General features: G+C 71.7%; 103 protein-coding genes, 7 pseudogenes and 1 riboswitch (1 of these 111 only partly in view). Of the genes and pseudogenes, 56 read left to right on the top strand and 54 right to left on the bottom strand.

The features are described from left to right. The 5 genes and pseudogenes from AC067M_RS08155 to AC067M_RS08135 all read left to right on the top strand — a co-directional run. A protein-coding gene (locus AC067M_RS08155) for an alpha/beta fold hydrolase (RefSeq protein WP_478696163.1) crosses the window boundary here: on the top strand, nt 1-202 show its final stretch. 656 nt of this gene lie to the left of the window's left edge; 202 of the gene's 858 nt are visible here — the last part of the coding sequence; the start codon falls outside the window, past its left edge; its stop codon occupies nt 200-202. 121 nt (nt 203-323) lie between these two features. Further along, entirely contained in the window at nt 324-1,037 is a 714-nt protein-coding gene (locus AC067M_RS08150; protein WP_478696162.1) for an LmeA family phospholipid-binding protein, read from the top strand. 168 nt (nt 1,038-1,205) lie between these two features. Further along, nucleotides 1,206-1,496 carry a GlsB/YeaQ/YmgE family stress response membrane protein gene (locus AC067M_RS08145; RefSeq protein WP_478696161.1) on the top strand — a complete coding sequence of 97 codons (291 nt, stop codon included), beginning with the start codon at nt 1,206-1,208 and terminating at the stop codon, nt 1,494-1,496. A 203-nt stretch (nt 1,497-1,699) separates the two neighbouring features. Further along, nucleotides 1,700-3,559, top strand: a complete 1,860-nt coding sequence (locus AC067M_RS08140; protein ID WP_478696160.1) for a glycoside hydrolase family 5 protein — start codon at nt 1,700-1,702, stop codon at nt 3,557-3,559. Nucleotides 3,560-3,620: 61 nt separating this feature from the next. Then, nucleotides 3,621-3,899 (top strand): annotated as a pseudogene (locus AC067M_RS08135) (MerR family transcriptional regulator); the annotation flags it as partial. A 22-nt stretch (nt 3,900-3,921) separates the two neighbouring features. Here AC067M_RS08135 and AC067M_RS08130 read toward each other — a convergent pair. Further along, nucleotides 3,922-5,184 carry a YncE family protein gene (locus tag AC067M_RS08130; RefSeq protein ID WP_478696159.1) on the bottom strand — a complete coding sequence of 421 codons (1,263 nt, stop codon included), beginning with the start codon at nt 5,182-5,184 and terminating at the stop codon, nt 3,922-3,924. A 181-nt stretch (nt 5,185-5,365) separates the two neighbouring features. Here AC067M_RS08130 and AC067M_RS08125 point away from each other — a divergent pair. Next, nucleotides 5,366-6,016 (top strand): annotated as a pseudogene (locus tag AC067M_RS08125) (TetR/AcrR family transcriptional regulator); the annotation flags it as partial. Nucleotides 6,017-6,191: 175 nt separating this feature from the next. Here the strand turns inward: AC067M_RS08125 and AC067M_RS08120 are convergent. Next, nucleotides 6,192-7,424, bottom strand: coding sequence for a glycosyltransferase (locus AC067M_RS08120; protein ID WP_478696427.1), 1,233 nt, complete (start codon nt 7,422-7,424; stop codon nt 6,192-6,194). A gap of 61 nt (nt 7,425-7,485) precedes the next feature. Here AC067M_RS08120 and AC067M_RS08115 point away from each other — a divergent pair, with 61 nt between their 5' ends. Beyond that, nucleotides 7,486-7,953 (top strand): RICIN domain-containing protein, encoded by a 468-nt coding sequence (locus AC067M_RS08115; protein WP_478696158.1) that lies wholly within the window; start codon nt 7,486-7,488, stop codon nt 7,951-7,953. Nucleotides 7,954-7,980: 27 nt separating this feature from the next. Here AC067M_RS08115 and AC067M_RS08110 read toward each other — a convergent pair. The 3 genes and pseudogenes from AC067M_RS08110 to AC067M_RS08100 form a co-directional block, all read right to left on the bottom strand. After that, nucleotides 7,981-8,117, bottom strand: a pseudogene (locus tag AC067M_RS08110) (bifunctional 5,10-methylene-tetrahydrofolate dehydrogenase/5,10-methylene-tetrahydrofolate cyclohydrolase); the annotation flags it as partial. Next, a pseudogene (locus AC067M_RS08105) lies at nt 8,115-8,345 on the bottom strand (tetrahydrofolate dehydrogenase/cyclohydrolase catalytic domain-containing protein); the annotation flags it as partial. The pseudogenes AC067M_RS08110 and AC067M_RS08105, both read right to left, overlap by 3 nt. Nucleotides 8,346-8,360: 15 nt before the next feature. Then, a riboswitch (ZMP/ZTP riboswitch) is annotated at nt 8,361-8,445 on the bottom strand. Between the two features lie 5 nt (nt 8,446-8,450). Beyond that, complete coding sequence (locus tag AC067M_RS08100; RefSeq protein ID WP_478696157.1) at nt 8,451-9,302, bottom strand: hypothetical protein; 852 nt, start codon at nt 9,300-9,302, stop codon at nt 8,451-8,453. Between the two features lie 73 nt (nt 9,303-9,375). Here AC067M_RS08100 and AC067M_RS08095 point away from each other — a divergent pair, with 73 nt between their 5' ends. Next, on the top strand, nt 9,376-9,939 hold the full coding sequence (locus AC067M_RS08095) for a MarR family winged helix-turn-helix transcriptional regulator (RefSeq protein WP_478696156.1): 564 nt from the start codon (nt 9,376-9,378) through the stop codon (nt 9,937-9,939). Between the two features lie 22 nt (nt 9,940-9,961). Here AC067M_RS08095 and AC067M_RS08090 read toward each other — a convergent pair whose 3' ends face one another. Continuing rightward, nucleotides 9,962-10,324 (bottom strand): nuclear transport factor 2 family protein, encoded by a 363-nt coding sequence (locus tag AC067M_RS08090; protein WP_478696155.1) that lies wholly within the window; start codon nt 10,322-10,324, stop codon nt 9,962-9,964. A 105-nt stretch (nt 10,325-10,429) separates the two neighbouring features. Further along, complete coding sequence (locus AC067M_RS08085) at nt 10,430-12,184, bottom strand: ABC transporter ATP-binding protein (protein WP_478696154.1); 1,755 nt, start codon at nt 12,182-12,184, stop codon at nt 10,430-10,432. Between the two features lie 118 nt (nt 12,185-12,302). Between AC067M_RS08085 and AC067M_RS08080 the strand changes: the two genes are divergently transcribed. From AC067M_RS08080 to AC067M_RS08070, 3 genes are all read left to right on the top strand, one after another. Beyond that, nucleotides 12,303-13,391: an S-(hydroxymethyl)mycothiol dehydrogenase gene (locus AC067M_RS08080; protein ID WP_478696153.1), complete on the top strand. Its 1,089-nt coding sequence runs from the start codon at nt 12,303-12,305 to the stop codon at nt 13,389-13,391. Further along, complete coding sequence (locus AC067M_RS08075) at nt 13,391-14,020, top strand: MBL fold metallo-hydrolase (RefSeq protein ID WP_478696152.1); 630 nt, start codon at nt 13,391-13,393, stop codon at nt 14,018-14,020. The genes AC067M_RS08080 and AC067M_RS08075 overlap by 1 nt, the downstream gene beginning before the upstream one ends. 137 nt (nt 14,021-14,157) lie before the next feature. Continuing rightward, entirely contained in the window at nt 14,158-15,072 is a 915-nt protein-coding gene (locus tag AC067M_RS08070) for an SDR family oxidoreductase (RefSeq protein ID WP_478696151.1), read from the top strand. Between the two features lie 2 nt (nt 15,073-15,074). On the opposite strand, the gene AC067M_RS08065 is transcribed toward AC067M_RS08070, so the two are convergent. Further along, a complete protein-coding gene (locus tag AC067M_RS08065) occupies nt 15,075-15,611 on the bottom strand; it encodes a hypothetical protein (protein WP_478696150.1) in 537 nt (178 codons plus the stop codon). Between the two features lie 50 nt (nt 15,612-15,661). Between AC067M_RS08065 and AC067M_RS08060 the strand changes: the two genes are divergently transcribed. Both AC067M_RS08060 and AC067M_RS08055 read left to right on the top strand, forming a co-directional pair. Beyond that, nucleotides 15,662-16,468 carry an SDR family NAD(P)-dependent oxidoreductase gene (locus AC067M_RS08060; protein ID WP_478696149.1) on the top strand — a complete coding sequence of 269 codons (807 nt, stop codon included), beginning with the start codon at nt 15,662-15,664 and terminating at the stop codon, nt 16,466-16,468. A 59-nt stretch (nt 16,469-16,527) separates the two neighbouring features. Further along, nucleotides 16,528-17,823, top strand: a complete 1,296-nt coding sequence (locus tag AC067M_RS08055; RefSeq protein ID WP_478696148.1) for an MFS transporter — start codon at nt 16,528-16,530, stop codon at nt 17,821-17,823. 151 nt (nt 17,824-17,974) lie between these two features. Here AC067M_RS08055 and AC067M_RS08050 read toward each other — a convergent pair whose 3' ends face one another. Further along, the gene (locus AC067M_RS08050; RefSeq protein ID WP_478696147.1) at nt 17,975-19,366 is read right to left on the bottom strand and encodes a pyridoxal phosphate-dependent decarboxylase family protein; all 1,392 of its coding nucleotides are present in this window, start codon (nt 19,364-19,366) and stop codon (nt 17,975-17,977) included. Nucleotides 19,367-19,428: 62 nt separating this feature from the next. Between AC067M_RS08050 and AC067M_RS08045 the strand changes: the two genes are divergently transcribed. Next, complete coding sequence (locus AC067M_RS08045; RefSeq protein WP_478696146.1) at nt 19,429-20,814, top strand: aminotransferase-like domain-containing protein; 1,386 nt, start codon at nt 19,429-19,431, stop codon at nt 20,812-20,814. Here the strand turns inward: AC067M_RS08045 and AC067M_RS08040 are convergent. Next, entirely contained in the window at nt 20,776-21,669 is an 894-nt protein-coding gene (locus AC067M_RS08040; RefSeq protein WP_478696145.1) for a LysR family transcriptional regulator, read from the bottom strand. The two genes, AC067M_RS08045 and AC067M_RS08040, sit on opposite strands and share 39 nt — an antisense overlap. 70 nt (nt 21,670-21,739) lie before the next feature. Between AC067M_RS08040 and AC067M_RS08035 the strand changes: the two genes are divergently transcribed. Further along, nucleotides 21,740-22,372 (top strand): maleylpyruvate isomerase family mycothiol-dependent enzyme, encoded by a 633-nt coding sequence (locus AC067M_RS08035; protein ID WP_478696144.1) that lies wholly within the window; start codon nt 21,740-21,742, stop codon nt 22,370-22,372. An 80-nt stretch (nt 22,373-22,452) separates the two neighbouring features. After that, nucleotides 22,453-23,151, top strand: coding sequence for a L,D-transpeptidase family protein (locus AC067M_RS08030; RefSeq protein ID WP_478696143.1), 699 nt, complete (start codon nt 22,453-22,455; stop codon nt 23,149-23,151). Between the two features lie 26 nt (nt 23,152-23,177). Here the strand turns inward: AC067M_RS08030 and AC067M_RS08025 are convergent, their stop codons facing one another. The 4 genes from AC067M_RS08025 to AC067M_RS08010 are packed head-to-tail and all read right to left on the bottom strand — an operon-like array spanning nt 23,178 to nt 27,665. Next, a complete protein-coding gene (locus tag AC067M_RS08025; protein WP_478696142.1) occupies nt 23,178-24,380 on the bottom strand; it encodes a Gfo/Idh/MocA family protein in 1,203 nt (400 codons plus the stop codon). Between the two features lie 26 nt (nt 24,381-24,406). Next, on the bottom strand, nt 24,407-25,750 hold the full coding sequence (locus AC067M_RS08020; protein WP_478696141.1) for an ABC transporter substrate-binding protein: 1,344 nt from the start codon (nt 25,748-25,750) through the stop codon (nt 24,407-24,409). A 10-nt stretch (nt 25,751-25,760) separates the two neighbouring features. Then, entirely contained in the window at nt 25,761-26,681 is a 921-nt protein-coding gene (locus tag AC067M_RS08015) for a carbohydrate ABC transporter permease (RefSeq protein ID WP_478696140.1), read from the bottom strand. A gap of 18 nt (nt 26,682-26,699) precedes the next feature. Next, on the bottom strand, nt 26,700-27,665 hold the full coding sequence (locus tag AC067M_RS08010) for a carbohydrate ABC transporter permease (protein ID WP_478696139.1): 966 nt from the start codon (nt 27,663-27,665) through the stop codon (nt 26,700-26,702). A gap of 167 nt (nt 27,666-27,832) precedes the next feature. Here AC067M_RS08010 and AC067M_RS08005 point away from each other — a divergent pair, with 167 nt between their 5' ends. The 3 genes from AC067M_RS08005 (at nt 27,833) to AC067M_RS07995 (ending at nt 30,196) form a co-directional block, all read left to right on the top strand. Further along, the gene (locus AC067M_RS08005; RefSeq protein WP_478696138.1) at nt 27,833-28,993 is read left to right on the top strand and encodes an ROK family protein; all 1,161 of its coding nucleotides are present in this window, start codon (nt 27,833-27,835) and stop codon (nt 28,991-28,993) included. 128 nt (nt 28,994-29,121) lie between these two features. Further along, a complete protein-coding gene (locus tag AC067M_RS08000; RefSeq protein WP_478696137.1) occupies nt 29,122-29,295 on the top strand; it encodes a hypothetical protein in 174 nt (57 codons plus the stop codon). A gap of 61 nt (nt 29,296-29,356) precedes the next feature. Further along, nucleotides 29,357-30,196, top strand: coding sequence for an EamA family transporter (locus AC067M_RS07995; RefSeq protein ID WP_478696136.1), 840 nt, complete (start codon nt 29,357-29,359; stop codon nt 30,194-30,196). 23 nt (nt 30,197-30,219) lie between these two features. Here the strand turns inward: AC067M_RS07995 and AC067M_RS07990 are convergent, their stop codons facing one another. Both AC067M_RS07990 and AC067M_RS07985 read right to left on the bottom strand, forming a co-directional pair. Further along, nucleotides 30,220-31,599, bottom strand: coding sequence for a S1 family peptidase (locus tag AC067M_RS07990; RefSeq protein ID WP_478696135.1), 1,380 nt, complete (start codon nt 31,597-31,599; stop codon nt 30,220-30,222). A gap of 110 nt (nt 31,600-31,709) precedes the next feature. After that, nucleotides 31,710-32,738, bottom strand: a complete 1,029-nt coding sequence (locus AC067M_RS07985; protein ID WP_478696134.1) for a hypothetical protein — start codon at nt 32,736-32,738, stop codon at nt 31,710-31,712. Between the two features lie 372 nt (nt 32,739-33,110). On the opposite strand from AC067M_RS07985, the pseudogene AC067M_RS07980 reads away from it, so the two are divergent. The 3 genes and pseudogenes from AC067M_RS07980 to AC067M_RS07970 form a co-directional block, all read left to right on the top strand. Beyond that, a pseudogene (locus tag AC067M_RS07980) lies at nt 33,111-33,272 on the top strand (5-dehydro-4-deoxyglucarate dehydratase); the annotation flags it as partial. Next, complete coding sequence (locus AC067M_RS07975) at nt 33,269-34,525, top strand: glucarate dehydratase family protein (protein WP_478696133.1); 1,257 nt, start codon at nt 33,269-33,271, stop codon at nt 34,523-34,525. The pseudogene AC067M_RS07980 and the gene AC067M_RS07975, both read left to right, overlap by 4 nt. 26 nt (nt 34,526-34,551) lie before the next feature. Then, on the top strand, nt 34,552-34,932 hold the full coding sequence (locus tag AC067M_RS07970; RefSeq protein ID WP_478696132.1) for a PPOX class F420-dependent oxidoreductase: 381 nt from the start codon (nt 34,552-34,554) through the stop codon (nt 34,930-34,932). A 53-nt stretch (nt 34,933-34,985) separates the two neighbouring features. Here the strand turns inward: AC067M_RS07970 and AC067M_RS07965 are convergent, their stop codons facing one another. The 4 genes from AC067M_RS07965 to AC067M_RS07950 all read right to left on the bottom strand — a co-directional run bounded on the left by AC067M_RS07965 (nt 34,986) and on the right by AC067M_RS07950 (nt 40,217). Beyond that, nucleotides 34,986-37,763 carry a dienelactone hydrolase family protein gene (locus tag AC067M_RS07965; protein ID WP_478696131.1) on the bottom strand — a complete coding sequence of 926 codons (2,778 nt, stop codon included), beginning with the start codon at nt 37,761-37,763 and terminating at the stop codon, nt 34,986-34,988. A 170-nt stretch (nt 37,764-37,933) separates the two neighbouring features. Next, a complete protein-coding gene (locus AC067M_RS07960) occupies nt 37,934-38,359 on the bottom strand; it encodes a Zn-ribbon domain-containing OB-fold protein (protein ID WP_478696130.1) in 426 nt (141 codons plus the stop codon). Between the two features lie 173 nt (nt 38,360-38,532). Then, entirely contained in the window at nt 38,533-39,261 is a 729-nt protein-coding gene (locus AC067M_RS07955) for a TetR family transcriptional regulator (protein WP_478696129.1), read from the bottom strand. Between the two features lie 107 nt (nt 39,262-39,368). Beyond that, nucleotides 39,369-40,217, bottom strand: a complete 849-nt coding sequence (locus AC067M_RS07950; protein ID WP_478696128.1) for a bifunctional methylenetetrahydrofolate dehydrogenase/methenyltetrahydrofolate cyclohydrolase — start codon at nt 40,215-40,217, stop codon at nt 39,369-39,371. 300 nt (nt 40,218-40,517) lie between these two features. Between AC067M_RS07950 and AC067M_RS07945 the strand changes: the two genes are divergently transcribed. Together AC067M_RS07945 and AC067M_RS07940 are read left to right on the top strand one after the other, a co-directional pair. Beyond that, nucleotides 40,518-41,339 (top strand): ATP-grasp domain-containing protein, encoded by an 822-nt coding sequence (locus AC067M_RS07945; protein ID WP_478696127.1) that lies wholly within the window; start codon nt 40,518-40,520, stop codon nt 41,337-41,339. A gap of 93 nt (nt 41,340-41,432) precedes the next feature. Next, the gene (locus AC067M_RS07940; RefSeq protein ID WP_478696126.1) at nt 41,433-42,110 is read left to right on the top strand and encodes a peptidoglycan-binding domain-containing protein; all 678 of its coding nucleotides are present in this window, start codon (nt 41,433-41,435) and stop codon (nt 42,108-42,110) included. A gap of 72 nt (nt 42,111-42,182) precedes the next feature. On the opposite strand, the gene AC067M_RS07935 is transcribed toward AC067M_RS07940, so the two are convergent. From AC067M_RS07935 to AC067M_RS07905, 7 genes are all read right to left on the bottom strand, one after another. Next, nucleotides 42,183-44,654 (bottom strand): SpoIIE family protein phosphatase, encoded by a 2,472-nt coding sequence (locus AC067M_RS07935; RefSeq protein WP_478696125.1) that lies wholly within the window; start codon nt 44,652-44,654, stop codon nt 42,183-42,185. Between the two features lie 87 nt (nt 44,655-44,741). Further along, the gene (locus AC067M_RS07930) at nt 44,742-45,305 is read right to left on the bottom strand and encodes an antibiotic biosynthesis monooxygenase (protein ID WP_478696124.1); all 564 of its coding nucleotides are present in this window, start codon (nt 45,303-45,305) and stop codon (nt 44,742-44,744) included. A 49-nt stretch (nt 45,306-45,354) separates the two neighbouring features. Beyond that, nucleotides 45,355-45,732 (bottom strand): hypothetical protein, encoded by a 378-nt coding sequence (locus AC067M_RS07925; protein ID WP_478696123.1) that lies wholly within the window; start codon nt 45,730-45,732, stop codon nt 45,355-45,357. Between the two features lie 298 nt (nt 45,733-46,030). Next, entirely contained in the window at nt 46,031-46,951 is a 921-nt protein-coding gene (locus AC067M_RS07920) for a MurR/RpiR family transcriptional regulator (protein WP_478696122.1), read from the bottom strand. 48 nt (nt 46,952-46,999) lie between these two features. Next, nucleotides 47,000-48,670, bottom strand: coding sequence for a phospholipid carrier-dependent glycosyltransferase (locus AC067M_RS07915; protein ID WP_478696121.1), 1,671 nt, complete (start codon nt 48,668-48,670; stop codon nt 47,000-47,002). Between the two features lie 91 nt (nt 48,671-48,761). Then, on the bottom strand, nt 48,762-50,681 hold the full coding sequence (locus AC067M_RS07910) for a phosphatase PAP2 family protein (RefSeq protein WP_478696120.1): 1,920 nt from the start codon (nt 50,679-50,681) through the stop codon (nt 48,762-48,764). A 220-nt stretch (nt 50,682-50,901) separates the two neighbouring features. Further along, on the bottom strand, nt 50,902-51,801 hold the full coding sequence (locus AC067M_RS07905; protein WP_478696119.1) for a BadF/BadG/BcrA/BcrD ATPase family protein: 900 nt from the start codon (nt 51,799-51,801) through the stop codon (nt 50,902-50,904). Between the two features lie 309 nt (nt 51,802-52,110). Here AC067M_RS07905 and AC067M_RS07900 point away from each other — a divergent pair, with 309 nt between their 5' ends. The 7 genes from AC067M_RS07900 to AC067M_RS07870 all read left to right on the top strand — a co-directional run bounded on the left by AC067M_RS07900 (nt 52,111) and on the right by AC067M_RS07870 (nt 59,188). Continuing rightward, nucleotides 52,111-53,241: an ROK family protein gene (locus AC067M_RS07900; protein ID WP_478696118.1), complete on the top strand. Its 1,131-nt coding sequence runs from the start codon at nt 52,111-52,113 to the stop codon at nt 53,239-53,241. A gap of 276 nt (nt 53,242-53,517) precedes the next feature. Then, nucleotides 53,518-54,846, top strand: coding sequence for an extracellular solute-binding protein (locus AC067M_RS07895; protein WP_478696117.1), 1,329 nt, complete (start codon nt 53,518-53,520; stop codon nt 54,844-54,846). 116 nt (nt 54,847-54,962) lie between these two features. Further along, nucleotides 54,963-55,874: a carbohydrate ABC transporter permease gene (locus AC067M_RS07890; protein ID WP_478696116.1), complete on the top strand. Its 912-nt coding sequence runs from the start codon at nt 54,963-54,965 to the stop codon at nt 55,872-55,874. Beyond that, the gene (locus tag AC067M_RS07885) at nt 55,871-56,773 is read left to right on the top strand and encodes a carbohydrate ABC transporter permease (RefSeq protein ID WP_478696115.1); all 903 of its coding nucleotides are present in this window, start codon (nt 55,871-55,873) and stop codon (nt 56,771-56,773) included. Before AC067M_RS07890 ends, AC067M_RS07885 begins: the two co-directional genes overlap by 4 nt. 2 nt (nt 56,774-56,775) lie before the next feature. Beyond that, a complete protein-coding gene (locus AC067M_RS07880; protein ID WP_478696114.1) occupies nt 56,776-58,494 on the top strand; it encodes a hypothetical protein in 1,719 nt (572 codons plus the stop codon). Between the two features lie 119 nt (nt 58,495-58,613). After that, on the top strand, nt 58,614-58,838 hold the full coding sequence (locus AC067M_RS07875) for a hypervirulence associated TUDOR domain-containing protein (RefSeq protein WP_478696113.1): 225 nt from the start codon (nt 58,614-58,616) through the stop codon (nt 58,836-58,838). Then, complete coding sequence (locus tag AC067M_RS07870; protein WP_478696112.1) at nt 58,838-59,188, top strand: DUF3140 domain-containing protein; 351 nt, start codon at nt 58,838-58,840, stop codon at nt 59,186-59,188. The genes AC067M_RS07875 and AC067M_RS07870 overlap by 1 nt, the downstream gene beginning before the upstream one ends. Here AC067M_RS07870 and AC067M_RS07865 read toward each other — a convergent pair. Next, nucleotides 59,157-59,822 (bottom strand): nucleoside/nucleotide kinase family protein, encoded by a 666-nt coding sequence (locus AC067M_RS07865; protein WP_478696111.1) that lies wholly within the window; start codon nt 59,820-59,822, stop codon nt 59,157-59,159. The genes AC067M_RS07870 and AC067M_RS07865 overlap by 32 nt on opposite strands. A 91-nt stretch (nt 59,823-59,913) precedes the next feature. Between AC067M_RS07865 and AC067M_RS07860 the strand changes: the two genes are divergently transcribed. The 4 genes and pseudogenes from AC067M_RS07860 to AC067M_RS07845 all read left to right on the top strand — a co-directional run bounded on the left by AC067M_RS07860 (nt 59,914) and on the right by AC067M_RS07845 (nt 63,911). Then, on the top strand, nt 59,914-60,654 hold the full coding sequence (locus tag AC067M_RS07860) for a beta-phosphoglucomutase family hydrolase (RefSeq protein WP_478696110.1): 741 nt from the start codon (nt 59,914-59,916) through the stop codon (nt 60,652-60,654). After that, nucleotides 60,651-62,996 carry a glycoside hydrolase family 65 protein gene (locus tag AC067M_RS07855; RefSeq protein ID WP_478696109.1) on the top strand — a complete coding sequence of 782 codons (2,346 nt, stop codon included), beginning with the start codon at nt 60,651-60,653 and terminating at the stop codon, nt 62,994-62,996. Before AC067M_RS07860 ends, AC067M_RS07855 begins: the two co-directional genes overlap by 4 nt. A 64-nt stretch (nt 62,997-63,060) precedes the next feature. Further along, nucleotides 63,061-63,144 (top strand): annotated as a pseudogene (locus AC067M_RS07850) (proteasome subunit beta); the annotation flags it as partial. A gap of 86 nt (nt 63,145-63,230) precedes the next feature. Continuing rightward, the gene (locus tag AC067M_RS07845; RefSeq protein ID WP_478696108.1) at nt 63,231-63,911 is read left to right on the top strand and encodes a Clp protease N-terminal domain-containing protein; all 681 of its coding nucleotides are present in this window, start codon (nt 63,231-63,233) and stop codon (nt 63,909-63,911) included. Between the two features lie 564 nt (nt 63,912-64,475). Here AC067M_RS07845 and AC067M_RS07840 read toward each other — a convergent pair. Then, a complete protein-coding gene (locus AC067M_RS07840) occupies nt 64,476-65,336 on the bottom strand; it encodes a UbiA family prenyltransferase (RefSeq protein ID WP_478696107.1) in 861 nt (286 codons plus the stop codon). A gap of 58 nt (nt 65,337-65,394) precedes the next feature. Here AC067M_RS07840 and AC067M_RS07835 point away from each other — a divergent pair, with 58 nt between their 5' ends. The 4 genes from AC067M_RS07835 to AC067M_RS07820 all read left to right on the top strand — a co-directional run bounded on the left by AC067M_RS07835 (nt 65,395) and on the right by AC067M_RS07820 (nt 68,684). Beyond that, nucleotides 65,395-66,519: a type III polyketide synthase gene (locus AC067M_RS07835; RefSeq protein WP_478696106.1), complete on the top strand. Its 1,125-nt coding sequence runs from the start codon at nt 65,395-65,397 to the stop codon at nt 66,517-66,519. 8 nt (nt 66,520-66,527) lie between these two features. Then, nucleotides 66,528-67,043, top strand: coding sequence for an isoprenylcysteine carboxyl methyltransferase family protein (locus AC067M_RS07830; RefSeq protein ID WP_478696426.1), 516 nt, complete (start codon nt 66,528-66,530; stop codon nt 67,041-67,043). After that, the gene (locus AC067M_RS07825; protein ID WP_478696105.1) at nt 67,040-68,071 is read left to right on the top strand and encodes an NAD(P)/FAD-dependent oxidoreductase; all 1,032 of its coding nucleotides are present in this window, start codon (nt 67,040-67,042) and stop codon (nt 68,069-68,071) included. The genes AC067M_RS07830 and AC067M_RS07825 overlap by 4 nt, the downstream gene beginning before the upstream one ends. A gap of 133 nt (nt 68,072-68,204) precedes the next feature. Next, nucleotides 68,205-68,684: a DUF5709 domain-containing protein gene (locus tag AC067M_RS07820; protein WP_478696104.1), complete on the top strand. Its 480-nt coding sequence runs from the start codon at nt 68,205-68,207 to the stop codon at nt 68,682-68,684. Nucleotides 68,685-68,696: 12 nt separating this feature from the next. Here AC067M_RS07820 and sthA read toward each other — a convergent pair whose 3' ends face one another. Continuing rightward, nucleotides 68,697-70,100 (bottom strand): Si-specific NAD(P)(+) transhydrogenase, encoded by a 1,404-nt coding sequence (gene sthA, locus AC067M_RS07815; protein ID WP_478696103.1) that lies wholly within the window; start codon nt 70,098-70,100, stop codon nt 68,697-68,699. Nucleotides 70,101-70,257: 157 nt separating this feature from the next. Beyond that, entirely contained in the window at nt 70,258-70,464 is a 207-nt protein-coding gene (locus AC067M_RS07810) for a hypothetical protein (RefSeq protein ID WP_478696102.1), read from the bottom strand. 272 nt (nt 70,465-70,736) lie between these two features. Between AC067M_RS07810 and AC067M_RS07805 the strand changes: the two genes are divergently transcribed. Beyond that, on the top strand, nt 70,737-72,998 hold the full coding sequence (locus AC067M_RS07805; protein ID WP_478696101.1) for an MMPL family transporter: 2,262 nt from the start codon (nt 70,737-70,739) through the stop codon (nt 72,996-72,998). Here AC067M_RS07805 and AC067M_RS07800 read toward each other — a convergent pair. Further along, complete coding sequence (locus AC067M_RS07800; protein WP_478696425.1) at nt 72,958-74,055, bottom strand: PP2C family protein-serine/threonine phosphatase; 1,098 nt, start codon at nt 74,053-74,055, stop codon at nt 72,958-72,960. The two genes, AC067M_RS07805 and AC067M_RS07800, sit on opposite strands and share 41 nt — an antisense overlap. Before the next feature lie 243 nt (nt 74,056-74,298). Between AC067M_RS07800 and AC067M_RS07795 the strand changes: the two genes are divergently transcribed. From AC067M_RS07795 to AC067M_RS07785, 3 genes are all read left to right on the top strand, one after another. Continuing rightward, nucleotides 74,299-75,228, top strand: a complete 930-nt coding sequence (locus AC067M_RS07795; RefSeq protein ID WP_478696100.1) for a GNAT family N-acetyltransferase — start codon at nt 74,299-74,301, stop codon at nt 75,226-75,228. Between the two features lie 43 nt (nt 75,229-75,271). Continuing rightward, a complete protein-coding gene (locus tag AC067M_RS07790) occupies nt 75,272-75,610 on the top strand; it encodes a hypothetical protein (protein WP_478696099.1) in 339 nt (112 codons plus the stop codon). A 198-nt stretch (nt 75,611-75,808) separates the two neighbouring features. Beyond that, nucleotides 75,809-77,161 carry a S28 family serine protease gene (locus AC067M_RS07785; protein WP_478696098.1) on the top strand — a complete coding sequence of 451 codons (1,353 nt, stop codon included), beginning with the start codon at nt 75,809-75,811 and terminating at the stop codon, nt 77,159-77,161. On the opposite strand, the gene AC067M_RS07780 is transcribed toward AC067M_RS07785, so the two are convergent. Both AC067M_RS07780 and AC067M_RS07775 read right to left on the bottom strand, forming a co-directional pair. Further along, the gene (locus tag AC067M_RS07780; protein WP_478696097.1) at nt 77,162-77,287 is read right to left on the bottom strand and encodes a hypothetical protein; all 126 of its coding nucleotides are present in this window, start codon (nt 77,285-77,287) and stop codon (nt 77,162-77,164) included. Nucleotides 77,288-77,445: 158 nt separating this feature from the next. Further along, complete coding sequence (locus AC067M_RS07775) at nt 77,446-78,333, bottom strand: Gfo/Idh/MocA family protein (protein WP_478696096.1); 888 nt, start codon at nt 78,331-78,333, stop codon at nt 77,446-77,448. A gap of 419 nt (nt 78,334-78,752) precedes the next feature. Between AC067M_RS07775 and AC067M_RS07770 the strand changes: the two genes are divergently transcribed. After that, nucleotides 78,753-79,418 (top strand): hypothetical protein, encoded by a 666-nt coding sequence (locus AC067M_RS07770; RefSeq protein ID WP_478696095.1) that lies wholly within the window; start codon nt 78,753-78,755, stop codon nt 79,416-79,418. A gap of 91 nt (nt 79,419-79,509) precedes the next feature. Here AC067M_RS07770 and AC067M_RS07765 read toward each other — a convergent pair whose 3' ends face one another. Further along, nucleotides 79,510-79,935, bottom strand: a complete 426-nt coding sequence (locus tag AC067M_RS07765; RefSeq protein ID WP_478696094.1) for a DUF6003 family protein — start codon at nt 79,933-79,935, stop codon at nt 79,510-79,512. Nucleotides 79,936-80,174: 239 nt separating this feature from the next. Continuing rightward, nucleotides 80,175-81,563 (bottom strand): VCBS repeat-containing protein, encoded by a 1,389-nt coding sequence (locus AC067M_RS07760; protein ID WP_478696093.1) that lies wholly within the window; start codon nt 81,561-81,563, stop codon nt 80,175-80,177. A 288-nt stretch (nt 81,564-81,851) separates the two neighbouring features. Here AC067M_RS07760 and AC067M_RS07755 point away from each other — a divergent pair, with 288 nt between their 5' ends. From AC067M_RS07755 to AC067M_RS07745, 3 genes are all read left to right on the top strand, one after another. Further along, nucleotides 81,852-82,520 carry a hypothetical protein gene (locus AC067M_RS07755; RefSeq protein WP_478696092.1) on the top strand — a complete coding sequence of 223 codons (669 nt, stop codon included), beginning with the start codon at nt 81,852-81,854 and terminating at the stop codon, nt 82,518-82,520. Between the two features lie 253 nt (nt 82,521-82,773). After that, the gene (locus AC067M_RS07750) at nt 82,774-83,214 is read left to right on the top strand and encodes an ATP-binding protein (protein ID WP_478696091.1); all 441 of its coding nucleotides are present in this window, start codon (nt 82,774-82,776) and stop codon (nt 83,212-83,214) included. A 42-nt stretch (nt 83,215-83,256) separates the two neighbouring features. Continuing rightward, nucleotides 83,257-83,619, top strand: a complete 363-nt coding sequence (locus AC067M_RS07745) for a hypothetical protein (RefSeq protein ID WP_478696090.1) — start codon at nt 83,257-83,259, stop codon at nt 83,617-83,619. Nucleotides 83,620-83,658: 39 nt separating this feature from the next. Here the strand turns inward: AC067M_RS07745 and AC067M_RS07740 are convergent, their stop codons facing one another. After that, the gene (locus tag AC067M_RS07740) at nt 83,659-83,967 is read right to left on the bottom strand and encodes a hypothetical protein (RefSeq protein WP_478696089.1); all 309 of its coding nucleotides are present in this window, start codon (nt 83,965-83,967) and stop codon (nt 83,659-83,661) included. Between the two features lie 391 nt (nt 83,968-84,358). Between AC067M_RS07740 and AC067M_RS07735 the strand changes: the two genes are divergently transcribed. Further along, entirely contained in the window at nt 84,359-85,177 is an 819-nt protein-coding gene (locus tag AC067M_RS07735; protein ID WP_478696088.1) for an SAM-dependent methyltransferase, read from the top strand. Nucleotides 85,178-85,212: 35 nt separating this feature from the next. Here AC067M_RS07735 and AC067M_RS07730 read toward each other — a convergent pair whose 3' ends face one another. Together AC067M_RS07730 and AC067M_RS07725 are read right to left on the bottom strand one after the other, a co-directional pair. Then, nucleotides 85,213-86,133, bottom strand: coding sequence for a helix-turn-helix domain-containing protein (locus tag AC067M_RS07730; protein ID WP_478696087.1), 921 nt, complete (start codon nt 86,131-86,133; stop codon nt 85,213-85,215). Nucleotides 86,134-86,244: 111 nt separating this feature from the next. Beyond that, the gene (locus AC067M_RS07725) at nt 86,245-86,487 is read right to left on the bottom strand and encodes a DUF397 domain-containing protein (protein WP_478696086.1); all 243 of its coding nucleotides are present in this window, start codon (nt 86,485-86,487) and stop codon (nt 86,245-86,247) included. 157 nt (nt 86,488-86,644) lie between these two features. Between AC067M_RS07725 and AC067M_RS07720 the strand changes: the two are divergent. Then, nucleotides 86,645-87,190 (top strand): annotated as a pseudogene (locus AC067M_RS07720) (ATP-binding protein); the annotation flags it as partial. Nucleotides 87,191-87,256: 66 nt separating this feature from the next. Then, nucleotides 87,257-87,802, top strand: a complete 546-nt coding sequence (locus AC067M_RS07715) for a hypothetical protein (protein ID WP_478696424.1) — start codon at nt 87,257-87,259, stop codon at nt 87,800-87,802. 52 nt (nt 87,803-87,854) lie between these two features. Here AC067M_RS07715 and tgmB read toward each other — a convergent pair whose 3' ends face one another. From tgmB to AC067M_RS07700, 3 genes are all read right to left on the bottom strand, one after another. Then, a complete protein-coding gene (gene tgmB / locus AC067M_RS07710) occupies nt 87,855-88,844 on the bottom strand; it encodes an ATP-grasp ribosomal peptide maturase (protein WP_478696085.1) in 990 nt (329 codons plus the stop codon). A gap of 17 nt (nt 88,845-88,861) precedes the next feature. Further along, a complete protein-coding gene (tgmA, locus tag AC067M_RS07705; protein WP_478696423.1) occupies nt 88,862-89,053 on the bottom strand; it encodes a putative ATP-grasp-modified RiPP in 192 nt (63 codons plus the stop codon). Nucleotides 89,054-89,268: 215 nt separating this feature from the next. Next, nucleotides 89,269-89,577: a DUF1232 domain-containing protein gene (locus tag AC067M_RS07700; protein WP_478696084.1), complete on the bottom strand. Its 309-nt coding sequence runs from the start codon at nt 89,575-89,577 to the stop codon at nt 89,269-89,271. Between the two features lie 253 nt (nt 89,578-89,830). Here AC067M_RS07700 and AC067M_RS07695 point away from each other — a divergent pair, with 253 nt between their 5' ends. Beyond that, nucleotides 89,831-90,439 carry a hypothetical protein gene (locus AC067M_RS07695; RefSeq protein WP_478696083.1) on the top strand — a complete coding sequence of 203 codons (609 nt, stop codon included), beginning with the start codon at nt 89,831-89,833 and terminating at the stop codon, nt 90,437-90,439. A 394-nt stretch (nt 90,440-90,833) separates the two neighbouring features. Here AC067M_RS07695 and AC067M_RS07690 read toward each other — a convergent pair whose 3' ends face one another. Genes AC067M_RS07690 through AC067M_RS07680 form a run of 3 tightly spaced genes read right to left on the bottom strand, consistent with a single transcriptional unit; the run spans nt 90,834 to nt 94,491 of the window. After that, nucleotides 90,834-92,942 carry a xanthine dehydrogenase family protein molybdopterin-binding subunit gene (locus AC067M_RS07690; RefSeq protein ID WP_478696082.1) on the bottom strand — a complete coding sequence of 703 codons (2,109 nt, stop codon included), beginning with the start codon at nt 92,940-92,942 and terminating at the stop codon, nt 90,834-90,836. Between the two features lie 23 nt (nt 92,943-92,965). Further along, the gene (locus AC067M_RS07685) at nt 92,966-93,958 is read right to left on the bottom strand and encodes an FAD binding domain-containing protein (protein ID WP_478696081.1); all 993 of its coding nucleotides are present in this window, start codon (nt 93,956-93,958) and stop codon (nt 92,966-92,968) included. Then, nucleotides 93,955-94,491, bottom strand: coding sequence for a 2Fe-2S iron-sulfur cluster-binding protein (locus tag AC067M_RS07680; protein WP_478696080.1), 537 nt, complete (start codon nt 94,489-94,491; stop codon nt 93,955-93,957). Before AC067M_RS07680 ends, AC067M_RS07685 begins: the two co-directional genes overlap by 4 nt. 107 nt (nt 94,492-94,598) lie before the next feature. Between AC067M_RS07680 and AC067M_RS07675 the strand changes: the two genes are divergently transcribed. Continuing rightward, nucleotides 94,599-95,285 carry a maleylpyruvate isomerase N-terminal domain-containing protein gene (locus AC067M_RS07675; protein WP_478696079.1) on the top strand — a complete coding sequence of 229 codons (687 nt, stop codon included), beginning with the start codon at nt 94,599-94,601 and terminating at the stop codon, nt 95,283-95,285. Between the two features lie 85 nt (nt 95,286-95,370). On the opposite strand, the gene AC067M_RS07670 is transcribed toward AC067M_RS07675, so the two are convergent. Then, on the bottom strand, nt 95,371-96,522 hold the full coding sequence (locus AC067M_RS07670; RefSeq protein ID WP_478696078.1) for a hypothetical protein: 1,152 nt from the start codon (nt 96,520-96,522) through the stop codon (nt 95,371-95,373). 111 nt (nt 96,523-96,633) lie between these two features. Between AC067M_RS07670 and AC067M_RS07665 the strand changes: the two genes are divergently transcribed. After that, nucleotides 96,634-96,897 (top strand): hypothetical protein, encoded by a 264-nt coding sequence (locus tag AC067M_RS07665; protein ID WP_478696077.1) that lies wholly within the window; start codon nt 96,634-96,636, stop codon nt 96,895-96,897. 137 nt (nt 96,898-97,034) lie between these two features. Here AC067M_RS07665 and AC067M_RS07660 read toward each other — a convergent pair whose 3' ends face one another. The 3 genes from AC067M_RS07660 to AC067M_RS07650 form a co-directional block, all read right to left on the bottom strand. Beyond that, on the bottom strand, nt 97,035-98,399 hold the full coding sequence (locus tag AC067M_RS07660; RefSeq protein WP_478696076.1) for an FAD-dependent oxidoreductase: 1,365 nt from the start codon (nt 98,397-98,399) through the stop codon (nt 97,035-97,037). A 105-nt stretch (nt 98,400-98,504) separates the two neighbouring features. Beyond that, the gene (locus tag AC067M_RS07655) at nt 98,505-101,225 is read right to left on the bottom strand and encodes a SpoIIE family protein phosphatase (protein WP_478696075.1); all 2,721 of its coding nucleotides are present in this window, start codon (nt 101,223-101,225) and stop codon (nt 98,505-98,507) included. 99 nt (nt 101,226-101,324) lie between these two features. After that, nucleotides 101,325-103,937, bottom strand: coding sequence for a SpoIIE family protein phosphatase (locus AC067M_RS07650; protein WP_478696074.1), 2,613 nt, complete (start codon nt 103,935-103,937; stop codon nt 101,325-101,327). A gap of 182 nt (nt 103,938-104,119) precedes the next feature. On the opposite strand from AC067M_RS07650, the gene AC067M_RS07645 reads away from it, so the two are divergent. Next, entirely contained in the window at nt 104,120-104,965 is an 846-nt protein-coding gene (locus AC067M_RS07645; protein WP_478696073.1) for a DUF72 domain-containing protein, read from the top strand. A 6-nt stretch (nt 104,966-104,971) separates the two neighbouring features. On the opposite strand, the gene AC067M_RS07640 is transcribed toward AC067M_RS07645, so the two are convergent. Then, a complete protein-coding gene (locus tag AC067M_RS07640) occupies nt 104,972-105,658 on the bottom strand; it encodes a lipoprotein (protein WP_478696072.1) in 687 nt (228 codons plus the stop codon). Nucleotides 105,659-105,712: 54 nt separating this feature from the next. Continuing rightward, nucleotides 105,713-106,294 carry a CGNR zinc finger domain-containing protein gene (locus tag AC067M_RS07635; protein WP_478696071.1) on the bottom strand — a complete coding sequence of 194 codons (582 nt, stop codon included), beginning with the start codon at nt 106,292-106,294 and terminating at the stop codon, nt 105,713-105,715. A gap of 38 nt (nt 106,295-106,332) precedes the next feature. Here AC067M_RS07635 and AC067M_RS07630 point away from each other — a divergent pair, with 38 nt between their 5' ends. Beyond that, nucleotides 106,333-107,502 carry an MFS transporter gene (locus tag AC067M_RS07630; RefSeq protein WP_478696070.1) on the top strand — a complete coding sequence of 390 codons (1,170 nt, stop codon included), beginning with the start codon at nt 106,333-106,335 and terminating at the stop codon, nt 107,500-107,502. Next, nucleotides 107,499-108,065 (top strand): hypothetical protein, encoded by a 567-nt coding sequence (locus AC067M_RS07625; RefSeq protein WP_478696069.1) that lies wholly within the window; start codon nt 107,499-107,501, stop codon nt 108,063-108,065. Before AC067M_RS07630 ends, AC067M_RS07625 begins: the two co-directional genes overlap by 4 nt. On the opposite strand, the gene AC067M_RS07620 is transcribed toward AC067M_RS07625, so the two are convergent. The 3 genes from AC067M_RS07620 to AC067M_RS07610 all read right to left on the bottom strand — a co-directional run. Next, the gene (locus AC067M_RS07620; protein ID WP_478696068.1) at nt 108,058-108,591 is read right to left on the bottom strand and encodes a DoxX family protein; all 534 of its coding nucleotides are present in this window, start codon (nt 108,589-108,591) and stop codon (nt 108,058-108,060) included. The two genes, AC067M_RS07625 and AC067M_RS07620, sit on opposite strands and share 8 nt — an antisense overlap. Before the next feature lie 171 nt (nt 108,592-108,762). Beyond that, nucleotides 108,763-110,541 (bottom strand): C40 family peptidase, encoded by a 1,779-nt coding sequence (locus AC067M_RS07615; protein WP_478696067.1) that lies wholly within the window; start codon nt 110,539-110,541, stop codon nt 108,763-108,765. Between the two features lie 363 nt (nt 110,542-110,904). Beyond that, nucleotides 110,905-111,570 (bottom strand): LAETG motif-containing sortase-dependent surface protein (locus AC067M_RS07610; protein WP_478696066.1); only part of this gene is annotated, 666 nt, incomplete at its 5' end.

Genomic DNA, 111,570 nt, shown 5'->3' with positions numbered 1-111,570 from the left:
ACTGGTCGTCTGGGCGGCCGAAGACCGACTGATGCCGCGTGAACACGGTCCCCGACTCGCGGAGCTGTACCCCAAGGGCCGGCTGATCGAGATCGCCGACTCCTCCACCCTCGTCCCCGAGGACCAGCCCGAACAACTCGCCGCAGCGCTCACCGACTTCCTGATCGGGACCGGAGCGGAGCCGGACCGGAACACCGGCTGAGCGCAGGCGCGCACTCGGTATGGCGCGATCAATCCCTTTGTAAAGCAGGGGTCCCCAGTGCAGCGTGGCCTACATGATCACGTCATCAGCGCGCGAAGACGAACAAGGTGGAGGGGGCGGCGTGAGACGTCGATGGGTGAAGGTTCTGACGATCACGTTGGTGGTGTTCGCCGTCCTTTTCATAGCCGCGGACCGGGTGGCCGTGCACTACGCGGAGAAGGAGGCAGCGCAGCTCGCGAAGGAGAAGTACAGCTACGGGAACACCACCGACGGACATGTGGACGTGGGGATCGGGGGCTTCCCGTTTCTGACGCAGGCGGCGCGGCGGGACTTCAGCCATGTCACGTTGGACGCGGGAGGGTTCACCATCGACACCACCACCAACGCGCAGGGCGGCTATCTGCACGTCGACCGGCTCCGTCTCGACCTGCGCGACGTGCAGGTGACCTCGCTGACCGCGCGCAGCGCCGAGGCGAACCTCGCCACCGGGACCCTGACCCTCTCCTACAAGGAACTGTCCGACGTGGTGACGCGGTTGGCGGGCGACGGAGGCCCGTTGAAGCTCTCCCAGGCTCCGGGGTCGGACGGTCAGGCGGCACGGGTCAAGGTCTCGGGCACGGTGGGCGGGCAGGCGTTGAGCAGCACGGGTACGCTCCTGGCGCAGGGCAACGAGCTCTCATTGACCGTTCCCGGCGCCGAACGGGCCACGTCCGCGTGGAGGGTCGCTCTCCCGGAGGGCGTCGGCTTCACCGCCGCGCGCGCCACCGCGAACGGCGTCGAGATCAGCCTCGTCGGCCACCTGGTCACTCTCGGTTCCTCGCGCTTCGGCAACTGAAGGGCGTACCGACCTGTTTCACTATCGCTCGGGCGCACACGACGACGCACGGGCTCTCCCTGAGGAGCGTGTGACGGCGGGGCACCCCCGGGGCTCCCGCCCCGGCTTGCTGTTTGGCCGCCCGTTCCTTGGAAACACGTTGGGCGAACCGACAGCTAGGAGAACCCCATGGGCATCATCGCGTGGATAGTCATCGGTCTGCTCGCCGGGGCCATTGCCAAGGCGCTCATGCCGGGCAAGGACCCGGGCGGCATCATCATCACCATGCTCATCGGTATCGCCGGAGGACTGCTCGGAGGCTTCCTCGGCAAGGTGATCTTCGGAGTCGACTCGATCGACGGCTTCTTCGACCTGTCCACCTGGATCGCGGCCATCGTCGGATCCGTCATCCTTCTCGCGCTGTACCGGGTGTTCACCAACCGCGGGCACGGTCGCGGCCACCGGCACGTACACGCATAGCAGCAACGGGAAGCGGCACAAGCGAGCGCCCTCGTCCTCGGACGGGGGCGCTCGCGCCTTGCCGGGGCCGACCGCAACCCGCTGAACCGCAGGGACTACCTGCTGAACGTCACCAGGCGCGCGCAGGCTTGAGACGGCCACAGGAACTTACTCGTGAGTCAGTGGTGTTGACGGTGTCCGGAAATCACCGGACTGTAGTGGACATGACGAAAATCAGGGCTCGTCTCCTTGTCGTTCTGGTTGTCCTCAGCGGATTCCTGACGGTGGTGGGCCCCGGCCCCGCCACCGCCGCCCCCCTTCCCGACTCCCAATGGTTCGACGGCACGCCCCTGACCGTGTCCAACGGCCGCTTCATCGACGGCCAGGGCCGCGAGGTCGTCCTGCGCGGCTACAACGTCTCCGGCGAGACCAAGCTGGAGGAGAACGGCGGCCTGCCCTTCGCCTCGGTCGCCGACGCCAAGAAGTCCGCCACCGCGCTGCGCGCCCTCGGAGGCGGCAACTCCGTCCGCTTCCTGCTCTCCTGGGCCCACGCCGAACCCGCCCGCGGGCAGGTCGACACCGCCTATCTGGCCGCCGCCACCGACCAGATGGGCGCCTTCCTCGACGCCGGCATCCGTGTCTACCCCGACTTCCACCAGGACCTCTACTCCCGCCACCTCTTCGACCCCGACAGCTGGTACACCGGCGACGGCGCCCCCAAGTGGGCCGTGGACGCCGGGAACTACCCCGACGAGTCCTGCGGGATCTGCCTGTTCTGGGGCCAGAACATCACCCAGAACGAAGCGGTGAAGCGCGCGTCGTACGACTTCTGGCACAACGCGTACGGCCTCCAGGACGCCTTCCTCACCACGGCCCAGCAGACCATGACGTACGTCAAACAGCACCTGTCCGCCGAGCAGTTCGCGGGCGTCGTCGGCTTCGACCCGTACAACGAGCCGCACGCGGGCGTCTACGACTCGGGGCAGACCAGCCGCACTTGGGAGCGGGACGTGCTGTGGCCGTTCTACGTGAAGTTCCGGGCCAGGATGGACGCGGCCGGCTGGCAGGACAAGCCCGCCTTCGTCGAGCCGAACCTCTTCTGGAACGCCAACATCGACTTCCAGAAGCAGCAGGGCGGCCTGCTCGACGCGGGCACGCTCGGCCCACGCTACGTCTTCAACACCCATTTCTACGACCAGAAGGCGATCTCCGGCGTCTTCATGTGGGGCAAGGCCGCCGACGGGCAGTACGCGGGCGACTTCGGCACGGTCCGCGACCGCGCCACCGTCACCAAGGCGCCGGCCGTCGTCAGCGAGTTCGGGCACCCGCTCGCCGGGACCGTCTCCGACAAGGCCCCGACCGTCCTGAAGGCGATGTACCAGGCCCTCGACTCCCGCCTCCCCGGCTCCACCTGGTGGACGAAGACGGCTACCAGCGGGCCGGTGCTCTCGGGATCGCAATGGCAGTGGGACCTCTACAACGGCCGCCACCACGAGCCGATGAACGGCAACCCCGACAAGGTGCTCACCTCCGGCGACGCCTGGAACGACGAGGACCTCTCCGCCGTACGCCTCGACGACTCGGGCAAGCCGACCCTGCGGCAGGACGCCCGGCTCCTCGACCGCGTCTACCCGAGCGCCACCTCCGGCACGACCGTCGCCTTCACCTACGAGGACCGCTCCCGCGACGGCTCCGCCACCCTGACGTGGAACCCGGTCCCCAGCTCTCTGCCGAACGTGGCACGCCTGGTCGGCTCCGGACAGTACGGCCTGCTCCTGTGGCGGTCGGGCAGCGGCTCGGCACCCACCGAACTGCACCTCCCGGCGTCCTTCCCGACCTCCACGACCACCGTCGTCTCCGACCTGGGCACGGCGTACGCCCCGCCGGCGTACACGAACACCACTCCCGTCGCGGCGGCCCCGGAGCCCGGCGGCACCGGCAGCCGCCGACTGCTGCTCACCGACTCCGACTCGGGCACCCTGCACTACGCGCTGGTGACCAACGGCGCGACCGCACCCTCCGCCGACCTGCTGGCCGCCGCCCGGACCGAGTTGACGGCCTGGGCGGCCAAGACCGGCGGCTGAGGGGCGCTTGACCCTCCCCTCGCGTCAGGGTTCACGCTGGCCCCCCCGAAAGGGCAGGTGGATGAGCTACTCCGTGAAGCAGGTCGCGTCCTTCGCCGGCGTGACGGTGCGCACGCTGCACCACTACGACAGGACCGGCCTGCTCACCCCCGGCGGCCGCAGCCGGGCCGGCTACCGGATTTACGACGACGCCGACCTGGCCCGGCTCCAGCAGATCCTCTGCTACCGCGAACTCGGCTTCTCCCCCGACGAGATCGCCGCCATCCTCAAGGATCCGCAGGCGAACGCGCTCGACCACCTGCGGGCCCGGCAGCGCCGGCTGCACGAGGAGATCACCCGGCGGCGGGCGGGTCGAGGGCGCGTCAGGAGGCCGGGCTGGTCCAGTCGGCCGTCACATGGCCCAGTCGGACCCGCTGCGGGTGGTCGCCCACCGGGACGGACACCGTCTTCTTGCCGGTGGTGAAGTCGATGGCCGTGACCTGGTCGGCGCCGCTCTCGGAGACGACGCAGCTCTTGCCGTCGCCGCTGACCGTGGCCCAGTAGGGCTTGGAGACGGGGACGAGTGGGCCCTCCTGGAGGGTGACGCGGTCGACGACGGTCGCGTAGTCGTCCATCGTGCCCGCGACACACAGCTTCGTGCCGTCCGGCTTCATCGACAGCCCGTGGTGGCGCGAGTCGTTGACGAAGGTCGCGCGGTCGTCGCTGGTGGCCGAGTTCTTCGGCAGGGTCTTCGTCCGCGTGATCTTGTCGGTCGCGACGTCGTACTCGAAGAAGCCGTTGAAGAACGACACCTGGAAGTACAGCTTCGACTCGTCGGGTGAGAACACGGCCGGGCGGACGGCGTCCGAGTAGTCCTTCAGACCGATCACGTCCAGCCGCTGCCGCATGTCGACGGTCTTGACCTGCTTGAACGTGGTCGCGTCGACGACGGTGATGCGCCGGTCGCCCTTCGTCCAGTCCAGCCAGGGCGCGTCCAGCGCGGTGTTGACATCGCCGATGGCCATGTTCCAGATGGTCTTGCCGTCCTTGGAGAAGATGTTCTCGTGCGGCTTGTCGCCGGTCGCGAACGAACCCAGCTGCTTGCCGGTGTCGATGTCCAGGACGTGCACGGTGTTGGCGGTCGAGGCGGAGACGGCGACCCGGGTGCCGTCGGGGGAGACGGCCATGTGGTCGGAACGGTAACCCGACACGCGGAAGCGCCAGTTGAGGGCACCCGTGGCGAGGTCGATGGAGACGACGTCGCCGAAACTCGGCCGTGAGACGACGACCGACTTCCCGTCCGGCGTGGAGTACATGTCGTCCACGAACTGGTCGTGGCCCTCACCGACGGAGTTGCGGATGGTCATGAAGGCGATCCACCAGATGGGGTCGGCGTTGATCTCCGCCATCCGCTGGTCCTTGTCCGGAATCACATTGATCCGGCCGACCTTCGCGAAGTCACCGGTCGACTTGATGACGTCCGCGGTGCCGTCCCAGTTGTTCCCGACGAACATCACCTCGCGCAGCGCGGCGGAGCTGGAGCCGGAGGCGGCGCCGACCGCTGTCGCGGCGGTCGCGGGGGCGGTGACGGTCAGGACGAGGGCGACGGCTACGGAGCAAAGGTGCCTGGTTCTGAAGGCAGGCATGAGTGCTCTCTCCTCTGGCTGGGGGGCATGCCGAGTGGGCGGTGCGAATCTGAATACCGATGCGTTCAGACTGTACTTACTGGAAAGTAAGGAAGAGGGCCCCTTCGCCACAAGACTGCGTACACGACAAAATTGGTAGGGGGGAGCCGGAGTTCGGGTCGACATACGGAGGGTGGGGTCAGTGGCGGGCAGACTCAGAGCACCGAAGGGCCGGTACGGAGGCAAGACCGCCGAGGAGCGGCAGGCGGAGCGGCGCCGCAGGTTCCTCGACGCGGCACTCCAGCTGTTCGGCGACACCCCCGGCTACCGCGGCACCACCGTCGCCGCGCTCAGCGAGGCGGCGGGCCTGTCGACCCGGCAGTTCTACGAGGAGTTCCGCACCCTCGAGGACGTCCTGGCCGCCCTGCACCTCCAGGTCAACGACTGGGCGGAAGGGGCCGTCGTGACCGCGTTCGCCGCCACCCAGGACCTGCCCCTCGCCGACCGCGTCACCGCGATCTTCCGCGCCTACGCCGCCAACGTCACCGCCGACCCCCGCCGCATCCGCATCACCTTCGTCGAGATCATCGGCGTCAGCCCCCGCCTGGAGGAACAGCGCCTGGCCCGCCGCGCCCGCTGGGTCGACCTCATCCGCGCCGAGGCCACGTCCGCCGCCGAACGCGGAGAAGCGGTCACCCGCGACTACCGCCTGCCCGCCGCAGCCTTCATCGGCAGCGTCAACGGCCTCCTGCACGACTGGAGCGCGGGCTGGGTGGACGCGACGCTGGACGAGGTGGTCGAGGAACTGGTGCGTCAGTTGCTGGGCCTCCTGCGGCCGGTGGGGTGGGAGGACAAGCAGGCTCCGAGCGGCGCGGCGGGGTTGACGGCGGGGGTGGCACCCCCGCCCGGGCCGCATCCGCGGTCGGCTGTGCGGGCGGCCGCGAGTGAGGTGTCGACCGCACCATGGGGTGACACGCCGTAGGCGTGTGCATCACTGCCGCCCCCCGGCGCCTCCGCCGGTCGTGCCCCTACCGGCCCAGAGCGCTCACCGCCTCGACCACCGGACCCGCCCCGTCCTCCTCACGCACGCGCACACCCAACGCCTGTGCCCGCCGCCGGAACCCGGGCTCGCGGGTGGCCCGGATCAGCGCCGACGTCAGGGTCTCGGCGGTCAGCCGGCGCAGGGGGACGGCCTGCGGGGCCACGCCCAGGCCGACCAGGCGGGCGGCCCAGAAGCCTTCGTCGAACTGGACGGGGACCGGTACGGCCGGGACGCCGGCGCGCAGTCCGGCCGCCGTGGTGCCCGCGCCGCAGTGGTGGACCACGGCGGCCATCTCAGGGAAGAGGAGGAAGTGGGGGACCTCGTCGATCGTCAGCATGTCGTCCCCGGAGGCCTCGAGCCCGGCCCAGCCCCGCTGGATCACCCCGCGCAGCCCTGCCCCACGCAACGCCCGTACGACCTCCGCGCTCAGCCGCCGCGGATCGGGCACCGTTGCGCTGCCCAGGCCGACGAAGACCGGAGCGGGCCCGGCGTCCAGGAAGTCCCGTACGTGCGGGGGAAGTCGGCTCTCGCGCTCGTACGGCCACCAGTAGCCGGTGACGTCGAGGCCCGCACGCCAGTCGTGCGGCCGGGGCACGACCAGCGGGCTGAAGCCGTGCAGCACCGGCCACCCCTGGCGCTCGCGCGCCCGCAGTGAGGCACCGGGGCGACGGGAGCGGGGCAGCCCCAGCCGGGCCCGTACCGCCGGGACGGCCTGGGCGAAGACCCGCTCCACGGCCAGACCCTCACCGTGCCATGCGAGCCGGTTGCCGAAGCTTCCCCAGGAGCCGCTCCCGAGGACGGGTGGTGCGAACTCCCGTGTGGGGTGGCGGGGTTGGAGATAGACACCGAGGCTCGGCAGGCGTAGCCCCTCGGCGATGGCGTGCCCCAGCGGAGCGAGAGAAGTGGACAGCAGCAGCACGTCACTCGCGTGGGCGGCCGTCACGAGGTCGTCGGTCATCCGCCCGACCAGCGCCCGCGCCATCTCGACCACCCGCACCAGCTTGCCCACGCTGCTCGCACTGCGGTGCAGCCCCCGCCCACGTGATGACTCCAGCTCCGCCCGGGGATCCACCGGCAGCGCGTGGAAGCCGAGTCGCGAGCCCGCCACCAGGGGCTCGAAACGGGCGTGTGTCACCAGGGTGACCTCGTGTCCCGCGCGCAGGAGCGCGTGCCCGAGGCCGGTGTAGGGGGCCACGTCACCCCGGGAGCCCGCTGTCATGATCGCCACTCGCACGACGGTCAGTATGGCCGCCCGGCGGACGACTTGAGGGGAACGACCCGTGGAACACAACCCATTCACCTCTGTCGCATCCGTTGACTTCACCCCCGGGTGGATCCAGCTTCGGCCCGCGACGCGTTCGGAAAACCGATCCACGTTCGATATCACGAACATTATCTGCCGCGAGGTGGCGGCCTGCGCCGCACCCAACGGCACCCAGGCCGAGCTGTGGGCCTGCAACGGCGGCCAGAACCAGGCGTGGACGTACACCTCCCGCAAGGAGCTCGTGGTGTACGGCAACAAGTGCCTCGACGCCTACAACCAGGGCACCACCAACGGCACCAAGGTCGTCATCTGGGACTGCAACGGCCAGAACAACCAGAAGTGGAACGTGAACAGCGACGGCACCCTCACCAACGTCAACGCCGGCCTCTGCCTCGACGCCAACGGCGCGGCCACGGCCAACGGCACCCAGATGGTGCTGTGGGCCTGCAACGGCGGCGACAACCAGAAGTGGACGCTGACGTAGGTCACCCCCGGCTGTGACGTCCGACCGTCACAGCCCCAGCCGCCGGGCGGCGGCGTCCACGGTCTGTTCCAGGAGCGTGGCGATGGTCATCGGGCCGACGCCGCCCGGCACCGGCCTGATGAGCAGGCCCGCTCGAGGGCCGAGTCGAAGTCGACGTCGCCGATCCCTGCCTTGCGGCAGCGGTTCTGCTTCATACGGACGTAGGTGGCGGACGCCGGACCCTCGCCCACCAGGACGGTCGCGAGGGTGGGCGCCGTGCCCGTGCGGCCGGTGATGCGGGTCGCCCTTTCGGCGGTGTTCCCGACGAGGCGCCGGGCGAGGGTGGTGCCGTCCTCCCCCAGTGCCTCAAGGGCCTGGGAGGTGCCCCCAGCCGGGCCCGCGACATGACGCACTCCTGAGCCGAGCGGTCGCCTCGCCCGGGCGCACGGCATCCACTTCGCCCAGACCGCTCCCGGGTGGTGCTCCACCTCAGCGCCAGTCACGGGCCCGCCACCAGCTCAGGGCCTGGCCGGCACGGTCTCCGAGGGCGGGGCCGCCGTCGGGTCCACCCCGGCCAGGAAGGCGCTCGCCTGCGCCGCGAGGCGTACGGCTCCCACGGCCTCCGCCCAGCGGGCGACCTCCGTGGCCAGTGCCCCGGCCGCCGCCTCGTCGCCTGCGTCCCTCGCCAGCACCGCCAGCAGCATCTGCTGCGAGAGCGTGCCCGGGACCGCGCCGGACCGGGCGCCCAGCGCCGTCGCCCGGCGCCAGCGGTCCTGGGCGCGGGCGTGGTTCCCGGTGTCGTGGTCGTGGTCGCCGAGGTGGCGCAGTGCCTCGCGGGCCAGCAGGTCGTCGCCGCCCGACTCGGCGGCGCGCAGGGCGGCCTCGTAGTGGTCGGGGGCGGCGGCCCGCTCGGCGAAGTGGTTGTCGGTGATCAGCCCCAGGTACAGGGACGCCCAGCCTCGTCGTGCGTCGTCCGGGGCGCCGTCGCGCAGCTCGCGCGCCCGGCGGCGCAGGTCCGCGAGCTCCTGGGGGTCCTTGCCCCGCGGGCCGAAGCGCAGCGCCCCGTCGACGAGGAACAGCCGCGTGTAGGTGTGCCGCAGGCGGACGAGGTCCAGGTCCCAGTCGCCGTCGGGGCACTCACGCTCGGCGTCCTCGATCCGCGTCGCGGCGGTGTCCGTACCGGTGAACCAGTCCCGCTCCAGGGCGACTTCGGCGGCGGTGACGGCGATCCGGGCCTGGGCGCCGGGGTCGGTGACCGACGCCGCGTCGAGGAGGCTCGTCGCGGTGTCCCACCGTCCGGCTCTCCCCAACTCGCGAGCTGCAGCGATGAGTTCGTGGGACGGCACGGAGCTTCTTGTGTCATTCGTCATGACGCGGAAGGTAGTTATGCGAAAAACTATCCACAAGAAAACCACTGTGCGAGGCAGGAGACGGGGTCGGGAAGTGGGGGAGCAGGGAGCGCGGGACTCGGTCGACCGGCACGTCGAGCTGTGGCTGCAGGAACTCGACGGGATGGACCCTCTCAAGGAGGCGATCATCGCGCGGCTGGCGATCCTCGGCCGCCACACCGCGCAGACCCGGCGGGACGCCCTCGACGACGACGGGCTGAGATACTGGCAGTTCAAGGTGCTGCTGACGCTGCGCCGGTTCGGCCCGCCCTACACGGCGAGCCCCTCCCTGCTCGCCGACCGGCTCGGTCTGACCCGGGGCGCGCTGTCGTCCCGGCTCGGTCCGCTCGAGGAGGCCGGGCTGATCGCCCGCACCCACGACAGTGTCGACCGCCGCCGCGTCAGCGTCCGGCTCACCGAGGCCGGCCATGCGGCGTTCGAGCAGCACGCGGCGTCGGAGGAAGCGCGCGAGGCCGCGCTCCTCGCCGTACTGACGTCCGAGGAGGAGCGGACACTCGCCGACCTGCTGCGCAAGCTGGTCCTGGCGGCCGAGTCCGGGCCCGACGCCACCGAGCAGCCGCCGCACGGGCCGAACGGGTCCAGGCCGGCCGACCGGTGACCTGGACCCTTGGACTTCCTCCCTACTCGTCCCACGCCTGGATCATGGTCTGTTCGACGATCTTGCCGTCGCGCAGCGTGACCATCGACTCGGCGAGGACACGCACCCCGTCCGAGTACTCGCAGGACTCGCTGAAGGCGGCGCGGTCGCCCTGCACGATGCACTCCTCCAGCTTGTGCGTCAGGTCGCGGCTGTAGACGTCGTCGAGCAGTTCGCCGATCTCGTCGCGTCCGTGCAGGACACGGGGGCTGCTGGGTTGGCTGTTGTGGTCCACGACGCGCAGTTCCGCGTCGTCCGCGTAGAGCGACAGAAGGGCCGACGCATCGCCTTCGATGGCCCTGCGCAGAGTCTTGCGGTCGAAGGTGGAGCTTGCCGCGGTGCCCATGATGACCTCCTCGAAAGACCGCGGCCCGCAGGGACGACGGGCCGTCTCGCCCTCACCTTCGAGACTCCTCCGCTGTTACCGCCCCGGCAAGCGGGGGCGGGTGGCTCACTCCGCGGTGGCGAGGAACTGCGTGGCCGCCAGCTCCGCGTACAACGGATCGGCGGTCACCAGCTCACGGTGCGTGCCCACCGCGCGGACGCGGCCCGCGTCCATCACGACGATCCGGTCGGCCATCGTCACCGTGGACAGCCGGTGGGCGACGACCAGCACCGTCGTCGTACGGGCGACATCCGCGACCGTGTCGCGCAGCGCCGCCTCGTTCACCGCGTCCAGCTGCGAGGTGGCCTCGTCGAGCAGCAGCAGCCGGGGCCGGCGCAGCAGGGCCCGGGCGATGGCCACGCGCTGCCGCTCGCCGCCCGACAGCTTGGTGCCGCGGTGCCCGACCAGCGTGTCGATCCCCTTCGGCAGCCGGGTGACCAGCCCGTCGAGGCGGGTGGTCTTCAGCACGCGCGTGAGCGTGCCGTCGTCCGCCCCCGGGTTCCCCAGCAGCAGGTTGTCGCGCAGCGAGCCCGACAGCACGGGGGCGTCCTGCTCCACATAGCCGATGGCGGCCCGCAGCCGGTGCAGCTCCCAGTCGGTGACGTCCCGGCCGTCGAGGGTTATCAGGCCGGACTCGGGGTCGTAGAACCGTTCGATGAGGGAGAACACGGTGGTCTTGCCCGCGCCGGACGGGCCGACGAACGCCGTCATGCCGCGGGCCGGCACCTCGAACGTCACCCCGTGGTGCACGTACGGCAGGTCGTCGGCGTACCGGAAACGCACCTCGGTGAAGGCGAGGGAGGCCGGTGGCGCATCGGCCGACGGCAACTCGACCACACCGGCCGGGGGTTCGGCGGGCAGGCTCAGCGCCTCCTGGATGCGGGTGAGGGCCGCCGAGCCCGTCTGGTACTGGGTGATCGCGCCGACCACCTGCTGGATCGGCGACATGAGGTAGAAGACGTACAGCAGGAAGGCGACCAGCGTGCCGACGTCGATGGCGTCGGTCGCCACCCGCGCCCCGCCCACCGCGAGCACCGTGATGAAGGCGACCTGCATCGCCAGTCCCGCCGTGTTGCCCGCGGCAGCCGACCACTTGGCGGCGCTCACGCTCTGCCGCCACGACTCCTCGGCCGCGCCGTGCAGCGTCCGCTCCTCCCGGTGCTCGGCACCGGACGCCTTCACCGTGCGCAGCGCGCCCAGCACCCGCTCCAGCGAGGCGCCCATCACCCCGACCGCGTCCTGCGCCCGTCGGCTCGCCCGGTTGATGCGCGGCACGATGAGACCGAGGATCACGCCCGCGCCCGTGATCACGGCCAGCGTGACCCCGAGCAGCACGGGCTCCACGAGCCCCATCATCACCACCGTCGCGACGAGCGTGAGCCCGCCCGTGCCCAGGCCCACCAGCGAGTCCGTGGTGACCTCGCGCAGCAGGGTCGTGTCGGAGGTGATGCGGGCCATCAGATCACCCGGCTCGCTGCGGTCCACCGCCGTGATCCGCAGGCGCAGCAGATACGACGACAACGAGCGCCGCGCGCCGAGCACCACCGACTCGGCGGTGCGCCGCAGCACGTATGAACCCAGCGCCCCCAGCGCCGCGTTGGCGACGACGAGACCCGACATGGTGAGCAGCGCGCTGGTGATGGCACGGTCGTGCCCCAGGTCGTCGATCAGCCCCCGCGCCACCAGCGGCAGCAGCAGCCCGGTGGCCCCGGTGAGCAGCGAGAGCACCGCGCCCAGCAGAAGGGTCCATCGGTGCGGCCGAACGTAGCCGAGCAGCAGTCGCCACGGGGGCGCGCCGGTCTCCGTCTCTGCGATGGTCACGGTGCTCCTTGGTCGAGGTACCGGCAAGGGTATGCCGTGGGCTCGGGCGCCGTTACTGATCAGTTACGTCTAGGGTCGGGAGGGAGAGGCAGAGCCGCCGTATGAAAGGGGCAGCACCATGGCGCAGGAAGTGCGCGGCGTGATCGCACCGGGGAAGGACGAACCGGTGCGGGTCGAGACGATCGTGGTCCCCGACCCGGGGCCGGGCGAGGCCGTGGTGAAGATCCAGGCATGCGGCGTCTGCCACACCGACCTGCACTACAAGCAGGGCGGGATCAACGACGAGTTCCCCTTCCTGCTCGGGCATGAGGCGGCCGGGGTGGTGGAGTCGGTCGGCGAGGGCGTCAGCGATGTCGCGCCGGGTGACTTCGTGATCCTGAACTGGCGTGCGGTGTGCGGGCAGTGCCGGGCGTGTCTGCGCGGTCGGCCCTGGTACTGCTTCGACACCCACAACGCGAAGCAGAGGATGACGCTCGCCTCGACCGGTCAGGAGCTTTCCCCGGCTCTCGGGATCGGCGCGTTCGCGGAGAAGACGCTGGTGGCGGCCGGCCAGTGCACGAAGGTCGATGCGTCGGTGGCTCCGCAGGTGGCGGGGCTTTTGGGCTGCGGGGTGATGGCCGGCATCGGCGCGGCGATCAACACCGGCAACGTGGGCCGGGGTGACACGGTCGCGGTCATCGGCTGCGGCGGTGTCGGGGACGCGGCGATCGCCGGGTCGCAGCTGGCGGGGGCAGCGAAGATCATCGCTGTGGACATCGACGACCGGAAGCTGCACACCGCCCGCACCATGGGCGCCACCCACACGGTCAACTCGCGCGAGACGGACCCGGTGGAGGCGATCCGCGAGCTGACCGGCGGGTTCGGCGCGGACGTGGTGATCGAGGCGGTGGGGCGCCCGGAGACGTACAAGCAGGCGTTCTATGCCCGTGACCTGGCGGGCACGGTCGTCCTGGTGGGCGTACCGACTCCCGAGATGAAGCTCGAACTCCCGCTGCTGGACGTCTTCGGACGGGGCGGTGCGCTGAAGTCGTCGTGGTACGGAGACTGTCTGCCGTCGCGGGACTTCCCGATGCTGATCGACCTGCACCTCCAGGGCCGCCTGGACCTCGGGGCGTTCGTGACCGAGACGATCCAGCTCGACGAGGTGGAGAAGGCGTTCGAGCGGATGCACCACGGCGACGTGCTGCGTTCGGTGGTGGTGCTGTGATGGCCGCCCGCATCGAACGCCTCGTCACCGCCGGGCAGTTCAGCCTCGACGGCGGCACCTGGGACGTGGAGAACAACGTGTGGATCGTCGGGGACGACCACGAGGTGATCGTGATCGACGCCGCACACGACGCGGACGCGATCGCGGAGGCTGTCGGGGACCGGCGGCTGACCGCGATCGTGTGCACCCACGCCCACAACGACCACGTCGACGCCGCCCCCGCCCTCGCCGACCGCACCGGGGCCACCATCTGGCTGCACCACGACGACCTGCCGCTGTGGAAGCAGACCCACCCGGACCGGGATCCCGACGCCTGGCTGCAGGACGGCCAGGTGATCGAGGCCGCCGGCGCCGACCTGCGGATCCTGCACACCCCCGGCCACGCCCCGGGAGCGGTCTGCCTGTACGACCCCGGCCTGGGCACGGTGTTCACCGGCGACACCCTCTTCCAGGGCGGTCCCGGCGCCACCGGCCGCTCCTTCTCCCACTTCCCGACGATCATCGACTCGATCCGCGACCGCCTGCTCACCCTGCCGCCCGAGACGCAGGTCCTCACCGGCCACGGCGACTCCACCACCATCGGCGCCGAGGCTCCGCACCTGCAGGAGTGGATCGCCCGGGGACACTGACGGCGTGGGCCACAGGCCGTCCGAGTGACTCCTCCGTAAAGAGCGGCTCCCGCGTAAACGGCGACAGAGGATGTCCGGCTTTCCCGTCACTCTCGAAGGTGACAGCACTCGGGAACCACGAGAACGGGAGGCCGGACATGTCTGGGCCGCTGAAGGGCAAGGTCGCGCTCGTCGCCGGAGCGACACGGGGAGCCGGGCGGGGGATCGCGGTGGAACTCGGGGCGTCCGGGGCCACCGTGTACGTCACCGGACGCAGCACCCGGGGGCAGCGTTCCGAGTACGACCGCCCCGAGACCGTCGAGGACACCGCCGACCTGGTCACCGAGGCCGGCGGAGTGGGCATCGCGGTCCCCACCGACCACCTCGATCCGGCGCGGGTCCGCACCCTCGTGGACCGCATCGCCCACGAGCAGGGGCGCCTCGACGTCCTCGTCAACGACATCTGGGGCGGCGAGAAGCTCTTCGAGTTCGACGTCCCCGTCTGGGAGCACGATCTCGACAAGGGGCTCCGGCTGCTCCGGCTGGCGGTCGAGACGCACGCGATCACCAGCCACCACGCCCTGCCCCTGCTCCTGCGCCACCCCGGCGGCCTGGTGGTCGAAATGACCGACGGCACCGCCGAGTACAACCGCACTGCCTACCGCAACAACCTCTTCTACGACCTCGCCAAGGCGTCCGTGCTGCGGATGGCCTTCTCCCTCGGCCACGAACTCGGCCCGCGCGGCGCCACCGCCGTCGCCCTCACCCCCGGCTGGATGCGCTCCGAGATGATGCTGGAGCACTTCGGGGTGACCGAGGAGAACTGGCGCGACGCCCTCGACAGCGTTCCCCATTTCGCCATCTCCGAGACCCCTCGCTATGTCGGCCGTGCCGTGGCCGCCCTCGCCGCCGACCCCGACGTGCCCCGCTTCAACGGCCAGTCCCTCTCCAGCGGCGGCCTCGCCCAGGAGTACGGCTTCACCGACCTCGACGGCAGCCGCCCGGACGCCTGGCGGTACCTCGTCGAGGTCCAGGACGCGGGGAAACCGGCGGACACGACCGGGTACCGGTGAGGTCAGGCCTGGCCCGTCGGCGGGAGTGGTGCGTGGGCGGCGGGGTCGGCCGGGAGGGCCAGGTCCTGCCGCACGGCCCGGTAGTACCCCTCACGAGCGGCCCGCTGCCGCTCCAGCAGCGCCTGCCAGGTCAGCGGATCCCGGGTCCGCTCGCCCAGGAACCGTTCCATCTCCCGTACGACGACGATCCAGGCGCGTGTCCGCTCCACCACCTGAGAGCTGCCGAGCAGCAGCAACGACTCCCAGTGGGAGTCGACGGCCGCCGCAGCCTCGGCCATCAGGGGAGCCGCCTCCTCGGGCGTCAGGGGGTGCGGATGCGGATCGTTGCCGAGACCGGCGGCGATCCGGTTCGTCAGCACCACTGACTTCTTCAACGCCCCCGCGTAGTCGCGGTACGCCGCCAGCCGCCGCTCCTCCCAGTGGGCCTCCCGGTCACGCCGGAAACGGATCCGGTCGCTGCGGACGACCGCCAGGTACGAGCCGAGCGCACCGATCACGACGCCGATGAGGGCGGGGAGTTGCTGCAGGAATTCCGACATGGACGCACGGTAGCCGCCCGGTCGGCCGTCGTGGCACTACGGTCGGCCCCATGACGGACACGAAGCGCTTCGAGGGATACGGGGTTCTCGTCACGGGCGCGGCCCGAGGTATCGGCGCCGCCACCGTGTGCCGGTTCGCCCGGGAGGGAGCACGGGTCCTGGTGACCGACGTCGACCTGCCGGAGGCCGAGCGGACGGCGGTGGCTCTGCGCGAACAGGGCCTGGCTGCCGAGGCGTTCGGCTGCGACGTGGGGGACCGGGCCGCGGTCGAGGCGGCCGTCGCGTACGCCGTCGCCGCGTTCGGCTCCCTCGACGTGCTGGTGAACAACGCCTACGCCTGCACCCCCGACGCCCCGCTGTTCGAGGACGAGCCCGACGAGGTGTGGGCACGCGACCTCGACCTCACCCTGACCGGCGCCTACCGGTGCTCCCGTGCCGCCCTGCCCCACCTGGCCGCCTCCGGGCACGGCGCGATCGTCAACGTCGGCTCCGTCAACGGTCTCCAGGACTTCGGCAACCACGCCTACAGCGCGGCCAAGGCGGGCCTCGGCTCCCTGACGCGCACCCTCGCCGGGCACGCGGCGGCGCGCGGGGTGCGGGTCAACATGGTCGTGCCGGGCACCGTCCGCACCACCGCGTGGGAGGCACGGGACGCCGAACTCGACGCGATCCGCGAGCTGTACCCCCTGGGCCGTGTCGGAGAACCGGACGACATCGCGGGCGCCGTCGCCTTCCTCGCCTCGCGCGACGCGTCCTGGATCACCGGCACGTCCCTGCGTGTCGACGGTGGGCTCACGGCGGTCAACACGGGATTCCGGGCGATGACCGGACAACCAGGACAGCGTAGGGAAGCTTAACTGTCCCTGTAGATCTATTCACTTGTCCTTCCCGGTGGGTATCGGGCAGCGTTTCCCCTGTGCAGACCGACCCTCGGACGGACTTCCCGCCCGCGTCCCCCTGGCGCATCGCCGACTTCCGTGTCCTGTTCGCCGCCTCCACCCTGAGTCAGCTCGGCACCAACGTCACCTATGTCGCCGTCCCCCTGATCGCCGTGGCCGCGCTGGACGCGGCGCCCGGTCAGGTGGGCGCCCTCGCCACGCTCGGCACCCTGGCGTTCCTGCTCATCGGGCTGCCGGCCGGGGCCTGGGTGGACCGGATGCGGCATCGTCGTGTCCTCATCGGCGCGGACCTCGCCCGCGCGGCCCTGTTCGCCTCGGTGCCCGTGGCCTGGTACCTCGACGCGCTCACCCTCGGTCAGCTGTACGCGGTGGTCCTGCTCAACGGGTGTGCGACCGTGTTCTTCGACATCGGCTCGCAGAGCGTCCTGCCCGGACTGGTCGACCGTACGGCCCTGGTGCAGGCCAACGCGGCCGTCGTCAGCCTGCAGGCGGCGAGCAGCGTCGCCGGGCGTGGCGCGGGTGGCGGGCTGGTCCAACTGCTCACCGCGCCCGTGGCCGTGCTCTGTGCGGCGGGCGCGTATCTCGGCTCGGCGCTTCAGCTCTTCGCCGTCCGTCGTGAGGAGGCCGCGCCTGCTTCGCCGCCCGGGGTGCGACTGCGGGAGCAGATCGCCGAAGGCGTGCGGCACGTCTTCGGCAACCGGGAACTGCGGGCGCTCGCGCTCACCGCGGCTCTCAGCAACCTCGGCTCACAGGTCGTCAACACCATGCTGCCGATCCTCTTCGTCCGGGAACTCCACCTGTCCGCTGGGGCGTTGGGCCTCTACTGGGGAGCAGGCGGCCTCGGTCTGCTGCTCGGCGCCCGCTGCGCCCGCCCCCTCGCCGGCCGCCTCGGTTACGGCCGTACGCTCGGCCTGGCCGGTCTCGTGTCGGCCCCCGCCGGGCTGCTGGTGCCGCTGATCGGCCGCGGCCCCTGGCTCTGGCTCGCCGGGGCGGGCTGGGTGGTGGTCATGTTCAAGATCGGCGCGGACAACGTCCTCGGCGTGAGCCTGCGCCAGCGGATGACGCCGGACGACCTCCTAGGCCGTATGAACGCCACGTTCCGCTGCGTACTGACCGGCGCGATGGCGGTGGGCGCCGCGCTGTCCGGCCTGCTCGGCGAACTGGCCGGAGTACGCGCCAGCCTGTGGGTGGGCGGCGCCCTCCTCGCGACAGCCTTCCTGCCCGTCTTCCTCTCCCCGGTCCGCTCCCGTCGGGAACTCCCACGGCAGGAGCCGACTAGGACGCCCACGAGGCGAACCGTGCCGAAGGGCTGATCTCGCCGCCCTGCGCCGGAGGAGCGCCCGCGGGCCCCCCGGGGGCTGACCTCGGCCCTGGCTCAGCGGGCCGCCGAGTCGGTGGGGACCGGGCCGGAGGCAACTCCCTGGCCGTGCAGGAAGGTTGCCCCCGACTCCCCTCCCACGACGCTCAGCCGACCCGCGCCGAAGCGACAGCCGCCAGCACCCGCTCCACATCCGCCTGTGACGTACGCCAGTTGCTGAACGCCGCCCGCACGGCGGGCACCCCGTCGTACACCGTCGGCGTCAGGAACGTCTCGCCCGAGACGGCGACCGCCTGGGCCAGGGCGTCCACCCGCTCCTGCGTCGGCTGGTCGACGAGGGTGAAGCAGACGACGTTGAGCCGGACCGGCGCCAGCAGGCGCAGCCCCTCCAGCGCGGCCACGCCCTCGCCGAGCCGGTGGGCGAGCGCGACGTTGCGTTCGACGATCTCGCGGTGCCCCGCGCTGCCGTACGCCACGAGCGAGAACCACGCGGGCAGGGCGCGCAGGCGCCGGGAGTTCTCCGGGGTGAGGTGCAGGAAGTCGGGTTCGCCGGTGGGCAGGCCGAGGTAGGGCGAGGCGTTGTGGAAGACCCGCACCTGCAGGTCCCGGCGGCGGGTGAACTGGACGGCCGCGTCATAGGGAACGTTGAGCCACTTGTGCAGGTCGACGCAGACCGAGTCCGCCGCGTCGAGCCCGTCGACGAGATGCGCGTACGCGGGGGAGAGCGCGGCGAAGCCGCCGAACGCGGCGTCCACGTGCAGCCAGAAGTCGTACCGCTCCTTCAGCGCCGCGATCGCCCGCAGATCGTCGAAGTCGACCGTGTTCACCGTGCCGGCGTTCGCCACGACGATCGCCGGCCGACCGCCCAGCTCCGCCAGGGCGGCGTCGAGGGCGGCCACGTCGACGGCCTCGCGGTTGTCCGGCAGCACGGGCACCCGGCGCAGCCGGCCCCGGCCGATGCCCAGCACGGACAGCGCCTTGGAGGTGCTGGAGTGCGGGCTGCCGGACAGCACGTCGACCGGGCCGAGGGCGGCGGCGCCCTCCCGCGAGACGTCCACACCCAGCCGTTCGCCCAGCCACTCGCGGGCGACGGCCAGCCCCACGGTGTTGGACACCGTCGCACCGGTCACGAACGCCCCGGAGTGCTCCTCGCCAAGACCGAACAGCTCCCGCAGCCAGGCCACCGTCTCCCGTTCCAGCGCCGTCGCCCAGGACCCGGCCGCCCCGGACACGTTCTGGTCGTAGGTGCTGGTCAGCCAGTCCCCGGCGACCGACGCCGGCGTGGCGCCGCCCGTGACGAAGCCGAGGTAGCGCGGGCCGGCCGAACCGGAGAAGCCCGGCGCCCACCGCTCGGCGAACCGTGCGAGGGCGCCCTCGGCACCGGCACCCTCGGCGGGCAGGGGGTCGCGGCCGGGGGTCTTGTCGAGCCGGACCACGGGACGTTTTGCCAGCCCCGTCACCTCGCGGGCGGCGAGGTCGCGGGCGGACTGCAGGAGTTCGGGGAGCCGGGAGAGATCGTCGGCGAGTGTGCGGTGCATGGCAGGGAGCCTAGGCGGACGCACACCACCCACGGCTGGTCCAGTTGAGGGAAACTGGATCAATGGAAACAGGCTTCGCCGCCGCGCTCGGCACGTGGCGCGACCGGAAGGGCCCGCTGGCCCACGCACTGTCCGCGGCCGTCCGCGAGGCGGTCGTCGACGGCCGTCTGCCCGCCGGCACCCGGCTGCCGTCCGAGCGGGAGCTCGCCCGCACCCTGGGGCTCAGCCGCGGCACCGTCGTCACCGCCCTGACCCGGCTGCGGGACGACGGCTGGCTGCACACCCGGCACGGCAGCGGCAGTGTCGTACGGCTGCCCGCCCGCCTCACCGAACGCACCACCCCCTGGTCCCTGGACCACGGCGGGGCGGGCGACGCGGACCTCGATCTCACCCTCGCCGTCACGGCCGCACCGCACGACGCCTACCTCGCCGCCCTGGACCGGGCCGCCGGGCGCAGCGCGGCCCTGCTCGTGGACTCCGGCGTCGCCACGGCGGGCCTGCCGCGCCTGCGCGACCTCCTCGCCGACCGCTACACCCGGACCGGCCTGCCGACCCGCCCGGAGCAGATCCTCGTCACCTCCGGCGCCCAGGCCGCACTCACCCTGCTCGTCGACCATCTCCACACCGACCGCAGACGACCGGTCGCCGTGGAGAGTCCCACCTATCCGGGCGCGCTGGCCGTCCTGCGCGGCCGCCGCTCGCGCCTGCTGCCGGTGCCCGTTTCCGCGTCCGGCGGCTGGGACACCGACCATCTCATGGCCGCGATACACCGCCGAAACCCCCAACTCGCCTATCTGATCCCCGACTTCCACAACCCCACCGGCGCCCACATGGGCGGGGCGGCCCGCGCGGAGATCGCCCGCCTCCCGCTGCCGGTGATCGCCGACGAGACGATGCGCGAACTCGACCTCAGGACCACGCCCGGCACCGAGCCCCACCTGGCCGGACCCGGCGTCATCCAGATCGGCTCGGCCAGCAAGATCCTCTGGAGCGGCTTGCGGGTCGGCTGGATCCGCGCGACCGCCGATCTCGTACGACAACTGCGGCGCAACCCCCTCCAGCCCCAGCTGTCCCCGCCGCCCCTGGAACAGCTCATCGCCGCCGAACTGCTCGGCGACGGACTGGACGCGGTCCTCGCCGACCGCCGCGCCCGGCTGCGCGCCCAGCGCGACCACCTCGCGGGGCTCCTCGACGGGACCGGATGGACGTACACGATCCCCGGCGGCGGCCTGTCCCTGTGGCTGCGCCTCGGCGCGACCCCGACGGCGCCGGAGCTGGCGGCCCGGGCGGCCCGGCGCGGCCTCGCCCTGACGCCGGGCCCGCTCTTCTCCACCGACCGCGCCACCCTCACCCACCACCTGCGCCTGCCCTTCACGGCGACCCCGGACGTCCTCACCCGCGCGGTGCGGTTACTGCGCGAGTGCCTCACGGAACCGTCCGAGCAGTGACCGCGCCGCCGGGCCGCCCGGCCCGTCCGTCCGCCAGGCCAGCGCGATCCGCCCCCGCGCCCGGTCGTCGTCGATCCGCAGCGCAAGCAGTCCGGAGGTTTCCCACGGCGCCGGGACCACGGCCACGCCGAGCCCTCGCGTGGCCAGCCGTGCCAGCGCTTGCGGAGCCGCGGCCTCGAAGGCGATGCGTGGCTGGAAGCCCGCCTCGGCGCACAGCCGGTCGAGTACGGCGCGCACCCCGGTCCCGCGCGGCAGGCTGATCAGCGGCTGCCCACGCAGCGCGGCCGGCGGCACGGTCGTACGACCGAAGTGCGCGTCGAGGAACGGGTGCCCCGGGGCCACGGCCGCGAACAGCGGCTCGTCGATGACCACGTGAAGTGCGATGCCGGGCGGTTCCTCGTTCCCGATCCCGGCCACGGCGATGTCCAGCTCCCCGCGGCGGAGCGCGTCGAGCATCCGGTCCGAGGTGTCCTCGGTGAGGGTGATCTCGACCTGGGGGCAGTCCGCGTGGAAGTCGGCCAACACCCCCGCCACGTCGGCCTCGTGGCCCACCACGCCCGGCACCAGCCCGATGCGGACCCGCCCCCGCAGCAGGCCGGTGAACTCGTCCACCGTCTGCCGCACCCCTTCGACGGCGGTCAACGCGGCGCGCGCGTAGGGCAGCACCGCCTCCCCGACCTCAGTCGGTCGCACCCGCCGTCCGGACCGGTCCAGCAGCGTGTGCCCCAGCTCCCGTTCGAGCTGCCGGATCTGCGCGCTCACCCCGGGCTGCGCCACATGGAGCCGCTCGGCGGCCCGCGTGAAGTTGGCCTCCTCGACGACCGTGACGAAGTACTGCAGCTGCCTCAACTCCATAACCAGTCATGCTAGTTATCAGCTGATCCAGTTCTTGGACTTATGGGCCGGCCATCAAGATCCTTGACGTATGGGGACCTCAGCGAACGACATCACCGCCTGCGTCGCCGCCGAACGCCGCGATCTGGCCGACCTGTTCGACACCCTCGCGCCCATGCAGTGGGAGGCACCCAGCCTGTGCGCGGGATGGCGGGTGCGGGAGGTCGTCGCCCACATGTCGATGGGGTTCCGGTACCCGACGACCCGAGTGCTGTGGGAGCTGGCCAGGGACGGCGGCAGGGTGAACCGCATGGCGGACCGGCTCGCCCGCGCGGACGCCGCGGCCCACACGCCCGAGCGGCTCGCGGGTTTCCTGCGGGAGTACGCCGACCACCCGTGGAGACCGCCGGTGGGCGGGCGTGCGGCCGCTCTCGGCCACGACGTCATCCACGGGCTGGACATCGGTGTCGCCCTGGACCTCGACCGCCACGTACCCGAGGACCGGCTGCGTCACGTCCTGGCAGGCGTCAATCCCAGGGCCTTCGGTTTCTTCGGTGTCGACCTCACCGGCGTCCAGTTGCGTGCCGACGACCTCGACTGGAGCTTCGGCGCCGGCACACCCCTGCACGGCGCCGCACAGGACCTCCTCCTCGTGGCGTACGGGCGCAAACTGCCCGCCGGACGACTCCGCGGCAAGCAAGTTCACCGTTTTGTCACAGCCTGACGGGGCATACAACCGCACGGCCCGTGCGCCGGTCCAACACTCAGAGACCGCACGGGACACGCGAAAGGGAGAAGCCCGACATGGGGGACATACGCAGACGAAGCGCCGTCGCACTCGGCATCACCGGACTGGTCGCACCGCTCACGCTCGCCCTGGGCGCCGCGCCCGCGCAGGCGGCCGGGAGCTGCACGACGCAGGCCGGGCCGTACCAGAAGCAGGTGGAAAAATTTCTGGGCCGCCCGGTCGACGGCAGGCAGTCGCCCGCCGACTGCACGGCGATCCGGGCATTCCAGAACAAGCACGGCATCACGCCTAACATCGGCTACGCGGGCCCCGTCACCTGGGGCGTGATGGACCTCATGAACAAGCAGAAGGCCGTCGGCACCAACCCCAACAGGGACCGCAAGTGCCCCACGAACAAGGGCCGCATCGCCTGCGTCAACCTGACCCTTCAGCTGAGCTGGATCCAGGACGGCAGCAGGCTCGTCTACGGGCCGGTGCCGGTGCGCACGGGCCGCGACAAGTACGAGACCCGCACCGGCCTGAAGAAGATCTACTGGCGGCACATCGACCACGTGTCGAGCATCTACCACGTGCCCATGCCGTACAGCCAGTTCTTCGACGGCGGGCAGGCCTTCCACTCGGTCGGCGTCAGCGTGTGGAACCCGCCCGGCTCGCACGGCTGCGTCAACATGACGAAGACCGCCGCGAAGAAGTACTGGTCGCTGCTGAGGACCAACGACGACGTCTTCGTGTACGGCCGCAAGCCGGGCACCTGATACGGCACAGGCGCCCGGCCCCGGCGTCACAGCTCAGGCGCGTCCCCGAAGTCCAGGATCTCCAGCCGTACCCCGCCCTGCCGCGCGGACTCGTGCGCGACGATGCCCGGCAGGGTGTAGCGGGCGGCGACCCACGCGTTCACCGACGGCAGGGTGCGGGTGTTGACCGCCGTCACGAAGTCGTCGACCAGGAAGTGATGGCTGCCCTCGTGCCCGTTGTGCAGGTGGTCGAACTCCCGCGGCAGCCGCGCTCGGTCGTGCACCGGCGCCGAACCGGACGTGAAGGCGGCCCGCAGGTCCGGCGCGATGTGCTGGAGTGACGGGTCGTCAGGAGCCATGGTCTGCTTGGGTTCAAGCAACTCGCTGATGTCCTGCACCCCCTTCTTGTCCTGCCACAGCGCCACCGTCGCGAGCTGCTCCATGCTCGCCTCCGTCCCGAAGAACCGGAAACGCGACTCCCGGATGTGGGACGGGTAGCCGACCCGCCGGAACTCGTTCGTACGGAACGAGCCGCCGCCCGCCACCTCGAAGAGCGCGGTGGCGTTGGAGACGTCGTTGCCGAACTGGCTGACCTCCTTGTCGAAGACACCGTCGCCCCGGTCGTCCTCGACCCCGATCGCCGACACGCTCACCGCGTGCGTCTGCCAGGCGCCGAGCACCCCGCCCACCGCGTGCGTCGGGTACAGCAGCGGGGGATAGCTGGCGGTCGCCTTCCAGTTCTCTCCGCCGCTGTACTGGTACGCCTCGTAGAACCCCAGGTCCATGTCGTGGACGTAGTCGCCCTCGGCGTAGAACAGCCGCCCGAAGGCGCCTTCGGCTATCTGGTTGCGGGCGTGCACGGTCGCCGGGTTGTACTGGCTGGTCTCGCCCATCATGTACGTCAGACCGGTCGCCTTGACCGCTTCGATGATCGCCGCGATCTCCTCGGCGGTGATCGCCATGGGGACCGCGGAGTACACGTGCTTGCCCGCGTTCAGGCCCTGGACGACCAGCGGGCCGTGCGTCCAGCGCTGAGTGAAGATCGCCACCGCGTCGACCGCGGGCGACTCCAGCATGGCCTCGTACGAGGGGAAGGTGCCGGACAGCCCCTGGGCGGAGGCGAGCTGCTCGGCGCGTTCGGGCAGCAGATCGGTGACGTACACGTCGCTGACGCCGGGATGGGCCTGGAACAGCGTGGCGAACTGGCCGGAGAACTGGCCGGCGCCGACGATGCCGAGGGAGAACGTCATGTGAGGCGTGTCCTTCACTGGTCGGGTCACTGGTCGAGGATCAGGTTGATCTGGTCGTTGGTCCGGTCGAGGCTGCTGACCGGCTTGCCGTTGCCGTAGATGTCCTCCATCGCGGGCTGCATGAGTGCCGTCATGTCCGCCGAGTAACTGGCGATCGGGTACGAGAAGGTCCGGAAGCGCCTCTTGTCGGCCACGGGGTCGGTGAAGGAGGAGACGTCGATGTTCTTCTTCCTGTAGGCGGCGACGGCGGCCTCGGTGCCGGCCGGAGTGGCGGGGAAGACGACGCCGTACCTGCCGACGACGGTCTGGCACTTGTCCGAGGCCAGGTACGCCACCCACTTCCGGGCGCCCGCCTTGTTCTTGGAGGCCTTGGTGATGGAATCGGCGAGGCCGTTCATCATGGTGGCGCGCTTGCCGGTCGGTCCGACCGGAGTCCGGGCGGTCTTGATGTCCCGGCCCTTGAAGCCCGCGTACGTGGAGATCATCCAGGCCCCGTCGAACGCGGTGGCCGCCTTCCCCGCCGCGACCTGCGTATTCTGCTGGTTGGACTGGATGTTGTAGTCCGACAGGGGCGGCATGTAGCCCTTCTTCGCCAGGCCGAAGTACCACTTGATGACCGACTGGAAGGTCTTGCTGTCGTACTGGTACTTCGTGCCCCAGCGCGGCTTGTCCAGATAGCTCCACCCGGCGGACGCAGTGAAGTTGCTCCACTGCGTCTGGCCGTCGCCGAAGCCGCCGCCGCCCGTGGCCAGGCCGTACACCTTGACGTTGTTCTTGTCGAAGCCCGGCTCGTCGCCCCGCTTGCCCTTCTTGTCGATCGTGAGGTGGGCGATGGCCTTCTCGAAGGTGCCGCCGTCCTTGGGGTTCCATGACAGGTCGTTGAGTTGCTCGGCGGTGAGCCCGGCGTCCTTGGCCATCTTCCCGTTGTAGAACAGGGCGACCGTGTCCCAGTCCTTGGGAGCGCCGTACCGGTGGCCGTCCTGGCCGACCCAGTTGGCGGCGAGGCCCGGCTGGTAGTCGGAGTCCTTGATGCCGAGGTCGTCGAGCGGCTCGAGCACCTTCAGGTCGGCGAACTGGCCGAAGTTCTGGATGTGGTCGGTGAACACGTCCGGCTGGGTGCCCGCGATGAACCCGGCGGTGAGCTTGGTCCAGTAGTCGCTCCAGCCCAACTGCGTGATCTTGACGTTCAGTCCGGGGTTCTCCTTCTCGAACCCCTTCGCGCAGGCCTGGTAGGCGGGCAGTTGGTTGGCGTCCCAGAGCCAGTAGGTGACCGTGTTCGCGGACGATCCGGCGGCGCCTCCTTGCGCGCATCCGCTGACCAGGGACAGCGCCAGCGCTCCGGTCGCCGCGACGAGCGTACGAATTCGCATCACAGTCCCCTTACTTGATCCCGGTGAAGCCGATGGAGCTGACGATGCGGCGCGCGAAGCAGGCGAACAGCACCAGCATCGGCAGCGCGGCGATCAGCGTCGCCGCCATGAGCCCGGACCAGTCGACGCCGGTCGCCGGGGTCTGCGCCCGGAAGATCGCCAGTGCCACGGTCAGCACGCGCGAGCTGTCGCTGTAGGAGACCATCAGCGGCCAGAAGTAGTCGTTCCAGGAGGTGATGTACGTCAGCACGCCCAGCGTGATGATCGGCGTCGACGCCATCGGCAGCACCACCCGGAAGAAGACCCTGACCTTCCCGGCGCCGTCGAGCAGTGCCGCCTCCTCGACCTCCCGGGGGATGTTCATGAAGAACTGCCGCAGGAAGAAGACCGCGAACGGGGTCATGAACAGGCTGGGCAGCGCGATGCCCAGCAGCGTGTCCACCAGGTGCAGTTGCTTGATGAGCACGAAGTTCGGCAGCAGCGTGAAGATGGTCGGCACCATCATCCCGGCCAGGAACAGTCCGAACACCTTGTCCCGGCCGCGCCAGTGCAGCCGCGAGAACGCGTAGGCGGCCATCGCCGAGAAGAAGATCTGGCATCCGGTGATCAGGGTGGAGACGAGCACCGAGTTGAGCAGGTAGCGCCAGAAGTCGAGCCCGCCGCCCGCGCCGCCCTGCGCGACGGCCTCCTCGGCCGACTGCATACCCAGGGCCCGCTCGAAGCCGCTCGTGGTGAGGCCCACGGGCAGGGGGTTGGTCGGGTCGGCGTTGAGCCCCGCGTTGGTGGAGAGCGCGGTGCGCAGGATCCAGTAGAACGGCAGCAGGGTGATGAGGGTGATCAGGCCCATCGCGGTCCAGGCGGCGGCCCGCCCGGGGGAGAACCCGCGCCGGACCGGTCGTACGGTCGTGGTGGTGGTCGTCACGGCAGCCATACCGGTGTCTCCCTTCCGTCAGCCGAGGTCGGTCCGGTCGGCCCGGGTGAGCCGGTACTGGAGGATGGTGATCGCGCTGAGCACGACGAGCAGGGCGACGGACATCGCCGAGGCGTAGCCGAACTGGAAGCGGGCGAAGGCGGAGCCGTAGATGTAGTACTGGAGCACGTTGGTGGCGTTCGCCGGTCCGCCCGCGGTGGTCACCGCCACGGTGTCGAACACCTGGAACGACCCGATCACCGTCATGATCAGCACGACCGCGAGCACCGGCCGCAACAGCGGCATGGTGATCCGCCAGAACATCCGCCACTCGCTCGCGCCGTCGACCCTGGCCGCCTCGTACATGTCGTTCGGGATCGCCTGGAGACCGGCGAACAGCAGCAGAGCGGTGTACCCGACGTGCCGCCACACGTTGATCAGCGCGATCGTCGGGATCGCCCAGGTCTCGTCGGCGAGGAACGGGATGCGGTCGGCGCCGACGGCGCTGATGATCTCGTTGCCGATGCCGAGTTGGGTGTCCAGGACCCACAGCCAGACGAGACCGGCGACGACGTTCGACATCAGGTACGGGGTGAGCACGATGCCTCGCAGGAAGGCCGACTGGGTCAGCCGCTGGAGGAGGACGGCGATGGCGAGGGCCGCCACCGTCTGGACACCGATGTTGATGACGACGTACTCGACGGTGACCGTCAGCGAGTTCCAGAAGATGGGGTCGTTGACCATGCGGACGTAGTTGTCCAGGCCCACCCACTCCGCCGGGGTCAGCAGGTTGAAGCGGGTGAAGCTCAGATAGATGCCCCGCAGCGTCGGCCAGAGAAGGAAGACGACGAAGCCCAGCAGTGCCGGGGCCAGGAAGACGGCGGCGAGCCGCCCGTCACCCTGCCCCTCCCGGGCGCCCGCCCGGCTCGTCCTCTGCTTGGTCCGTGCCTCCGTGACGCCGTCCAGGGGGAGGCGTGACGGAGGACTGCTGGAGGCGACGGTCATCGGGAGACTCCCTCGTCTGCGGCGGCTCGTCCTCGGCCACTTACTTTTGTGGCAAAAGAATCGAGGCGTCAAGGGCCGTGCAGACATCTTTGCCGGGGGGTCTTGGGATGCCTACAGTGACCTGGTTACTTCCTTGGCGAAAGAAATCATGTGGGAGTCTGACCTTCATGACCGCAGGTACCGCCAGTTGGCTGCCACTGAGTCCGGGGGAACGCTCGGTGGCGATCGAGGTGCTCGTCCACGGCCCGCTCTCCCGCACCGAGCTCGCGCGACGGCTGGACCTCTCGGCGGGCAGCCTCACCCGCCTCACCAAGCCGCTCATCGAGTCGGGGCTGCTCGTCGAGGTCCCCGAGGGGGGCGCTCCGGCGGAGGCGCGCCAGGGCCGCCCGTCCCAGCCGCTGGCCGTCGTCGCCGAATCCGGCTCCTTCATCGGCTTCAAGATCACCGAGGACATGGTGTACGGCGTCGTCACCACCCTCCGCAGTGACATCGTCGCCCGGCACGACCGCTCGCTCACCGCACACGACCCGGACACGGTCGTCGAGGTGCTGGGGGAGATGGCGCAGGAGCTGGCCGGGGCTCACCCCAGGCTCGCCGGTATCGGCATCGGTGTGGGCGGCCTCGTCGAGGACCGGGCCGTGGTCGCCGAGTCGCCCTTCCTCCAGTGGCGGGACGTGCCGCTGGCCGCGCTCGTCGAGGAGCGCACGGGGCTGCCGGTGGTCGTCGAGAACGACGTGGCCGCCCTGGTCGAGTCCGAGACCTGGTTCGGTGCCGGCCGCGGCCTCGACCGCTTCGTCGTCCTCACCATCGGTGCCGGCATCGGCTATGGGCTGGTGCTGGACGGCAAGCGCGTGTCCTGCGCCGAGGAGGACCGCGGCTTCGGCCGCCACTGGATCCTCGACCCGAACGGCCCGCTCACCCCCGACGGCGAGCGCGGCAGCGCCGTCTCGCTGCTGACCATCCCCAGCATCCGCTACCAGGTCCAGGCCGCCACCGGCCGCGACCGCACGTACGAGGAGATCCTCGCCCTCGCCGCCGCGGGCGAGCCCATGCCGGCCCGGGTCATCGAGGAGGCGGGCCGCGCCCTGGGCACGCTGGTGGCGCAGATCGCCAACTTCGCGATGCCGCAGAAGATCCTCCTCGCCGGAGAGGGGGTCGGCCTGATGGACGTCTCCGGCAAAGTGGTGCAGAACACCATCCGCTCCCACCGGCATCCCCTGGCCGCTCCCGTCGAGTTGGAGACGAAGGTCTCCGACTTCCACGACTGGGCACGCGGGGCCGCCGTCCTGGCGATTCAGGTGCTCGTGCTGGGGGCGGCGGAGGCCTGAGCTGCGGCGATGGTGAATCGGACGCCGTGGGTTGACAGTTGGACGTGATCAGTAACACGGTCCGATATGTCCGTATCGATGGCCTTTACTCACGCGGTCTTCACTACGACCCCCGTAAGATTCACACCATGTCCACCACTGTTGAACCCGTCTCCGATCGATCGGCTGCCGAGGTCAACGAGGAGATCCGGGCCCTGTGGCTCCGGTCGGGCGGGACACTGACCGGCGAGCAGCGCGAGGAGTATCAGCGCCTCGTCTTGGAGTGGGCCGCCGCGGCACCTGATCCGGTGACGGCGGCCTGACAGTCGCCCTGCCGGGAGCGCCGCCCGCATCGGAGCGCCGTCCCTGGGCACCCCGTATCGGATGGGTGCCCTCCTCGCGCTGACCTCAGCCGTCGTTTACGGCATCGTCGACTTCGCCGGCGGACTCCTGTCCCGCCGAGCCCACTTCGCGACCGTCACTTTCCTCGGCCAGGTGGGCGGGCTCGTGCTCGCCTCTCTCGCCGCGCTTGTCATACCCGCCGAGGCCGTCCGCCCAGGAGATCTGCTGTGGGGTGCCCTGTCGGGCATCGGCAGCGGAGCGGCGATGCACTTCCTCAACCGTGGCCTGAGCCACGGCGCGATGAGCGTGGTGGTGCCCGTGAGTGCCGTCACCTCGGTCGCGCTGTCCGTGCTGTGCGGGGTGGCTCTTGGCGACCGCCCCGGAAGCCTCGCGTGGACCGGCATCGCCCTCACGGTGCCCGCGCTGTGGCTGGTCGCCGGCGGCCGGGCGGGGGAGGGCGGCGGCGGTCGGGCAGGGGAAGGTGGCGGCGCGCGGGACGGTCTGCTCGCCAGCCTCGGGGTCGCCGTGCAGTACCTGGCCCTCGCCCAGGCCGACCCGGCCGCAGGGCTGTGGCCGCTGGCGGCGGGACGAGCCGCCGCCGTGCTCGTGCTGCTGCCGACCGCGGCGCGTCACGCGCGGCGCACCACGGCGGCGCTGAGCGCGGGGGCGGTGGCGGTCGGAGCCGGGGCGGCGCTCGGCCTCACACTGTTCCAACTCGCCTCTCAACAGCAGCTGTTGGCGGTCGCGGTCGTGCTCGCTTCCCTTTATCCGGCTCTCCCCGTGATCCTCGGGCTGGTCCTGCTGCACGAACGGGTCACCCGGGGTCAGACCCTGGGGCTGCTGGGTGCGGCGGTGGCCACCGTGCTGCTGACCCTGGGATGAGGATGAGGGCGCGGGTGTGGAGATCAGCTCCAGGTCGCCGAGTAGTAGCGGCGGTAGGCGTTGCGGTCCTTCTCCGCGCGGATGAACCGGGTGGCGACCAGCGCGACCAGGCTGCCCGCGATGACCAGCAGGCCGGGGCCCACATTGCGGGGATCCATGATCTGGGCCGCGAGGGACTCACCCACGCCGCCCGTCACCGGAGCCGTCGAACCCGGTGAGGCCGCACCCGGGGCGATCGCGCTCTGCGTGGCCGAGGCGGCCGGCGCCGGAGCACCGGAGGGCGCGGCGCCCTGCCCGCCGGCCTGCGCCGACACGATCAGCTTGACCCGCAGCGCGGTCAGCGCCTTCGTCACCGGCTGGAAGAACGTCGTACCGCCCGTCTTGCAGTCGCCGCTGCCGCCCGAGGTGATCCCGAGCGCGACACCCTCCGAGAACATCGGCCCGCCGCTGTCCCCGGGTTCGGCGCACACGTTCGTCTCGACGAGCCCGCTGACGGTGCCCTCCGGATAGTTCACCGTCGCGTTGAGCCCGGTCACCTGACCGTCGCGGAGCCCGGTCGTGCTGCCGCTGCGGAACACCCGCTGCCCCACGGCCGGATCGCTCGCGCCCGTGATCCGTATGCCCTTGCCGTTGCCGATGGACACGACGTCGGCGCCGTTGCCGGCCTTGCCACTGTTGTACTGGACGAGGGAGAAGTCGTCGCGGGGAAAGCTGCCGCCGACCGTCTTGCCCAGCTGCTGGCTGCCCCGGTTGTCCGCGAACCAGATCGAGCCGGTGGGGCCGCAGTGCCCGGCCGTGAGGATGTAGTCGCTCTGGCCGTCCGTCACGTTGAAGCCCGCAGAGCAGCGGCCGCCCGTGGACAGAATGGGCTCGGCACCGTTGAGGCGCGTGGTGAAGGTGCCCTCCTTGCGCTCCATCCGGACGAAGCTGCCGATACCGGCCGCGACCTGCGTCATCTTCGACCAGTCGGCCGAGGAGACGGTGGTGTCGCCCTGCACCACGATCTGGTTGGACTTGTAGTCCATCACCCACGCGGTGCCCGGCACCCGCGGCGCCGAACGCAGCGTCGCCGCGGCCGCCTTGAGCTCGTTCATGCTGTGCCCCACGACCTTGGCCTGAGCCCCCGCCTGCCGGACCTCCGCGGCCGTCTCCTCGTCGGTGACGGCGACGACCGGCCGCCCCTCGGCGTCGACCCAACTGCCCGCCGTACGGGAGGTGCCGAGCTGGGACACCAGCTGCGCGCCGGTGCTCCCCGCCGTCTGCGCGGAACTGAACGGGACGGCTGGGACGCCGGGCGTCTCGCTCGCCATGGCCTGCGTGACCATCAATCCCCCGAGGAGGAGTCCGCCGACGGCCGCCAGCCGTGTCACTCGCCGGACGGTCCGTCGTCGTACGTGCCTCATGCATGGCTCCCGAACCCGAATGTGCGGTGCCAACACCGCGAGGCCCTCCGGTCGTTGAGCGCCCTTCTTTTCATACGGGCCTGAGGTCCGCAGTGTTCACCGATCGACGATCATGCCGTCATCTCGGTCCGGAGCCCGGTGTCCTCGCCCGTCGGGCCGAGCCGCGCCCAGCTGTGACCGTCGCCCCAGACCGACGACGCGCCGACGTAAGGGCGCAGCAGGGCGGTGAGGACCGGGTCGCCCTGGTCGTGCAGCTCGTCGGAGGCGATTTTGCGGGCGATGCCGGCGAGGAAGTCGGCGAGCTGCACCCGTGGATCCTCCCGGGCGACGACGAGCCGGAAGCCCGCGAGGCGGACGCCGTGCAGTCGGGCCGTCTCCTCGATCCAGGCGATCCGGTCCGGCGTCAGCATGTTCTGCCGGTCGTGCACGAGGACCACCGGCCGGCCGCCGGCGCTCCAGTGCGCGGCCGTGCGGACGACGGCGGGGAGCAGCGGATTGAGGACGGGGATCAGCATGCCCGGTCCGTTCGTGATGCGCTCGCGATAGGAAACCGCCCGGGAGCGGGCCTCGGCGAGGCGCTCCAGAATGACCGCCGCGTGGGAGCCGGAATGCGCGCGCACCAGGGAATCCACCGTGCGGAAGAACTCTTCGACGGGCGCGCCGGGATCGCCGTCGTAGCGCACCCGCAGCATTTGGTTGGCGGCTTCGAGGAATTCCCGCCACCGCTCGTCCCCGAAGGTGCGCGGCCCCTCCCGGTGCAGTGCGACGGCCTGCGCCTCGTCGCCCAGCAGCAGGTCGACGGCCCGGTCGACGACGTAGAACGCCTTCTCGGTGAGGTGCACATGGGCGTGGCCGTGCAGTGGTCCGGGCGGCGAGAGCAGCCATTCCAGCACCGCGCGGTGCTTCTCCCGCAGCAGATGGTTCGCCTTGTACTCCTCGGCGGGAGAGCGGATGCGGTCCCGTATCTCCCGCAATTGCGCGGCCGCGCATTCCACGGGCATCCGCACACTCGCGTGCGCGAACACGTCCGTGTTCCCGCCGGTGAGGTTCTCGCCGTCCGAACCCGACTCGTCGCAGGCGACTTCCAGCACCGCGCTCGCGCCCGCCGCACCCGTTCCGTTCACACGTTTCCAGGTCACTCCACGGCCCCCTGTCCTGTGCTCATGACCAGCATCCCGCACCTGGGGTCCGGTGAACCGGGAATTAACGGCGCGCACCCTGTCCAGCAGGTGAGCGGACGGCGCCGGCAACCGTCGTGTTTGGCGTTCGTGGTGGGCCCGTCGAGAACGTGTGGCCTCCGCGCAAGCTTCCAGCCATGTCTTGACATGCGGCTGAAACCGTTCGTAGCTTGGGCGCCTCGATTTAGATTCGTGAAGACAGTTCATGAATGTGAACGGAGTGAGTCCATGGGGCATCGCCGACGACGCCGCCTGGTCGCCACGCTTGCCGTCACGGGGCTGATGCTCGGAACGGCCGCGTGCGGCTCCGGTTCCGGCGGCGCGGGAAGCAGTGACGAGGTCCCCGGATACGCCGTGTCCCTCATCAAGGCCGGAGTGACCCTCCGCGGCCTCGACGTGGGCGGCGTACGGGCGCCCCTCGTCGACCCCACGCCGGAGCACCTCGCCCGGCTCGCGAAACTGATCGACCACGGCCTGGAGGTGGCCGGCGTATGAGCACCCCCGCCACCCGGATCCGGGAACTGATCGTCACCCCCATCGCCTTCTCCGACCCGCCGCTGCTCAACTCCAACGGCGTCCACGAGCCCCTCGCCCTGCGTATCGTCCTCCAACTCGTCCTGGAGGACGGCACGGTGGGCCTCGGCGAGTCGCCCGGCGGCGAGACGCGTCTGGAACGGCTGCTGACCGCGGCCAAGACGGTCGTCGGCATGGACGTCTTCGACACCACGGCCGTCAGCGCCGCGATCGACGCCGCCCTGCTGCCCACCGTGCCCAGCTCCCACGAACGCGGCTGGACCACCTCGGCCGTGGAGGTCGCCTGCCTCGACGCCCAGGGCAAGCTGCTCGGCCGCCCGGTCAGCGATCTGCTCGGCGGCACCGTCCGCGACTCCGTACCGTTCGCCGCGTACCTCTTCTACAAGTGGGCCGAACACCCCGCCCTCGACGGCCGCCCCGCCATCGGCGACGACTGGGGCGAGGCCCTGGACCCGGCCGGGATCGTGGAACAGGCCCGGCTGATGCAACAGCGGTACGGCTTCCGCTCGTTCAAGCTCAAGGGCGGGGTCTTCCCGCCGGACGAGGAGATCGCCGCCATCAAGGCGCTCGCGGAGGCCTTCCCCGGACAGCCGCTGCGCCTGGACCCCAACGTGGCCTGGACCGTGGAGACCTCGGCATACGTCGCCCGGGAACTGGACGGCGTACTGGAGTACCTGGAGGACCCGACCAAGGACATCCAGGGCATGGCGGAGGTGGCGAAGGAGTCGCCGCTGCCGCTGGCCACGAACATGTGCGTGATCGCGTGGGAGCACCTGAAGCCCGCGATCGAGCAGAACGCGATCCAGGTGCTCCTCACCGACCACCACTACTGGGGTGGGCTGCACCGTACCCGCGAACTGGCCGCCGTGTGCGAGGCGTTCGGGCTCGCGCTGTCCATGCACTCCAACTCGCACCTGGGCATCAGCCTCGCCGCGATGACCCATGTCGCCGCGGCCATCCCGAACCTCGACCACTCCTGCGACACCCACTACCCGTGGAACTCGGCCGACGACGTGATCGTCCCGGGTGTCCTGGAACTGCGCGACGGTGAGGTGAGGGTCCCCACCGGCCCCGGCCTCGGCGTCGAACTCGACCACGACGCCCTGGAGCGGCTCCACCGCCGCTACCTCGACTCCGGGATGCGCGGCCGCGACGACACCGGCTACATGCGGCGGATCCAGCCCGACTACGAACGGAGGCTGCCTCGCTGGTGAGGGGTGCGGTGCCTAGACTGCCCGGCATGGACGACACCTCGCTCGACCGGCTCGCGGCGGGCAAGTACCTGCTGATCACCAGCTACCGGAAGAACGGCACGGGTGTGCCCACCCCGGTGTGGGTGGTGCGCGACGGGGACTCTCTCGGCGTCTGGACGGCCGCCGACTCCTGGAAGGTGAAGCGGATCCGGGCCCGCGACGACGTCCTGGTCGGGCCGTGCGACGTGCGGGGCAGGCCGACCGGGGAGCAGGTCCCGGCCACCGCCGAGATCTGCGACGCGGCCACCACCGCCCACTACCGCACGCTCGTCGCCCGCAAGTACGGCATCCTCGGCCGGCTCACGCTGCTCGGCAGCCGGCTGCGCAGGGGCGCGCAGGGGACGGTGGGCATCCGCGTGACGCTGTGACATGAGAAAGGGGGTACGGACCCGGTGGTCCGTACCCCCTCACCGAACGGCGGTTACGACGCGTCCAGCACCGTGCCCGTCAGCTCCGGCCCGCCCTCCTGCGGCCGGCCGAAGTCGACCATGTACTGGAAGCGCACGGACTCGGCGGGCTCGGTCACCCGGTCCGTGATCGTGGGCAGGGTGAGCTCCGCGCTGGTCCGCCCGGCCGGAACGGCCGTCCCCAGCATGAGCCAGTCCACCTTGGACAACGGGCGCTCCGGGTCGGGGGACTCACCGGTGGAATCCGTGAACCACTGCGGGTCGACGTCCTTGGTGGACAGTTCAACACCGCCCGCCACCGGTGTCACCAGGAACGCGATCCCCAGGTCCACGGCGGCGGGCTCGGACAGGGTCACCCGCCAGGTCAGCGGCTTGCCCTCGGTGACCCGGTCCGCGACCGGCGTCACGCTGATCTTGGGCATCGGGTCGTCGTTCTTCACGGTGACCCCACCGCGGTACGAGCCGACGACCGAACCCTGGACCGCCTTCACCAGCACGTCGTGCTCCACGTCGTCGGCGAACAGCGTGTCCCCCTTCACCTGGACGGGGATGTCGATGGACTGGCTGCCGGGCCGCACGGTCACCAGACGGTCCTTGGCCTGGCCGGTCGCCGGGTCGAGGACGTACAGTCGCACCTTGCCGCTGCCCTGGCCCGACACGTTCACCGGCATCCGGTACGTGCGGACGCCCGAGTCGCCCTCCTTGACGGTCGTGCGGCCGATGTCGACGCGCGGCAGCGCGGCCTCCTTGACGGCGGGCGTGCCGGGGCGCCAGCCCCAGGCGTCCATGAGCCACGCCTGGCCCTTCTGCGAACGCGGCGTCAGCTCCAGCGTCTTCACGTGCCGCAGGTCGAAGCCCCGCAGAGCGGCGGCCGCGAGCGGTACGCGCACCTCACGCGCCCAGTACGAGGCCGTCCGGTCGCTGCCGGGCAGCCCGTCCACCTTGACCCGGCCGAGGGTGGCCCGCTTGCCGGAGGTGTCGGTGACGGACACGTCCAGCTGCGTCCCGGTGCTGTTCGGCGGCACGAAGACGCGCAGCGCGAGGTTCTTGGCACCGGCGAGGGAGAGCGGTGTGGCGGGCTTGATCCGGGCCGGGGACCCGGGCGACGACCAGCGCAGCGCCACCGCGCGGCGGCCGGTCTCGCGTTCCGTCTCCCAGAACGCGAAGTGCGGCGAACTCCCTGGCACGTTCTCGCCCAGGCAGGCGACCGCCGGGTCGGGGTCGACGGCCGAGCACAGCCGGCCGCCGGTCACCGAGACCGGCCCGTCCGGCAGGAGCCCGCCGCTCCGGTTGGCGCCGACGGCGTGCGTGAGGACGCGCGCCGGGTCGGCCGAGGGGGCCCGCTTGCCGGTGCCGTCGAGCAGCTCGCGCACCTTGTCGTCACCGGCGACGAACAGCCGGGCCGCGGCGGCGATGTAGGTGGCGCCGGCCTTGTGCTGCTGGTCGGCGGTCAGCCGGGTCCGGGTGCCCTTCGAGCACACCGGGTCCCGCCGGTCCTCGTCCTCGTAGAAGTCGTCGTCGGCGGGCGCCACGGCCTGCCCCGGAGTCCACTCCGTGTTGAAGAAGTTGTGGTTGGCGCCGACCACGTAGACCGCGCTGTGCAGCGCCGCCCCACGGCTGACGCCGCGGGTGCCGTCGACGAACACCTCGCCCTGGAGGTCGGAGACGTCGCCGTCGCAGCCGGGGAGGATCGTCACCGACGGCACGTCGGCGACCGGATTCTGGCCGAAGATCGTCGGTCCGATCAGCACGGTCCCGCGGACGTGCCAGCGCACGGGGCCGCGGTAGCCGTCCTGGTCGGCGGGCGCCGGGTAGAGGCTGTCCATCGCGGCCCGGTTCACGCCCTCGCCGCCGCGCGAGTGCCCGACGAGCAGGACGCGGGACAGGTCCGTCTTCGGGGCGTTGCGCACGGCGGCCGGGGCGGTGGACGGGTGGGCGGCCCAGTCGGCCCAGCGCGCGAGGTGCTGCCGTACGAGGGACGAACGCGCCTGCGCGCCGCCGTCCACGGCGTCCCAGTCCTGGCCGTTGATGCCGTTGGCCGAGATGGACACCGTCATGTAGCCCTGGGAGGCCAGGAGTCGCTGGTCGCGCAGATAGCCGCGGTAGCTCGGGATCTGCTTCTCGCCGGCCTTGCAGGGCCAGTTCCCGCTGACCTCGTCACCCTTGTAGCAGGTGCCGTGCCGGCCGTGCAGGAACAGGGCGAGCGGGCGCTTGCCGGTGGCGCCCTCGGGGGCCACCACGACGGCCTTCATCTCCACCGGGGCCGGGAACCCGGGCAGCTTCACGGAGTTGAGGCTGTACTCGCCGGTCGTCGTACGGAACGACCCCGGCTTGCCGGGGTCGACAGCGCCCGCGGGCGACGGGGCCGGTGGCTGTGTGGCGGTCAGCGAGTCGCGTTCGCGCGGGGCGGCGGACTTCTCCTCGGCATCCAGCCGACGCCCCGCCGCCAACACCTGAAGGTCGGTCAGCTGCGTGGCGTGGACGTCGTCGAGATCCAGCCGGAAGGTCCGGCCGTCCTTCTGCGGTGCGGGTACGCCCAACAGGCGGCCCGCGGCATGGAACTCCACACGTGCGTCCCCCATGGGGACGCGCTCCGGTGCGCGCCAGACCAGCTCCCGCGCGTCACCCTCCCCGGTGATGCGCCAGCCCGGCGGAAGCCCGCCCTCGCTGTCGCTCACCGTCGTCAACGGCGCGCCCCCGGGCGGCTGTTGAGCCTGCGCCAGTCCTGGCGACGCCGCCAGGGCGGCCAGCACCGCCACGGCGGTGACACCTATTCGCCGGGCACGGATCAATGGTCCCCTCCTCGAACCCAAAGCGCGGGCGGCCCCGTCGATACCGGGAGCCTCACGCGTCCCGGATGACGGAGGAAGAGCCCTGTGGGTTGCCTGTGAGGGGAGCCGGGCGGAGGGCCACCGTCGTGATCAAGCCAACGACGGCTGCCGCGTTGTCGGCGCCGACCTTGTCAGCGCCAGGCCCGGTACGGCTCGTCGAGGAGTTGGAAGACCGGCTCGCCGCGGACCGGGTCCTTGGCCGTGGACAGCCGTACGCGGTCGCCGCTGTGGATGCCGATGGGCGGGCCCATGACCCGGCCCCGCACCACGAAGCCCTCGGCCATCTCGACCAGTGACACGTTGCGCGCGGCGGGGGTGTTGCGGTGCACGACGGTGGAGTGGCGGACCGTGCCCGTGCCGTCGCTGCGCTCCGTGCGCAGTTCGCTGCCCCGGCACACCGGACAGAGCAGCCGGTGGTACATGGCGGTGCCGCAGTAGGTGCAGCGCTGGAAGAGGATGGCCTCCGAGGTCGAGGCCAAGCCCGGGGCCCGAGGGTCCAGGAGGCCCGTCGCGGAGCCGGCTGCCTGCTGAACGGCGCTTCCTGAGGGGTGGTACACGCTGGTCAACTCCCTGCGCTCGGGCGGAATCCCGCGTGCGCGGCCCACCCGTGCACGCCTGTGCGCGGTTCACCGTGCCACCGTGCACGGCCTCAGAGTATGGCACTCAGTGCCACGCGTAAAGGCACTGCGTTCCCTGAATCTTCTCCGCGTCCTCTCTACGCGTGTGGGCGTCAGGCGCGCCCCAGCGTGGTCTCGATCTCCTGCACCACCCGCCACAGGGGTGCCTCGCGCCGGGAGACGACGACGACCACGTCGTCGGGCCGCTCGTCGGTGAGCGACGCGACGCGTACGTCGACGGCAGGCGCGCCGAAGGCGGACTGCACGTATCCCAGGGCGTGGTCCACCGTGGCGCCCGCGTCGCTGCGGCCGTCCGAACGCAGCCAGGAGCGCAGGGCGTTGTTGTGCGCGGCCACCACCGCGGCCGCGATCACGTCCGCCCGCAGGTTCCCGTCGGGCCGGCCGGCGAAGCGCCCGCGCAGGTACGCGGCGAGGGCCCGCTCGTAGCGCCACACCACCGACAGCTCGTACGCCCGCAGCCCGGGCACCTTCTTGGTGAGCCGGTAGCGCTGCACGGAGAAGCCCGGGTTCTCGGCGTACATCCCCAGGACCAGCCGGGCCGCGTCGCACACCCGCTTCACCGGCTCGTGCCCCTCGTCGCTCGCGGCGAGGAAGGCCGTCATGTCGGCGAGGCAGCGCTCGTGGTCGGGGAAGACCACGTCCTCCTTGGAGGGGAAGTAGCGGAAGAAGGAGCGCCGTCCGACGCCGGCGAGTGCCACGATGTCGTCGACGGTGGTCTGCTCGTAGCCCCGCTCCAGGAAGAGCCGGAAGGCCGCCGCGACCAGGGCGTCCCGCATGGGCGGCTTCGCGGATGCCGCCTCGGCGCTGCTGCTGGAGCTCATGAACGGGAACGTAGCACCCGACCGACGGTCATGGCACTCAGTTCCCTCCAGTCGCCCGCCAGATGCCTTCCAGGGGGAACTGAGTGCCCTTCATGGCCCGCGCGAGGTCAGAACCGCTCGGCCGCCTCCACGACGTTCGTCAGCAGCATGGCCCGGGTCATCGGACCCACACCGCCCACCGGCGGCGCGTACGACCCGGCGACACCGTTGACGTCCGGGTGGACGTCACCCAGGACGCCCTCCACCGTGCGGGTGAGGCCCACGGACAGCACCGTCGCGCCCGGCTTGATCCAGTCCGGCGTGACCAGGTGCGCCACACCGGCCGCCGCCACGACGACGTCGGCCACGCGCGTGTGCGCGGCGACGTCCTGCGTGGCCTCGTGGCACAGGGTCACCGTGGCGTGCTCGGTGCTCCGGGTCAGCATCAGGCCGAGCGGGCGGCCCACCGTGATCCCGCAGCCGATGACGCAGAACTGCTGGCCCGTGATGGGCACCTGGTTGCGGCGCAGCAGGTCGATGATGCCGCGCGGGGTGCAGGGCAGCGGCGCCGGTATGCCCAGCACCAGACGGCCGAGGTTCGCCGGGTGCAGCCCGTCGGCGTCCTTGGCGGGGTCGATCAGCTCCAGGACGGCGTGGGTGTCGACGTGGGCGGGCAGCGGAAGCTGGACGATGAAGCCGGTGCACGCCGGGTCGGCGTTGAGGCGGAGCACCGCGGCCTCCACGTCGGCCTGGGAGGCGGTGGCGGGCAGCTCCACCCGGATCGAGGCGATCCCGACCTGCGCGCAGTCGCGGTGCTTGCCGCCCACGTAACTGCGGCTGCCCGGGTCGTCGCCGACCAGGATGGTGCCGAGGCCGGGGGTGACGCCCCGGTCCTTGAGCGCTTGGACGCGCAGGGCGAGTTCGTCCTTGATGGCGGCCGCGGCGGCCTTTCCGTCGAGCAGTGTTGCGGTGGTCACGGGAGTCGCGAACCCTTCGGGAGACTCGGGAGAAGACTCGGAGGAGGACGCGGAGAAGATCCGGGGGAGGACGACGCTGTCCGGGACCCGGCGCGCACGCCCCGGTCCTCGATGTGCCATCGTACGGCCCGCGCGGGGCCCACCCCGCAGACGAAGTAACCTTTCAGCGCCAGGCCCCGCCCGCTGGGCCGGCCCGCCGTGTCCGGTCCGCCGTCCCCGGTCCGCCTGTCCGGTTCGCCTGTCTGGTCCGCCGTCCCCGCCCGCCGTGCCTCGCCGTCGCAGCTCGAGGAGACCCCCCAGATGACCCGCCCCCGCCTCCTCTACGTCACCGACCTCGCGTACCAGGCCCGCGGGCGCCGCTACTGCGACGAGGACATCCACCTCACCGCCCGTCTCCGCGAGGACTTCGACCTGGCCCTGTGCCACCCGCTCGGCGCGGCCGCCCTCATGGACGCCTTCGACGCCGTCGTCGTCCGCAACAGCGGCCCCGTGCTCGCGTACCAGGCGGCCTACGAGGACTTCCGCGAGCGCGCGACCCGCGGCGGCACCCGGGTCTACAACCCGCTCACCGGCAGGGCCGACATGGTGGGCAAGCAGTACCTCCTGGACCTCAGTGCCGAAGGCCGACCGGTGATACCCACCGTCGACCGCCTTGCGGACCTGCACAGCCTCCCGGAGACCGACCGCTACGTCGTCAAGCCCAAGCTCGGCGCCGACTCGGCCGGCCTGAGCATCGTCACCGCCGACCGTCTGCCCGGTCTCGTCGACGGCACCGTCCTGGTCCAGCCGTGCGTCGACTTCGCGTACGAGGTCTCCTTCTACTTCGTCGACCACGACTTCCAGTACGCCCTGTACGCCCCGCATCCCGACCGGCGCTGGCAGCTGGAGCCGTACGTGCCCACCCCGGACGATCTGGAGTTCGCCCGCGGCTTCGTCGAGTGGAACGGCCTCGCCCACGGCGTCCAGCGCGTCGACGCCTGCCGCGCCCCCGGCGGCGAACTGCTGCTGGTCGAACTCGAGGACCTCAACCCCTACCTGTCCCTGGACGCCCTCGACGACGCCGGCCGCGATGCCTTCGTGACGGCCCTGAAGGACTCCCTGCGGCGCTTCCTCGACGCCTGAAGCACGGCCGGGACCGAACGCGGTCCGGCTGAACCCGGGCGGCCGCCCGCGCGTATCTCTCCTCGGGGATCCACGGGACGGAAGGAGAGCAGCGTGCCGACACCGGACGAACCCGGGGGGCCGGACGACCGCCCACCCCTCGAACCCATCCGCGTGCTGCGGCTGCGCCGCACCGACGCCCTCGCGGAGCTGTTCAGGGAGCTGACGCAGGACAACGGCGAGTACGAGGCCGTACACCTGCCCAGACCGGCGCCCGGATCCGAGGCCGAGACACAGGAGCTGCCTCCCGTGTCCACCGGCCACCGTGACCCGGCACCGCGCCACCGTCCCCGACCCCGCCGTACCGCGCTCGCGGCGGCCTGCGTCCTCGCGGCGGCACTCGTCGGCTTCGGCTGCGCCTTCCTGCTGCCCGGCGACGGCTCCGACAACACGGCCGCGCCCGCACCCCCGACGACGAGCGCCCCCGCCCAGGAGGCCATCCCGACCACCCCGGCCACCCAGCCCTCCCAGCCCTCCCAGCCCTCCACCGACCCCGACGGCGCCGGCACCCTGCGCGAGGGAGACTCCGGTCCCGAGGTCGCCGACCTCCAGGTACGCCTCCTGCGCATCCCCAACGTCTACGACCACGGCCCCACCGACGGCCGCTACGACACCGTCCTCGCCGAGGCCGTGGCCCGCTTCCAGCTCTGGTACGGCATCCGTGGCGACGAGACCGGTGTCTACGGCGACGACACGCGACGCGACCTGGAGTCCCGTACGGGCGGCGGCTGACCGGCGCGCCGACTTGGGCAGCGGGCGCCGCCTGGACCTGCGTGGGCTTCAGGTACCCGCGCCACCGAGCGGCTACCGCGACGCCTCATGCCCGCCGTCGCCCGGATGCCCGCCTCCCGGAGGTTCGCCCGGACGTGCGTCGCCCGGATCCACCGGAACCCGGATGTCGAGCACGCACACGTCGTCCTGCTGCTCGCTCTCCAGCATCGCCGCCAGCAGCCGGTCGAGGGCACCCGGCTCGTCCGAAGAACGGTCGTTCACGGCCCGGGCCAGCCGTTGCAGGCCCAGATCGATGCTCTCCGAGGCCCGCTCGACCAGACCGTCGGTGTACATCAGGAGCCGGTCACCGGGCCGGAGATGGCACTCCGCCTCCTCGTAGACCGGGGTGTCGCTCGCCCCGAGCAGCATGCCGCGCGGACGCCCGAGGTAGTGCGCCTCGCCGTCCCGTTGCAGCAGCGGCGGTGGATGGCCCGCCTGCGCCCAGACCAGCCGCCGCTCGCCGGGGCTGTAACGGGCCAGGATGATCGTCGCCGTGCCATGGGTGTCGCGGGAGTGCAGGAGCAGGGTGTTGAGCCGGGCGAGCGCGCCGGTCAGGGACGAGCCCGTGATGATCATGCCCTTGGCGGTGAAGCGGAGCTGGGCCATCGTGGCGACCGCGTCGATGCCGTGACCAGCGACGTCGCCGACCACGAACAGGGCGTCCCCGTCGGGCAGTTCGATGGCGCTGAACCAGTCGCCGCCCACGTTGAGCCCCGACTGGGCGGGCAGGTAGGCGACCTCGACGTCCAGTCCGGCCGGCCGTACGACCTTCTTGGGCAGGGGCAGCAGCGCGTGCTGGAGCCGGGAGGCCAGGGTCCGTTCGGCCTGCAGCACGCCATGCTGGGTCAGGATCGCCCGCTCGGACTCGACGAGGGCCAGCTCGGCGCTGCGCTGCGCGGTGAGGTCCTGGACAAAGCCGTGGACCTCGACCGGGGTGCCGTAGATGTCCGCCACCGCCTCGGCGACAGCTCGCAGATGCCGGACGCCCGTACGGGTGCGGATACGGAACGGGAGGTCGAACGGCCGCCCCGACTCGACGAGTTCCGCGACGGCGCGGGTCAGCGCGGGGACGTCTTCGGGCAGTGCGAGGGAGGACAGCTCGGGCAGGGCGACCGGGCCGTCGGCGGGATCCCGGTCGAGCAGCGAGAAGACCTGGGACGACCAGCTCACTTCGTGCGTGACCAGGTTCCAGTTCGCCCAGCCGAGGTTTCCGAGCCGCTGCACGTCCGCCAGCCGCTGCTCCTGCCGGTCCGAGGGCTCGTGCCGGATCCATGTGACGATCAACCCGTCGCCCAGCTTCGCCACCCGTACGGAGTAGGTGGACAGTTCGGCCACACCCGCCACGACCTGCTGCCGTGCGAACGGCCGGCCCTCGAACGGCTCCCCGGTGGCCAGCGCGTGCAGGCAGCCCTGCCACAGCGCCTCACCGGCCATGGCGGGCCAGCACTCGAGAAACCGCAGACCGGCGAGCTCGCGGCCGCAGCGGCCGACGATGTCGATCGTCTCGGAGGTCGCGGCGTCGATGCGGTAGTCCTCGATCTCGCCCGACGGGGCGCGCAGTGGGCTGAGCAGGACCGCCGCACCCGGCAGGCCGTCGAACACCGCCTGCACGGTGTCCGGGGTGCGCTCCTGCGCGGGCTGGTGACGGATGTCGACAGAGCGCAGCCAGCCCCCACAGAGCCTGGTGGCGGCGCGCAGCTGCTCCCGGACGCGGGGCGTGAACGGACCGTCGTGGCCGCGCAGGACGCCGAGGACGACGTCGGCCGAGCCGTCGGGCGGCACGGGCAGCCAGGCACGTGACTTCCACCGCTCCGGAGGGTCCCCGATCAGCAGGTACTGCTCGCGGTCCTTCTCGATGTCCTCCAGCCAACGCTCCTGACCGGACCGCAGGGCGTCCAGCGCGGCGACCCCGGTCAGCGGCGGCACCTGGCGCCACTCGGCGGCCTCGGTGTCGTCGATGCCGGCGTGACCGACGAGTTCGAGCCCGCCGGCGGCCCGCCGGGCGTAGATCATGACCGCGTCGGCGCCCGTGCCCGGCGCGAGGTGTTCGAGCAGGCAGCGGGCGAGATCCTGGGTGCCGCCGACCCGGGCCAGGGCCTGGGCGAGACGGCCGAGCGCCGCGGAGTCGTCGTCGGCGACCGGGTCCGGGGCGTCGGAGGTGTTGTCCGCCATGTCGGCATCGGCCGGTCCCGGGTCTGCGACCGCGCTGCTCGGGGGCGGCGCCAGACTGCCGAGCGTGATCCAGCACTCCTCGAGGAGGGTGCGCTGCGCTGCCTTGGCGCGCTGCTGGAGGTCCTCGTGCGCCCCTTCGGGAGAGCACCCGGTCAACGCCATCAGCGCGCCCTTGGCCCGCTCCAGCACCGCCGCGGTGGCGGCGAGATCCTGCAACCGGTCCATCTCGACGCGCTGTCGTGCCACGACTCTGGTCAGCGCGACCAGGTCGGGCACGGCTCCCGGCTCCGCCGGCACGGCGGGTTCGCTCGTCACGCGACGAGCATGGCACATGGAGCCCCGATCGACTGCTGTCTTGACCTTGCCCGATTCACTCGCACGTGCGAGGACGTGCCGGTTTCCCCGGCTCGTGCCGCCCTCTCATTGATCGGGCGGCGAGTAGAGCCACAGCCGCAGCAGCCGACTCAGCAGGGGCATGACGAGGAAGGTGAGCGTCGGCAGCAGCACCAGCGGGAACACGGCGGCGCGCAGCGGCAGGGGCCAGCCTGTCGTGTGGGGCGTGACCAGCCACTGGATCAGCAGCGTGAACGGGTAGGCGCCGAGGAAGGTGGTGAGCGCCATCTTCCACTTCGGCGGCGACTGCACCGAGGTGCCGGGCAGGCTGAACCAGGTCTCCACCCCGCTGGTCGACTGCCGTTCGCTGCTGATTTCCGAGGCGACGCCCTCGATCCGCGCGTGCCACTCGGCCCGTTCGTCGGACTCGAGCCAGGCCGTGAGCCGGTGCGGATCGCTGAAGCGGAGCACCGCGTGGTAGCGGTGGCCGCCGTCCTCGGGGTGCAGCCAGGAGACGCCCTCGTTGCCCGGAAACCGACGGGCACAGCGGGTGACCTGGTGCGTCCACTCTTCGAACTCGCGCGCGTGGCCAGGGCGTACCCGCCAGGTCAGGACGGTGGTCACCGGTTCGCGTCGGGTGGTGGTGCTCATGTTCGCGACGGGTGCCACGCGTGGCGGCGGTCATGCCTGCCGGGGGCGGTCAGCGCACGGTGCCGTGGTCCACCAGGGCCTGGCTGACCGCTCGGACGCTGCGGGCGATGTGCTGGAGCTGCATGACCTCGGCCGCGTACAGCTTGATCGTGTGCTCGATGACGGATTCCGGCAGCCCGAGGCGGGGGAGATCGGCGCGCGCGGTCTGCAGGGCGGTGCGGGCGACCCGTATCTCCTGCTGGACCTGGAGGTGTGCGTGACGGGCGAGGAGGACGGGATGGCGCAGGAGGACGGGATAGCTGGCGTAGCGGGCCGGCACGAGTTCGCGCAGCCACCTGGCAGCCGAGCGCTCCCAGTCGTAGCTGCCGGGGTTCTTGACCTGGCACGGCCAGTCCTGGCTGATGCGCGTGATCGTCGTCATTGCCATGTTCGTCGCTTCCGGGTGTGCGGGTCGGAGGGATGGTCCGACGGGGTGGGCGGCCCCGGTCCAGGGGATGACCGGGGCCGCCGCGGGGCGCTCGCGCAGGCGATGCCCCGAACACCCTGGTCGCCGGCGTGGGTAGGGACGGCGGCTCCGGGTGTCCGTCGTGGAGCCCTGTGCGGGCGGGTACGGCCGTGAGCAGTATTTATATATGCCGTCGCCTTTGCAAGGCGTATGAAAACATTCATGTGTGATATGAGGAGAAGACGGCCCATGCAAGAAATGCGGCACCTCACAGGCGGGCTCAGTCCCGGAGGAAGAACTGGTGCTGATCCGCGATCTGCTCGTACTCTTCGAGCCGGGCCTGAGTGCGCTCCGGGCCCGCGTCCGTCATGGCCTGCAGCAACGCGGCGGCCATCACACCCGGGGCCGCGTAGGAGTCGAAGACCAGCCGTGAACCGGTGCCGGTCGCGAAGGTGACGTCGGCCTCGTCGGCCACCGGACCGAGCGCCAGGTCGGTGACGAGGGCGACCCGCAGGCCCGCGCTGCGCGCGACCCGGACCGCGGTCAGCGTCTCCTGGGCGTGCCGGGGCATCGAGAACGCCAGCACCCAGGTACCGCCCGCCTCACGGGACTGCAGCAACGCGTCGTACGCGACGCTGCCGCCCCGGTTCACCAGCCGCACGTCGGGGTGGACCCGGCGTGCCGCGTAGGCGAAGTACTCGGCGAGGGAGGCCGAGATGCGCAGGCCTAGGATGGTCAGCGGGGCCGACTGCGACAGCTTGCGGCCGATGTCGATGACCTGGTCGGGGTCGGCGAAGTCCCGGCGCAGGTTCTCCAGGTTCGTGATCTCGGCGTCGACCGCCGCCTGGAGCTCGTTGCTCTTGTCCTCCTCCGCGGGGCCCCCGCCGGCGAGGGTGCCGAGGGCGATCGACTGGAGCTTCTCGCGCAGGGCCGGGTAGCCGCTGAAGCCCACCGCCCCCGCGAACCGCGTCACCGAGGGCTGGCTGACACCGACGCGCTCAGCCAGGTCGGTGATGGAGAGGAACGCGGCCTCGGTGATGTGTTCGATCAGGTACTGGGCGATGCGCCGCTGACCCGGTGACAGACGGGGCCCGTCGAAGAGCGCCCTGAGCTGGGAAGTCGGGGCCGCCTCCGCCTGCGGAACCGTCTTTCCCGAGGTGATCGCGGATGCCTGTGCGCGTGCCTGCTGCGGCGATGGCACCGGTGCGCCTCCTTTGTCTTCCACGAGGACTCAACATAGCTCAGCCGCTCATCTGCGGTAGATCGTGATCGAGTGCCCGACCTCGTCGACCGGACGACTGCTGTGGATCAGTTCGGCCAGCCACCCCTGCGCCTTGGCCACCGCGGTGTCGGACACCACCAGCAGCCCGTGCACCCGGTCCGCGGGCACCCCGCGCGGCTCGGACGCCTCGATGCCGTAGTACGACGGCACACCGCTGCCCTTGTACACCAGCCAGACCCGCTCGCCCCGGTAGCGCTGGTGCAGCCGGTCCGCCAGCCGGCCCAGGTCCTGGCCCCAGTCCACGTTGGAGTCGTGCAGCCGCAGGTGCGTCTTCGCCGGCCCGCCGAACGCCTCGTTGGAGTACGGCAGGTAGTACGGGAACGTCCGCAGCGAGCTGACCGCCACGAGCGCCACCAGCACCCCCGCCCCCACCGGCCCCCACCGCCACCGCACCGCGAGCACACACCCCGCCGCCACCGCCAGGAACATCGGCAGGAAGACCACGTACCGGGTGCCGAAGTCCCGCGCCCCCTCCATGGCCACCGCCAGCAGCACCGCGGCCGGGAGCAGCACGTAGGGCGCCGCCGGCCGCAGCCGTCGTACCGCGATCATCGCGACCGCGCCGGCCGCCCACAGGGCGAGCATGCCGAGCGGGGTCTTCACCAGCAGCGCGGCCGGCAGGTAGTACCAGCGTGAGCCGTCGTAGAGACGGCCGAACAGGAAGCCCTCCCACGGCCGGTTCTCCATCCAGAACTGGACGCGCATACCGTCCCGGAATGCCTCCGGGAACGGCAGCAGCTGCACCAGCAGGCCGCGCTTACCGCGCGCCACCGGCACAGGCTGTTGCGGCACCCACCGCAGCCGGGGATCGACCATCAGATACACCGCCCACACGACGGCGACGGCCGTCACCGCCACGATCGCCGCCCGCAGCAGCGCCGGCCGCCAGTTCGTGGCCTGCCCCCGCCACGCGGTCAGGGCGGCCAGCCCCGCCAGCACCGGAACCGCCGGCAGCGCGCTCATCTTGGTCGCCACCGCCGCACCGAGGGCCATCCCTGCGAGCGGCACCAGAAGGCGCGGCCGTCGGCGGGCCCGCCACAGCAGCCACACCGACGTCAGCAGGAAGCCCGCCACGGGGACGTCCAGCGTGGCCAGCGAGCCGTGCGCGATCAGGTCGGGGGACAAGGCGTACACGGCGAGCGCCGTGAGTGCGGCCCCCCGGCCGGCGAGGTCCCGGGCGAAGGCGAACACGACCAGCCCGAACAGCAGCGTCAGCACGATCACCGGCAGCCGGGCCCAGAGCATCAGCCGCCAGGGGTCGTTGCCGGACCCGTACAGCAGCCGCTGCCCGAACTCCTCCTGGGTGTCGGCGGGTGACGGGTCGAGGTGCGGCCCGGCGAGCGCCACCCCGACGCCGATGACCAGCTTCCCGAGCGGCGGGTGTTCGGGGTTGTAGCGCAGCCGGTGCTCGTGCAGGTAGTCGGCCGCCGCGCCGACGTACACCGGCTCGTCGATCGTCGGCGTCTGCTGGACGGCGGTGGTGACCATCGCGAAGGCCATCTGCGCCAGCAGCACGACGACGAGGAGCGGCACGAGCCACCGTCCCCGCGGCCGTGCGGGCGACCGCGCGAGGATCGCCCCGGCGAACGTCCGCGGCGTTTCCGGGTCGAGAACCGTGTGCTGTGCGCGTGCCATCATCCGCCCTGCGGCGACACCCGGCAGGGCGGTGGCGGGAGTGCGGGGCAGGGCATCGCTCGGCCCTGCGCACCGGCTCCCGCCACTCGGGGCGTTACCGCTTCAGGATTCGTACCGACAGACCTTCCGCCGTGTACACAGGTACGGCCCGCAGCCGGTCCGAGTTCAGCTCCACACGGTCGAACCGGCCGCGCAGCGCCGGGGCGTCGATCACGCGCACCGTGCTCCCGACGGCCGGCGGGCACTCGGCGTCGAGCCGCAGCGACAGCACGCTGCCCGGGCCCAGCACGACCCGCCGCGTCACCGTCAGGACCTCCTTGTGCCGGCCCGCGCGCAACGTCGGCGCCAGCACGGCGGACTCCTGCGCGAACACGCCGTGCACCTGCACCGGTTCGTCGACCCGCAGCGTCCCGCCGAGCACCCGCACGTCACCGTGGCCCAGCGCGTGACCCGACGCGGAGACCAGCACGCCGTCCTCCAGCACCGTCCCGCCCGTGTACCGGTTGTGGCCGGTCAGGGTGAGCGTGCCGGTGCCCTTCTTGGTCAGACCGCCCCGGCCGTCGATGTCGTTGCGCCAGGCGTCGGCCGCCTGGAAACCCCCGGCCGCCGCGTCGAGCGTGACGGTCACGTCGGAGTCGAAGGAGCCGTAACCGTCCGCCGCCGCGAACAGGTTCAGCCGCCCCCACTGCTCGAACCCGTCCAGCAGGACGTACCCGGAGGGCAGCGCCGTCGTCCGCAGCACCTCACGCCGCTGCGCCGCGTCCAGGTACGGAAGCCGGGTCTCGAGGAGTACCTCCGCGCCCTTCGGCACGGTCATGGGCTCCTGCCCGCCGGCCCGGGGCAGCACATACGTCAGGCGCGGCTCCACCGCGCGGGCGTTGGCGGCACGGTCGGCGTACGGGTCGGTGGCGGGGCCCGCCGAGTGCGCGTAGGCGTACAGGGTGTCGGCGGTGGTGCCCGTCTTCTCCTGGAAGTACGCGAGCGCCTGCGCGCGCGCCGCCTTCTTCAGGTCGGCGTTGGCCGGGTCGGCGAGCGTGGCGGCGGCCAGGGCGGTGGCCATGATGCGGCCGCCCATGACGTCGACGGTCGAGTGCATGCCCGACATGATCCGCGTGTGGCTGAGCTCGAACGCCCGCGTCACCAGCTCCTGGAAGCGCTCGGGCACGGCGTACGCGTACGCCAGCGACGCCAGGTGGAAGGCGTTGGTGTGGCCGCTGGGGAAGCCGCCGTCGTCGACGGGGGAGGTGCTGCGCTGACGCAGCAGCTGCGGCACGACGACCACCTTCGAGTCGTACACCGGGTAGCCGAGCGCGTCCGTGCGGCCCGTGTCGACGACCTCACTGTCCTCGTTCATGCGCCACGGGCGCGGGTACTGGAAGGCGTACTTGCCGGGGTTGCCCGAGGCGAACGGGCCGCGCACGGTGTCGACGAGCTTGGCCACGAGGCCGAGGTCCGAGGTGTACGAACCGGCGCCCAGCGCGGAACCCGCGGGCGCGTCGGCCGGCACGGAGTCGTCGATCTTGGTCGGGGGCGTCGTCTCCGGGGCGCTGATGATCGACGTGACCGCTCTGGCGCCCGCCTTGTACAGGTCGGACAGCGGGCCCAGGCCGGCGATCATCGCGTAGCTCTGGTGCTGCCGGTCGTAGACGAACGCCTCCCGCGCCTGCGCCTCGGTGCGCCCGGCGGTGATCCGGGCGCAGTAGCGCATGTTGGCGCGCAGCACCTCGGGGCGCAGCGGCGTGCCGGTGTTCCAGGCGGCACCGGTCTTCCACACCTCGGCCATGCCGCCGAGGACGCGCACCACGGCGTTGGTCTCGGGCGTCAGGTTCGCCATGACGTTGGTCTTGTAGTCGTCGACGAACGCGGCGGGCGCGGTGGCGGCCTTGGCGTCCGCCGCGCCCAGCCACCCGACGAACGTCGGCGCGGCGACGAGCGCGGCCGAGCCGCCCAGGGAGGCTCTGAGGAAACCCCTCCGGTTCAGGGAGGGGGAGTGGTGCCCGGCGGATGACGGCATGGGGGTGCCTCTCTTCAGTTCTGCGGCCCTGCGGCCGGGGGAAGGTCGTGCGATCGTGCCTGATACGACGGGGAGTTGAGTGACCCGTGCGTCAGATGGTGCGTACGAGCGAAGATCTACGGCCGAGTTGTGTCCCATCGGCGAGGGTTCGGCGGCGGGGACGTGTCCCGCGGGTGAACGAGGGCCCACGGCCCCCAGGGGGCCAGGTCCCGCTCGCCGGTCACAGCAGTGACCGCGCCAGCGCCACCGCGCCCTCCACGGGGGGCACCCGCAGGGGCCTGGCCCGGGACGAGGGGACCCGTTCGGCGAGGGCGGCGGTGAAGGCGTCGTACAGCGTGGACTGGGACAGCACCGTGCCGCCCGCGACCACCACGTCGTCGACGGGCACCCCGCGTGCGGCGAGGCGGGCGACGAGCGCGGCGAGGGAGCGGCCGGCCTCCGCGATCACGGTGCGGGCGAGCGATGAGCCCGCCTCGGCGGCCGCGAAGACGGCGGGAGCGTGCCGGCCCCACTCGGCGGAGACGTCCGTGGCGCTCTCCAGGGCCGCGCCGAGCGCCGGTACCTCGGACACACCGAGGGAGGCCGCCAGGGCGAGCGCCAGCTCATCGGGTTCCTCGCCCCGGTCGTGTGCCGCCCATACCGCGCGGGCCGCCTCCCGTACGAGACCGGCCGCGCCGCCCTCGTCGCCGAGCACCGCGCCCCAGCCGCCCACCTGGACGGGGGCGCCGTCGGGCAGCCGTCCCACGGCGACGGAGCCGGTGCCGGCGACCAGGCCGACGCCCTTGTCCAGTCCGGCGGCGGGCACGAGCAGTTCGGCGTCGCCCACGACCAGTGCGGGCGCGTCGAAGTGCGCTCGGAGGGCGGTACGGATCTGCGCGCACTGGCGCGGGGTCTCACAGGCGTGTCCGCCGACGGCGAGCGCGGACGGGCGGGTGCCCGCGGGAAGCGCGTCGGCGGCCAGCGCCGCCAGCCAGCCGGCGGCGGCCACGGGGTCGTGCGGCCGCCAGCCACTGCTGGAACGGACGTGATCGGCCACGAGAGTGTCGCCCGCGAACGCGCGGAGCTGGGTCTTGGTGCCGCCCACGTCGATGCCGACCACCAGGGGTGCGGTGTCCTGCACGGAACCTCTTTCGTCGATGCGCTGTGTGCTGCGACGGCGGGCGAACCGTGCCTGGAGGCAGGGTAGTTGATGAACTAGGGAAGCCCCGGGACGGGCTTCTGACGGATCACGGCAGGCGAGTACCGTGACGTTCGTTAGGAAGTTAACTAACGAAGTACAGTGCGTGTCAATAGGCGTCACGCCCTCGGCTGTCCGGGCCTTCGGTCCGGGTCGGGCGCACCGGGCGCCGGAGCAACCCATCGCCGCCTCCCACCGAGCCGCTCGGTTCCGGAGAGCGGCCTGTGACCTGGGGGAACTGTGGAACACGACATGGCGAGAGCCCCCCGTCTGACCGAGAGCGCGAGCGCCGTATTCGCCGTGCTGGCCCAGGCGGGCACCGCGACCCGGCCGCAGCTGGCGAGCCTCGCGCGCCTGTCCAAGCCGACGGTCTCCTCCGCCGTCGCGGAGCTGGAGGGCGTCCACCTCGCCGCCCACTCCGGCACCGCCTCCAGCGGCACGGGCCGCAGCGCCGCCGTCTACCGCCTCGGCCCGGCCGCGGGCGCCGTGCTCGCCGTCGACCTCGGCCCCGCCCTCACCCGGGTCCGTGCCTGTGCCCTGGACGGCACCCTGCTGGCCGAGGCCACCGGGCCGCGTGCCGACGCTGCCGACGTGGTGCGCGAGGCGCTCCTCGCGCTGCCCGCCGACGCCCCCCTGCGCACCATCGTCGTGGCTGTCGGTGACGTCACCGCGCGGGCCGAGGAGGGCGCCGTGCGCCCGGCGACCGCCAAGGCGCGGCCCGTCTTCGACGCGGTGGCCGTCGCGCTGCCGCCCGGAGTGCCCGTCCACCTGGAGAACAACGTCAACTGCGCCGCCCTCGCGGAACTGCACGAGGGCGCCGCCCGCGGCCGGCACACCTTCGGCTACCTGCGGATCGGCGTCGGTATCGGTCTCGGCATCGTGGTGGGCGGACACGTCCTGGCCGGAGCCAACGGCGCCGCGGGGGAGGTCGCCCGGCTGCCCTACCCCTGGGACGACGACCTCGAGCCCCGCCACGAGGCGCTGGAGGAGTACATCGGGGCCCGTTCCCTGCTGCGCAGGGCGGCCGAGGCATGGCCGGATGCCGACGGCTCCTGCCCCCGCACCGCCGAACGGCTCTTCGCCCTCGCCGCAGAGGGCAGCGCCACGGCCCGCGCGGTCGTCGACCGGCACGCCGTGGACGTGGGCCGGCTGGCCGCCGCCGTGACCGCGGTACTGGACCCGGGACTGCTTGTGCTGGGCGGCAGCACCGGCGCGTTTCCGCAGCTCCTGCCCGGTGTGCGGGCCGAGCTGGAGCGGCTCAGCTGGCCCACCGAGGTGGTCAGCAGCCAGGTCGGCGATCTCGGCACCGTCGTGGGCGCCGCCCGCCTCGCTGTCGCCCGAGGAGTCCAAACCGTGACCGATGCGGCGCGGACGAAGGATTGACGGTTTCGGACTCGGTCTGCCAATGTCCGGACAAGCGCTTTCTAAGTCGGCCGGGACGTCGGCTTGGGCGAGCGTCCCGCCCGTACTCGACGTACGGCAACCGCACCAGGGCGTGCTTGTGCGGCGACGGCCACAGCGGCCGGGGACCCTCGCCTGTCAGGATGACGCGGCCGGGCGAGGCCGCGCCCTCGGAAAGCGAAACCTTCCTGCACAATGCACCCGTGCCGCCTCCGTCGGCGCCGTGCTCCGTCCCCAACCGACGAAAAGGGATCGAAGATGACCACTGTGGGTGTGCGGCGCTCCCGCCGACTCGGCCGCGGCGGCATACGCCGCGTGGTTCCCCTTGCTGCCGTGGCTACGGCAGGTGCCCTCCTGCTCTCCGCCTGCGGGTCGGGGTCCGACTCGGGCGGGACCTCCAAGTCGCTGACGTTCTGGATCTCCACGGTTCCGGGGCAGGACGCGGGCTGGAAGAAGCTGGTGGCGCAGTACAAGAAGGAAGCCGGCGTCTCCGTCAAGCTCGTCAACATCCCCTACGAGGGCTACACGACGAAGCTGCACAACGCCGCGCAGGCCAACTCCCTGCCCGACGTGGCCGCCGTGCCGGCGCTGGACCCGATCTGGTCGAGCAAGCTGATCGACCTCAGCTCCATCGCCAAGAACAAGAGCTACAACATCAACGCCAACTTCCTGGCGAAGGATTCTTCGGGGAAGGTGCTGTCCATCCCCTCGGACGTCACCGCGTCCGGCCTGTTCATCAACAAGTCGCTGTTCGAGAAGGCCAAGGTCCCCTTCCCGACCTCGCCCGACAAGACCTGGACCTGGACCGACTTCATCAAGGCGGCGAACAAGGTCCGCGAGAAGACCGGCGCCAAGTACTCCCTCACCTTCGACCAGTCGCCGTCCCGGCTGCGCGCCATGGTGTACGAGATGGGCGGCAAGTACGTCCACGCCGACTCCTCCGGCAAGTTCTCGGCGGACGACGCGACCAAGAAGGCCGTGAACACCTTCGTCGGGTGGAACGACAACAAGACCATGCCGAAGTCGGTGTGGACCAGCGGCGCCGACCCGTCCGCCATGTTCCAGAGCGGTGACGTGGTCGCCTACTGGTCCGGCGTGTGGCAGGTCGCCGCCTTCGCCGACAGCATCAAGAAGTTCGACTGGGCGAGCGTCCCGACTCCCGCCGAGCCGGTGCAGGCCAGTGACGTCAACGCCGGCGGCATGATGGTCGGCTTCAACAACAACGGTGACGCGGCCACCGCCGCGCAGAAGTTCCTGTCCTGGGTCTACGAGCCGGACCACTACCGGACGCTGTGCGAGGCCTCCGGGTTCCTGCCGGTGGAGAACGGCCTGAACCCGAAGTACCCCTTCACCTCCGAGGCGGCGCAGGCGGCGTTCAAGCTGTACAACGAGGAGATCCCCCTCTACGCACCGATCTCCGGCTACTTCAACAACGCCCAGACGCAGTGGGTCCTGAAGGGCAAGAGCATCACCGAGGACCCGACCAAGACGGAGCTGGGCAAGGCGATCAACGGCCAGCAGTCGGCCGACAAGGCCCTGGAGAACATCGTGGCCGGCTACAACCAGCAGGTCGGCGGCGGATCGTAGGCCGCGGGGCCGGGCGGCGGAGAGACATCGCCGCCCGGCCCTGGACGCGCCCCGTGATGCCGGGCTCATGGCGTGAGCCCACCGCAACCCCCTTCCACCAGCACGGAGTCAGGAAGATGACCACACACGCCTCGGCCGTGTCCGCGAGCCCGCCCAGGAAACGCAGTAAGTACACCTTTGCGCCGCTCGTCCTCATCGCGGCCAATGTCGTGCTCTTCGCGCTGTTCTTCGTCTGGCCTGCGGTGATCGGGCTTGTCTACTCCTTCACGAACTACACGGGCGTTGGGGTGTTCCAGTGGGTCGGACTGGACAACTACCACAACCTGTTCGGGGACTCCACGTTCTACGACGCGCTGACAAGGACCCTGCTCTACACCGTCCTGTTCGTCCCGCTGAACTTCGCGCTGTCGCTGCTCGCCGCCAACCTGGTGGTGAGCAAGCACGCCAAGGGTTCGTCGCTCGCCCGCGTCATCTTCTTCATCCCGTGGCTGCTGTCGCCCATCGTCGTGGGCGTCCTGTGGCGGTGGATGTTCGGTGAGAACTTCGGACTGGTCAACTACGTCATCGAGAAGCTCGGCGGCGGCGCCGTTCCGTGGCAGTCGAACGCGGACCTGTCACTGCTCGTCGTGGTCATGGCGGCGTCCTGGATGTGGACGGGCTTCACGATGCTGCTGTTCATAGCGGCGATCAAGAACGTACCGGTGTCGTACTACGAGGCGGCCTCGCTCGACGGCGCCGGACCGTGGCGCCAGTTCATCAGCATCACGCTGCCGAGCATCGCGCCCACCTCGTTCATCGTCATCCTGCTCAACACGATCAACGCGATGAAGGAATACCCGGTGTTCGTCGCCCTCAACAACGGCGGACCCGGATCGTCGAACAACCTGCTCGTCCAGTACATCTACGAGACCGGCTTCAAGCGGGGCCAGATCGGCTACGCGAGCGCCGCGTCCTTCGTGCTCATGCTCATCCTGATGGCCGTCGCGATCATCCAGCTGATCGTCAACCGGCGGGTGGAGAACCGATGACTACCACAGACATGCCACGCCCGCTCGACGCCGACGCCAAACAGCCCGTTTCCAAGCAGGGCCCCCGCAGTGCGGCCCGCGGTGGGATCCGGCGGGCGGTGCCCGCGACGACACTGCTGTGGATCCTGGCGTTCCTCTACGGGTTCCCGGTGCTGTGGTTCATCCTCAGTGCCTTCAAGCCGGCCAGCGACCTGTTCTCCTATCCGCTGACACTGGTCCCGCACAACCCCACCCTGTCGGGCTTCGAGGCCGCGTGGGACAGCGCCAACTTCTCCCAGTACTTCATCAACACCGCCATCGTGTGCGTGATCACGACGATCCTCACGGTGGGAGTCAGCTGCTGCACCGGGTACGCGCTGGCCAAGTACGACAACAAGTGGCTCAAGGCCTTCTTCCTGTGCATCCTGGCCACGACGATGCTGCCGGGCGAGGTCATGCTCGCCCCGGAGTTCCTGGTGGTCCGCAACCTCGGCCTCTACAACTCCTTCGCCGGCATCATCCTCCCGGCCGTGCTCACCGCGACCGGATGCTTCATGTTCCGCCAGTTCTTCCTGACGGTGCCCGACGAGCTCGTGGAAGCCGCGCGTATCGACGGCGCCCGCGAACTGGCGATCTTCGCGCGGATCATGGTGCCGCTCTCCCGGCCCATCATGCTGACCCTCGCGATCCTGTCGTTCCAGTGGCGGTGGAACGACTACATCTGGCCGCTGCTGATGCTCAACGACCCCAACAAGTTCACCGTGCAGATCGGCATCCAGAGCATCGTCGGCGCGCAGAACATCAACTGGTCGGTCCTGCTCGGCGCGTCGGTCATCTCCATGATCCCGCTGATCGCCGTCTTCCTGGTCTTCCAGCGCTACGTCATGGGCGCCGACATCAACGCCGGACTGAAGGACTGACCTTGCCGACCCCGCTCGACCACGAGTTCGTCCGCGCGGCGGCCCGCGCCGCCGACCGACTGGCCGCTCCGCTCGCGGCCGGCCCCGACGAGGAACCCGCCGATGTGCCGCACCGTGGTCTGGCGCGCAGGGTGAAGACCCTGATCGCGGCATACCGCTCCCCGGACTCGGCACTGCACGGCAGCGATCAGGCCATCGCCGCCATGATGACCCACCTCCGCGCCCTGCGGGCCGCGCAGACCACCACGGGCCTGTTCGCCGGCGGCGACAACGTGCAGTCACCTCCGGACTCCGCGTTCACCGTCAACGACGTGTGCGACGCGCACGTCCTCGCCGCCGGCGCGGGGCCGGAACTGCGCGACGTCACGGCCGCGCTCGCCGAGATCGCCCGTGCCGCCTCCGGCAGTCTCCTGACCGGTGGGGTGCACACCCCGAACCACCGCTGGGAGCTGTGCTCGGCGCTGGCCCGGCTGCACCGGTCGTTCCCCGACGACCGGCTGCTCGACCGCGTCGAGGAGTGGCTCTCCGAGGGCGTCGACATCGACGCGGAGGGCCTGTACTCGGAACGCAGCGCCAACTACGCGGCCCACGTGTCCAACCCCTCGCTGCTGCTGCTGGCCGGCGTCCTCGGCCGTGCCGACCTGCTGGACGCCGTCGAACGCAATCTCACCACCACCCTGGACCTCATCAGGCCGGACGGCACGGTGGAGACCCTCCACTCGCGACGGCAGGACCAGAACCACCCGTTCCCGCTGGCCCCCTACCTGCCGCACTACCGGCTGCTCGCGATCCGCACCGGCCGGGGCGACTTCAGCCGGGCGGCGCGGCTGGCGGCCGCCGGCGGCATCGACGACCCCGACCTGCTCGCCGAGACCCTCCTCACCCCGGACCTGTGCCGCGTCCTGCCGGCACCGGCCCCGAAGACACTTCCGCGCGACCGGTACATCACCACCGCGCGCCTCGCCGCACGCGCCTCGGCCACCGCGCACACGGTGGTGTACGGCGGTTCCGACGTGCCCGAGCACCGGCGCATCCGCTCGGGCCTCGCCTGCAACCCCACCTTCCTGCGGTTGTTCGCCGGCGACGCCGTCCTCGACGCGGTCCGTCTCTCGCGGGGGTTCTTCGACCTGGGCCCCTTCCGCGCCGCCGACACGCAGCGGCTCGCCGACAGCCGGTACCGGCTCACCGAAACCCTCACGGCCGCCTACTACCAGCCGCTCCCGCCGGACCGGCGACGCGACGACGGCGTCTACCGGATGGCGGACGAGGGACGCTTCTCGGCCGCCATGGCCTTCCCGGACCGGCCTCGGGACGAGGTCTCGCACACGACGCGCGTCGAGGTGGACCTGCGGGAGGACGGTGCCGACCTGCGGATCGACATCAGCGGACCGCGGGTGCCCTGGGCGCTCGAACTGACCTTCCGGCCGGGCGGCGTGCCGGAGGGCGCCGTACCGATCGGCGACGGACGCTGGTGCCTGACGACCGGGCCGATGACCTACCGGGTCGGCGACGACGAGATCCGGGTCGAGGCCGGCGTCGAGGCAGGCGAACCGCTCGCCGGGCCGGACCGGGGCGACGTACTGCGGTACGACCCGGGTCAGGACTACACCGTGGTGGGCGGCACCGACGCGACGACCGGTAACCGCGTCTACATCGGTGGACAGGGCCCGCACACACTGACCGTCGCACTGCGCGCCCACCGTCCCGCACCTGGCGCGTGACCCCGACCCGGTCCTCGTCGCCCGACCGTCACCGACCGGCATTGGATGTAATGGCCTTCACTTGCGGTGACCCGACGCTGGTCGCAAGGAACAACGCGCCCTGAGCCCGGGAGAACCCCGTGACCAAGAAGAAGCTGCACAAGGGGGACAAGGTCACCTGGAAGAGCCACGGACAGAGCGTCACCGGGAAGGTCAGGAAGAAGATCACAGAGCGCACCGAGGCCGCCGGCAGGACCGTGGACGCCTCGGCCGACGAGCCGCAGTACGAGGTGGAGAGCGACAGGACGGGCCGCTCCGCGGTCCACAAGCCCGGTGCCCTCCGCAAGAAGGACGACGGTTCCTGATGGCGGGCAAGGGCGACGGGAACGACCGGAGCGCGACACTGCGCGCCTTCGCCGAGGCCGTCAACATGACGCCGGGCAGGCTGGAGAAGTGGCTGGAGACGGACGAGTCCCGGCGCGTCGGCCAGAGCAAGGGCGGTGCGGACGCGGAGAGCGTGGGACACGCCTCCGGACGGCGGATCGTCGAACTGCTCCGCACCAGGAAGGCCGACCTCAGCGACGACGACGTCGCGCACATGCGCAGAGTGGTCGGCTACGTCCACCGACACCTCAAGCAGCGCCCGGCGGGCGACGTCACCGACACGCCATGGCGCTACTCCCTCATGAACTGGGGCCACGACCCACTGGACTGAGGGCCCGCACCACCAGGTCCGCCCGCTCCCTGGTCGATGCCACCAGGTCCGCGTTGCGCTGGTCCGTGCCCAGCACCCAGGCGACGGCCTCCTCGTGGCCCTTGCCGAACTCCTCGTGGCGGGCGACGAGTCGGCGGATGCGCTCGTCCTCGTCCGTCTCGCAGAACCACACCTCGTCCAACTGCCGCCGCACTCGCGCCCACGCGCCCGTCTCCAGCAGCAGGTAGTTGCCCTCCGTCACCACCAGCCGGGCCGTCGACGGCACCGGGACCGCCCCGGCGATCGGCTGCTCCAGGACCCGCTCGAAACCGGGCGCGTAGACGATCTCCTCGCCGTCCCTCTCCTCGCGCAGGCGCCCCAGCAGCGCCGCGTAACCCGCCGCGTCGAACGTGTCGGGCGCGCCCTTGCGGTCACGGCGGCCGAGCCGGTCCAGTTCGACGTCGGCGAGGTGGAAGCCGTCCATGGGGACGTGCGCGACCCACGGCTCACCCGGTCCGTTCAGCTCCCGGACCAGGCGCTCGGCGAGCGTCGTCTTGCCCGCGCCCGGGCTGCCGGTGATGCCGAGCAACGCCCGCCGCCCCTCGGGGACGAGGGCGCGGGCCCGCAGGAGCAGGTCGTCGAATGTCAGGGGCACACCGCAGAGTGTGTCACCGGTGCGAGCCGAAAAACGTCCCTGTGGCGTGCGCCACCCCGTGGACGCCGTCTTGCGGGGAACCGTGTCCTGTATGACGGATCTCGGTCTTCCCGAAGCAATCGTGAGCTGCCTCTTCGACCTGGACGGGGTCGTCACGAAGACGGCCGTCGTCCACGCGGCCGCCTGGAAGGAGATGTTCGACGCCTTCCTGCGTGAGCACGAGGGCGAGAACGCCCGGCCCTTCGACTCGGGCGCCGACTACGACGAGTACGTCGACGGCCGCCCACGCGCCGACGGAGTGCGCACCTTCCTCGCCTCGCGCGGCATCGAACTACCCGAAGGCGATCCCGACGACCCGCCGGACGCCGCCACGATCCACGGCCTCGGCAACCGCAAGAACGAGCTGCTCCTGGAGAAGATCCGCACCCAGGGCGTCGAGGCCTACGAGGGCACCCTGCGCTACATCGAGGCGGTCCGCGCGCAGGGCCTGAGCACCGCGATCGTCTCCTCCAGCGCCAACACCCGGGACGTGCTGCGCTCCATCGACGCCGAGCACCTCTTCGACGTACGGATCGACGGCGTGGTGGCCGCCGAGCGGAAACTGCCGGGCAAGCCGCACCCCGACACCTTCCTTGCCGCGGCCCGCGACCTCGGCGTGGAACCCTCCAGGGCGGCCGTCTTCGAGGACGCGCTGGCCGGCATGGACGCCGGTCGAGCGGGCCGCTTCGGGTACGTCGTGGGCGTGGACCGCGTCGGTCAGACGGACGCCCTGTACCGGCACGGCGCGGACGTGGTCGTGAAGGACCTCGCCGAACTGGGAGGGAAGGCGTGATCAGTCAGCGCTCGTACGCCGTCGAGCCGTGGACCGTGCGGGAGACGGACCTCAACCTCGACGTACTGGCCCAGAGCGAGTCCGTGTTCGCGCTGTCCAACGGGCATGTCGGCTGGCGCGGCAACCTCGACGAGGGAGAACCGCACGGCCTGCCCGGCACCTACCTCAACGGCGTGTACGAACTGCACCCGCTGCCGTACGCCGAGGCGGGCTACGGCTACCCGGAGTCCGGGCAGACCGTCATCAACGTCACCAACGGCAAGGTGCTGCGCCTCCTGGTCGACGACGAGCCCTTCGACCTGCGCTACGGGCGGCTCGTCACCCACGAACGCACCCTGGACCTGCGCCGGGGTGTCCTGGAGCGGACCTGTGAGTGGACGTCCCCGGCAGGGACGACGGTACGGGTCCGCTCGACACGCCTGGTCTCCCTCACCCAGCGGGCCATCGCCGCCGTCGCCTACGAGGTGGAGCCCGTCGACAGCCGCACCCGCGTGGTGATCCAGTCCGAACTCGTCGCCAACGAGAGCCTGCCCGAGCCCAACGGCGACCCGCGCGCCGCCCGGGCACTGAAGTCGCCGCTGGAACCCGAGGAGGACTACACCTCGGGACAGCGGCTGCGCCTCGTGCACCGCACCAAACGCAGCGGCCTGCGCGTGGCCGTGGCCGCCGACCACGTCGTCACCGGCCCCGACGGCACCTCCACGAGCAGCGAGAGCAACGTGGACGTGGCCCGGATGACGGTCACCTCCGTGCTCGAGCCGGGCGAGCGGCTGCGTGTGGAGAAGCTGGTCGCCCACGGCTGGTCCGGCGCCCGCTCCCGGCCCGCGATGAGTGACCAGGTCGAGGCGGCGCTGGCGGCGGCCGGGCACAGCGGCTGGTCGGGCCTGATGGATGAACAGCGCGCGTACCTCGACGACTTCTGGGCGCGCGCCGACGTCGAGGTCGACGGTGACGAGGAGATCCAGCAGGCCGTCCGCTTCGCCCTCTTCCACGTCCTGCAGGCCGGCGCCCGCGCCGAGCAACGGGCCATCCCCGCCAAGGGGTTGACCGGTTCCGGTTACGACGGGCACGCCTTCTGGGACACCGAGACCTTCGTGCTGCCCCTGCTGACCTACACCGCTCCCGACGCGGTGGCCGAGGCACTGCGCTGGCGCCAGAGCACCCTGCCCGCGGCCCGGGAACGCGCCACCCAACTCGGCCTGCGCGGCGCCGCGTTCCCCTGGCGCACCATCGAGGGGTCGGAAGGGTCCGCGTACTGGCCGGCCGGCACGGCGGCCTTCCACGTCAACGCCGACATCGCGGACGCCGTGGTGCGCTACGTCGCCGCGACCGGGGACACCGACTTCGAACGCGAAACCGGCGTGGAACTGCTGGTGGAGACGGCCCGGCTGTGGCGCTCGCTCGGCCACCACGACGCGCACGGCGACTTCCACATCGACGGCGTGACCGGACCCGACGAGTACAGCGCGATCGCCGACGACAACACGTACACCAACCTGATGGCCCGGGCGAACCTGCTGGCCGCCGCCGAGGTCGTCGAACGCCATCCGAAGCAGGCGGCCGGGCTCGGCGTCGACGCGGAGGAGAGCGCGGCCTGGCGGGACGCCGCCGAGGCGGTGTTCATCCCCTACAACGACGAACTCGGCGTCCACGAACAGCACGCCGGGTTCACCCGCTACCAGCGCTGGGACTTCGCGGGCACCCGCCCCGACCAGTACCCGCTGATGCTGCACTTCCCGTACTTCGACATCTACCGCAAGCAGGTCGTCAAACAGGTCGACCTCGTGCTGGCGATGTACACCTGCACAAGCCACTTCGACGACGACCAGGTGGCCCGCAACTTCGCCTACTACGAGCCGCTGACCGTGCGGGACTCCTCGCTGTCCGCCTGCGTCCAGGCCGTCGTCGCCGCGCAGGCCGGCCATCTGCGGCTCGCCTACGACTACACGGCCGAGGCGGCCCTGATGGACCTGGGCGACCTGGAGCACAACACCCGTGACGGGCTGCACATCGCGTCCCTGGCAGGCACCTGGATGGCGTTGGTCGCGGGGTTCGGCGGAACGCGGCGCGAGGGCGACTCCCTGCGCTTCGCCCCACGCCTGCCCGAGAGGTTCAGCCGCCTCGCCTTCTCCCTCCAGCTCCTCGGCCGACGGCTGCGCGTGGAGATAGGGCCGGACAAGGCGACGTACACCCTGTTGTCCGGACCACCGCTGACGATCCGTCACCACGGTGAGGAGGTGGCCCTGAACGGCGACGGCCCGGCCGTCCGCACCATCCCCGCCCCGCCGGAGCGCCAGGCTCCCGAACAGCCCCCGCACCGGAGGCCGAATGCCGTCGAGTGATCCCGTCCGGCGTTTCACGGCTGCCCGCCGCAGGTGGTAAGTCGGTCCACCGCCCGGCGTTGCTGACATGGTGAAGCTGTACCAGGTCGAGCTCACGCACTTCGAGAAGGTCGAGGGCGCACCCATGACCCTCGGGGCGAAGGCGACGGACGGCCCGAACGCGACGCTGTAACCGGGTTGTCATCGAGGCAAGTTCGCCTTGACAATTCCGAACTGTCAAGGCGTACTTGCCTCATGCCCTTACCTGATCTGGACGACCTCATCGCCGAAGTGGACCGCACCTGCGACACCGCCCACCGCCCCGGCGTCCAGGAACAGCCCGACTGGCTGGCACTGTTGACGACCGCCGCCGGACTCGCCGGGCAACTCCAGTCCCTGGCCGACGACCTGGTCGAGGACTACGTCGAACACTGCCGGATGCACGGTGCCTCGTGGACGGACATCGGAGCCGCCCTGGGCGTGACCCGGCAGGCGGTGCAGCAGCGCTTCCACGCGCCGCACAAGCGCTACGGCCCGGACACGATGACCGACGACCTCCGTGACGCCATGGTCCACGTCAAGCAGGCCGCCGTCGCTCACCGGAACAACTACATCGGCACAGAGCACCTGTTGTGGGGCCTGACCGCACAGGGCAACAGCGCCACCCGGCTCCTGGAGGCCGGCGGTGTCTGCCCGGACGACGTCCATCGCGGCGTCGGCGCCCGGCTGGGCCTCGGGGCTTCGCAGGCCGCCGAGCGCATCGCCTGGACGCCGTACTCCCGCAAGGCCATCGCCCTCGCTGAGGACCGCGCCGAGCAGCGCGGCTCCGCGCGGATCGACTGTGACGACCTGCTGCTGGGCCTCGCCGGGATCGGACGCGGCGTGGCGGCGGCGGTGCTGGTGGAGGCCGGTTTCCGGCTGGACGGCGTCGAGTGAGACGCTGGGAAGTGCCCACTGGCGACCCGCTGGTCACCGCGGGCGTTCCCCAGCACCCTGTCCTTGTCCACGGGCTGGAACCTCGACGGTACGGTCAAGCAGGCGGCCGCGCCCGCCGTGAATGAGGCCTACGTCAAGTACGACTACGAGGCCGGTACCCGCCGTCTCACCCGGCCCTACGTCACCGACGACGTGCACAGCTACATGCTCCGGGGAACCTGGGCGTGGTCGACGGCGGCAAGACGCTCTGCGCCACCGACGCCCTCGATCTCCCCTGCGGCCTCGACGTCCGGTTCACCCGGGAGGAGTGGGCGAGTCTCCGGCTGCCGGCCCCAGCTTCCGGGCGGTTTCCCGGCGGGGGAGAACCGGGGCAGACGACCCTGTGCCTCCGCAGCCTGAACCGTCACGCTGTACCGCCGGCCGTGGGGCCCGGCCGCAACGGGCGAGGGCGGACAGCACCCGCTCATGCCGTACAGGCCGACGGACCGCTCCCGCGCCCGGATGACGACGCTCTCCTCGTCCGCTGCAGGGCCGAGACGCGCGGCTGCGCAAGCGGCTGGGGGGTCAGGCCATGTCGGAGGCCCGGAGCAGGAGTTGTGCGACGGCGATGCCCGCCACGACGATCGCCGCCCGGAACGGCCACCGACTCCGCACGTCCGACGGCGTGGCCGTGCCCGCGACCGCGACGGCGCCGGCCGCCACCGCCAGTCCCAGGTCCCAGCCCCCTACCGCTCCCGGTGGGCCGGTGACGAGCACGCCCACGGCCGCCAGCATCAGGAACGGGGCCAGCCACCGGCAGGTTGTGCGGCCCAGCCGCTGCGGCAGCCCACGCACACCTGTCGCGAGATCGTCGTCGATGTCGGGCAGCACGTTGACCACGTGCGCTCCCACACCCAGCAACGCCCCGGTCGTCGTCGCCCACCAGGCGGGCCAGGACGGTGACGGCAGGCCGAGGGTGATGAAGGCCGGCAGCGAGCCGAAGGCTACGGCGTAGGGCAGCGGGGAGAACGCCGTGTGCTTGAACAGCAGGTTGTAGCTCCAGCCCGTGGCCACCATGCCCAGATGTGCCGCTCCGGCGCCGGCGCCGCTCAGCAGCGACAGCGGCACGCACAGCCCCAGAGCCGTCCCGGCTGCGACAGCCGCGGCCAGGGGAGCGAGTTCACCCGTGGCCACCGGCTTGTCGCGGCGCCCGCAGGCAGTGTCGCGCCGGACGTCGGCCGCGTCGTTGCACCAGCCCACCGACAGCTGGCCCGTCAGCACGGCCGCGGCCACCGCCGCCGAACCCGCCGCCCCACGGCCCGCCGCCACGGCCAGCAAGGTCGCGAACACCGTCACGGCGACCGCCGGTTCCAGGTGGCAGGAGCGCAGCAGCACCGGGATGCGGTGTGTCGTACGCGGAAGGACATCTGAAGGGTGTAGAGACACAAAGTAAAGATAATTGGGCAAATGAGGCGAGGAAGGCACTATCGGTATGCGTGTCCCCATGACCGTCGACGACGCCCATGCCCCACCCGTCACGCCGTGCCGGACGGCCGCACCCCCCACGGGAGCCACGATCGCGGCAGTGCGCATCGCGCTGCCACCGCACCGTTACGCACAGGACGATCTCACCGAGCCGATCGGTGATCTGTGCCTGCCTCCGGGGGCCGACCGCGCCGTGCTGCGGCATCTGCACGCGTCCGCAGGTGTGCGCGCCCGTCATCTCGCCCTGCCGATCGAACGGTACGCCGGTCTCGGCGACTTCGGGCAGGCCAACGACGCCTGGATGGCGGTCGGACTCGAGCTGGGCGCCGAGGCCGTCACCGGCGCGCTGAAGGAAGCGGGACTCCGACCGGCCGATGTCGACCTTTTGGTGTGCACCTCCATCACCGGCATCGCCGCCCCGTCGCTCGATGCCCGGCTGGCGCGGCGCGTGGGCCTGCGGCCCGACGTGAAGAGGGTTCCGGTGTTCGGCCTGGGCTGTGTGGGGGGCGCGGCCGGTCTGGCCCGTCTGCACGACTACCTGCGCGGGCACCCCGGCGAGACCGCCATGCTGCTGGCCGTCGAACTGTGCTCACTGACCCTCCAGCAGCGCGACGCCTCCCAGGCCAATCTCGTGGCAGGGGCCCTGTTCGGTGACGGTGCGGCGGCGCTCGTCGCCCGCACCGGCGTCACCGCCGGACCCGACGCCACGGGCCCCGTGGTGGTCGCCACGCGCAGCCACCTGTACCCGGACACGGAACAACTCCTCGGATGGAGCATCGGAGCCAGCGGGTTCCGCGTCGTGATCGGCGCCGGCATCCCCGGAATCGTACGCCGTCACTTCGGTCGGCACCTGCGCGCGTTCCTGGCCGACCACGGCCTCACCACCGAGGACATCAGCACATGGCTCTGCCATCCGGGAGGCCCCAAGGTGCTGTCCGCCGTCACCGACACCCTCGGCCTTCCCGCCCACGCCCTGGACACCGCGTGGAGCTCACTGGCGGCGGTGGGGAACATGTCCTCCGTCTCCGTGCTGCACATCCTGCAGACCGCCCGGCAATCCACCCCGCCCGAGCCCGGCAGCTGGGGCCTGCTGATGGCGATGGGCCCCGGCTTCTGCTCCGAACTCGTCCTGCTGCGCTGGTGAGTGACCTCGTGACCTGGTACGCACTCCTCCTCCTGGCCGTCGCCGCCGAACGCGTCGCCGAACTGGTCGTGGCCCGGCGCAACGCGTCCTGGACCCTCGCCCGCGCCGGTGTCGAGCACGGGCGCGGTCACTACCCGGCCATGGTGGTCCTGCACACACTCCTGCTCGTGTGCTGCCTCCTCGAACCCGCCCTGGACGACCGGCCTTTCCTGCCTGCCCTGGGCTGGCCCATGCTCGCCCTCGTGGCGCTCGCCCAGGCCCTGCGCTGGTGGTGCGTCACGACGCTCGGGCCGTACTGGAACACCCGGGTCATCGTCGTCCCCGGGGCACGTCTGGTCGGTGCCGGGCCCTACCGGTACCTGCGCCACCCCAACTACGTGGCCGTGGTGGTGGAAATCGCCGCCCTGCCGCTGGTGCACTGCGCGTGGCTGACCGCAGCGGTGTTCACAGCGGCCAACGCGGCGCTGCTCACCGTCCGCATCCGCTGCGAGAACGCGGCTCTGGCCCGGGCCGTACCCGCATGAGCAGCACACATGACCTGGTGATCGCCGGTGGCGGCCCCGCCGGCCTGGCGACCGCTCTGTACGCCGCGCGCGCCGGCTTCGACGTCGTCGTGGCGGAGCCACGCCGGGCACCGGTCGACAAGGCGTGCGGCGAGGGCCTGATGCCCGGTGCCGTCCGGGCCCTCACCGCACTCGGGCTGGGCATCCAGGGGCAGCCGATCACCGGTATTCGCTACGTCCAGGGAGCCCGCCGGGTCCAGGCGGCGTTCTGGGACGGTCCCGGTCTCGGCGCGCGCCGCACCGATCTGCACGGCGCCCTGCACCGGGCCGTCATCGAGGCGGGGGTGCCCGTACTGCCCCTGCGGGTGGGGGAGGTACGACAGGACGCCACTGGCGTGACCGTGCCCGGCACCGGTCTTCGTGCCCGGTGGCTGGTCGCCGCGGACGGCCTGCACTCACCGGTGCGCCGTTCACTCGGCCTGGAGGTGAAATCCAGCAGGGAGCCCAGATACGGACTGCGCCGTCACTACGCGGTGCCTCCGTGGTCGTCCTACGTCGAGGTGCACTGGGGACGGCACGGGGAGGCGTACATCACCCCGCTCGGCCCCTCACTCGTCGGCGTGGCACTGCTGACCTCCTGGCGGGCCCCCTTCGACACCCAACTGGCGACCCTCCCGGAGCTGGCTACCCGTCTGCCCCGCCAGGCTGCCGCAACCGCGGTGCGCGGCGCGGGACCACTGCGCCAGCGGGCCCGCACCCGCTTCCACGGACGGGTGCTGCTCGTCGGTGACGCGGCCGGATATGTCGACGCGCTGACCGGCGAGGGGATCTCCCTCGCCCTCACCGGCGCCGAAGCCCTGGTCAACAACGTGCGGCGCGGTACGCCGGGTCGTTACGAGACCGACTGGAACCGTGCGACCCGCCGCCACCGGCTTCTGACCGAGCTCCTGGTGAGGGCCCGGCAGCAGTCCGCGCTCGCGCCGCTCATCATGCCCACCGCCGCGTGTCTACCAGGTGTCTTCGCCGCGGCCGTGAACGCACTGGCGTAAGACGACCGCTGTCGGAGCAAGACCGGGGTCAGGGCCGACGCGGCGAGCGTGTGGATCGAGACAGCAACGCATGTGGTTGGAGCGCGTCCGAAGGGAAACCCGAGACCGGACACCGCAGAGAGAGGAGGCAGTCATGGGCAGCGAGCCGACGATGGCGGACGACGCCTACCAGCCCACGGGAACCAACGAGGAGCAGGAGGACGCGGCGCCTCTCGACCTTCAGGACGCCGTCGACGAGCGTACCTACGACGACACCCTCGACGAGGGCTACTCCCCGCCGGAGAAGCCGCTCGGCGTCGCCGAGTACGGCACCACGGCCGCCGAACAGCACGATGGCGAGAGCCTCGACCAGCGCCTGGCCAGGGAGCAGCCCGATGTTGCCCCGCCGCCCGGCGACGGCGTCGGCGACCTCGCGGGTGGCGACGGCGAGCCTGTCGACTCCGAGGCGGGCCGCGAGCGGGCCGGTCGTCTTGTCGCCCCGGACGAGGGGCTGCGCGGCGACACGACCAAGGAGGAGGTCGCCGACGACGTGGGCATCGACGCCGGAGCCGCGGGCGCCGAGGAGGCTGCCGTGCACGTCGTCCCCGACGATCCCGATGCGGAAGAGGTCTGAGTACGCGGCCGGTCAGTCCCCGATGTGGTCGAGCTGGCGCAGCTTGTTGGTGGCGTCCAGGGCGGCGACCTTGTAGGACTCCGCGAGCGTCGGGTAGTTGAACACCGCGTCGACCAGATAGTCGACCGTACCGCCGCATCCCATCACCGACTGGCCGATGTGGATCAGCTCGGTGGCCCCCGCACCGAAGCAGTGCACACCGAGCAGCGTGCGGTCCTCGGGGGAGACCAGCAGCTTGAGCATGCCGTGCGAGTCCCCGATGATCTGTCCCCGGGCGAGCTCCCGGTAGCGGGCGATCCCCACCTCGAACGGCACGCGGTCCTCGGTGAGCCGGTCCTCGGTCCGTCCCACGAAGCTGATCTCGGGAATGGTGTAGATGCCGATCGGCTGGAGGTTGTGCATCCGGCCGACCGGCTCACCACAGGCGTGGTACGCCGCCGCCCGCCCCTGCTCCATCGACGTCGCCGCCAGCGCCGGGAAACCGATGACGTCCCCGACGGCGTAGATGTGCGGCACCTGGGTCCGGTAGTACTCGTCGACCGCGATCCGCCCGCGCGGGTCCGCGGCCAGGCCCGCCCGGTGCAGGTCGAGTTCGTCGGTGAGCCCCTGCCGTCCCGCCGAGTACATCACCGCGTCCGCGGGGATCTTCTTGCCGCTCTCCAGCACCGTGAGCGCGCCCCGCGGATGCCGCTCCACCGCGGCGACGGTCTCCCCGAACCGGAAGGTGACCGCCAGATCCCGCAGGTGGTACTTGAGCGACTCGACGATCTCCACGTCGCACATGTCGAGCATCCCGGCCCGCTTCTCCACCACCGTCACTTTGCTGCCGAGGGCGGCGAACATGCTGGCGTACTCCATGCCGATCACACCGGCACCAACGATGACCATGGAGCGCGGCACCCGCTCGACCGTGAGGACGTTGTCCGAGTCCAGGATCGTCCGCCCGTCGAACTCCACGCTGTCCGGCCGGGCCGGCCGGGTCCCGGTCGCGATGACGATGTGCTCGGCCGTGATCAGCCGCTCATCGCCACCGTCCTCGCGCAGGGCCACGGTGTGGGCGTCGACGAAGCGGCCGGTGCCCGCGAACAGGGCGACGTGGTTGCGGGAGAGCTGGCTGCGGATGACGTCGATCTCCCGGCCGACGACGTGCCGGGTGCGGGCGGTCAGGTCGGCGACGGTGATGTCCTCCTTCAGCCGGTAGCTCTGCCCGTACAGATCGCGCTGGCTGAGACCGGTGAGGTAGAGCACCGCCTCACGCAGCGTCTTGGAGGGGATGGTGCCGGTGTGGAGGGAGACCCCGCCGACCATGTCGGGGCGGTCGACGACGGCGACCCGGCGGCCGAGCTTGGCCGCGGCGATGGCGGCCTTCTGACCCCCGGGGCCGGATCCGAGGACGAGCATGTCGAAGTCGGGCACCCTCCGGAGTCTGACAGGGCGCGGGCGCTCTCCGAAAGAGCGGAGCGGTGAACAATGGCTTCGCGAAGGCAGCCGTCAACTCACGGATGGCATAGAACAGTTGTGATCCGGACCGGCGGTCGCCCCCGCCCGCCGTCCGGATACACGACGAGCACTCCTAGGGCAGCAGTTTCTCGATGACGGCAGTTCCCTCCTCGGCCAGCTTGCGGCGGGCCCACTCGAGGTTGCGCGGGGTGATGTCCCGGCCGGTGGCGAGGACCACGTCCTCCGGCGACACCTCGGTGCCGGTCCGGGTGTGGAGCAGTTTGTCCGGGGTGGCGCGGTCCTGGGAGGGCTGGGACGCGTCGGGCTGTGACGTCGGCATGATCTCCGCTCCTCGGGTCGGAGGGCTGAATCGGCCCGGTACTGCCATCGGGCCCACTAACACCATTCATCGCGGCAGCGCGCCGTGCATCCGGAGGGCGGGCGGCCCCGCCCCCGGAGCCGTTCGCTCCGTCACTCGCAGGAGTACCTTCCCCGGCCGTTGAGTAACCTCCGCGAGGCCCCCGGACGCGCGGAACCCGAGATGCCGAGAAGATCAGGTCGACGTGTAATGGGGAGGTCGGGCGCCCGGCCCGGCAGAGAAGGCCGAGGCCAATGGCACGTATCCGCGTCAGCACAGGGGGAGCGGACAAGCCCGCCAAAGGGCGTCTGCGGCGGCTCGGCGAGTGGTGCGCCCACCACTTCCTCGTCGTGATCATCGCCTGGCTCGTCGCCCTGGTCGCCCTCCAGGTCCTCGACCGCACCTACGGCGGCAACTACGCCGACAACTTCCAGCTGTCCGACGTGCAGTCCACGAAGGGCCTCGACGTGCTGGAACAGCACGATCCGCAGGCCGGGGGCTACGGCAGCCAGATCGTGATGAACGACGCCGACAAGCCGCTGTCCTCGCTGAGCTCCCAGATGTCCACGACGGTCGGCGACCTCCAGAAACTGCCCCATGTGCTGTCGGCGCAGAACCCGCTCTCCCAGGCCCCGTCGAAGGTCGGCCCGGTCTCCAGCGACGGCAAGACCGGTTACATCACCGTCCGCTTCGACGTGCAGCCCTCCACCCTCGGCTCCGGCTACCTCGACGGCGTCGACCAGGCCGTCCAGCCGCTGCGCGCGGCCGGGGCCGACATCGAGTACGGAGGGCCGCTCGGCGAACTCGCCCGGCCCGCGGCGGACGACCGGGTCAGCGAGCTGATCGGCTTCGGCGTGGCCATCATCGTGCTGCTGGTCGGCTTCGGCAGCGTGATCGCGGCCGGACTGCCCCTGCTGACCGCGCTGATCAGCGTCGTCGCCGGTCTCGCCTGCCTCGGGCTGCTCGCCGCCGCGTTCACCTTCGCCACCGTCTCGCCGACCCTCGCCACCATGATCGGCCTCGGCGTCGGTATCGACTACTCCCTCTTCCTGCTCACCCGTCACCGGCAGGGCCTGATGGACGGCGCCGACCCGGTGCGGGCCGCGGGGCAGGCCACCGCCACCAGCGGACGCGCCGTGCTCGTCTCCGGCACCACGGTGATCATCGCGCTGGCCGGCCTGTACACGTCCGGGGTGAGCTTCATCGGCAACCTCGGCCTCGCCGCGGCCGTCACCGTGGTCTCCGCCGTCACCGGGGCCCTCACCCTGGTCCCCGCCCTGCTGGGGCTCATCGGCAGACATGTCGACCGCTACCACGTGCGCCGCCCCGTCGCCGAGACGGAGGCCGGCGGCGAGATCCCCCAGGGCACCTGGCACCGCTACGCGCAGCGCGTCGAACACCACCCGTGGCGCTACCTGTCGGCGGGCGTCGTCACCGTGGCGATCCTCGCCATCCCCCTCTTCTCCATCCAGCTCGGGCACATCGGCGACGGCGCCGACCCCACGTCCTTCACCGACCGGCGGGCCTACGACCTGATGACCGACGCCTTCGGCCCCGGCTCCAACGGGCCGCTCACCGTCGTCATCGACCAGACGAACGTGCCGTCCGACCAGCGATCCGCCCTCGCCTCGAAAGCCCAGCAGACCCTGAACTCCGCGCAGAACGCCGCCGAGGTCACCCCGCTGACGCCGACCGAGGACGGGGACATCCTGATCGCCACCGTCTACTCGACCAAGTCCCCGCAGAACGCCGTCACCACCGACCTCACGAACCGACTCGTCGACGACACCCTCCCCGACGCGGTCTCCGGCACCGACGCCAAGGGATACGTCACCGGTACCACCGCCGCCCAGGTCGACTTCCGCAACATCGTCGCGGGCCGGCTGCCCCTGATCATCGGTGTCGTCGTCGCCCTGGCCTTCCTGATCATCCTCGCCGTCTTCCGCGGCCTGCTCGTCGCCGTGAAGGCCGCCGTCCTCAACGTCCTGTCGATCGCGGCCTCGTACGGCGTCGTCGTGGCCGTCTTCCAGTGGGGCTGGGGCGGCCCCGCGCTGGGCGTCAACGGCAAGGTGCCCATCGAGAGCTATGTGCCGATGATGATGTTCGCGATCATCTTCGGCCTGAGCATGGACTACGAGATCTTCCTGCTCTCCCGCGTCCACGAGGCCTGGCTGCGCACCGGCGACGCCAAGGCGTCGGTCGCCCACGCCCTGGAGATCACGGCCCGCGTCATCACCTGCGCCGCCCTGATCATGATGAGCGTCTTCGCGGCCTTCATCATCAGCGACAACATCGTCGTCAAGATGCTCGGGCTCGGCCTCGCCGTCAGCGTCATCATCGACGCCACCGTCGTACGCCTGCTCATGGTGCCGGCCGTGATGACGCTGCTGGGAACGCATGCCTGGTGGACGCCCCGATGGCTGGACCGGATCCTTCCGCACATCGACGCCGAGGGGGACGACGACGGGCCCGCCGTCAGCGACGCGCAGGCGTCGGCGCGAGGACGAGCACCGTGACATCGTCGCGGATCTCCTCGCTGTACTCCCGCAGGTCGGCCCAGACACGGTCGGCCGTCGCGCCCGGGTCACCGTCGGCGAGCCCCGCCAGCCGGTCCAGGAGCGGATAGAAGACCCCGGCGGTGTTCCTGGCCTCCCACACCCCGTCGGAGGCCAGGAACAGCCGGTCACCGGCCCGCAACGGTACGCTCAGCCCGCCGTACGGAGTGATGTCGGGCAGGCCCAGACCCAGCGGCGGCCACGCCGTCACCTCGATCTCCTCGACCGTGCCGGCGCGCAGCAGCAGCGGCGGCGGATGCCCGCACACCACCATCCGCACCGCGCCCGCGTCCGGGGAGAACTCCAGCAGGACGGCCGTCGCGAACAGCTCGGCGTGGCGCACCCGCGCCGAGTCCACCACCAGCCGCCGGTCGAGCCGGCCCGCGACCGCCTCCAGGTCCGGCAGGTCCAGCACCGCCTCCCGGAACGCCCCGAGGAGCGAGGCCACCGTCGCCACCGCCGACAGTCCGTGCCCCTGTACGTCCCCCATGACGGCCCGCACGCCGTACGGCCCCTCGCGCACGTCGAAGAAGTCACCGCCCACGAGCGTCCCGCGCTGCGCCGCCTTGTACAGCCCGGCGCACCGCAGTGGCCCCACGCACTCGGGCACCGGCGGCGCCACCGCCCGCTGCGCGGCCTCGGCGACGGTGCGCTCGGTGGCCAACTGCACGTCCCGCCGGCTGCGCACGAACGACACGAACACGCTCAGCACGGCCACGAACGACACCGTCAGCAGGTCGGTGCTGCCCGGCCGGTCCAGCTGGAACGCCGGGACGTCGAGCATCACGATCACACCGGCACCCAGGAGGGCGGTCGCCACGGGACCGTACGACAGAACGGCCAGCGGAGGGATGGCTCCCAGCAGGAAGCCGATGTCCAGCGGGTCATGGCTGACCAGGGTGGCCACGCACACCCCCACGGCCAGCGCGACCGGGAGCACCCGCACCCAACGCGGCGGCGGCGCACCCCGCAGCCAGCTCCGCCGTTCCCGTTCCCGGTCGGCCGACAGGACGCGCATCCTTCCCACACCGTCCACGCTCCTCCTCCGCCCGGGCTCCCGCATGCGGGGCGCTTCCAGAAAACCGGTGGACGCCCGGGCCATGGTCTCCGTACGGTGTGACCGCACGCCCTGAGACCGACGGAAGGAGGCGAGTGCCATGCAGCTCACAGCATCCCAGCGCTCCCTCTCCGTTGCCCGGCGTGATGTGGTCTGACCTGACCGGGAGCGCTCCACGCAGCACGCATCCCGGAGGAAAGATCCATGACCGATCTGGTCATCCGCGCGCTCGACGAGCGCGATGTTCATCTCTTCGACGACCACGCCGACCCGCTGGGCGCCCGTGAGGCGCACCGGCTGGCCCGCTTCCGCCCCGACTGGAAGCGCGTGGCCCTGCGCGACGACCGCGTGGTCGCCCGCGCCGCCTGGTGGGGCGGCCCCGACGACACTGAACCCATGCACGTCGCCTGGTTCGACGTGGCGGAGGGCGAGGAGGAGGCGGGGGCCGAGCTCCTGCGCACCGCACCGTGGCAGGTCGACGTCGAAGTCAGCCTGCCCAGCGGCTGGCGTGACGTCCCGGAGCTGCGCGCCGCGGCCGAGGCACGCTTCGCCGCCGCCCGGGCCGCCGGGTACGAACTCCTGGTCGAACGCTTCATCTACCGCTGGACACCCGACTGCGGCCTCCCCGAACGGCCCGGCCGCCTGGTCTTCCGCCCGGAACCCGACGACGCGGTCTTCTTCGACGCACTGCGCCGCATCCACTCCGTCACCCTCGACATCCACTCCCAGCGGGCCAAGAAGGACGGCGGCCTCGACCGGGCCGCCCAGGAAGAGCTCGACTTCTTCCACTGGTGCCCCTCGCCGCGCGCGTGGTGGCAGGTGGCGCACACCCCGCAGGGCGAGTTCGTGGGCATCCACATCCCGGCGCACAATCCGTCGGGCCCGTGCATCGGCTTCATCGGCGTCGTGCCGGAGCAGCGCGGGCACGGCTACGCCTACGACCTGCTGACCGAGTGCACCCACTTCCTCGTCGAACGGGGAGCGGAGTTCATCGCCGGGGCGACGGACCAGGGCAACTTCCCCATGGCCGCGCACTTCGCGCGGGCCGGCCACCCCGTCGTACGCGAACGCGTCCACTTCGCGCTGCGGCGGGCCGCGGCCCGAACGGACGAAGGCGTTGTCAGTGCCGGGTGACATGCTGGCGCAGGCGTGATCGGCGGCGGAGGACGGAGGCCGTATGGCGTTCGCGGGGCAGGTCTGGCGCGTGTCCAGCGGTGAGCGGCGGGTCGGGGAGATCCTGATCGACGACGCCGACTTCCCGTGGTTGTCGGGCAGATTCGTCCCCGGCCCGGCGTACGACACCGTCGAGGCGCTGTTCGCCCGTGAACTCGCCCTGCTGGACGACGTCGACGACCACGTGGAGGAGTGGGAGGCGGCCTACGGCGAGATCCAGCGCCATGTCTCCCTGTCCTCACCGGACGGACCCGTCCCCGAGTTCCTCCTGCACATCAAGGGGGACCGGGCCTGGTTCCGGTGGAGCGACGAGCCGTTCGAGGACGACGAGACGGACGACTAGGGCGTCTTTCGCAACTCGCCCGAGTGCCGTCTGCCTCCTCCGCCGGTGCTGCCGGGGACACCCGGGTGTCTCTCCCCCTCACGGGGGAGGGGCTCCCCCCGCGCGCGGGATCTTCCGAGGGCGCCCGGCGGCTGTACTGGACGTACGGCCGGCGGCATACGACGCAGACCGGTCACCGTACGGGGAGGTTGACCCACCATGCGCACCTGGACCAGACGACGCGTGCTCCTGACGACGGCCACGGGGGCGGCCGGCCTGGCCGTCACGGCTCCGGCGCACGCAGCCGAGCGTGACCGTCCCGGGGACGACGACATCATGAACGCCCTGCGGGCGCTGCCCGGGCTGCGGGTGATCGAGGAACGGCCCGGCGCGGAGCCCGGATACCGCTTCTTCGTCCTCGGTCTGCGCCAGCCGATCGACCACGCCGACCGCACGGCCGGAACCTTCGAGCAGCGCCTCACCCTGCTCCACTCGGGCACCGACCGCCCGACCGTCCTGTTCACCACGGGATACGAAGCGGTGCTCACACCCCGGCGCACCGAAGCCACCGTCCTGCTGGGCGGCAACCAACTCCAGGTCGAGCACCGCTACTTCGGCGACTCACGCCCACCGACGGCCGACTACACCCACCTCACCGTCCGGCAGGCCGCCGACGACCACCACCGCGTCGTCCGGCTCTTCCGCACGCTGTACCCGGGCGCGTGGATCTCCACCGGCGGCAGCAAGGGCGGCATGGCGACCGTCTACCACCGTCGCTTCCACCCGCACGACGTGGACGGCACGGTGGCCTACTCCGCGCCCAACAACGTCGACGACCGCGAGGACTGCGCCTACTCCCGTTTCCTCGCACGCGTCGGCACCCCCGAGACCCGTGCCGCGCTGGAGCGGGCACAGCGCGAGGCCCTGCTGCGCCGCGCGGACCTGGTCGCCCGCTACGAGGCGTGGGCGGCCTCCCAGGGCGACACCTTCCGCATCGTCGGCGGCGCCGACAAGGCCCTCGAAGTCGCCGTCCTGCGCGCCCCGTTCATGTTCTGGCAGAACGGCGACGGGAAGGACGCCGCCGCCATTCCCGGCCCCGACGCCTCCACGGACGCGCTGTGCGCGTGGCTGGACGCCACCGCCCTGCTGCCCGTCTACGCCGACGCCGTCGCCCGGCACTACGTCCCGTACTTCTACCAACTCGGCACCGAACTCGGTTACTGGGACGCCCCCACCCACCACCTGGCCGGCCTCCTGCGCCACCCCGACGCCGCCCAGCCGCGCAGTTTCGTCCCGCGCGACATCCCGATGCGCTTCGACGCCACCGTCATGCCCGACATCGACCGCTGGGTCCGCCGCCACGGCGACCGCTTGCTCTTCCTCAACGGCGCCCAGGACCCCGCCGTCGCCGAACCCTTCCACCCCGGCGGCCGAGACTCCCGCACCCTGTGGGCCCCGGACGCCCACCACCACGTCACCTTCGACGCACTCACCGCGGCCGACCGCGCGTACGCGACCGCCACGCTGAAGCGCTGGGCGGGCCATCCCGCGCCACGCGGCGTGGATCGGTAGTCACCGGGTGTCTGCGGCGACATGGTCGGTGCCCAGCACGGTGAGTAGGGCGAGTTTCCCGTGGCTCTTCGTACCCGGCGTCGCGGTGAACAGGAGCAGCGACCGGCCCTGGTCCGGCTCGAGCACGAGCTGGCAGTCAGCAGGCTGTCCGCCAGGTCCGCCGCGGGGGAGCCGGGCCCGTCCCGGGTGACAGCCGCGCGCAGCAGCGCGACGTCGGTCCGGCTGGTGTGGTCGTACTCGTCGGGGCGCTGCGCTGGGCACAGGCCTCGCTCGGATCCCTCGGCTCAGCCCACGTCCGTGGCCAGCAGTGTCTCGGCCGAGGCGAGGATCTCGGTGACCCTCAGGCCGAACGCGGCGTCGGCGGGGTGAGCGCGGCCGGTGTCGGCGGCGGTCAACAGGGCGTCCGCGGCGCGGTGGAGGGCGGGGACGACACCGTCCGAACTCTCCGGCAGGAGTGTCACTCCGGCCTCGCCGCGCAGTTCCACGGCGGCGCCCGCCGCGGCCGGCGGGGCGGTCAGGCTCAGCGTGAGAGAGCTCGTGGCACCCTCGGCGTGCTCGATGACCAGGTGGGCGGTGTCCCCGGGGCCGTGCGCGGCGGCCGCCACCCGCCGGGCGTCACCGAGGACCGGCAGCAGTACGGACAGGGCGTGCGGGCCCACGTCCCACAGCGCACCCTTCTCCCGCCGCCACGGCGAGTCCGCGAACGGGCTGTCACTGGTGAACACCGAGCCCAGCCACTGTGCCCGCGCCGTGAACCAGCCGCCGACCCGAGCCTGTTCGTCGATCCACTCCTCCGTCTCGCGCTGGAAGCGGGTCGTGAAGAACACCACCGAGGCGACCCCGGCCTCCCGCGCCGCCTCGACCACCGTCCGCCCCTCCTCGACCGTCGCCGCGAGGGGCTTGTCCAGCAGCAGATGGCAGCCCACCCGCGCGGCCCGCACCGCGAGCTCGGCCTGGACGGCGGGCGGCAGCGCCATGGCCACGGCCTCCACGTCGCCGAGGAGCGCGTCGACGTCGTCGTAGGCACGCACACCGTGCGCCGCGGCCAGCTCTTTGGCGGCCTCCGGGCGACGACCCCACACTCCGGCGAAGTCGAGTCCGTCGTGCCCGCTCAGGGCGGGTGCGTGGGCCATCTGGGCCCAGGGCCCGGTGCCGAGCAGTCCGATGCGCATGCCGCCGCCTCTCGTAAGAACCCGCGTCGGCCGGAGCGGTGCGCCACCGGCCGTGGCGAGCGTCGCACATCGACCGGGTGACCACGCAACCCCTCGCGCCGGACCGAGGAAGACAGCGGCGACTCAGTGGTCGCAGGGACAGGCCGGAGCGCGTCTCCGCGCCTCCCGCGCATCACCAGCAGAACTCCGCCTGCGGGAACGGGGACGACGCAGCTGGTGCTGGTGGGTGTCGGCAGGAGCGGCGAACCACCCTCGTGCTTGCGGGGACGACACCACTGTGCCGTCGACTGGCCCGCAGGCGCTCGGAACCAGTGACCTGAGTCAGAGGTTCTCCGTCAGTCTCGAGGCCACCTGCGGCAGTCCCAACGTGGAAGCCGGCGGCACCGGCGTCAGGCTGCCCGCGGAGGTCGCCGGTGGGAATGTCGTTGCTGTACGAGGTCCTGGAACCGCTGCCGGACGCGGAGAGCGCCCTGCGTCGCGCACGCGAGCTCCTGCGAGAGTTCGCCGACTGGGTGGACGACCCGGAAATCCCCGAGATCGGCCCGGTCGTCACGGCGGAGCAATACGCTCACGCGATCACGTTCTTTCGCGAGGGCTGGTTCATGACACATGCCGGTCGTCGGTTTCCGGAGACGGGCCTGGAGGACTTCTGGACGCGGCTGCACGCGCTGGGCGTGCCCCGCGGCGAGAGTCCGTTCGAGGTCCAGGTGGAGCTGACACCCGAACTCGCGGGGCTGTGGCCGCTTCCGGCGGAGATGTGCCTGCAACCCTTGCGGGATGCCTGCCTGCCACTCGAGCTCTCCCCCCTGCACAGCTGCGGGGAAGCCGACATCGACGCCCTGGTTGCGGACGTCGGCCCGCTGTCCTTCGACGTGCGCTGGTACGCCGGGCTGCGCGGACTGCCCTCCAGCAAGCTGTGCGGTGTCCAGCTGTGCCTCAACAGTGTCTGGACCTCCCAGTGCGCCGAACCGGCCCAGGGCATTCACGGTGTCTACCTCTCCATCGGGACCAGGAACCGGGACGTGCAGGAGGAGTGGCTCGCGGCCACCGGCCTGGCTCTCGGCGAGGCACTGCTGGGCTGGTAGCTCGCCGACCAGGTCACTCAGCAGATCCGCCGTATACAGCCAGGCCCGTACCGGGTGCGTGAGGCCGGACGGAGCTGAGGCCGCCGCGTCGTCAGCCGCCCGCCGCGGCAGTCACCGTCGCGGGATCCACTCCGGTCAGTTCGACGATGCGGTGCGGTGGCACGCCGGCGGCCAGTGAGCGTCCGATCAGGCCGTCCCTGCCGTCCGCGCAGTCACGGTAGGCGAGCAGCTCCTCCTCGACCCGAGCGAGCGGCTCGGGTGCCATCCGGTGGCGGATCCGGCTCAGTTCCTCGTCGCTGAGTGGGACGGGCAGCCGTTCCACTCCCTCGGGCATGTTCGCTGTCTCCTCCGGTGGCAGCAGGCGCAGGTGCGGGGAGTTCTGCGGGGTTCCGTGGGCGTCCAGCCACGCGAGTACCGCGGGAGTCTCCATGCACGCCAGATCACCGACGGCGGCGGGGACCACACCGAGCGGCGCAGACGCGTCCTCAAGCAGGAACAGGTAGGCGTCGTCGGTCATCATCGGCTCCTTGTCCACGGGGGCTGATCGACGTCCCATTACCCCACCGCGCCCGGATTACCGCCGGTTCACCGTGCCGAGTCACCGTTTCTGGACAGGGCTCTGCGCGGCCATCGTTCGGCCGGCTCTCTTCCCATGTCACCATCATCGGAATCGTGAGACCGGAACACTTCCCGCATCAGCTGGACGGCGGCGCTGTGGGAGCAGCGCGCGGGAGCCGGGCGCCGATCCGGCCGCCGTTATCCCAGCTCCCGGCCGAACGCTGCCTTCGCGTACGGCGCGCCGATCGACTTCGGCCCGATGACGGTCGCCGCATCCGTCACGATGCCCGTCGGCCGGCCGCGCAGTATCCAGACCGCTCCATTTCCGCCGTCCTCGCCCGTAGCCGCCGTGGCCAGGTCGGCGTACCCGTTGCCGTTGATGTCGAGGAATGCGACCTGCGCGCCGAAGGCGTCGCCGGGCTCGGCCGTGCCCGGTACGCCGGCCGTGTCCTGGGTGAAGGCCTGGGCGCCCCGGCCCGTCAGCCCGGCCCGGCTGCCGCACAGGACGACGACAGCGCCCGCTCGGTCGTCGTAGCCGAGCTCCTTGCCGGGGACGCCGACCGCGAGCTCGTCGATGCCGTCGCCGGTGACGTCGCCGGCGGACAGGGCCGCACCGAAGCCGTCGTTGGTCTCGGTCGCTCCGGGCACACCCGGCGTGTCCTGGGTGTACGACTTCCACGTGCTGCGGGGACGGACCCCGGACGCCGAGCCGTAGGCCACCGTGACCGTCGAGTCGTTGGCGAAGCCGACGGCCACGTCGTCGTGGCCGTCGCCGTTCAGGTCGCCCAGGGCGACGCCGCCGTCACCGCTGGGGATGGTGTCGCGGCGGTACTTCAGGCCCGAGGCGGAGCCGGTGTAGAAGTCCGTGCAGTAGTTGCCGTCCCCGCAGTACGTGTTGAGCGCGAGCTCGTCCCGGCCGTCGCCGTTCACGTCCCCGGTGGTGCCGTCCTTGACGTCGACGTACTGGAGGTGGGCGGGGTCCAGGGCGCTGGTACGGGCGGGGGTGCCGGAGCGGCCGACGGGGCCGGTCCACACCGTGGCGGTGGTGCCGAGCGGGTCGTCGCCCGGTGAGTCGCCGGTGCGGAACAGGGCGAGGTCGAGCCGGCCGTCGCCGTCGAAGTCGCCGGTCACCGTGAGCGAGGCGGGGATGGACAGACCGCCGCCGGACAGGCCCCGCGGCCCGCCCCACACCACGACCGCGTCACCCGTCCGGGTCGCGACCCCGACGACCAGGTCCGCGTACCCGTCCCCGTTCACGTCGCCCTTGGAGATCTGAGTGCCGAAGCCCTGGCCCTTGACCGGGCTGCCCGGAATGCCGCCCGTGGCACGGCTGATGACGGTCCGTCGGCTGCTGGAGAGCCCGTGCGGTCCGCCGTACGTCACCGCCACGTAGCCCGCCCTGCTCTGCCCGCCGACGGTGGCTCCCGGGGCGCCGACGGCGAGGTCGGCGTACCCGTCGCCGTTGAAGTCGTCGCGGACGGGCACCCGGGGCGCGGCCTGCGCGCTGCCGGACAGGTCCGCCGGTACCGCGCCCAGCGCGAGCAGGCCCGCCACCAACGGCACGGCCCAACGGGTGGATGAACTCATGGATACCACGCGGAGACCCCCTCGTTACGGCTGCACCGTCACTCCACAAGACTCTTCACCGTGCCCAGGAGTTGTAGCCGACTCACCCCCCAACGTGGTGATCAACCAACGACCCGTCCGGGCTGAGGACGCACAGGTACGCGCTCCGCCGACTTCGTGCGGAGGAGGGCGGCTTGTGCCTGTGTCACGACCCGGCAACGACGCGGTGACCGCGGCAACCGCCGATTGGCTGGAAATCGTTTGTGCCTGCGACAGTCACTGCCATTGCCACACGCTGAAAGGATCACCATGGCGATCTCTACGAAGTCCGGCCGGCACAGACCCGGCACCGTTCTCCGTACGACCGTGATCAGCGCCTCCGTTGCCCTCCTCGCGGTGGTGCTCACGGCCTGCAACGGAGACGGGACCTCGACGGCAAAGCCGGGCGGCAGCGGTGCGGGGACCGGTTCCCCGACCGTCGGTGCGAAGCCCGCGGGCAAGCCCACGACGGGCACGGGCAGCGGCGGATCGTCGTCTTCCGCGGACCCTCAGCCCGTCTCCTCCCCGTCGGCTCCGGCACCGGCGCCGGCCGAGCCGGCCGCCTCCGGCGGCACGGACGGCGACGACGGGTGCGACCACAAGATGCCCATCTCGCCCGATGAGGTGGCGGTCTACCGCTACACCCCCGAAGGGGGCTCCCTGAGTCTCATCGTCAAGCACGGCAACTGGGGCTGCGCCCCTGCGGACTCCGACGGCGCGCCCTTCGAGACGGTGGGCAAGGAGACTTACATTCCCATGGACCAGGCGGCGTATGTCACCGTCACCAACCCCATTGTGGAGAGCACCGACAACCAGCACATCGGTGTCCAGGAGTTCCTCGACTGGCTGGAAGCCCACCCGAACAGCGGACTGGTGTTCAAGTACCACCTGGGCGCCGATGGGGCGATCGACCGTCTGGACGAGGAGTTCACACCCTGAGCCGCCATGACGGCACGGCGTTCGTCACGGCTGGTTCCGCCGACACCCACCCCTGATGCCCGGCGGGCGCTGTGCGGGGCGCCGCAGCTCCGGGCCACCGGCATCGACGAACTGGCCCGCTACGTCGGCCCCGTCCCATTCCGAGGTGTCGATGGCTGCCCTGGAGGGGTGTCCTCGTGTCTGTTGAGGCGGGTGCGGGGTACACGGTGCATGCACGTGCTTTTGTGTGGACGGAGGAGAGGAGGTCCGGGCGGTGGCGGTGAAGGCGATGGGGTGGGCGCACTCGTTCCCCATGTCCGAGGGAGTGCGCGCCGGGCGGGAGTGGACACGCAGGCGTCTCAAGTCCCTGCCCTGGGCCGCTGCCGAGCCGGACAAGGTGGACACCATCGTGCTGGCGGTGTCGGAGCTGATCACCAATGCGCACATCCACGCCCACAGTGACGCGCACCTGGTCCTCGCGTGGGACGGCGACTGCCTTCATGTGAGCGTGCACGACGAGGACCCGACGCTGCCGCGCCAGCGCGAACCGGAGCCGGGGGACGTCTCCGGCCGCGGAGTGGCAATCGTGCGGAAGCTCGCCGATGAGTGGGGGATGAGGTGCCAGCGGCACGGCAAGACGGTGACGGCATGCTTCCGCCCCGCCGATGCCGATGCCGATGTCGGCATCGACCGGCATGGCGGCAGCAGCAGTTGAGTTCTGCTCACCGGTGAAGCCCGCCCCTTGAGAAGAGGTGTCGTGTACCTGGCACGAGGATCGAGTGACGACCCCTATGTCTGGCTCTGGGTCCTGGGCGCCGTCGCGCTGTACACGCTGATCAGCTACGGGCTGACATACCGCGCCCGCGCCCGGCGCGGTTCCGCGCATCCGGCTCGTGACGCCCTGCACGACCTCAAGGACCGGGAGGATCCCCAGCCGCCCGAGAACCGCTTCGTCAGCCGCGTGATCATGCTGTGCGGAGCGGGGCTCACCGGTCTGGTCGCCTTCCTGACCAGTGGCGCCGTGCGGATCCTGGCGGTCGGGATCGCGGCCGTAGTGGCGGTGACTGCGTGGGCGTACTACGACCACCGCACGGAAAGACGCGCCTCAGCGCAGCGATGACGCACGGCTCGGGTGCCCTCAAAGGGCGGACGAGGGCCGTCACCCTTCTGAGGCGGCCTCCCGGATCAGCGGCTCGAACTCCCGCCGGACGTAGGCGTCGAACGGCGCCGTCAACGCGCCGTCGATCACCCGTCGTACCCGGTGCTCCGCAGCGAACTCCTTGATCGCTGCGCGTGCGTCCGGCTCCACGCCCCCGCCAATGATCAGCACCCCGAACTTCTCGGTCTCCAACAGCTTCCGAGCCTCCTCGTCGGTGCTCACTCCCTCCGCGTCAAAGCCGTCCGCGTGCAGCGTGGCCAGCACCTCCATCACCCTGGCAGGCATCCTTCCCAGCACCAGCGTCCTCATGGCGTTTCCTTTCCGGTACGTCGACATCGGCGCACCCGAAGCTAGAAGCTCAACCGGACTTCAGGTCAAGCGTCGGAGAGCGGGGCAGTTTCAGCAGCCTGAAGACCCGGCCGTACAGGGGCTGTGAGTCCTCACCGACGGCCTGGATGCCGGCCAAGTCCCCGGTCGTGGTGCCGATTCCGGGCGTCGGCCGCCCCTGGACGATCCGCGACTGCGCCGCCGCGCCCGACCTCACCCGCGGAGGAGCTCGCGACGCTCGACGCCGCCTGAACTTTGCGCCCCCATGGGCGTGTTGCCGTGCCAACGGACTGGAACGGACGAACATCGAGTTCCTAGGATGTACGCTCAGCCATGCCAGTCCAGTTGGCGCGGCACGGAGCTGGGGGAGCGAATGCACTCGGAGAAGCGGCTGTCCACGAAGATCGACGCCAACGTGCCGACGGCAGCGCGCATGTACGACCACTACCTGGGCGGCAAGGACAACTACGCGGCCGACCGCGCGGCCTGCGAGGAGCTCGACAAGGTCGTCCCCAGCACCCGCCGCCTGGCCGTGAACAACCGGCGCTTCCTCCAGCGGGTCGTCAGGATCCTGACGCAGGAGTACGGCATCCGGCAGTTCCTGGACCACGGCTCCGGCCTGCCCACCCAGGACAACGTGCACCAGGTCGCCCAGAGCATCGACCCCACCGCGCACGTCGTCTACGTGGACAACGACCCGATGGTGCTGGTGCACGGCCGTGCCCTGCTGGAACAGGACGAGCGCACCACCGTCATCCACGCCGACATGCGGGAGACGGACGCCATCTTCTCCCACCCCGACACCCAACGGCTGATCGACTTCAGCCAGCCGGTCGCCGTGCTGTTCAACTCCGTCTTCCACTGCATCCCGGACAGCGACACCGACGGACCGTCGGCCGTGGTCAAACGGGTGACCGAACGGCTCGCGCCCGGCAGCTACCTGTTGATGTGTCAGCTTGTCAGTGAGGACGCCGAGGTGCGCGAGTTCGTCACGAACTTCATGGACCAGGCGACGCAGGGCCACTGGGGGCGTGTGCGTCAGGAGAAGGACGTCGAGGCGCTGTTCGACGGTCTGGACATCCTCCCTCCCGGGCTCGTGGAGGTGTCCACCTGGCGCCCGGACAATGAGGTGGCACCCCGTCAGCTCACCCAGGAATGGATCGAGTTCGGCGGCGTGGGCCGCCTTCCGTAGTCCTCCGTGGGCCCTAGATGGACCGTCGTCCTGAGTCACTGCGCGGGATAGCGCGACCTCATCGTCTCGCGCAGCAGACTCAGCGACTCGCGCGGGTTGAGCGCCTCGTCGGCCAGCCGGTCCAGGGCGAGGCGGTACTCCTCCGTCTCGTCCCGGTCCTCGAGGAAGTTGGCGCTCCTGATGTGCTCGAGGTAGACGACGTCGGGAAGGTCGAGGCCACCGAAGCGGAGATAGGTGACCGGTATGGCGGGCGCCGAGGCGTTCGTGACGTCCAGGGGAACGACCTGCACGGTCACATTGGGGCGGCGGGCCATCTCGATCAGATGCGCGAGCTGCTCCCGCATGACGTCCTTGCCGCCGAGCACCCGCAGCAGGACCGACTCGTCGACGACCGCCCACAGTCGCGGCGCGTCCGCCCGGGTCACCAACTCGGCCCGGCGCATGCGAAGTTCGATCCGGCGCTGCACCTCACCGGCGGGCGCGTTCGGCAGCCCCCGCTCCACCACCGCCCGTGTGTAGGCGGCGGTCTGCAACAGGCCGGGGACGTACTGGATCTCGAAGGTGCGGATGGTGGCGGCCGCCTCCTGGAGCCCCACCAGCCGGTCGAACCACTCGGGCATCAGACGCTTGTCGTAGCGCTGCCACCACCCCGGCTCACCGGCCCGCTGCAGCAGCTTGATCAGCACCGAGGTCTCGTAGGCATCGGTGCCGTACAGCTCCAGCAGGGCCCGCACGTCCCGCTCCGTCGGAGGGCGACGGCCCTTGCCGGACTCGATGCGGGAGAGCTTCGCCCCGCTGAAGCCGAGCGCGCGTGCCGCCTGGTCCTGGGAGAGGCCCGCGTCCTCGCGGAACCCCGCCAGTTGGACGCCGACCAGCATCTTCAGCAGGGTGGGCGCGGGTTCGGGCCGGTCGAGGTACGACTCGAGGCGCGAGATGCGAGGCGACGCGGCGGACATCATGGCTCCCCGGAGACAGGCAGACGTGAGAAAAACTCTATCTCACTCGGCGAACCTTCACCGTATCCCCCCGTGACCACACCGGAGTTGGCCGTCGCGTGACCGCGCGGCTCACCCGTTGCCCCGCATCAGATGGTCGAACTCTCCGTCCTTGACGCCGGCCAGGAAGGCCGTGATCTCGGCCGGCGTGTAGACGAGCGCGGGTCCGTCGGGATCGCGGGAGTTGCGCATCGCTATGTCCCCGCCGGTCAGGGCGGCGACCTCGACACAGTTCCCCTCGGCGTTGCTGTGCCGAGTCTTGATCCAGCAGGCGTCCAACGAGCTCGCCCGCACCCCGTTCCGCACTGGTGGCACCGCAGTCTCCTTGCCGTTCGTGTTCCGTGCCGCGCGCTCGGCTGAATTTCGCGCAATTTCCCGTGCAATTGCACGCGAGCATCGTTGGCGTGGATAATAGCTGCGGCGTCAACCCCCGCGTTGCCGTCCCATCCTGACGTCGCATCAGGGAGATGTCGTGTCGTCGCCTGCGTACCATGCGCCCCGTTCGCCCAGTGAAGGTGTGCCGAGGGCGGGTGGGGACGGCACGGACCGCGCCCCACTGCGCGCGGTCCTGACGGCCGACGCGGAAGCGGAAGAGGAACCCGGCCCGGAAGACGGCGACGCGCCGCCGCCCTCCGTCGTCTCCGCCGATCTGCGCATCAGCTGCGACCGGCAGGGCTTCGCCCTGGGCCGCGCCTTCACGCGCGGCATCCTGTGCCAGTGGTCGCTCGAGCATCGCGAGGACGACGCGATGCTCGTGATGGGCGAACTGGCCGCCAACGCGGCCGAACACGCGGCGCCACGTGTTCCCGGTGGCATGCCGACGGTCCGGCTCGGCCTCGCGGTCACCCCGGGCCACCTGCTGCTCACCGTTTCCGACGACATCGACAGCCCACCCGTGCCCGCGGCCTCGGCCGAGGCCGAGGCCGAGGCATGCGAACTGGACGAGCACGGAAGAGGCCTGGCCATCGTCGAGGCCCTGTCCGTCGGGTGGGGCTGGACGCCCAGACGCCCCGCGGGCAAGACCGTCTGGGCCATGCTGTCGATCCGTCCCACACCCGACACAACCGTGGAAGGGTCCACCGACATGCGCCCCGCTCCGAACGGAAAGCCGAGCACCCAGCGCACGGACCACGACGCGCCCGCCAAGGGGCCGGCACGGACCACGCCCCTGATGACGCTCGGGCAGGTGCCCTGGAGCGAGATCAAGGACTCCACCGGCTCCGCGGCCGCCATCCCCCTCCTCCTCCACAGCGTGGCCTGGGGGGACCCGCAGACCGCCCGGACCGCGCTCACCGAACTGCGCAGCCGCATCTGCCAGTACGGCTTCGTGGTCGAGCAGGCCACCCCCGCGACCGTCCCCTTCCTGTGGGAGCTCGCGCAGCTGCCCCATGTGACGTGCCGCCCGCAGATCATCCAGCTGCTCAGGAGCATCGCCGACGCCCGGCAGTGGGAGAGCACCGCCGCCGTCTACCCGAAACTGCTCAACCGCCGCGAGAACCACGTCGTGTGGGAACGCGCGGCCCGACGGGCCGTCCGCGACCGGCGCGGAGTCCTGCCACGGCTGCTCGCCGAGGACGACGCGGAGGTCACGCGCGCGACCGCGGAGCTGGCCCGCGCACTGGGGGAGTGAGACCCCCGGAAGTGGCCTGAATTCGGGGGCGGCAGCCGCCGCCCCCGCCGGTTCAGGACACCGTCGTACCACTTCGTCCCTCGCCGCAGCACGCCCCCTCGCGCGGTCCCGGCTCCGCCAGCCACTCCGCGATGGTGCGGGCGATGGGTTGGCCGGTTTCCACCTCCACGAAGCCGAACTGGCCGGACTGGTTGCACTCAAGGAACCACCAGGTGCCGTCGGAGTCCTCGGCGAAGTCGAAGGCCCCGTACGCCAGTCCGGCCTCCCTCAGGTACTTGCGGACGCCGTCGACGGCGCAGGTCGGCACCTCGACGGGACGCCACGGCAGAGCGGCCGGGGCGAAGCGGACGTCGACGTCGTCGGGATCCGCGTCCGGGGCCGTCTCCTTGCGGGCGGCGAGCATCTGATCCCCCACGACGGTCAGACGGATGTCGGCCCGCTTGGCGACCCTGCGTTGCAGCAGCGTCGGGCCGTACGCGACAGCGGAGAAGTCCGCGTCCGGCGCCACCCGGCTCGTCGGCACGGCGCGGGGCGGGTCCTGCGGGTGCGCGCCGGAGACCGGCTTGACCACGAGGTCCGGGAAGCGCTCCGCGAACTCGCGAGCGGCCTGCGGAAACGTCGTGATCAGGGTGGCCGGCACGGGCAGTCCGCTGCGCTGGGCGAGACGGAGCTGCCAGGGTTTGTGGCGTGCCCGGCGGGCGGCGTCGGGATGGTTCATCCACCTCGCGCCGGAGCCGCGCAGCATGCCGTACAACGCCTGTGAGGACTCCTCGGTGAGCCAGTCGGACGGCTCTGGCACCCGGGTGGCCGGAGTGCCCGGCCTGCGCACCCAGATGGACCGCAGGCCGTCGATGCTCACCAGGCGACCCGCGGACCAGAGGTGGCCGCGGAAGGCGCCGTGCACGTACTCGCCCGAGAGGGCGGCCCCGCCCGTCAGGTCGGCCGGGTCCAGCCGGACCACGGGAACCCCGGACGCGTTGAGGTGCACGACCACCATGTCCGCGGTCACGTCCTGTTCACAGGTCAGGATCAACACGGTCATCGTCGTCGGTCCCGCGTTCAGTCGTCGAAGTGGGTCTTCGAGCCGGCGGTGGATGTGGTGGTCCCCAGTTCCCTCAGCAGCGCGAGGTCCGAGGCGGCGATCCGGCCGTCGAGAAGTACGTTCAACTGCAGTCCTGAGTCATAGGCATACGGAACGGAAACGTCCAAATCTGCCGCCGGGCGTGCGTAGTTGAGCGCAAACGGTTGCATCGTCTCTCCCTCTTCGTGCTGCGCCGACCAAGCCGTCGCCATGGCGCGTCGTGCTGCGTCGTCGCTTCGCCCGGTGGATCACCTGGGCTTCCATTGACTTATACGAATCGAACGGGTGGTTGGTTTCCTTACGCTGCGTAGTCATTGGCGAGTTCGGCACCCCCGACCTGAGACGGGCGGGGGCGCAGGGAGGTTGAGCGGGGATCGAGCGGAAATCAGGCGGTGTCGCTCGGCCTGCCGAGAGGCGAGGGCCGCTGTGCGTCGGCGACCGGGCGGCGCAGGGTGCGCAGCGCCAGCAGGAGGACGCCGATGTCGTCCAGGTACACCGGGTCGGGCAGCAGGTCCGTCGGCAGCACGAGATAGAGGACGGCGCCCCAGAAGACCCAGCGGGGCCCGGTCGGCAACCCGGCCCGCCGCAGCGAGCGTCGGGCGTTCACCAGCCGGACGAGCAGCGAGACGGCGACGACGAGGGCCACCGCCGCGAGGACCACGACGACGGCGATCACTGCTGTGGTCGTGTCCACGGGCTCTCCTCGGTCCGGTGCGCCGGTGTGCCGCCGTGTGCGGGCCCCTCCCCGTCGGATTCCCGGTTACGGCGCCCGTATTGCCTCCGAGGTACCCGCGTGTGCGTCGCCCACGCCGCGGATGGCCGGTTCTCATCCTCGTGGCCCACTCGAGTGGCGGGCCGCCCCGGGGGGTCTTACTAATGATCAACACAAAGTCGCGTGTCGCATGTCGGGGGCCAGGAGCGGCCGCACCCCGTCCATGGAGCTGAGCATGACGACCCGCTCTCCCGAATCCCGTCCGAACCAACCCCCGGTGTTCCCGACGGCGGCCCCCTTCCCGACGGGGCCCACCGCCTCGTCCGCCGCGCCACCCGTACGGGAGGGCGCGGAGGCGAGGGAGGCCATGGAGGCTGTGGCGGCCCCGGGCACCGTGGAGGCCCCGCAGGCTCCGGGGGCCGCGCAGCGGGGCGCACCGCCTGCCTGGCTCACCGTCGCGGCCCTCGCGATCTGTGGCGTGGCCCACTTCCCGGCGAACCGGGACGGCGCGTCCCTCCAGGTCTACGGCTTGGCCTTCGGCGCGTCCGTGCTGTGTGTGCTGCTGGCCCTGCTGCTGACGTTCCGGTCCACGGCCTCGCTGCTCGCCGGAGCGGTCTTGGTCCCGGCGGCACTGGTCACGGCCGAGCTGTTCCAGGACCAGTGGCATGCGGCGGGCCTGTCCCGCGCCCTGAGCCTCACCCTGGCACCCTCGTGGCTCGCCACCTTCACCGCCGTCCTCGCGACCCTGGCCGCCCTCCTCGCCCTGCTCGCGGCAGAGCCGGCGGGGAGAAGGCCGACAGCAGCGGTGAGCCGTACGGCGGAGGCGAGCCCACCGCGCGAATGAGGCCCCGGGGCGGTCGGCGCGGTCGATCGGTGGCGGAGTCGGCGGTTCGGCTGGTGACGGGGAGGCCGGGCGCGGTGATCCGCGGCCGGATCGGGCAGGGAGGGCGACTGGTCGCCGGGGCGGGTCAGCGCCCGGTCGGGTGACTGGCGAGCGAGCCGGCGTGGCGGTGGCCTACGTCTCGGCCGACCGTCCGGCGGCGCTTCGCGGACGTGGGCAAGCTGCTCGGCCGACCTCCGCGGTCTTCACGAACCCGGCGCCGCCACCGCGCTGCGCAACGCGCCCACGGCTCCCCCCGCAAGCCGCTCAGCCGGTGAACCGGGATCGCGCCGCTGCCCCTCGACCGGCGTACGCCGCCCCTGCCTGCACTGCCGGGACGGGTGGTCGACGCCGGGCCTCACGTGCCCTGCCCGATCAGCCCCGTCAGGACCCGGTCCGGGGTCAGAGGGAGTTCGCGGAAGCGGATGCCGGTGGCGTGATGGGTGGCGTTGGCGATCGCGGCGGCGGTGCCGACGATGCCGATCTCGCCGATGCCCTTGCTGCCCATGGGGTTGAGGTGGGGGTCGTCCTCGTCGACCCAGTGGGCCTCGATGTCGGGGACGTCGGCGTGGGCGGGGACGTGGTACGAGGCCAGGTCGGACTCCGTGAAGTCACCGAACGCGGCGTCCATCGTGCTGCCCTCGGTGAGCGCCATGCCCAGGCCCATGACCATGCCGCCGACGAACTGGGAACGTGCGGTACGGGCGTTGAGGATGCGCCCGGCGGCGTACACCCCCAACAGGCGCCGTACCCGGGTCTCACCCGTGACCGTGTCGACGGCGACCTCCGCGAAGTGCGCGCCGAACGCGTGCCGTGCGTAGGGACTGTCGGCGTCGGCCCGGCCCGCCGTGTCGGCCTCGACGGCCAGCCCCTGCGCCGGCAGCGGCCCCGAGCGGTCGCCCAGGAGTGCCGCGAGCCGGGTGGACGCCTCGTGGACGGGCCAGCCCCAGGACGCGGTGCCCGACGAGCCGCCCGCGAGCGACGCCGCGGGCAGATCGGTGCGGCCCACCTCGATGCGCACCCGTTCCAGCGACACGTCCAGGACGTCCGCGGCGATCTGCGCGAGCACCGTACGGGAGCCCGTCCCGATGTCCGCCGCGTTGATCGACACCAGGAAGGTCCCGTCGGGCAACGCCCGGGCCGAGGCCTTCGAGGGCCACACCATGACCGGATAGGTGGCCGCCGCCACGCCCGAGCCGATCAGCAGGGGCCCCTCCGCGCGGGCGCGCGGACGCGGATCGCGTCGGTCCCAGGCGAACCGGCGGGCGCCCTCGCGCAGACACTCCACGAGATTCCTGCTGCTGAACGGCTTGCCGCTGTCGGGCTCGGTCTCCGGCTCGTTGAGGACGCGCAGGGCGACCGGGTCCATGCCGAGCTCGGTGGCGAGCTCGTCCATCGCGGACTCCAGCGCGTACATGCCGGGCGCCTCACCCGGGGCGCGCATCCAGGACGGTGTCGGCACGTCGAGCGGCACCACACGGTGGGCCGTACGGCTGTTCGGCGTGGCGTACATGACGCGGGCGGGTGTCGCGGCCTGCTCCACGAACTCCTTGACGTGCGAGGTGTGGGTGGTGACCTCGTGGAGGAGGGAGGTGAGCCGGCCGTCCGGCCCGGTGCCGAGGCGCAGCCGGTGCAGGGTGGGGGCGCGGTGTCCGACGACGGCCGGGAGGAAGCGCCGGGGCAGGGCCACGGTGACGGGCCGTCCGGTCCGCATCGCCGCCATCACAGCGAGCACGACGTCAGGGCGGGGCGTGCCCTTCGAGCCGAAGCCGCCGCCCACGTGTTCGGCGTGGACGGTGATCCGCTCCTGGGGCACGTCGAACAGCTGGGCGAGCACGGCGCGTACGACGCCGGAGCCCTGGCTGGAGGTGTGCACCGTCAGCCGGTCCCGCTCCCAGTGGGCGGTGGTGGCGTGCGGCTCCATGGGGTGGTTGTGCAGAGCGGGCACGCGGTAGCGGACGTCGACGCGGACCTCGGACGACCCGAACGCGCCCTCGGGGTCGCCCTGTTCGCGTACGGCCGGATACCCGCCGTTGGCCTGCTCGGGAACGTACCCGGCGGGGTGCGTGTCGGTGAGGGTGACGTCGTGCTCCTCCGTCGCGTACGCGACGTCCACGGCCGCCGCGCCGGCGCGGGCCGCCTCCAGGGTCTCCGCCACGACCAGCGCGACGAACCAACCCCGGTGCGGTACCCGGGAGTCCTGGAGGACGGCCAGGGTGGCGTCGTCGCACTCGGCCAGCCGCGGGGCGTCGTCCGGCGTCAGCACGGTCACGACCCCGGGCACGGCCAGGGCGGCCGCGGTGTCGATCCGCGTCACCCGGCCCCGCGCGACCGCCGCCGGGACGGGCCAGGCCTGGAGGCGCCCGGGGGAGGGGTGTTCGGCGGCGTAGCGGGCGGTGCCGGTGACCTTCAGACGCCCTTCCCGGCGCTCGGCGGGAGCGCCGGGCACGCTGGCGGGCTCGGCCATGGAGTCCTCCTCGGGATGCCGGTTCAGGTCCTGGCAGGCGCCGTGAGACGGGCCAGGACGTCGAGGGCGAGACCGCGGGCGAGGGGCACCTTGTAGGCGTTGTCCCGCAGGGGCCGCGCGGCGGCCAGTTCCAGATCGACGGCGTGCTCGAACGCCGCGACGGTGGGCGCGGCGCCCAGCAGCGCCTCCTCGGCCCGCCGTGCCCGCCAGGGCCGGTGCGCCAGCGCACCGAAGGCCAGCCCGACGTACGAGACCACCCCGTCCGCCACCTCCACCACGGCGGCGACGGAGGCGAGGGCGAAGGCGTACGAGGCCCGGTCGCGGGCCTTGCGGTACGCGGACGGCAGCCCGGCCGGGTGGGGCGGCAGCACCACGCCGGTGATCAGCTCACCGGGCCGGATCTCGGTGTCCCGCTCCGGACGGTCCCCGGGCAGCCGGTGGAACTCGGCCGCGGGGACGCTCCGGGTGCCCTCGGGGCCGTACAGCTCCACCCGCGCGTCCAGGGCGGCAAGCGCGACGGCCATGTCGGAGGGGTGGGTGGCGATGCAGTGCTCCGAGTGCCCGAGCACGGCGTGGTCGCGGTGAACACCCTCCAGGGCACCGCAACCACTGCCCGGCTCGCGCTTGTTGCACGGCTTGGACAGGTCCTGGAAGTACGGGCAGCGGGTGCGTTGCAGCAGGTTGCCGCCGGTGGTGGCCGCGTTGCGCAGCTGGCCGGAGGCGCCCGCCAGCAGCGCCTGGGACAGCGCCGGGTAGCGGTCGCGGACGAGGGGATGGGCCGCGAGGTCGCTGTTGCGGACGGTCGCCCCGACGCGCAGCGACCCCTCGGGCAGTTCCTCCACGGCGCCCAGCGGCAGACGGCTGACGTCGATGAGGGCCTCGGGCCGCTCCACACCGAGCTTCATCAGGTCGACGAGGTTGGTGCCGCCGCCGAGATAGCGGGCGCCGGGGCGGGAGGCGTACGCGTCGGCGGCCTCCTCGACGCTTCCGGCCCGTACGTAGGCGAAGGGTTTCACCGGATCACGTCCTCCACCGCGTCGACGATGCGCGGATAGGCGCCGCAGCGGCACAGGTTCCCGCTGAGCCGCTCCCGGATCTCGTCCCGGTCCAGCGGCACGGGCCGCCCGGACGGCGTCGCCGGGTCGGTCACGTGCGAGGGGTGGCCCGCCTCGGCCTCCGCGACCGCGCCGAGCGCGGAGCAGATCTGGCCCGGGGTGCAGTACCCGCACTGGAAGCCGTCCCGTTCGAGGAACGCCCGCTGGAGCGGATGGGGCTCCTCGCCGTCACCGGCGAGGCCTTCCACGGTCGTGATGTCGCAGCCGTCCAGGGAGACGGCGAGGAGCAGACAGCTGTTGACGCGCCGCCCGTCCACCAGGACCGTACAGGCGCCGCACTGACCGTGGTCGCAGCCCTTCTTGGCGCCCGGCAGGTCGAGGTCCTCGCGCAGCAGGTCCAGCAGGACGCGCCGGTGGTCGACGGTCAGCGTGTGCGGTTTGCCGTTGACGCGCAGCACGACGTCGGAGTGGTGACCGTGACTGTGGCTGCCCATGCTGGACGACCTTCCGGGACGGGCGGAGCGGTGCCGTGGGGACCGCGTATCCACGCAGCGCCGCCTGACACCCGTTCCGGCCCAGGAGACTGCCTAAGCTGGCCGTCATGCCCGAAACCCCACACGTTCCGCCGGATCAGGTGCAGGCACTGCGTGCCGCCTACGAGGCGCTGGCGAGCGTCGTCGAGCCGCTCGGCGACGAGGAGTCCTGGCAGCCCACCGGCTGTACGGGCTGGGCCGTGCGCGATCTCGTCTTCCATCTCGTCGCGGACGCCCAGCGCGCTCTGGTGGCCCTGCACACGCCGGCCTCCGGGCCGCCCGACCGGGACGCCGTGACCTACTGGCAGGACTGGCGGCCCGACCCCGCGGGCGCCGCGAACGGCCGCCGCTACAACCGGGTCGCGGCCAGTATGTTCCTCGACTTCGGCCAGCTGCGCGGGCTGTACCTGGAGACGGCGGCGGCCACCGTCCACGCCGCCGCGGCGGCCCGGCCGGACGCCCTCGTCGGCACCCAGGGCCACGTCCTGACCGCCCGCGACCTGATCAGCACGCTCACCGTCGAGGCCGCCGTCCACCACCTCGACCTCGTCGTCGCACTGCCCACCGCGCCGGGCCCGCCCCCCACCGCCCTGGCTGTCGTACGGACCACCCTGGACGGCCTCCTCGGCCGCCGGGTGCCCGTGGACTGGAGCGACGAGCACTACGCCCGCGCCGGCACGGGCCGCCTGCCGCTGACGGAACCGGACCGGCAGGCCCTGGGAGCGGACGCCGGCCGTTTCCCGCTGTTCTGCTGACCCCTGGTGCCTAGGGCCTCTCGTTTGGATCATGCCGGGCTCGCGGGCCCCGCTCCCTGATCCGGCCTGATCCAAACGGAAGACCCTAGCTCTCGGGCGTCTTCTTGGCCTCGGTGGTGCCGTTCGCGGTGGGGGCGGGCCGCCACTTGAGACGTTCGAAGGTGCGGGTGAGCTGCTGCAACGGGGAGGTGCCCGATTTGTCGGCCGGTTTCGTCTGCTGCGGCTCGGGTGCCTCGCCGGAGCCGGACTCGCGGTAGACGGTGAGTGCCTCGTGGGCCCGTTCGGCGGCCTCCCGGTACAGGTCGCGGGACTTCGTCATGGCCTCCAGCGCCTCCGCGTACATCGCCACCAGCCTGCGCTCGCGGGCCAGTTCCTCCCCCAGCGTCAGCAGGCTCCAGTCGTCGCGGAGAGCGGCGAGCGCCTCCTGCCCGCCGTCCGGGAGCGGCTTCGGCAGCGCGGCGAAGCGGACCACCGCGTCGACCAGACCGGTCGGCTCGGAGCCGTCCAGGAAGACGGTCCGTACGGCGAGGTCGGCGGCGTCGGCGTCGGGCGGGGCCGGGGTGCCCGGCAGTACGACGGCGCCGCCGCGCGGCACCTCCACGCCGGAGTCCCGCAGCGCGTAGTTCACGGCGCGCAACTGGTGCGGGGAGGCCCGGTGCTCGACCACACGGTGCCGCAGTCCCGGCGGCAGGAACCGCGTCAGCGGCCGACGGCCCATCGCGTCGGGCGTCATCGCCTCGTGGACGACCACGTCGATGGTCCAGCCGTCGCGCTGCGCGCCGCGCAGCACCCGGCGCATGTCCTGTTCGTCGGCGGGCAGCGGGTTGGCGTCCCCGAGGCGCAGGCCCGTGAGGGTCTCGTGGTCCGGGTCGCTCTCATGCTCCCAGGGCCAGAACACGGCGGCAGGGGAGGGCCACCGCTGCTCCCACGGCCGCTCCGCCTCCGCGATCAGCGTCCACTCCTGCCCGGCGTCCGCGCCGGGGTCCGGGGCGTCCGTCAGCGTCAGCCGGGCCCGTACGGTCACCGCGTCCGGGACCTGCCAGCGCGCCTCGAAGACACTGCGGCCCTCGGGGCTCTCGTCGTCGGGTACTTCCTTGCAGTCGTCGATGACCTGGTCGTCCTTGAGCCGCCGCAGGTGTTCTCGGACGACGTCGGCTGCGGCGGTCGCGGTGTGGCGGCCGCGGGTCGACCAGACCGTGGAAGGGATCGTGGGGCGGGCGCTGGAGGACGTTGACATGAGTCCATCTGTGGGGCGGGGAAAGCGTGCGGTCCCAGTATTGTCTTTCCACGTCGCTCACGATCAAGCGGGGGTGTGCGCAGCCCTCGGGGCGCACACGGGGCGCACGGCGTGCGCGCGAGGCGCGCGGCCATCGCACCAGTCGACCGCCGCTCACCCGTGTCCCGGGCGCCGCCCGGCACCCACAATCGGCAGCGCGGACAGGGTCCGCCCACCATCCGCATCGGGGTGGGCCCTGCCCGCGCCGGAACGACCCGGTGGGCGCTGTCCCTGCTGTGGACGGTCGCCCACGTCGCCCTGCTGCACGACCGCCGACGCGTGGCACGGGCGGCGGCAGTGGTGGGCGGCCGCGAACTCACCGGGCACCGCAGCTGAGGTGGGTCAGTGGGGGGAAGCGCGAGTGAGGCAGGTCCGAGCACTGGCGCGCCGACCCGTTCGAAAAGTGGGCCCTTCGTGTGTCAGGGGCCCCGGAAGGCAAGCCTTCCGGGGCCCCTGACACACGCGGCGGAGCCTTACGCGCCGCTCGCCTCGAGCATGTCCTCGCGCTCGACGATCTTCACGCGCTCGCGGCCCTGGGGCTCACCCAGCGCCTTCTCGGCGGCGTCCAGCTTGTACCAGCCCTCCCAGGTGGTGAAGCGGACGTCGCGCTCGGCGAGGAACGCGTCCACGGCCTCGGGGGCGGGCGAAGTGGGTGTCTGGAGACGCTCGTTGGCGTAGTCGTCCAGCAGGTTGGCCACCGTCTCGTTGGCGTCGCCCTTGGTGTGACCGATGAGGCCGACCGGGCCGCGCCGGATCCAGCCGGTGACGTACGTGGACTGCAGGTGCTCGCCGGTCTCCTGGACGACCCGGCCGCCCTGGTCCGGGACGGTGCCGGTCTCGATGTCCCACGGCAGCTTGGGGAGCTTGTCCGAGAGGTAGCCGACGGCGCGGTAGACCGCGGTGACGTCCCAGTCCTTGAACTCGCCGGTGCCCTTGACGTTGCCGGTGCCGTCGAGGGCGGTGCGCTCGGTGCGCAGACCGACGACCCTGCCGTCCTCGCCGAGGATCTCGGTGGGCGACTCGAAGAAGTGCAGGAACAGCTTGTGCGGCCGGTCGCCGATGTCGCGGATGGCCCAGTTCTCCAGGGTCTTGGCGACCATGTCGGCCTGCTTGTTGCCGCGCCGGGTCGCGATCGAGCCCTCGTCGTAGTCGATGTCCTCGGGGTCGACGATGACCTCGATGTTGGGGGAGTGGTCCAGCTCCCGCAGCTCCATCGGGCTGAACTTGGCCTGAGCGGGGCCGCGTCGGCCGAAGACGTGGACCTCCAGCGCCTTGTTGGCCTTCAGGCCGTCGTAGACGTTCGCCGGGATCTCCGTCGGCAGCAGCTCGTCCGCGGTCTTCGCCAGGACCCGGGCCACGTCGAGGGCCACGTTGCCGACGCCGAGCACGGCGACCTTCTCCGCCTCCAGCGGCCAGGTGCGCGGGACGTCCGGGTGGCCGTCGTACCACGAGACGAAGTCCGCGGCGCCGTAGGAGCCGTCGAGGTCGATGCCGGGTATGCGCAGCTCACGGTCGGCGGTGGCGCCGGTGGAGAAGATGACCGCGTCGTAGAACGCGCGCAGGTCGTCCAGGCTGATGTCGGTCGGGTAGTCGACGTTGCCGAAGAGACGGATCTGCGGCTTGTCGAGAACCTGGTGCAGCGCCGTGATGATGCCCTTGATCCGGGGGTGGTCGGGGGCGACGCCGTAACGGATCAGGCCGAACGGGGCGGGCATGCGCTCGAAGAGGTCGATGGAGACCCCGGGGCCGGCGGCCACGTCGGACTTGAGCAGCGCGTCGGCGGCGTAGATCCCGGCGGGGCCGGCTCCGACGATGGCTACCCGCAGAGGGCGCGGCATGATCAGGTTCCCTTCGAGCGATGACAGGACGACTCGACGGGAAGCCTAAACTGAGGCAAGCCTAAGTCGGTACGCGGGTCCGATCTATGGGCTCATAAGGCGGCTTTATGAGTCAGGCGCGTCCCGGGGGAGCGGCTGTTCCGCCCAGATGATCTTGCCGGTGGGTGTGTAGCGCGTGCCCCACCGGTCCCCCAACTGCGCGACGAGGAACAGTCCGCGGCCCCCCTCGTCGGTCATGGCCGCGTGGCGCAGATGCGGTGAGGTGCTGCTGCCGTCGAAGACCTCGCAGATCAGGCTGCTGTCCCGCAGCACCCGCACGCGCACCGGCCCCGCGCCGTAGCGGATCGCGTTGGTGACCAGCTCACTGAGGATCAGCTCCGTGGTGAACGTCAGCTCCTCGAGGCCCCAGTCCGCCAGCTTCCGGGTCACCGAGGCGCGCACCTCGCCGACGGCCGCCGGATCCATCGGCACGTCCCACTCGGCCACCCGGTCGGCCCCGAGCGCCCGGGTGCACGCCACGATCAGCGCCACGTCGTCGCTCGGCCGGGACGGCAGCAGCGCCTCCAGGACGACCCGGCAGGTGTCGTCGGGCGAGGAGTCGGCCGAGGCCAGGGCGGCGCCCAGCAGCTCGAGACCGGTGTCGATGTCCCGCTCGCGGTCCTCGACCAGCCCGTCGGTGTACAACACGAGCCGGCTGCCCTCCTCCAGCTCCACGGAAGCCGTCTCGAACGGCAGACCCCCCACCCCGAGCGGAGGCCCCGCCGGGACGTCGAGGAACGTCACGCTGCCGTCGGGACGGACCACCGCGGGCGGCGGATGGCCAGCGCGGGCGATGGTGCAGCGCCGCGAAACGGGGTCGTACACCGCGTACAGGCAGGTGGCCCCCGTGATGGGCGCGCTGCCGCCCTCGTCCTGCTCGTCCTGGTCGATACGGCCCACCAGCTCGTCGAGAAGGCCGAGGAGCTCGTCCGGAGCCAGGTCCAGCGCGGAGAAGTTGCTCACCGCCGTCCGCAGCCGTCCCATGGTGGCCGCCGCGTACAGCCCGTGGCCCACGACGTCCCCGACCACCAGCGCCACGCGGGCCCCCGACAGCGGCAGCACGTCGAACCAGTCACCGCCCACGCCCGCCTGCGCGGGCAGATACCGGTACGCGATGTCCAGGGCGCTCTGCTCCGGCAGGCTGCGCGGCAGCAGACTGCGCTGGAGCGTCACGGCCATGCTGTGCTCGCGGGTGTAGCGGCGCGCGTTGTCGATGGAGACCGCGGCGCGCGCGACCAGCTCCTCCGCCAGCGCCATCTCCTCCGCGTCGAACGGCTCGGGCATCTCGGAACGCCAGAAGCTGACCACGCCCAGGACCAGGGATCCGGCCCGCACGGGCACGGTGATCAGCGAGTGGATGCCGTACTCCACCATCTGCGCGGAGCGCTCCAGGTCCTGGGCGCGCCACCCGGGGGCCTCCCTGAGGCGGGGCTCCATGACCGGCCGGCCGCTCTCGAGGCTCCGGGCCTGCGGCGACGACGGCACGAACCGGATCCGCTCGCCCGACGGATACAGCGGGGCGTCCTTGCGGAGGCCGGCCAGCGAGGTACGCCGCAGCCCGGCCCCCGGCTCCGGCTCCTCACCGGCGAGAACCGCGTCGTACAGGTCCACGACGACGAAGTCCGCGAACCGGGGCACGGCCAGGTCCGCCAGCTCCTCGGCGGTCCGGGTCACGTCCAGGCTGGTGCCGACGCGCGCACCGGCGTCGTAGAGCAGGTCGAGGCGCTCCCGGGCCGCCTCGGCCCGGCCCGACAGGGCACGCAGCTCCGTGGAGTCGCGGAGCGTGGCGACGCTGCCGGACGGGCCTCCCCGCAGGTGCGTGGGCCGCTGGTTGACCGCGAGGAGCCGGTCGCTCACCAGGTGCACCTCGTCGGTGGCGACGCGTCCCGAGGCGAGCAGATCGGCGATCGCCTGGTCGAGACCGAGGGCCCGCACCTGACGTCCCTCGGCGTCGTCCGGCAGATGCAGCAGGCGACGCGCCTCGTCGTTGGCGAGGAGCAGGTCGCCGTCGTCACCGACGATGATCACCCCTTCCCGCACGGAGTGCAGCACCGCGTCGTGGTGCTCGTACATGCGGGTCATCTCGTGCGGGCCGAGGCCGTGCGTCTGGCGCATCAGCCGCCTGCTCACCAGAGCCGTTCCCGCCGTGGACAGGGCGACCGCCAGGCCCGCGGCCAACAGCAGGAGCGGCAGCTGCCGGTCGAGGGCACCGCCCACGCGCGCCGTCGTGATGCCGGCCGACACCAGGCCCACGACCTTCCCGTCGGGGTCCTTGATCGGCACGACGGCCTGCACCAGCCGCCCTATGGTGCCCGTGATCTCCTCGGTCACGGTCCTGCCGGCGAGGGCGGGCGCCAGGTTGCCGACGAACTTCTTGCCGATGCGGTCCGGCTTGGGGTGGGTGTAGCGGATCCCGTCGGTGTTCATGACGACGATGAAGTCGACCTTCGCCGCCGTGCGGGCGGCCTCCGCCGACGGCTGCAGGACGGCGGTGGGGTCCGGTGAGCTCAGTGCCTCACGGGTGCCGGGCGCGTTGGCGAAGGTCTCCGCGACGGCGAGCGAGCGGTTGCGGGCCTCCACACTGCTGTCGTGCCGCACCTGGAGCACCAGCGCCACGACCGCGGCAGCGACCAGCAGCAACACGATGACGAGTTGAAGGACGAACACCTGACCGGCGACGCTGCGCCCGCTCAGCGACCCCCGGCCGCGGGCATGAGGGCGCGCGACATGCAGGGGGCTGGGAAGACGGGTCGGCCGAGACCCGGGTCGACCCGTTATCCGGACCATGTGCCCATGTCTACACTGCCACGCCTCGTGAGGCGAGGGGCGTCACACAGGGTTACACCTCGTTCTACGGCCCACCGGCGGTGGCCGGTTGGCCGCTGCTCAGTCATCACGCGGTGCCGCGGTGCGGCGGGTGGCGAGCAGTAGCGCGATGTCGTCCGGGCGGTCGACGGTGTGCCGTGCCGTCGTGGTGAGCCGGTCGGCGACCCCGGCCAGGAAACGGCCGTCCGAGCCGACCTCCCCGCCGCCGGCCCGGGAGAGGGCGACACGCAGCGCGGCGATGCCGTCGTCGATGTCCGCGCCGGGCCGCTCCACGAGGCCGTCGGTGTACAGAGCCAGGATCGCGCCCGGTTCCAGGCGCAGTTCGGTCACCGGATAACGGGCGCCCGGGTCCACGCCCAGCACGACGCCGCCGGGGATCTCCACGACCTCCGTGCCCCCGTCCGGACGGCGCAGCAGCGGCGGCGGGTGCCCCGCGCGGGCGGCCCGGGCCGCCCCGGTGAGGGGATCGAGACGTACGTAGCAGCAGCTGGCGAACTGGCCCGGGTCCAGGTCGATCAGCAGATGGTTGGTCCCGTTCATCACCTCGTCCGGCGGATGGTCGCCCACCGCGAACGCCCTGACCGCGCTGCGCAGTTGCCCCATGGTCGCGGCCGCCTGGACGCCGTGTCCCTGGACGTCGCCGATGACCAGGGCCAGGGCGCCGCCGGTCTCGACGACGTCGTACCAGTCCCCGCCCACCTCCATGCCCTGGGTGCCCGGCAGATACCGGCCGGCGGTCTCCACCTGCGGGTGCGCCGACAGACGGTGGGGGAGGAGAGCCTGTTGCAGGCCCCGGGCGAGGGCGGCCTCGGTCTCGTAGCGCTGCGCCTTCTCCATGGCGTGGGCGATCAGACCCGCCACGGCGGTCAGCACGGTGCGCTCCTGGGTGCTGAAGCCACGGGGGCGGTCGAAGCCGAGGATGCAGGAGCCGACCGGACGCCCGGAGGCGATCAGGGGCAGGAAGGCGCGGGCTCCCTCCGTCGCGTCGAGGGCGATGCCGGGATAGGCGCCCTGCAACTGGTGCATCGAGTCGAAGAAGAGCGGGCGGCCCGTGGTGAGCGTCTCGACGCCGGGCAGCCGTGCCTCGAGCCCCACACCGTCGAAGGGGGCGAGGAAGCCCTCGGGGAAGCCGTGCTCCCACGCCAGGTACAGACGCCGGTCCTGGAGCAGATAGATGGCGAGCATGCGGCCGCCGAACGCGGGCAGCAGCTCCTGCATGACGACGGCGGAGACCTGACGGGCGGTGACGGCCTCGGTGAGGGCGATGGCGAGGGCGATGGGGCGGTACATCGGGGCCGTCACGGCGTCCTCGGCAGTCACGGCGTCCTCGGCGGTCGCGGTGCCCTCGGCCGTCCTGGCGCCCTCGGCCGTCGCGGTCTCCGGCCGTGGTGTCCTCGGCGGTGGCGGGGCGAGCGCCCCGGTCGGGCTCCACGCCGCCCACGGGTCCACAGCCTCCACCGGGTCCATGGGTGGCTCCGGCACTCGGCTGGACGGGCGGACGGTGCACGTGAGGATGTCGGTGCCCGCGTACACCGACAGAGCCAGCCAGTCGCTCTCGGCGGGCTGTTCCTCCTGCCCGGAGGGCCGTCTGACGTGGAAGTGGGCGGGCTGGTCCGACAGCAGTACGGCGCGCAGGTGCTCCTCGTAGGCGGGCTGCCGCAACCACGGCACGCCCTCCCACAGCGATCGTCCGACCAACTCGGCGCGCGGGCGGCGCAGCAGCTCGGCGGCCCGCGGATTCGCGTAGCCGACCACGCCCAGCCGGTCCAGGCACAGCACACCGTCCGGGAGCAGGTCGGCCGCCGCGTCGGCCGTCGAGCCCGAACCCGCGTCGAGCACGACCCCGCCGGCGGACCGGGCGCCGTCGGAGTCCCCGGGCCCCCACAGCTGCACCAGCCGCGGCTCCCCGTTCGCGGCGCGCACCGGCACCGGAAGCGACGGGGGCCGGCCGGCCGCGGTCTGCCGCAGCAGGTCCTGGAGCCGGGGCGGGTCCGCCACGCACTCCGCGAGGTCGCGCACATGGCTCAGCTCCCGCCCGGCGGGCACGCCGAGCAGCGTCGGCAGGTGCTCGTCGGCGATCAGGGCCCCCGTCGCGGTATCCCAGGAGAAACGCGCCAGCCGTGCCGCGGTGGAGCAGGTGGCCGGCGGGCGCACGCTCAGCGGCTCGCCGTCCCAGCGGACGGGCGCCCCCGTCTGCTCAAGGCGCCGAAGGGCCCCGCCCAGACGCTGCGCCACCCGGGTGAGCCGGTCCCGTTCCGCGAGCACCTCGGCGGCGTCGGCGGCGGACGGCCGCAGCACGGTCAGGACACCGAAGGCGGAGGCCGCGTGGGTGACGGGCACATGGATGGACCCGAACGGGAACGGCAGACCGGCCGCGAACTGGGGATAGCGGCGCATGGTCTCCGTGGCGTTCGGCAGCACCACGTGGACGCCGAGCCGCTGGACGTCGGCGACCGGGAACGGCCGGTCGACGTGCAGCCGCCACCAGGGCCGGAACAGGGGACCGGGGAGCCCGGCGAGCACGGCCAGACGCAGCTGCCCGGGCGTGCTCGAGCGCAGGTAGACACCCCCGGCGCGGTTGTCGGCCGCGCCGACCGCGTCCGCCGCGGCCTCGGTCAGCAGTGCGGCCAGCCGCCCCGGCATGCCGTTCTCGCCCTTGGCGCTCCCAGTCATGGCCCTACCTCGTCCGTGCGCCGCCGGGTGGGCGACACAGCAAGAATGCGCCCCCCGGCCCCCGCCGCGCACCCGCAGCGACCGCGTGAGTACGACCGCTCCTGTGACCGTGAGACGATCATCACCCTGCGTGAAGGGGATCGGGCCGCACGGGTGGGGCGTCCCGGGGTACGCGCAGCGCCATGGGCGAGATTCGGGTCGGCGCGTGTTCGTGGACCGACCGGGCGCTGGTCGGCAGTGGCTGGTACCCGGTCGGGCAACGGGACGCCGAGGGGCGACTGCGGTACTACGCGGGCAGGTTCGGCATCGTGGAGGTGGACTCCGGCTACTACGCGCTGCCGTCGGCACACAACAGCCGACTGTGGGTGGAACGCACGCCGGACGACTTCGTGTTCGACGTGAAGGCCTTCTCCCTGCTGACCGGACACCCCACCAGGCCGGCCCTCCTGCCCGGCGGACTGCCGGCCGACGCCCGGGACCCATGGGTCCTTGACAAGGTCTGGGCACGCTTCGCCGACGGGATCGAACCGTTGCGCGAGGCCGGGAAGCTCGGTGTGGTGCTGTTCCAGTTCCCGCCCTGGTTCCGGCCCGGCACCCGGGCTGAGGGGTTCCTCACCCAGTGCGCCGAGCGCACCGCGGGCTGGCCCGTCGCCGTCGAGTTCCGCCATCCCACGTGGTGGCGCGACGAACAGGCGGGCGCGACCCGGGCGTTGCTCCGCGCCCACGGCTTCGCGGCCGTCGCCGTCGACATGGCGCGGACGCTGCCCACCTCCATCCCTCCGGTCACCCCCGTCACCTCCTCCCGGGTGGGCGTCGTGCGCTTCCACGGGCGCAGCTCTGCCTGGGGGACGGGGAGCAAGGAGGACCGGTTCCGCCACGACTACACCGACGACGAGCTGGAGGAATGGGTGCCGAGGCTGCGTACCCTCGCCGGTCAGGTCGAACAGCTGCACGTGCTCTTCAACAACTGCTGCGGTGCGGCCGCCGTACGGGCCGCCGAGCGCATGCGCGACCTGCTCGACGCCTGACGGCCGTCAGACGGTACGCAGGGTCCGCTTCGCCAGCTCGAACGCCGGCAGCATGCCCTCGTGCTGCTCGGTGTCGATCCCGCCGAGGTGCAGCACGACGGGGCCGTCGGCCGTGGCGACGGCGAGGGCGCGTTCCTTCTTCGGCTCGTCGAGGAACTCGCTCGTGTAGAGGTACTCCACCTCGACGCCGGAGAGCCCGCCCGCCTTGAACGAGCGGTACTTCTCCTTGCTCGCCCCGTTCTCGGCCGCCACGAACGCCTCCAGCACGCCGCGCGCGTCGGCGCCGCCCGGCTTGCTGGTGTAGACGCGGAGGAAGCCGACGTGCCCGGCGGGCTTGGCGTCGACCTCGCAGGCGAGGGCCACCGGGCCCTGGTACAGGAGCTCGTCCGGCTGCTCCTCCGAGCTGCCGGACGCGCCCGAGTCGGACAGGACGGACTCCGCCTTCCAGCGCGCGGCGGTCTCGAACGAGACGGGCAGCTCGCAGGCCGTACCGGAGCCGCCGAGCGTCCCTCCGCTCCTGGCGCCCGCATCGGCCTCACCGCCGGCGCCGCTCTCCTTCGCGGGGGCCGACGAGGCGCTCGCCTTCTTGTCGTCGTCCTCCGCGGCCCCGCACCCCACCAGGACCCCCGCCAGCAAGGCCGCTCCGGCCACCCGACGCCACATGTTCCCCACCCCGAACTGCAATTCGATCATTCGATCAGAGGGAGGCACTGTAGTCGAAGGCACTGACGCGCCCGGATGCGTGGGTCAGTCGCAAGCACGGGCGGCGCGGCGGTGGGCGGCGACTCGTTCACGGGTCGCGCACCGGCGTGAGCAGTAGCGGCGCTCGGGCCCGCTGCCCTGCGTGATGAAGACGTCGTGGCAGCTCGGTGAGGCGCAGACCCTGCCGGGCGGCAGCTGACGGTCCCAGAGGAGGACGGTCAGCGCCATGCAGGAGGAGGCGAGGAGCCACTCGTCCCACGGGGCGTCGTCGTCGCGGTCGAGGTGGGGGTGCCAGGGCGTACCGCCCCCGTGCGAGGTGAGGCGCAGCGGTCCGGTGTGCCGGTGCAGCAGCCGGTTGAGGACCTCCGCCGCGCCGTCCACGCCGTCGGCGGTGAAGACCTCCCGCACCAGGGCGGCGGCCGCGCGCATCCCCTCGACCTCGCGGGACGTGAGATCGAGGGGGCCTGTCTCACCGTGAGCACGCAGGACTCCGGCGACCACGGCGGGGTCGGGGCGGTCGGCGGAGAGGACGTTGAGCAGGGCGGCGGTGCGGCGGGCCATGGTCAGTACGGAGTGGCGGCTCGACCAGTCGTCGGCGGGGAAGGACACCAGTGCAATGTAACGCATCTTGCGGAGTTTTGAGTTACCTACGTAACGTCCCGTCGATGAAGAGGCGTTACACGCTGGGTCTGTACCTGACCGGAGCGGTCACGGCCCGTACGGGCGACGACATGTCCGGACCGGCGCTGCTGCTGGCCGGGTTCGCCCTGTCCGGTTCGGCCACGGACGCGTCGGCGCTGCTCGCGGCGATCACCGTCGCGGCGGTGGTCGGAGGGCCGGTGCTGGGAGCCCTGCTGGACCGGGCCGAGCATCCTGGGCGGCTGCTGTCCGTGGCGCTGGTCCTGTATCCGGCGGGCCTGACGGGCGTCCTCGTGGGGCTCGGTCGGCTGCCGTTCGGTGCGACCGTCCTCGTCGCGGTGCTGACCGGACTGCTCGGGCCCGCGCTGTCGGGCGGTTGGACGGCCCAGCTGCCCCGGGTGGTACCTCGCGGGCGGCTGCCCCGCGCCAATGCCCTCGACGCGATGACATACGGCTCGGCCGGCCTGGTCGGTCCGGCACTCGCCGGGGGAGTGGCCGAGGCGGCCGGGGCGTCGGCGGCCGTGGTGGTGTCGGCGGCGCTGATCGCGGCGGCGGTGCCTGCGGCCTGGGCGTTGCCGGGGAGCGGTGCGCTCGGCGGGTCGCGCGCCGGAGCGCGGCCCTCCGTGGTCGGAGGGCTGGTTGCCGGGACTCGGCTCATCGTCACGAACCGCCGGCTGGCCAGGGCCACCGTCTCCTCGGTCGTCTCCTGCGCGGCTCAGGGCATGCTGACGGCGTGCCTGCCCCTCCTGGGCGCACACGTCCTCGGCGGAGCGGGGCGCGGTGCGTTGCTGCTTTCCTGTACGGCAGTCTCGGCCCTGCTGGCCAACGCGGTCCTGGCGAGACGGCCGTACGACCTCGCCCCGGAGACCGCCATCCGGGCCGGTGCGCTCCTCCAGGCGGCGGCGTTGGCGCTGGCCGCGACGGGGCAGCCGGTCACCGTCGTCACGGCCGCCCTGCTGGCCGGGATCGGCGAGGGGCCGCAGCTCGCCGCCCTCCTCGCCGTCCGCCACCGGGAGGCTCCCGAGCACCTGCGCGGCCAGGTGTGCACCACCGGTGCCAGCGCGAAGATCACCGGCTTCGCCCTGGGAGCCGCGGCCGCGGGCCCACTCGGCGCGTGGTCACTTCCGGGGGCGCTGCTGTCGGCGGCGGCGCTGCAGGTCGTGGCGGCGCGGGCGCTGGGCCGGAGCGAGACGTGAGACCGCCCTGCTCGCGACTTGTTGACCTCCAGGTCGTTGATGACCTTCAGTGCCGCCGCGCTGCCGTTGCCGACGAGTTCGTCCGCGACCTCGCCGTCCTCGACCTGGAGGACGGTGTTGGGGCCCGCTCGTCGTCGTCGGCGCGCAGTGGGTCGCGCCAGGTGCATGGGGCGCCGATCTCGGTGGCGGCCCGCATGCAGGGCGAACGCGAGGATGTGCGCCTTCGCCCGGGGCAGCGTGACCGTCAGCAGCTCCGGCTCGACCCGTTCCAGGCCCACCTCGGCCTACCGGTCGGCGAACAGCAGGGCGTACAGCAGATCCTCGGCGTCACACAAGAGCTCCTCACCGGCCTGCGACGGTCAGGCGGGAGGGATCAGGGTCAGGGTGACCCCTTCGGAGGCGGTGTGATCAGCGAGCCCGTCGGCGCCTCGCGCCTCGCGCGTCAGCGCCCTGTACCGCTCCACGAACTCCCGCAGCCGCTCCCCGCCCAGCCGCCAGGCCCGTACGCACACGATCCGCGCCGCCCGCTCGCGCGGGTCACCGGCGGCCGAACCGTCAGCTGAACACCTTGGCCCGGACGCCACCCGCGGCGGCCGCGGGTCGCGTCGTCGCGCGGATCGAACGCCGTACGAGATGTGCGTCCCGGCGCACGTCGTGGGCGGCGTGGCGGCCGCGCCACAGCAGGGAGGGGTGGCCCGCGGTGTCGTCGGCGGCGATCAGCAGGCCGCCGAGCATGGAGAGGTTCTTGAAGAAGTGGATGCGTTGCTCGGCACGGTCGGCGGGGTCCTCCTCCTCCCAGAAGCGGTGGGCCGCCAGGGTGGTCGGGACGAGCGTGGCCGCGATGGCCAGCGCGGCCGGCCGGGGGACGCGCCCCGTGGCCAGCATGAAGCCCGCCGCCACCTGGACGGCACCGCTCAGCCGTACGGCCTGCTCGGTCCGGTCCGGTACGACAGGCACCCGCTCGGAGACAGGGCGTACGACGTCCTCGGCGACCGGCGCCACCTTCTCGGGCTCACGGACGGAGTTCAGGCCGCCGCTGATGAACATGGACGCGAGCATGGGGCGGCCGACCAGACGCAACAGACTCATGGCCTCTCCAGACGTGTCGGTACGGACAGCGGCCACCGGGTTCCCGCCCCGGCCGGGACTATGCACCGGACAGGGCGGCGAGGCGGCGAGGTCGGGCCGTTGCACCGTGCTGGATCTGCGCACTGCGCCCGCTGCCGATACGGCCGACTCGGACGCGGTGCGCCGGGCGGCTTACGCGGGCCGTACCGCGCCGAGGACCGCCGACTCGCCGGCGTGGAGGACCGACTCCTCGCGTATGTACGCCCCCGGGCTCGGTGCGTGGATCATCATGCCGTTGCCGGCGTAGAGGCCGACGTGGGTCGCGCCGTGGAAGAAGACCAGGTCGCCGACCTGGAGGTCGCTGAGCGGGATAGCCGTGCCCGTCAGGGCCTGCTCCTGCGCGGAGCGCGGCAGCGCCACACCGGCGGTCCGCCAGGCGGCCTGGGTCAGGCTGGAGCAGTCGTACGACGTCGGCCCGTTGGCGCCCCAGACACACGGCTTGCCGACCTGCGCCCGGGCGAAGTCGAGGGCCCTCGCGGCCTTCCCCTGATACACCGACTCGGCCGCGCCCACGGCGGGCGGTGCGGGGGCCACGGGCGCTGCGACGGCTGCGGCCGGTGCGGCGATGGGCGGCGCGACGGCCGCGGGCGGTGCGACGGCCGCGGGCGGTGCGACGGCGACGGGCGGCGCGACGGCGACGGGCGGAGCGGAGACGAACGGCGTGGTGGCGGCGACCGAGGCTGCGGCGGCCACCGGCGGTGCGACGGCGACGGGGGGAGCGGCAGCGACCGGCGCCGCGGCGGCGAACGGCTGACCGGCGGAGGCGGGCTGCTGCGGCGTCTGCCAGGGGGCCGTGGCCGGCTGGGCGACCGGCAGGCTTCCGGTGTCCCAGGTCTGCGGGATCGGCGCTGCCGCAGGCGTGGTGACGGGGAGTGACCCGGTGTCCCAAGCCTGCGGGGTCTGGGGCGGCACGGTCGGCAGGCTCCCGGTGTCCCAGGTCTGGGCGGCGGGTTGCGCCTGGGCCGGTACGGCCGGCAGCCCACCGGTGTCCCAGGTCTGCGCGACGGGCGCCACCTCGGGCGCGGTGACGGGCAGCGACCCGGTGTCCCAGGGCCGTGCGGCCTGCGGCGTCGGGGCCGGCACCGCGGGCAGGCTTCCGGTGTCCCAGGGTCGTGCGGCCTGCGCGGTTTCGGTCGGCACGGCGGGCATGCTTCCCGTGTCCCAGGGCCGTGCGGCCTGCGGCGTCGGGGTCGGCACCGCGGGCATGCTTCCCGTGTCCCACGGCCGTGCCGCCTGCGCGGTTTCGGTCGGCGCGGCGGGCAGCGACCCGGTGTCCCACGGCCGCGGGCTCGGCGTGGCCTCAAGGGCCGCGACGGGTGTGACGCGTTGGGGGATCTGGCGGGTCAACAACTCGCGGGCCGCGGTGAGTTTGCGCTGGTTGCGTTCCTTGGCGGTGCGCGGGGTGGACTGTTCCGTCGGCGCGGTGGGCGCGGGGGTGCCCGGCCGGGACGACGGCGCCGACGGGAGCGCAGCGATGGCCGTGCGCGAGGTCAGTTCGGGGGCGCGGCGCTCCGGGGCCGCCGGAAGTTCAAGCGCCGTAGGCAGTTCACGCGCTGACGGGAGTTCACGCGCCGACGGCGCGTCGGCCGTGCGCTCCGGTGCCTTGGCGGGGCGGGGAGCGGTCGGTCGGGCGGGCGCCCTGTCGGGCGGCAGTACGGCCGCGACCGTGGGGCCCAGCTTGGAGCGCGCCACGTCGAACCACTGGCGGGCGACGTTGTCACGGGAGGAGCCAGACGGAGCGATCTTGCTGCTCGCCGTCGACATGGCACGGGTCGCGTTGTAGGTCCCGGTGTCGGTCTCAGCCCGGTTGTAGAGGGCGTTGATCCGCTGCTGGATCTCCTCCCGGCTCGGCTCGGCGTCCCCGTCCGGGAGACCGAGGCCGGTGGTGCGCGGGCTGCGATCCGTCGCCATGGAAGCCGTACTCCTTCCGTACTCCGCCTGCCGAGTCGGCCACCGGCTCGGACACGGCGGCCCTACGGCTGTGCCGTGCTGGGCAGTTGCATTCGGCGGAGGCCGCGCGACCCGGCGCTTTCGCCGGAGGGAACCGTGCGGCTGGGCGCCAACCTAACCAATATGTGAGGCTGATGTGAAGATTCACGGGCCAAATGCCCGATACGTAAACGTGACCTTTGTCGCCTTCTCTTTCCCAGCAGGAGAGTTGACACGTGCAGGGGGTTGTATGCCTGCCCATGTGTGACCACTTCGTAAAAATCTCGGCCTCACCCCTCAAGACCCCTCACAGGGAGGGGTCTTGAGGGGCAAACACCCCCGGTGTCAGCGGGAGCCGGACGCCCGTCGGCGGCGCAGGGCGAAGACCACGGCACCGCCCGCGACGACCAGCGCGGCCGCCATCCCGGCGATCAGTCCGGTGCCGTTGCCGCCACCTGTCTCGGCGAGGTGCGTGCTGCTGCCGCCCTGGGGGGACGCGGCGGGTGAGTCGCTCGGCCCGGTGGGCGTGGCGGACGGCGTGTCCGAGGACGATGTCGACGGCGTGGCGGCGGCCGAGGCCGATGCCGACGCCTGAGCCGAGTCCGACGGCGTGGGGGTGGGCGCCGGGGTCTCGCAGCCCTGGGACGGTGTCGTCAGCAGGGGCTGGATGTCCTCGTCGACCTGGTTGCCGGCCTTGACGTGGATGCGGTACGTCTGACCGGGTGACCAGTCCCAGGCGAAGTCGACGCTGACGCCCTGGGCCGTCGGGTGCTCGATCGCCTTCGTGTCGAGGTTTGCGGTCGTCCTCGCCGTCGACGGACATCTTGATGTAGAGCGTGACGACGGCGGCGTGCCGGACGCGTCCGTGTCCGACGGGGCGTTTCGCGGGCCGGTGCACCGGCCCCTGGAGCCCCGGGAACCAGTTCTGCATGTGGGGGTCTCCGTTCGACGAGAACGGCGGGGGGCCTCGGGGTCCCCGAGGGGCGCACCCTCTCCACAGGGGAGATCCCA

The sequence above is a fragment of the Streptomyces sp. NPDC043427 genome (assembly GCF_056436655.1).
The sequence above is the reverse complement of the archived record's forward strand: the minus strand, read 5'-3'. Positions and strand labels throughout refer to the sequence as shown.

Excerpts from the sequence above, each read along its gene's own strand:
- AC067M_RS08145 (WP_478696161.1), top strand. The coding sequence starts at position 1,206 with ATGGGCATCATCGCGTGGATAGTCATCGGTCTGCTCGCCGGGGCCATT.
- AC067M_RS08140 (WP_478696160.1), top strand. The coding sequence starts at position 1,700 with ATGACGAAAATCAGGGCTCGTCTCCTTGTCGTTCTGGTTGTCCTCAGC.
- AC067M_RS08130 (WP_478696159.1), bottom strand. The coding sequence starts at position 5,184 with ATGCCTGCCTTCAGAACCAGGCACCTTTGCTCCGTAGCCGTCGCCCTC.
- AC067M_RS08120 (WP_478696427.1), bottom strand. The coding sequence starts at position 7,424 with ATGACAGCGGGCTCCCGGGGTGACGTGGCCCCCTACACCGGCCTCGGG.
- AC067M_RS08100 (WP_478696157.1), bottom strand. The coding sequence starts at position 9,302 with ATGACGAATGACACAAGAAGCTCCGTGCCGTCCCACGAACTCATCGCT.
- AC067M_RS08090 (WP_478696155.1), bottom strand. The coding sequence starts at position 10,324 with ATGGGCACCGCGGCAAGCTCCACCTTCGACCGCAAGACTCTGCGCAGG.
- AC067M_RS08080 (WP_478696153.1), top strand. The coding sequence starts at position 12,303 with ATGGCGCAGGAAGTGCGCGGCGTGATCGCACCGGGGAAGGACGAACCG.
- AC067M_RS08075 (WP_478696152.1), top strand. The coding sequence starts at position 13,391 with ATGGCCGCCCGCATCGAACGCCTCGTCACCGCCGGGCAGTTCAGCCTC.
- AC067M_RS08070 (WP_478696151.1), top strand. The coding sequence starts at position 14,158 with ATGTCTGGGCCGCTGAAGGGCAAGGTCGCGCTCGTCGCCGGAGCGACA.
- AC067M_RS08065 (WP_478696150.1), bottom strand. The coding sequence starts at position 15,611 with ATGTCGGAATTCCTGCAGCAACTCCCCGCCCTCATCGGCGTCGTGATC.
- AC067M_RS08060 (WP_478696149.1), top strand. The coding sequence starts at position 15,662 with ATGACGGACACGAAGCGCTTCGAGGGATACGGGGTTCTCGTCACGGGC.
- AC067M_RS08050 (WP_478696147.1), bottom strand. The coding sequence starts at position 19,366 with ATGCACCGCACACTCGCCGACGATCTCTCCCGGCTCCCCGAACTCCTG.
- AC067M_RS08045 (WP_478696146.1), top strand. The coding sequence starts at position 19,429 with ATGGAAACAGGCTTCGCCGCCGCGCTCGGCACGTGGCGCGACCGGAAG.
- AC067M_RS08040 (WP_478696145.1), bottom strand. The coding sequence starts at position 21,669 with ATGGAGTTGAGGCAGCTGCAGTACTTCGTCACGGTCGTCGAGGAGGCC.
- AC067M_RS08035 (WP_478696144.1), top strand. The coding sequence starts at position 21,740 with ATGGGGACCTCAGCGAACGACATCACCGCCTGCGTCGCCGCCGAACGC.
- AC067M_RS08030 (WP_478696143.1), top strand. The coding sequence starts at position 22,453 with ATGGGGGACATACGCAGACGAAGCGCCGTCGCACTCGGCATCACCGGA.
- AC067M_RS08025 (WP_478696142.1), bottom strand. The coding sequence starts at position 24,380 with ATGACGTTCTCCCTCGGCATCGTCGGCGCCGGCCAGTTCTCCGGCCAG.
- AC067M_RS08020 (WP_478696141.1), bottom strand. The coding sequence starts at position 25,750 with ATGCGAATTCGTACGCTCGTCGCGGCGACCGGAGCGCTGGCGCTGTCC.
- AC067M_RS08015 (WP_478696140.1), bottom strand. The coding sequence starts at position 26,681 with ATGGCTGCCGTGACGACCACCACCACGACCGTACGACCGGTCCGGCGC.
- AC067M_RS08010 (WP_478696139.1), bottom strand. The coding sequence starts at position 27,665 with ATGACCGTCGCCTCCAGCAGTCCTCCGTCACGCCTCCCCCTGGACGGC.
- AC067M_RS08005 (WP_478696138.1), top strand. The coding sequence starts at position 27,833 with ATGACCGCAGGTACCGCCAGTTGGCTGCCACTGAGTCCGGGGGAACGC.
- AC067M_RS08000 (WP_478696137.1), top strand. The coding sequence starts at position 29,122 with ATGTCCACCACTGTTGAACCCGTCTCCGATCGATCGGCTGCCGAGGTC.
- AC067M_RS07995 (WP_478696136.1), top strand. The coding sequence starts at position 29,357 with ATGGGTGCCCTCCTCGCGCTGACCTCAGCCGTCGTTTACGGCATCGTC.
- AC067M_RS07990 (WP_478696135.1), bottom strand. The coding sequence starts at position 31,599 with ATGAGGCACGTACGACGACGGACCGTCCGGCGAGTGACACGGCTGGCG.
- AC067M_RS07975 (WP_478696133.1), top strand. The coding sequence starts at position 33,269 with ATGAGCACCCCCGCCACCCGGATCCGGGAACTGATCGTCACCCCCATC.
- AC067M_RS07970 (WP_478696132.1), top strand. The coding sequence starts at position 34,552 with ATGGACGACACCTCGCTCGACCGGCTCGCGGCGGGCAAGTACCTGCTG.
- AC067M_RS07955 (WP_478696129.1), bottom strand. The coding sequence starts at position 39,261 with ATGAGCTCCAGCAGCAGCGCCGAGGCGGCATCCGCGAAGCCGCCCATG.
- AC067M_RS07945 (WP_478696127.1), top strand. The coding sequence starts at position 40,518 with ATGACCCGCCCCCGCCTCCTCTACGTCACCGACCTCGCGTACCAGGCC.
- AC067M_RS07935 (WP_478696125.1), bottom strand. The coding sequence starts at position 44,654 with ATGTGCCATGCTCGTCGCGTGACGAGCGAACCCGCCGTGCCGGCGGAG.
- AC067M_RS07930 (WP_478696124.1), bottom strand. The coding sequence starts at position 45,305 with ATGAGCACCACCACCCGACGCGAACCGGTGACCACCGTCCTGACCTGG.
- AC067M_RS07925 (WP_478696123.1), bottom strand. The coding sequence starts at position 45,732 with ATGGCAATGACGACGATCACGCGCATCAGCCAGGACTGGCCGTGCCAG.
- AC067M_RS07915 (WP_478696121.1), bottom strand. The coding sequence starts at position 48,670 with ATGATGGCACGCGCACAGCACACGGTTCTCGACCCGGAAACGCCGCGG.
- AC067M_RS07910 (WP_478696120.1), bottom strand. The coding sequence starts at position 50,681 with ATGCCGTCATCCGCCGGGCACCACTCCCCCTCCCTGAACCGGAGGGGT.
- AC067M_RS07900 (WP_478696118.1), top strand. The coding sequence starts at position 52,111 with ATGGCGAGAGCCCCCCGTCTGACCGAGAGCGCGAGCGCCGTATTCGCC.
- AC067M_RS07895 (WP_478696117.1), top strand. The coding sequence starts at position 53,518 with ATGACCACTGTGGGTGTGCGGCGCTCCCGCCGACTCGGCCGCGGCGGC.
- AC067M_RS07890 (WP_478696116.1), top strand. The coding sequence starts at position 54,963 with ATGACCACACACGCCTCGGCCGTGTCCGCGAGCCCGCCCAGGAAACGC.
- AC067M_RS07885 (WP_478696115.1), top strand. The coding sequence starts at position 55,871 with ATGACTACCACAGACATGCCACGCCCGCTCGACGCCGACGCCAAACAG.
- AC067M_RS07870 (WP_478696112.1), top strand. The coding sequence starts at position 58,838 with ATGGCGGGCAAGGGCGACGGGAACGACCGGAGCGCGACACTGCGCGCC.
- AC067M_RS07860 (WP_478696110.1), top strand. The coding sequence starts at position 59,914 with ATGACGGATCTCGGTCTTCCCGAAGCAATCGTGAGCTGCCTCTTCGAC.
- AC067M_RS07845 (WP_478696108.1), top strand. The coding sequence starts at position 63,231 with ATGCCCTTACCTGATCTGGACGACCTCATCGCCGAAGTGGACCGCACC.
- AC067M_RS07835 (WP_478696106.1), top strand. The coding sequence starts at position 65,395 with ATGACCGTCGACGACGCCCATGCCCCACCCGTCACGCCGTGCCGGACG.
- AC067M_RS07825 (WP_478696105.1), top strand. The coding sequence starts at position 67,040 with ATGAGCAGCACACATGACCTGGTGATCGCCGGTGGCGGCCCCGCCGGC.
- AC067M_RS07820 (WP_478696104.1), top strand. The coding sequence starts at position 68,205 with ATGGGCAGCGAGCCGACGATGGCGGACGACGCCTACCAGCCCACGGGA.
- AC067M_RS07810 (WP_478696102.1), bottom strand. The coding sequence starts at position 70,464 with ATGCCGACGTCACAGCCCGACGCGTCCCAGCCCTCCCAGGACCGCGCC.
- AC067M_RS07805 (WP_478696101.1), top strand. The coding sequence starts at position 70,737 with ATGGCACGTATCCGCGTCAGCACAGGGGGAGCGGACAAGCCCGCCAAA.
- AC067M_RS07800 (WP_478696425.1), bottom strand. The coding sequence starts at position 74,055 with ATGCGCGTCCTGTCGGCCGACCGGGAACGGGAACGGCGGAGCTGGCTG.
- AC067M_RS07795 (WP_478696100.1), top strand. The coding sequence starts at position 74,299 with ATGACCGATCTGGTCATCCGCGCGCTCGACGAGCGCGATGTTCATCTC.
- AC067M_RS07790 (WP_478696099.1), top strand. The coding sequence starts at position 75,272 with ATGGCGTTCGCGGGGCAGGTCTGGCGCGTGTCCAGCGGTGAGCGGCGG.
- AC067M_RS07785 (WP_478696098.1), top strand. The coding sequence starts at position 75,809 with ATGCGCACCTGGACCAGACGACGCGTGCTCCTGACGACGGCCACGGGG.
- AC067M_RS07775 (WP_478696096.1), bottom strand. The coding sequence starts at position 78,333 with ATGCGCATCGGACTGCTCGGCACCGGGCCCTGGGCCCAGATGGCCCAC.
- AC067M_RS07770 (WP_478696095.1), top strand. The coding sequence starts at position 78,753 with ATGTCGTTGCTGTACGAGGTCCTGGAACCGCTGCCGGACGCGGAGAGC.
- AC067M_RS07765 (WP_478696094.1), bottom strand. The coding sequence starts at position 79,935 with ATGACCGACGACGCCTACCTGTTCCTGCTTGAGGACGCGTCTGCGCCG.
- AC067M_RS07760 (WP_478696093.1), bottom strand. The coding sequence starts at position 81,563 with ATGAGTTCATCCACCCGTTGGGCCGTGCCGTTGGTGGCGGGCCTGCTC.
- AC067M_RS07755 (WP_478696092.1), top strand. The coding sequence starts at position 81,852 with ATGGCGATCTCTACGAAGTCCGGCCGGCACAGACCCGGCACCGTTCTC.
- AC067M_RS07740 (WP_478696089.1), bottom strand. The coding sequence starts at position 83,967 with ATGAGGACGCTGGTGCTGGGAAGGATGCCTGCCAGGGTGATGGAGGTG.
- AC067M_RS07735 (WP_478696088.1), top strand. The coding sequence starts at position 84,359 with ATGCACTCGGAGAAGCGGCTGTCCACGAAGATCGACGCCAACGTGCCG.
- AC067M_RS07730 (WP_478696087.1), bottom strand. The coding sequence starts at position 86,133 with ATGTCCGCCGCGTCGCCTCGCATCTCGCGCCTCGAGTCGTACCTCGAC.
- AC067M_RS07715 (WP_478696424.1), top strand. The coding sequence starts at position 87,257 with ATGCGCCCCGCTCCGAACGGAAAGCCGAGCACCCAGCGCACGGACCAC.
- tgmB (WP_478696085.1), bottom strand. The coding sequence starts at position 88,844 with ATGACCGTGTTGATCCTGACCTGTGAACAGGACGTGACCGCGGACATG.
- tgmA (WP_478696423.1), bottom strand. The coding sequence starts at position 89,053 with ATGCAACCGTTTGCGCTCAACTACGCACGCCCGGCGGCAGATTTGGAC.
- AC067M_RS07695 (WP_478696083.1), top strand. The coding sequence starts at position 89,831 with ATGACGACCCGCTCTCCCGAATCCCGTCCGAACCAACCCCCGGTGTTC.
- AC067M_RS07690 (WP_478696082.1), bottom strand. The coding sequence starts at position 92,942 with ATGGCCGAGCCCGCCAGCGTGCCCGGCGCTCCCGCCGAGCGCCGGGAA.
- AC067M_RS07680 (WP_478696080.1), bottom strand. The coding sequence starts at position 94,491 with ATGGGCAGCCACAGTCACGGTCACCACTCCGACGTCGTGCTGCGCGTC.
- AC067M_RS07675 (WP_478696079.1), top strand. The coding sequence starts at position 94,599 with ATGCCCGAAACCCCACACGTTCCGCCGGATCAGGTGCAGGCACTGCGT.
- AC067M_RS07670 (WP_478696078.1), bottom strand. The coding sequence starts at position 96,522 with ATGTCAACGTCCTCCAGCGCCCGCCCCACGATCCCTTCCACGGTCTGG.
- AC067M_RS07660 (WP_478696076.1), bottom strand. The coding sequence starts at position 98,399 with ATGCCGCGCCCTCTGCGGGTAGCCATCGTCGGAGCCGGCCCCGCCGGG.
- AC067M_RS07655 (WP_478696075.1), bottom strand. The coding sequence starts at position 101,225 with ATGGTCCGGATAACGGGTCGACCCGGGTCTCGGCCGACCCGTCTTCCC.
- AC067M_RS07650 (WP_478696074.1), bottom strand. The coding sequence starts at position 103,937 with ATGACTGGGAGCGCCAAGGGCGAGAACGGCATGCCGGGGCGGCTGGCC.
- AC067M_RS07645 (WP_478696073.1), top strand. The coding sequence starts at position 104,120 with ATGGGCGAGATTCGGGTCGGCGCGTGTTCGTGGACCGACCGGGCGCTG.
- AC067M_RS07640 (WP_478696072.1), bottom strand. The coding sequence starts at position 105,658 with ATGATCGAATTGCAGTTCGGGGTGGGGAACATGTGGCGTCGGGTGGCC.
- AC067M_RS07635 (WP_478696071.1), bottom strand. The coding sequence starts at position 106,294 with ATGCGTTACATTGCACTGGTGTCCTTCCCCGCCGACGACTGGTCGAGC.
- AC067M_RS07630 (WP_478696070.1), top strand. The coding sequence starts at position 106,333 with ATGAAGAGGCGTTACACGCTGGGTCTGTACCTGACCGGAGCGGTCACG.
- AC067M_RS07620 (WP_478696068.1), bottom strand. The coding sequence starts at position 108,591 with ATGAGTCTGTTGCGTCTGGTCGGCCGCCCCATGCTCGCGTCCATGTTC.
- AC067M_RS07615 (WP_478696067.1), bottom strand. The coding sequence starts at position 110,541 with ATGGCGACGGATCGCAGCCCGCGCACCACCGGCCTCGGTCTCCCGGAC.